The sequence below is a fragment of the Flavobacterium sp. SLB02 genome (assembly GCF_009664855.1).
Lineage (GTDB): Bacteria > Bacteroidota > Bacteroidia > Flavobacteriales > Flavobacteriaceae > Flavobacterium.
Genome location: NZ_CP045928.1, coordinates 5554236 through 5669578, shown reverse-complemented (window position 1 = coordinate 5669578; position 115343 = coordinate 5554236). Strand labels below are relative to the sequence as shown.

Annotated in this window: 103 protein-coding genes and 2 pseudogenes (2 of these 105 cut by a window edge); 48 read left to right on the top strand and 57 right to left on the bottom strand. The window is 33.5% G+C overall.

The window, feature by feature from the left end:
- The 3 genes in view from GIY83_RS21525 to GIY83_RS21515 are tightly spaced (at most 45 nt apart) and all read right to left on the bottom strand, a layout consistent with a single transcriptional unit that may run on beyond the window.
- Positions 1-526 carry the 5' portion of a succinate dehydrogenase/fumarate reductase iron-sulfur subunit gene (locus GIY83_RS21525; protein ID WP_083692564.1) on the bottom strand. It extends 221 nt beyond the left edge of the window, so only the first 526 of its 747 coding nucleotides appear in the window; the start codon lies at positions 524-526; its stop codon lies beyond the left edge, outside the window.
- Between the two features lie 45 nt (positions 527-571).
- Positions 572-2572, bottom strand: a complete 2001-nt coding sequence (locus GIY83_RS21520) for a fumarate reductase/succinate dehydrogenase flavoprotein subunit (RefSeq protein ID WP_194617372.1) — start codon at positions 2570-2572, stop codon at positions 572-574.
- An 11-nt stretch (positions 2573-2583) separates the two neighbouring features.
- A complete protein-coding gene (locus tag GIY83_RS21515; RefSeq protein WP_056248540.1) occupies positions 2584-3249 on the bottom strand; it encodes a succinate dehydrogenase cytochrome b subunit in 666 nt (221 codons plus the stop codon).
- Positions 3250-3605: 356 nt separating this feature from the next.
- Here GIY83_RS21515 and GIY83_RS21510 point away from each other — a divergent pair, with 356 nt between their 5' ends.
- Positions 3606-4967, top strand: a complete 1362-nt coding sequence (locus GIY83_RS21510) for a hydroxymethylglutaryl-CoA synthase family protein (protein WP_194617371.1) — start codon at positions 3606-3608, stop codon at positions 4965-4967.
- 182 nt (positions 4968-5149) lie between these two features.
- On the opposite strand, the gene GIY83_RS21505 is transcribed toward GIY83_RS21510, so the two are convergent.
- The 3 genes from GIY83_RS21505 to GIY83_RS21495 all read right to left on the bottom strand — a co-directional run bounded on the left by GIY83_RS21505 (position 5150) and on the right by GIY83_RS21495 (position 7250).
- On the bottom strand, positions 5150-5335 hold the full coding sequence (locus GIY83_RS21505) for a hypothetical protein (protein ID WP_194617370.1): 186 nt from the start codon (positions 5333-5335) through the stop codon (positions 5150-5152).
- Positions 5336-5825: 490 nt separating this feature from the next.
- On the bottom strand, positions 5826-6407 hold the full coding sequence (locus GIY83_RS21500) for a hypothetical protein (protein ID WP_208683389.1): 582 nt from the start codon (positions 6405-6407) through the stop codon (positions 5826-5828).
- Positions 6408-6509: 102 nt separating this feature from the next.
- Complete coding sequence (locus GIY83_RS21495) at positions 6510-7250, bottom strand: LytTR family DNA-binding domain-containing protein (RefSeq protein WP_194617368.1); 741 nt, start codon at positions 7248-7250, stop codon at positions 6510-6512.
- A 289-nt stretch (positions 7251-7539) separates the two neighbouring features.
- Between GIY83_RS21495 and GIY83_RS21490 the strand changes: the two genes are divergently transcribed.
- Complete coding sequence (locus GIY83_RS21490) at positions 7540-7737, top strand: hypothetical protein (protein WP_208683387.1); 198 nt, start codon at positions 7540-7542, stop codon at positions 7735-7737.
- 82 nt (positions 7738-7819) lie between these two features.
- Here the strand turns inward: GIY83_RS21490 and GIY83_RS21485 are convergent, their stop codons facing one another.
- The 4 genes from GIY83_RS21485 to GIY83_RS21470 form a co-directional block, all read right to left on the bottom strand.
- The gene (locus tag GIY83_RS21485) at positions 7820-8257 is read right to left on the bottom strand and encodes a GNAT family N-acetyltransferase (RefSeq protein ID WP_194617366.1); all 438 of its coding nucleotides are present in this window, start codon (positions 8255-8257) and stop codon (positions 7820-7822) included.
- Between the two features lie 28 nt (positions 8258-8285).
- Positions 8286-8972, bottom strand: a complete 687-nt coding sequence (locus GIY83_RS21480; protein ID WP_194617365.1) for a hypothetical protein — start codon at positions 8970-8972, stop codon at positions 8286-8288.
- 19 nt (positions 8973-8991) lie between these two features.
- A complete protein-coding gene (locus tag GIY83_RS21475; protein ID WP_208683385.1) occupies positions 8992-10347 on the bottom strand; it encodes a polymer-forming cytoskeletal protein in 1356 nt (451 codons plus the stop codon).
- 123 nt (positions 10348-10470) lie between these two features.
- Positions 10471-10920 carry a GNAT family N-acetyltransferase gene (locus GIY83_RS21470; protein WP_194617363.1) on the bottom strand — a complete coding sequence of 150 codons (450 nt, stop codon included), beginning with the start codon at positions 10918-10920 and terminating at the stop codon, positions 10471-10473.
- A 221-nt stretch (positions 10921-11141) separates the two neighbouring features.
- On the opposite strand from GIY83_RS21470, the pseudogene GIY83_RS21465 reads away from it, so the two are divergent.
- From GIY83_RS21465 to GIY83_RS21450, 4 genes and pseudogenes are all read left to right on the top strand, one after another.
- Positions 11142-11550: pseudogene (locus GIY83_RS21465) on the top strand (helix-turn-helix domain-containing protein).
- A gap of 253 nt (positions 11551-11803) precedes the next feature.
- Complete coding sequence (locus GIY83_RS21460) at positions 11804-12694, top strand: hypothetical protein (RefSeq protein WP_194617362.1); 891 nt, start codon at positions 11804-11806, stop codon at positions 12692-12694.
- Between the two features lie 6 nt (positions 12695-12700).
- Positions 12701-13102 (top strand): hypothetical protein, encoded by a 402-nt coding sequence (locus GIY83_RS21455; RefSeq protein ID WP_194617361.1) that lies wholly within the window; start codon positions 12701-12703, stop codon positions 13100-13102.
- Positions 13103-13198: 96 nt separating this feature from the next.
- Positions 13199-14491, top strand: coding sequence for an aminopeptidase P family protein (locus GIY83_RS21450; protein ID WP_208683384.1), 1293 nt, complete (start codon positions 13199-13201; stop codon positions 14489-14491).
- Positions 14492-14557: 66 nt separating this feature from the next.
- Here GIY83_RS21450 and GIY83_RS21445 read toward each other — a convergent pair whose 3' ends face one another.
- Both GIY83_RS21445 and GIY83_RS21440 read right to left on the bottom strand, forming a co-directional pair.
- Positions 14558-15076 (bottom strand): ferritin, encoded by a 519-nt coding sequence (locus tag GIY83_RS21445; RefSeq protein ID WP_194617359.1) that lies wholly within the window; start codon positions 15074-15076, stop codon positions 14558-14560.
- A gap of 88 nt (positions 15077-15164) precedes the next feature.
- Positions 15165-15521: a hypothetical protein gene (locus tag GIY83_RS21440; protein ID WP_194617358.1), complete on the bottom strand. Its 357-nt coding sequence runs from the start codon at positions 15519-15521 to the stop codon at positions 15165-15167.
- A gap of 394 nt (positions 15522-15915) precedes the next feature.
- On the opposite strand from GIY83_RS21440, the gene GIY83_RS21435 reads away from it, so the two are divergent.
- Entirely contained in the window at positions 15916-16692 is a 777-nt protein-coding gene (locus tag GIY83_RS21435) for an alpha/beta fold hydrolase (RefSeq protein WP_194617357.1), read from the top strand.
- A 76-nt stretch (positions 16693-16768) separates the two neighbouring features.
- Here GIY83_RS21435 and GIY83_RS21430 read toward each other — a convergent pair whose 3' ends face one another.
- Entirely contained in the window at positions 16769-17143 is a 375-nt protein-coding gene (locus tag GIY83_RS21430; RefSeq protein WP_194617356.1) for a hypothetical protein, read from the bottom strand.
- 18 nt (positions 17144-17161) lie between these two features.
- A complete protein-coding gene (locus tag GIY83_RS21425; RefSeq protein WP_194617355.1) occupies positions 17162-17482 on the bottom strand; it encodes a roadblock/LC7 domain-containing protein in 321 nt (106 codons plus the stop codon).
- 282 nt (positions 17483-17764) lie between these two features.
- Here GIY83_RS21425 and GIY83_RS21420 point away from each other — a divergent pair, with 282 nt between their 5' ends.
- Complete coding sequence (locus GIY83_RS21420; RefSeq protein WP_194617354.1) at positions 17765-17914, top strand: hypothetical protein; 150 nt, start codon at positions 17765-17767, stop codon at positions 17912-17914.
- Positions 17915-17921: 7 nt separating this feature from the next.
- On the opposite strand, the gene GIY83_RS21415 is transcribed toward GIY83_RS21420, so the two are convergent.
- The 7 genes from GIY83_RS21415 to GIY83_RS21385 all read right to left on the bottom strand — a co-directional run bounded on the left by GIY83_RS21415 (position 17922) and on the right by GIY83_RS21385 (position 28866).
- Positions 17922-18596 carry an ATP-binding cassette domain-containing protein gene (locus GIY83_RS21415; protein WP_208683382.1) on the bottom strand — a complete coding sequence of 225 codons (675 nt, stop codon included), beginning with the start codon at positions 18594-18596 and terminating at the stop codon, positions 17922-17924.
- Between the two features lie 293 nt (positions 18597-18889).
- A complete protein-coding gene (locus tag GIY83_RS21410; protein WP_208683380.1) occupies positions 18890-21655 on the bottom strand; it encodes a PD-(D/E)XK nuclease family protein in 2766 nt (921 codons plus the stop codon).
- Positions 21656-21718: 63 nt separating this feature from the next.
- Entirely contained in the window at positions 21719-23182 is a 1464-nt protein-coding gene (locus GIY83_RS21405) for an OmpA family protein (protein ID WP_194617351.1), read from the bottom strand.
- 113 nt (positions 23183-23295) lie between these two features.
- Positions 23296-24489, bottom strand: a complete 1194-nt coding sequence (kbl, locus tag GIY83_RS21400; protein ID WP_208683378.1) for a glycine C-acetyltransferase — start codon at positions 24487-24489, stop codon at positions 23296-23298.
- 81 nt (positions 24490-24570) lie between these two features.
- Positions 24571-27729 carry an exodeoxyribonuclease V subunit beta gene (locus tag GIY83_RS21395; RefSeq protein ID WP_208683376.1) on the bottom strand — a complete coding sequence of 1053 codons (3159 nt, stop codon included), beginning with the start codon at positions 27727-27729 and terminating at the stop codon, positions 24571-24573.
- Between the two features lie 188 nt (positions 27730-27917).
- Positions 27918-28517 carry a lipoprotein signal peptidase gene (locus GIY83_RS21390; RefSeq protein WP_208683375.1) on the bottom strand — a complete coding sequence of 200 codons (600 nt, stop codon included), beginning with the start codon at positions 28515-28517 and terminating at the stop codon, positions 27918-27920.
- A gap of 124 nt (positions 28518-28641) precedes the next feature.
- Positions 28642-28866 carry a hypothetical protein gene (locus GIY83_RS21385; RefSeq protein ID WP_208683374.1) on the bottom strand — a complete coding sequence of 75 codons (225 nt, stop codon included), beginning with the start codon at positions 28864-28866 and terminating at the stop codon, positions 28642-28644.
- Positions 28867-29044: 178 nt separating this feature from the next.
- Here GIY83_RS21385 and GIY83_RS21380 point away from each other — a divergent pair, with 178 nt between their 5' ends.
- A complete protein-coding gene (locus tag GIY83_RS21380) occupies positions 29045-29401 on the top strand; it encodes a roadblock/LC7 domain-containing protein (protein WP_194617347.1) in 357 nt (118 codons plus the stop codon).
- Between the two features lie 34 nt (positions 29402-29435).
- Complete coding sequence (locus tag GIY83_RS21375) at positions 29436-29816, top strand: hypothetical protein (RefSeq protein WP_194617346.1); 381 nt, start codon at positions 29436-29438, stop codon at positions 29814-29816.
- Positions 29817-30072: 256 nt separating this feature from the next.
- On the opposite strand, the gene GIY83_RS21370 is transcribed toward GIY83_RS21375, so the two are convergent.
- From GIY83_RS21370 to gdhA, 7 genes are all read right to left on the bottom strand, one after another.
- Positions 30073-30453: a TraR/DksA C4-type zinc finger protein gene (locus GIY83_RS21370; RefSeq protein ID WP_007807070.1), complete on the bottom strand. Its 381-nt coding sequence runs from the start codon at positions 30451-30453 to the stop codon at positions 30073-30075.
- A gap of 7 nt (positions 30454-30460) precedes the next feature.
- Entirely contained in the window at positions 30461-33862 is a 3402-nt protein-coding gene (ileS, locus tag GIY83_RS21365) for an isoleucine--tRNA ligase (RefSeq protein ID WP_208683373.1), read from the bottom strand.
- Between the two features lie 203 nt (positions 33863-34065).
- Positions 34066-35985, bottom strand: a complete 1920-nt coding sequence (locus GIY83_RS21360; protein WP_208683365.1) for a hypothetical protein — start codon at positions 35983-35985, stop codon at positions 34066-34068.
- Between the two features lie 59 nt (positions 35986-36044).
- Positions 36045-37934 (bottom strand): PQQ-binding-like beta-propeller repeat protein, encoded by a 1890-nt coding sequence (locus GIY83_RS21355; RefSeq protein WP_208683363.1) that lies wholly within the window; start codon positions 37932-37934, stop codon positions 36045-36047.
- Between the two features lie 130 nt (positions 37935-38064).
- Positions 38065-38778: a DNA repair protein RecO gene (gene recO, locus GIY83_RS21350; protein WP_208683361.1), complete on the bottom strand. Its 714-nt coding sequence runs from the start codon at positions 38776-38778 to the stop codon at positions 38065-38067.
- Positions 38779-38917: 139 nt separating this feature from the next.
- A complete protein-coding gene (locus tag GIY83_RS21345) occupies positions 38918-41200 on the bottom strand; it encodes a two-component regulator propeller domain-containing protein (RefSeq protein ID WP_208683359.1) in 2283 nt (760 codons plus the stop codon).
- Positions 41201-41449: 249 nt separating this feature from the next.
- Positions 41450-42793: an NADP-specific glutamate dehydrogenase gene (gdhA, locus tag GIY83_RS21340; RefSeq protein WP_194617340.1), complete on the bottom strand. Its 1344-nt coding sequence runs from the start codon at positions 42791-42793 to the stop codon at positions 41450-41452.
- Between the two features lie 327 nt (positions 42794-43120).
- Between gdhA and GIY83_RS21335 the strand changes: the two genes are divergently transcribed.
- Positions 43121-43915, top strand: a complete 795-nt coding sequence (locus tag GIY83_RS21335) for a glutamate dehydrogenase (protein WP_208683355.1) — start codon at positions 43121-43123, stop codon at positions 43913-43915.
- An 83-nt stretch (positions 43916-43998) separates the two neighbouring features.
- Here the strand turns inward: GIY83_RS21335 and GIY83_RS21330 are convergent, their stop codons facing one another.
- Positions 43999-45141, bottom strand: coding sequence for a cystathionine gamma-synthase (locus GIY83_RS21330; protein ID WP_208683353.1), 1143 nt, complete (start codon positions 45139-45141; stop codon positions 43999-44001).
- A gap of 105 nt (positions 45142-45246) precedes the next feature.
- On the opposite strand from GIY83_RS21330, the gene GIY83_RS21325 reads away from it, so the two are divergent.
- Positions 45247-45990 (top strand): DUF3298 and DUF4163 domain-containing protein, encoded by a 744-nt coding sequence (locus GIY83_RS21325; protein WP_194617337.1) that lies wholly within the window; start codon positions 45247-45249, stop codon positions 45988-45990.
- Between the two features lie 169 nt (positions 45991-46159).
- On the opposite strand, the gene GIY83_RS21320 is transcribed toward GIY83_RS21325, so the two are convergent.
- The 5 genes from GIY83_RS21320 to GIY83_RS21300 form a co-directional block, all read right to left on the bottom strand.
- On the bottom strand, positions 46160-47311 hold the full coding sequence (locus GIY83_RS21320) for an ATP-binding protein (RefSeq protein ID WP_208683351.1): 1152 nt from the start codon (positions 47309-47311) through the stop codon (positions 46160-46162).
- A gap of 46 nt (positions 47312-47357) precedes the next feature.
- Positions 47358-47720 (bottom strand): four helix bundle protein, encoded by a 363-nt coding sequence (locus tag GIY83_RS21315; RefSeq protein WP_194617335.1) that lies wholly within the window; start codon positions 47718-47720, stop codon positions 47358-47360.
- Between the two features lie 65 nt (positions 47721-47785).
- On the bottom strand, positions 47786-48538 hold the full coding sequence (locus tag GIY83_RS21310) for an SDR family NAD(P)-dependent oxidoreductase (protein ID WP_208683348.1): 753 nt from the start codon (positions 48536-48538) through the stop codon (positions 47786-47788).
- 233 nt (positions 48539-48771) lie between these two features.
- On the bottom strand, positions 48772-49278 hold the full coding sequence (locus GIY83_RS21305; protein WP_208683345.1) for a GNAT family N-acetyltransferase: 507 nt from the start codon (positions 49276-49278) through the stop codon (positions 48772-48774).
- A gap of 15 nt (positions 49279-49293) precedes the next feature.
- Complete coding sequence (locus tag GIY83_RS21300) at positions 49294-50166, bottom strand: aldo/keto reductase family oxidoreductase (RefSeq protein WP_194617332.1); 873 nt, start codon at positions 50164-50166, stop codon at positions 49294-49296.
- A gap of 223 nt (positions 50167-50389) precedes the next feature.
- Here GIY83_RS21300 and GIY83_RS21295 point away from each other — a divergent pair, with 223 nt between their 5' ends.
- From GIY83_RS21295 to GIY83_RS21260, 8 genes are all read left to right on the top strand, one after another.
- Positions 50390-51394, top strand: a complete 1005-nt coding sequence (locus GIY83_RS21295) for a MoxR family ATPase (RefSeq protein WP_056248441.1) — start codon at positions 50390-50392, stop codon at positions 51392-51394.
- An 80-nt stretch (positions 51395-51474) separates the two neighbouring features.
- A complete protein-coding gene (locus tag GIY83_RS21290) occupies positions 51475-52338 on the top strand; it encodes a DUF58 domain-containing protein (RefSeq protein ID WP_083692527.1) in 864 nt (287 codons plus the stop codon).
- 160 nt (positions 52339-52498) lie between these two features.
- A complete protein-coding gene (locus GIY83_RS21285; RefSeq protein ID WP_194617330.1) occupies positions 52499-54133 on the top strand; it encodes a hypothetical protein in 1635 nt (544 codons plus the stop codon).
- Positions 54133-55134 carry a VWA domain-containing protein gene (locus GIY83_RS21280; RefSeq protein WP_194617329.1) on the top strand — a complete coding sequence of 334 codons (1002 nt, stop codon included), beginning with the start codon at positions 54133-54135 and terminating at the stop codon, positions 55132-55134. The genes GIY83_RS21285 and GIY83_RS21280 overlap by 1 nt, the downstream gene beginning before the upstream one ends.
- A gap of 79 nt (positions 55135-55213) precedes the next feature.
- A complete protein-coding gene (locus GIY83_RS21275) occupies positions 55214-56248 on the top strand; it encodes a VWA domain-containing protein (protein ID WP_194617328.1) in 1035 nt (344 codons plus the stop codon).
- 45 nt (positions 56249-56293) lie between these two features.
- The gene (locus tag GIY83_RS21270) at positions 56294-57070 is read left to right on the top strand and encodes a tetratricopeptide repeat protein (protein ID WP_208683343.1); all 777 of its coding nucleotides are present in this window, start codon (positions 56294-56296) and stop codon (positions 57068-57070) included.
- A gap of 100 nt (positions 57071-57170) precedes the next feature.
- Complete coding sequence (locus GIY83_RS21265) at positions 57171-58934, top strand: BatD family protein (protein WP_208683341.1); 1764 nt, start codon at positions 57171-57173, stop codon at positions 58932-58934.
- A 96-nt stretch (positions 58935-59030) separates the two neighbouring features.
- On the top strand, positions 59031-59777 hold the full coding sequence (locus tag GIY83_RS21260) for a tetratricopeptide repeat protein (RefSeq protein ID WP_194617325.1): 747 nt from the start codon (positions 59031-59033) through the stop codon (positions 59775-59777).
- Positions 59778-60061: 284 nt separating this feature from the next.
- On the opposite strand, the gene GIY83_RS21255 is transcribed toward GIY83_RS21260, so the two are convergent.
- Together GIY83_RS21255 and GIY83_RS21250 are read right to left on the bottom strand one after the other, a co-directional pair.
- The gene (locus tag GIY83_RS21255) at positions 60062-60631 is read right to left on the bottom strand and encodes a 5-formyltetrahydrofolate cyclo-ligase (RefSeq protein WP_208683339.1); all 570 of its coding nucleotides are present in this window, start codon (positions 60629-60631) and stop codon (positions 60062-60064) included.
- Entirely contained in the window at positions 60618-61610 is a 993-nt protein-coding gene (locus GIY83_RS21250) for a succinylglutamate desuccinylase/aspartoacylase family protein (protein ID WP_194617323.1), read from the bottom strand. Before GIY83_RS21250 ends, GIY83_RS21255 begins: the two co-directional genes overlap by 14 nt.
- Before the next feature lie 135 nt (positions 61611-61745).
- Between GIY83_RS21250 and uvrC the strand changes: the two genes are divergently transcribed.
- The 13 genes from uvrC (at position 61746) to GIY83_RS21185 (ending at position 79065) form a co-directional block, all read left to right on the top strand.
- Positions 61746-63539 carry an excinuclease ABC subunit UvrC gene (uvrC, locus tag GIY83_RS21245; RefSeq protein ID WP_194617322.1) on the top strand — a complete coding sequence of 598 codons (1794 nt, stop codon included), beginning with the start codon at positions 61746-61748 and terminating at the stop codon, positions 63537-63539.
- A 9-nt stretch (positions 63540-63548) separates the two neighbouring features.
- A complete protein-coding gene (locus tag GIY83_RS21240) occupies positions 63549-65918 on the top strand; it encodes a patatin-like phospholipase family protein (RefSeq protein ID WP_208683337.1) in 2370 nt (789 codons plus the stop codon).
- A 307-nt stretch (positions 65919-66225) separates the two neighbouring features.
- Positions 66226-67383, top strand: a complete 1158-nt coding sequence (locus GIY83_RS21235; protein WP_194617320.1) for a homogentisate 1,2-dioxygenase — start codon at positions 66226-66228, stop codon at positions 67381-67383.
- Positions 67384-67610: 227 nt separating this feature from the next.
- Positions 67611-68771, top strand: a complete 1161-nt coding sequence (hppD, locus tag GIY83_RS21230; protein ID WP_208683328.1) for a 4-hydroxyphenylpyruvate dioxygenase — start codon at positions 67611-67613, stop codon at positions 68769-68771.
- Positions 68772-69070: 299 nt separating this feature from the next.
- On the top strand, positions 69071-69841 hold the full coding sequence (locus GIY83_RS21225; RefSeq protein WP_194617318.1) for a DUF3108 domain-containing protein: 771 nt from the start codon (positions 69071-69073) through the stop codon (positions 69839-69841).
- Positions 69841-70782: a tryptophan 2,3-dioxygenase family protein gene (locus tag GIY83_RS21220; RefSeq protein ID WP_194617317.1), complete on the top strand. Its 942-nt coding sequence runs from the start codon at positions 69841-69843 to the stop codon at positions 70780-70782. Before GIY83_RS21225 ends, GIY83_RS21220 begins: the two co-directional genes overlap by 1 nt.
- 21 nt (positions 70783-70803) lie before the next feature.
- Positions 70804-72024 carry a peptidoglycan DD-metalloendopeptidase family protein gene (locus GIY83_RS21215; RefSeq protein WP_208683326.1) on the top strand — a complete coding sequence of 407 codons (1221 nt, stop codon included), beginning with the start codon at positions 70804-70806 and terminating at the stop codon, positions 72022-72024.
- Positions 72025-72062: 38 nt separating this feature from the next.
- Entirely contained in the window at positions 72063-72683 is a 621-nt protein-coding gene (locus GIY83_RS21210) for a hypothetical protein (protein ID WP_208683324.1), read from the top strand.
- Between the two features lie 40 nt (positions 72684-72723).
- Entirely contained in the window at positions 72724-73059 is a 336-nt protein-coding gene (locus GIY83_RS21205; protein ID WP_208683322.1) for a hypothetical protein, read from the top strand.
- 113 nt (positions 73060-73172) lie between these two features.
- On the top strand, positions 73173-74816 hold the full coding sequence (gene pgi / locus GIY83_RS21200) for a glucose-6-phosphate isomerase (RefSeq protein ID WP_208683320.1): 1644 nt from the start codon (positions 73173-73175) through the stop codon (positions 74814-74816).
- Between the two features lie 318 nt (positions 74817-75134).
- Complete coding sequence (locus tag GIY83_RS21195; protein WP_208683318.1) at positions 75135-77951, top strand: TonB-dependent receptor; 2817 nt, start codon at positions 75135-75137, stop codon at positions 77949-77951.
- 105 nt (positions 77952-78056) lie between these two features.
- Positions 78057-78479 carry a hypothetical protein gene (locus GIY83_RS21190; RefSeq protein ID WP_194617311.1) on the top strand — a complete coding sequence of 141 codons (423 nt, stop codon included), beginning with the start codon at positions 78057-78059 and terminating at the stop codon, positions 78477-78479.
- Between the two features lie 88 nt (positions 78480-78567).
- Positions 78568-79065 carry a septal ring lytic transglycosylase RlpA family protein gene (locus GIY83_RS21185; RefSeq protein ID WP_194617310.1) on the top strand — a complete coding sequence of 166 codons (498 nt, stop codon included), beginning with the start codon at positions 78568-78570 and terminating at the stop codon, positions 79063-79065.
- Positions 79066-79150: 85 nt separating this feature from the next.
- On the opposite strand, the gene GIY83_RS21180 is transcribed toward GIY83_RS21185, so the two are convergent.
- Positions 79151-79606 (bottom strand): DinB family protein, encoded by a 456-nt coding sequence (locus GIY83_RS21180; protein WP_208683317.1) that lies wholly within the window; start codon positions 79604-79606, stop codon positions 79151-79153.
- Between the two features lie 78 nt (positions 79607-79684).
- Here GIY83_RS21180 and GIY83_RS21175 point away from each other — a divergent pair, with 78 nt between their 5' ends.
- From GIY83_RS21175 to GIY83_RS21145, 7 genes are all read left to right on the top strand, one after another.
- Complete coding sequence (locus GIY83_RS21175) at positions 79685-80038, top strand: arsenate reductase family protein (protein ID WP_208683316.1); 354 nt, start codon at positions 79685-79687, stop codon at positions 80036-80038.
- 396 nt (positions 80039-80434) lie between these two features.
- The gene (locus GIY83_RS21170; protein ID WP_194617307.1) at positions 80435-81295 is read left to right on the top strand and encodes a YicC/YloC family endoribonuclease; all 861 of its coding nucleotides are present in this window, start codon (positions 80435-80437) and stop codon (positions 81293-81295) included.
- A 6-nt stretch (positions 81296-81301) separates the two neighbouring features.
- Positions 81302-81901 (top strand): hypothetical protein, encoded by a 600-nt coding sequence (locus GIY83_RS21165; protein WP_208683315.1) that lies wholly within the window; start codon positions 81302-81304, stop codon positions 81899-81901.
- Positions 81902-81927: 26 nt separating this feature from the next.
- Positions 81928-82503 (top strand): guanylate kinase, encoded by a 576-nt coding sequence (gmk, locus tag GIY83_RS21160; RefSeq protein ID WP_055094037.1) that lies wholly within the window; start codon positions 81928-81930, stop codon positions 82501-82503.
- A 75-nt stretch (positions 82504-82578) separates the two neighbouring features.
- Positions 82579-83001 carry a DoxX family protein gene (locus tag GIY83_RS21155; RefSeq protein ID WP_208683314.1) on the top strand — a complete coding sequence of 141 codons (423 nt, stop codon included), beginning with the start codon at positions 82579-82581 and terminating at the stop codon, positions 82999-83001.
- Between the two features lie 68 nt (positions 83002-83069).
- Positions 83070-83675, top strand: a complete 606-nt coding sequence (nadD, locus tag GIY83_RS21150) for a nicotinate (nicotinamide) nucleotide adenylyltransferase (protein ID WP_065448738.1) — start codon at positions 83070-83072, stop codon at positions 83673-83675.
- A complete protein-coding gene (locus tag GIY83_RS21145) occupies positions 83676-84380 on the top strand; it encodes a hypothetical protein (RefSeq protein ID WP_208683313.1) in 705 nt (234 codons plus the stop codon).
- 241 nt (positions 84381-84621) lie between these two features.
- On the opposite strand, the gene GIY83_RS21140 is transcribed toward GIY83_RS21145, so the two are convergent.
- The 14 genes and pseudogenes from GIY83_RS21140 to GIY83_RS21075 all read right to left on the bottom strand — a co-directional run bounded on the left by GIY83_RS21140 (position 84622) and on the right by GIY83_RS21075 (position 96917).
- Complete coding sequence (locus GIY83_RS21140; protein ID WP_208683312.1) at positions 84622-86091, bottom strand: nicotinate phosphoribosyltransferase; 1470 nt, start codon at positions 86089-86091, stop codon at positions 84622-84624.
- A gap of 24 nt (positions 86092-86115) precedes the next feature.
- Positions 86116-86847, bottom strand: a complete 732-nt coding sequence (locus tag GIY83_RS21135) for a metallophosphoesterase family protein (protein ID WP_208683310.1) — start codon at positions 86845-86847, stop codon at positions 86116-86118.
- A 3-nt stretch (positions 86848-86850) separates the two neighbouring features.
- Entirely contained in the window at positions 86851-87411 is a 561-nt protein-coding gene (locus GIY83_RS21130) for a 2OG-Fe(II) oxygenase (protein ID WP_208683308.1), read from the bottom strand.
- 52 nt (positions 87412-87463) lie between these two features.
- Positions 87464-88012 carry an RNA 2'-phosphotransferase gene (locus tag GIY83_RS21125; protein WP_194617300.1) on the bottom strand — a complete coding sequence of 183 codons (549 nt, stop codon included), beginning with the start codon at positions 88010-88012 and terminating at the stop codon, positions 87464-87466.
- Positions 88009-88545 (bottom strand): annotated as a pseudogene (locus GIY83_RS21120) (DUF4291 domain-containing protein). Before GIY83_RS21120 ends, GIY83_RS21125 begins: the two are co-directional and overlap by 4 nt.
- Positions 88546-88759: 214 nt before the next feature.
- Positions 88760-90217 (bottom strand): O-acetyl-ADP-ribose deacetylase, encoded by a 1458-nt coding sequence (locus GIY83_RS21115; RefSeq protein WP_208683306.1) that lies wholly within the window; start codon positions 90215-90217, stop codon positions 88760-88762.
- A gap of 7 nt (positions 90218-90224) precedes the next feature.
- The gene (locus GIY83_RS21110; RefSeq protein ID WP_208683304.1) at positions 90225-90752 is read right to left on the bottom strand and encodes an NADAR family protein; all 528 of its coding nucleotides are present in this window, start codon (positions 90750-90752) and stop codon (positions 90225-90227) included.
- A gap of 8 nt (positions 90753-90760) precedes the next feature.
- Positions 90761-91843 (bottom strand): adenylosuccinate synthetase, encoded by a 1083-nt coding sequence (locus tag GIY83_RS21105; RefSeq protein WP_208683302.1) that lies wholly within the window; start codon positions 91841-91843, stop codon positions 90761-90763.
- A 167-nt stretch (positions 91844-92010) separates the two neighbouring features.
- Complete coding sequence (locus GIY83_RS21100; protein WP_208683300.1) at positions 92011-92886, bottom strand: hypothetical protein; 876 nt, start codon at positions 92884-92886, stop codon at positions 92011-92013.
- A gap of 2 nt (positions 92887-92888) precedes the next feature.
- Positions 92889-93224 (bottom strand): hypothetical protein, encoded by a 336-nt coding sequence (locus tag GIY83_RS21095; RefSeq protein ID WP_194617295.1) that lies wholly within the window; start codon positions 93222-93224, stop codon positions 92889-92891.
- 174 nt (positions 93225-93398) lie between these two features.
- On the bottom strand, positions 93399-94217 hold the full coding sequence (locus GIY83_RS21090) for a TIGR02452 family protein (RefSeq protein WP_208683298.1): 819 nt from the start codon (positions 94215-94217) through the stop codon (positions 93399-93401).
- A gap of 10 nt (positions 94218-94227) precedes the next feature.
- A complete protein-coding gene (gene prs / locus GIY83_RS21085) occupies positions 94228-95055 on the bottom strand; it encodes a ribose-phosphate diphosphokinase (RefSeq protein WP_208683296.1) in 828 nt (275 codons plus the stop codon).
- A gap of 75 nt (positions 95056-95130) precedes the next feature.
- The gene (locus GIY83_RS21080; RefSeq protein WP_194617292.1) at positions 95131-95823 is read right to left on the bottom strand and encodes an NUDIX domain-containing protein; all 693 of its coding nucleotides are present in this window, start codon (positions 95821-95823) and stop codon (positions 95131-95133) included.
- Positions 95824-96011: 188 nt separating this feature from the next.
- Positions 96012-96917 (bottom strand): LysR family transcriptional regulator, encoded by a 906-nt coding sequence (locus GIY83_RS21075; protein ID WP_194617291.1) that lies wholly within the window; start codon positions 96915-96917, stop codon positions 96012-96014.
- 85 nt (positions 96918-97002) lie between these two features.
- Between GIY83_RS21075 and GIY83_RS21070 the strand changes: the two genes are divergently transcribed.
- Both GIY83_RS21070 and GIY83_RS21065 read left to right on the top strand, forming a co-directional pair.
- Positions 97003-97764, top strand: a complete 762-nt coding sequence (locus GIY83_RS21070) for a type 1 glutamine amidotransferase domain-containing protein (RefSeq protein WP_194617290.1) — start codon at positions 97003-97005, stop codon at positions 97762-97764.
- Positions 97765-97846: 82 nt separating this feature from the next.
- A complete protein-coding gene (locus GIY83_RS21065) occupies positions 97847-99004 on the top strand; it encodes an iron-containing alcohol dehydrogenase (RefSeq protein WP_208683295.1) in 1158 nt (385 codons plus the stop codon).
- A gap of 256 nt (positions 99005-99260) precedes the next feature.
- Here GIY83_RS21065 and GIY83_RS21060 read toward each other — a convergent pair whose 3' ends face one another.
- Complete coding sequence (locus tag GIY83_RS21060; RefSeq protein WP_208683293.1) at positions 99261-101747, bottom strand: toxin-antitoxin system YwqK family antitoxin; 2487 nt, start codon at positions 101745-101747, stop codon at positions 99261-99263.
- A gap of 173 nt (positions 101748-101920) precedes the next feature.
- On the opposite strand from GIY83_RS21060, the gene GIY83_RS21055 reads away from it, so the two are divergent.
- The 5 genes from GIY83_RS21055 (at position 101921) to GIY83_RS21035 (ending at position 110076) form a co-directional block, all read left to right on the top strand.
- Positions 101921-102916, top strand: a complete 996-nt coding sequence (locus tag GIY83_RS21055) for an NAD(P)H-dependent glycerol-3-phosphate dehydrogenase (protein WP_208683291.1) — start codon at positions 101921-101923, stop codon at positions 102914-102916.
- A gap of 405 nt (positions 102917-103321) precedes the next feature.
- On the top strand, positions 103322-105994 hold the full coding sequence (locus tag GIY83_RS21050; RefSeq protein ID WP_208683289.1) for a TonB-dependent receptor domain-containing protein: 2673 nt from the start codon (positions 103322-103324) through the stop codon (positions 105992-105994).
- Positions 105995-106010: 16 nt separating this feature from the next.
- A complete protein-coding gene (locus GIY83_RS21045) occupies positions 106011-107321 on the top strand; it encodes a DUF4876 domain-containing protein (protein ID WP_208683287.1) in 1311 nt (436 codons plus the stop codon).
- 11 nt (positions 107322-107332) lie between these two features.
- Positions 107333-108934, top strand: coding sequence for a DUF6850 family outer membrane beta-barrel protein (locus GIY83_RS21040; RefSeq protein WP_208683285.1), 1602 nt, complete (start codon positions 107333-107335; stop codon positions 108932-108934).
- A 2-nt stretch (positions 108935-108936) separates the two neighbouring features.
- Positions 108937-110076: a cytochrome-c peroxidase gene (locus GIY83_RS21035; RefSeq protein WP_194617283.1), complete on the top strand. Its 1140-nt coding sequence runs from the start codon at positions 108937-108939 to the stop codon at positions 110074-110076.
- Between the two features lie 151 nt (positions 110077-110227).
- On the opposite strand, the gene GIY83_RS21030 is transcribed toward GIY83_RS21035, so the two are convergent.
- The 4 genes from GIY83_RS21030 to GIY83_RS21015 form a co-directional block, all read right to left on the bottom strand.
- Complete coding sequence (locus GIY83_RS21030; protein WP_208683283.1) at positions 110228-110635, bottom strand: hypothetical protein; 408 nt, start codon at positions 110633-110635, stop codon at positions 110228-110230.
- 115 nt (positions 110636-110750) lie between these two features.
- A complete protein-coding gene (pheS, locus tag GIY83_RS21025; RefSeq protein WP_194617281.1) occupies positions 110751-111770 on the bottom strand; it encodes a phenylalanine--tRNA ligase subunit alpha in 1020 nt (339 codons plus the stop codon).
- A gap of 86 nt (positions 111771-111856) precedes the next feature.
- Entirely contained in the window at positions 111857-112306 is a 450-nt protein-coding gene (locus GIY83_RS21020; RefSeq protein WP_208683281.1) for a hypothetical protein, read from the bottom strand.
- Positions 112307-112468: 162 nt separating this feature from the next.
- Entirely contained in the window at positions 112469-112825 is a 357-nt protein-coding gene (locus GIY83_RS21015) for a hypothetical protein (protein WP_078006785.1), read from the bottom strand.
- Between the two features lie 424 nt (positions 112826-113249).
- On the opposite strand from GIY83_RS21015, the gene GIY83_RS21010 reads away from it, so the two are divergent.
- Positions 113250-113801, top strand: a complete 552-nt coding sequence (locus GIY83_RS21010) for a CvpA family protein (protein ID WP_194617388.1) — start codon at positions 113250-113252, stop codon at positions 113799-113801.
- A 506-nt stretch (positions 113802-114307) separates the two neighbouring features.
- Here GIY83_RS21010 and GIY83_RS21005 read toward each other — a convergent pair.
- Positions 114308-115343, bottom strand: the 3' end of a protein-coding gene (locus GIY83_RS21005; RefSeq protein ID WP_208683274.1) for a glycoside hydrolase N-terminal domain-containing protein. 1361 nt of this gene lie beyond the right edge of the window; only the last 1036 of its 2397 coding nucleotides appear in the window; the start codon falls outside the window, past its right edge; the stop codon is at positions 114308-114310.

The following is a 115343-nucleotide window of genomic DNA, read 5'->3' as shown; positions in this document are numbered from 1 at the left end:
TTGCTGATCCGTTTTTACAAGTTGCAACACAAGCACCACAACCAATACAAGCTGCAGCATCAAATGATTTATCTGCATCGTGTTTGTTAATCGGAATTGTATTTGCATCAATTGTATTACCTGAAGTATTTACCGAGATAAATCCTCCTGCATGTTGAATTCTGTCAAAAGAACTTCTGTCAACAACTAAATCTTTAATTACCGGGAAAGCTTTTGCTCTAAATGGCTCGATAAAAATCGTGTCACCATCTTTAAACATACGCATGTGTAACTGACAAGTAGTTACTCCTCTGTCTGGTCCGTGCGCTTCTCCGTTGATGAATAATGAACACATTCCGCAGATTCCTTCACGACAATCGTGGTCAAATGCTACTGGCTCTTCTCCTTTGTTGATCAATTGTTCGTTAAGAACATCAAGCATTTCAAGGAAAGACATATCTGGTTCGATTCCGTCGATTGGGTAATCAACAATTCCCCCTTTATCTTGGGCGTTTTTTTGACGCCATATTTTTAATGTAAGTTTCATTTTGTATAAGTTTTAAGTATCAAAAAGTATATCAACTTTTAAATACTATTTGTAGCTTCTTTGAACTAATTTAATGTTTTCGTAAACCAGAGGTTCTTTGTGTAATACTGCATCGCTTGGTTTTCCTTTGTATTCCCAAGCTGCAACGTATGCAAAGTTTTCGTCATCACGAAGTGCTTCTCCTTCTTCTGTTTGGTATTCTTCACGGAAGTGACCTCCACAAGATTCATTACGGTGTAATGCATCTTTCGCGAACAATTCTCCTAACTCTAAGAAATCGGCAACACGTGTCGCTTTCTCTAATTCCTGATTAAATTCGTTAGCGCTTCCAGGAACTTTTACATCTTTATAAAACTCTTCACGTAAAGCAGCAATTTCTTCGATAGCTTCAGTCAAACCTTTAGCATTACGAGCCATACCTACTTTATCCCACATGATTTTTCCTAATTTCTTATGAAAATAATCTACAGAATGAGTTCCTTTATTATTGATAAATCTGTCGATTTGATCTTTTACTTCTTTTTCTGCTGCTAAGAATTCTGGCAAATCTGTAGAAATTTCTCCCATTTTAATGTCCGGAGCTAAATAATCTCCAATAGTATAAGGTAATACGAAATATCCATCAGCTAAACCTTGCATCAAGGCAGAAGCTCCAAGTCTGTTTGCTCCGTGATCAGAGAAGTTAGATTCTCCAATAGAGAAACATCCAGGAATTGTAGTCATTAAGTTATAATCAACCCATGTTCCACCCATTGTGTAGTGAACCGCAGGGTAAATCATCATTGGTGTTGTATAAGGATCTTCGTCAACGATTTTGTAATACATCTGGAATAAGTTTCCGTATTTACTTTTCACGATTTCAGCTCCTAATTTAGTTACCAAAGCCGCATCGTTTGCATCTAAACCTTTTACGAAAGCTTCTTCTGTTCCGTAACGTTTAATTGCAGCAGCAAAATCTAAGTAAACAGCTTCTCCTGTTTTGTTAACACCAAAGCCAGCATCACATCTTTCTTTTGCAGCACGAGACGCAACGTCACGAGGTACTAAGTTACCAAAAGCAGGATATCTTCTTTCTAAGAAATAATCTCTTTCAGCTTCAGTTAAATCAGTTGCTTTTTTCTTTCCTTCACGGATCGCTTTAGCATCTTCTTGTTTTGCAGGAACCCAAATACGCCCGTCATTACGTAACGACTCAGACATCAAAGTCAGTTTTGACTGGTGATCTCCTGAAACCGGAATACAAGTTGGGTGAATTTGTGTGTAACAAGGATTTGCGAAAAACGCTCCTTTTTTATGAATTTTCCAAGCTGCTGTTGCGTTACTTCCCATAGCATTTGTTGACAAGAAAAATACGTTTCCGTATCCTCCAGAACCAATTACTACCGCGTGAGCAGAATGTCTTTCTATTTCTCCAGTGATTAAGTTACGAGCGATAATACCTCTCGCTTTTCCGTTCACGATTACAATGTCAAGCATTTCGTGACGGTTGTACATTTTTACTTTACCACGACCAATCTGACGGTTCATTGCAGAATAAGCTCCTAACAATAATTGTTGACCCGTTTGTCCTTGTGCGTAAAAAGTACGAGAAACCAAAGTTCCTCCAAAAGAACGGTTATCTAATAATCCACCATATTCACGAGCCAATGGCACCCCTTGAGCCACACACTGGTCGATAATATTAGCAGAAACTTCAGCCAAACGGTGAACGTTTGCCTCACGTGCACGGTAGTCACCTCCTTTTACAGTATCATAAAATAATCTGTAAACTGAGTCACCGTCACCTTTATAATTTTTTGCTGCATTGATACCACCTTGTGCTGCAATAGAGTGCGCACGTCTTGGTGAATCCTGAAAACAAAATGCTTTTACGTTATATCCCTGCTCAGCCAAAGTTGCCGCAGCTGAACCTCCAGCCAAACCTGTACCAACAATGATAATATCTAAATTACGTTTGTTTGCAGGGTTTACTAAATTAATATGATCTTTATAATCTGTCCATTTGTCCGATATTGGGCCGTGTGGAATTTTTGAATCTAATGCCATTATAATTTATATTAATTATTGAAATGATGAAATAATGCGATAATTACGAAAAGTGCCGGTACTACAACTGCAAAACCGTAACCTACTTTACTTAAAAATCTTGAATACTTATTGTGCATCCCCATTGACTGAAGAGATGAACCGAATCCGTGCCAAAGGTGAAAACCTAATAACACAAAAGATATACAATACAATCCTGTACGAATTGGATCATGAAATTTATGCACTAACTCTCCATAATACCTTGTAGCATCTGGCGTAGCACCTGCAATATATTTGTAGTTAACCTCCGGAAACCAGAAATCATAAAAATGCAATCCTAAGAAAGCCAAAATAACCAATCCAGAAATAATCATATTTCTAGAACTCCAGGAAGCATTTGCAGCTCCGTTGTATTTTGCATACGCAATTGGTCTTGCAGCAGTATTTTGAGCAGTCAATACGAATCCCATAACGAAATGGAAGATTACTCCGATTGCCAAAACTGGTTGCATTACATATTGAATCAGCGGATTGTATCCCATAAAGTGAGATGCTTCGTTAAAAACATTTTCACTAATAATAGAAATAAAATTTAAGGAAACATGCAGCGCTAAAAACGTGATTAAGAATATTCCCGAAAGGGCCATAGCCACTTTCTTTAAGATGGAAGCATTCAATAGTGCAGATTGTGCCATAATTGTTTAAGTAGTTTGTTTTAAAAAATTACACAAAAATAACTCAATTAACAAAGAACTACAACCATTTCGCTGTTATTTATAATGATTTTAAAATAGACTACGTAATACGTATTTTTACGTATGAATATTGCTGTATCCCAAATTATTTCATTATAAAACCAACAAAAGTGTCATTTAACCGAATTTTCAGCATAATAACGAGCTTATCGATACATAAAAGTTTATCATATTATTATTTTAAGTAAACTTTTAATTTGTTTTCTTCAAAAGTTACGTCTTACCTAAATTTTATAAGGTTAAAAAAATTGTCATTCCACAACATAATTTTACCTTTATCGGCTTAAAATTTAATAATGAAAACAGGAATTGACGCTATCTCTTTTGATGTAGCCAACATACATTTACCCATAAAAACTTTGGCTGTTGCCAGAAATATTGAACCCGAAAAATTAGAAAAAGGTCTTGGATTAATAAAAATGACTTTACCGGACATTCATCAGGACGCGGTGGTTTTTGGAGCAAACGCTTTGACAAAACTTATTATGGAAAACGAAATAAACTTAAACGAAATTAGCCGGATTTACGTTGGTACCGAAAGCGGAATCGACAGTTCTAAACCTATTAGTTCTTTTTTAATTAGCTTAATGGAACAAAAATTTGGAGAAAATTCTCTGGCAGAATGCGATGTTGTCGATTTTACGTTTGCTTGTATTGGCGGTGTTGATGCTTTGCAAAACTGTATTGACTTTGTAAAATTAAATCCAAATAAAAAAGCAATTGTAGTTACAACAGATTTTGCCAAATATGATTTAAAGTCTACCGGAGAATATACACAAGGCGCGGGAGCTTTGGCAATGCTTGTAACTTCGAACCCTAAAATTATTGCTTTTGATGACAATTGGGCAACAAGCACAAAAGGGGTTTTTGACTTTTTTAAACCTTACAGAACTATCGCAAAAGAAGCGATTACTCAAAATGAAAATAACGATCCATGGTTTGATAATTTAGAAGCCGAAATCGAAATTCATAAAGATCAACCGGTTTTTGATGGTCAATATTCGAATCAGTGTTATATGGATCGTACGAGATCTGCTTACTTTTCGTTTAAGAAATTAAAAAACAAAACCGAAACTTTATACAATACCTGGAACAGCATTATCATGCATCTTCCGTATTCTTTTCAGGGACGCAGAATGTTATCTGAGATTTATGCTTTAGATCACGCTGATAAAATTATTACAGAAAACATTGATCCGGCAGATTATCAAACTAAAATTAAAGAAATTGGAAAATCTGATGAGTACAGAAAGTTTGTAACCGAGAAATTGCAACCTGCTGAATTGGCTTCTTCTTTAATAGGAAATCTTTATACAGGATCTATTTTTATGGGATTGTTATCAACTTTGGCTCATTATTATGATACCAAACAGGAAGTTGCCGGAACTAAATTTGGTTTCCTGGCTTACGGAAGCGGATCGAAATCAAAAGTTTTTGAAGGAACAATTCAAGCGGAATGGCAATCGGCTTTAGCTAAAGTTAAACTTTTTGAGAATCTGGCAGAAAGCACGGAAATTGATTTCAATACTTACGAAAGCCTTCATAAAAAAGAACAAAAACAAAGCATCAGAACTCCTAAAAACGAATGGTTTTTAGATCGAATCGAAAAAGAAATCCCTAATTTGATTGGAGCGAGATATTATAAATGGATTGACTAAATTTTAAATATCAATAAAGAAATTCCAAATTCCAAGTAAAAAACCCGACAGTTTTAATCGCTGTCGGGTTTTTATTTTCACAGAGTTTGTCATTCTGAGGAACGAAGAATGACAAGATTGGGTTAAACAACCTTTATCAAAATTTAAAACTTTGAAAAACGTTGCTCGTGAAAATAATCAAATCAATCCTTTTTATCTTGTTGTTCTGTCTGAACAAAACTTCCATTAATTGAACGATCTTCAGCATTCATTCCGTTTGCCATTCCTAACATAAAGGCTGTAATTACAATTATAAATTTTCTTTTTATCCAATGAAAAAGCGGTCGCTTAGACTGCTGCAAGCGAGATTTTTTATTTTGTTTATACATTTTGAAAATGATAAATGATTAGACATTATTATTTCATCTGTGCTTAGAAATAAATTTTCTTAAGCTCTGTACAAACTTTTAGCGAAGTGTTTTGAAGTGATTATTTCATTTATAAAAACAGATTGATTTATAAATGAGCTTAGTTTTTGATGAAGCAAATTTTGCAATTTCAGCAATTTCTTAATTTGAAAAGTAAAGACATTTTCAACTTTTAAAAAATTTAAAACAATTGAAAATCTTGTTTTTTCAGAAGAAACAGCTTGTCCGAATTTATAAAACCGAGAATTTGCAAAATCTAATTCGCTTCTTAAAACAACAAATGACGATTGATAATAATCTGCCGACTTTGATTGAGAATCTAAAGCCCCATCACTCGAAATCATGGCAAAAACCAGAAAGAGTGAGATAAGATATTTTAGATGTTTATTCAATCGATTTGTGTATAATTATTGTTTTTCAAGCTGAACGAAAGTACAAAATAAAATAAAACCTACAATTTTCCAAACTCTTTTTGTTTAGTATCTCCTCTTTCGGTTTCCTTTCTACAAAGCAACAATCCCAATCCTACAACAAAAACTACACAACTCAACAACATATAAATTCCGTTTTTTAAAATAAAAAAAGAAAAACCTATCGATACAGCGCCAACAATAACCATCGTAGCAATTATGGTATATGTTTTCAAAAAATTCAAGGCATGAATGGCCAAACCAATAAAAAGTAAAGACGGACCAACTATAATAAACGGATATAAAATTGAAGGCGCATTACTTATTTGATTACTTAATGCTTCTTTAGCAACTTCATTATTACCAAAACTCCACATTATAAAATCGATTGTACAAAGCCCGATATGCGCAATAACTCCTAAAGCTGCGATAATCGAAGCAACAATATTTAATTTGTTTTTAGGAAATACATCATTAAAAGATAATAACAACCAAGCACCAATTAAATTAAACCAATGCGCAAAATCGATTGGTACTTGAAAGTCAGGTAAAACTTTTGAAAAGAATAGATAACTGATCAGGAAAAATAATAATCCGAGAAGGCAAAGCTGTTTTGTTGTCATAATTATTTTTTTTAAATTGATGAAACAAAACTAATATCGAGATCTTTCTTAACAGCCTGTTTTATTGACTTTGGTACAAAACTATCGGTTTTAGGTACGGAATTATAATGCCAATAAAGTTTCTTTATAATTCTTAGAAACAGGAAGTTCTATTTGGGTTAGAATAATTGTATTTTGATTTCTCCAGGACTTAAAATGCACAGGATTTATTAAATGTGAACGATGTATCTGCATTAAAAAATCAAAATCTTCCTGAACTTTTTTAAGCGAAGAACGTATCAATTTTGAAACAAGTTTACCATTTTCGATATAAAAAATCTCAACATAATTTTGAGCATTTGAAACACAAACCAAATCTTCTTTTTTAATTTTTAAAACATCTAATCTATTTTCACCTCTAAAAGTTATAACATCTTCTGGTAAAGGAATTAGTTTAATTAAATATCTTCTTGCCAGAATAATTACGGGAGTTAAAATTAAAGCGACTTTGATAAAGATTATAGAAAAGAATTCTGAAAAATTATATCCACCTTTTAAAATTGAGCTTTTGTAAAAAGTGTAAACTCCAATGAAATAAATCAAATAAAACAAAAGAATACTTGCAATTTCTAAACTGATATTCCATCTTGATATTCTTTTATAAAGATTTCTTTGAAGAATAGTCAAAAGACAATAACATAAAAAAGCCATCACACTAAAACCAAAACTGATTAAAAACCAAGCTCTAAAATTGATAGTTCCATCGTCGAAAGGTTTTATAATGAATGCAAAAACAAAAAGCCATAAAGCGATAAGCAAACCTACTATCAGATTGTGTTTTATGGATATATTGAGTTGTTTCATTTTTTCTTAAAGGGATTATTACTCTACAATATTAAACTTTAATTCAACTTATTTCAAGCAAGATTCATCAGTTTTCCAATTATTTTCAAGATCAACAATTACCAAAAAATATAAAAGAAGTAAATTACCACAAACCAATTTTTAAAACGAAGATTTTACATACTATTTAAAAAATAAATTTAGATCACTAGTTTTTTTTGTAAGTATTTATTTAAAAATAATTTGTATTTTTATCACAGTCGTATCCGAAAAACTTATAGAGTAGGAAAATCCAAAAAATAAATTACCTATGAAAAATTTACAAAATTTATCAAACTTACAAAAATTATCAAAAGAAGAATTGAAATCAATCAACGGTGGAGCTGTAAAATGCGTACCATATCCGATATGTGCCGGTAACGAAGTTTCTTATATTGGAAGAAACATCTGCGGTTGGTATTTATACAAAACAGCATCAGATAGTATCTGTATGGAATATTTAGTATGATAATGACATAATCATTAATTCATTAAAACTGCTACCACAAAATAGCAGTTTTTTTATGTCCACTCTTTTTATCACCGGAAAGCTACTTATAAATCGTAAACTTATTATGACTCAAAGTAAAACCGAGGCTTTCGTATTTTGCGACATTTTCTACACGTTTTTTATTTGTTGTAACTTCAATGCTTTTTAAATTATTAAGATCTGCAAAATCTTCAATTTCATTTATCAGCAAACGACCAATGCCTTGACCACGATACTTTTCATGAATAAAAAATTCCTGAATTTCACCTACCAATCCGCAATGGTGAAGGAGGTTTTGTGTATGAAAACTAATAAAGCCTAAACCTTCAATTTCATTCTCCGCTATTAAATATACATTTTTAGGATTTGAAATGTTTTCATTGAAAATTGCTTCAAAAACTTTAAAATCCAAAACTTCATTTTCGAGTTCGCATATTGCTTTGTAAACAAATTTTAAATCTTGCTTCTCAACTTTTCTAATTTCTACTTTTGAATTCATCGCTTTATTGTTTCATATATATCTTAAATTAATTTAACTTTTTAGACATATTTATCCACCCATTCCATTTACAGCTCTCATCATAAAATTCTTTTTCTTGCTTCCCGGCTTTGACAACATAATGATCTGATGTAGTACAGCTTCCATATTTTATAAGTTCTAATTCACATTCCATCTTTATTATTGCATCTAATTGTTCTTTACTTAGCTCTTTAGATTGTCCTTTACTCTCAGCGTAATATACTTTTCCTTTTTTAGTGATAATCAAACTCTCTTTTGTCGAGTGAAAACAGCCAATACTTTCAAAATAAAATTCTACTTTTTCATTTTCTTCCAAATTCCTAACAAATGATTTACTTATTAAATCTTTATAATTAGAATAATCCGGGTATATAGAAATATTATAAACCTTATTATCTTTTACTTCGATTGTTTTCTGTAAAGTCTGATTAACTAAGTTTTCATACACGAACTTATATATTCCTTTTGTCAAACTGTCCAAAGTAATTTCTTTTCTAATATATGGTTTTTCAAACGAGCTAAATTTTTTAAAAATTTTTCCATCTTTATATACCTGAATGCCATAAATCTTAGAAAGATCTTGATTTAACTTATTTTCAAATTCAATTCTTAATCTTATTGATGCAGGAACTTCTTTACAGCTTACTGCAAGAAGTAAAACGATTAAGAATAACACTGCTGCTTTAAATTTCATAATAATCACAATATTTAATCTACAAATACTCATTCAACTCAAGACGCTCAAATTTAACCTTGTATTTCTGAACGTAATTATTCCATTCTTGTTTATGATTTTCATTATTATAAATTGCGGCTGCATAATCGACAACTTCTTTACTAAAATGACTTCCGAAAACAGCATCAAGATTCTCAATTCCCGAATCTATTACCCGTTTTAAGATCGATAATTTATCTTTTCCGTTCTCTTTACAAACCTTATCGAGCCATAATCCTTTGCCAATTTTTACATATTCTTCAAGTAAACTATCGGTAATAAATTCAGAGGGAACGTCATTGATGTCGGGTTCATGTTTACCATTTTTAAATGTCGTTAAAATCAATTCTTCAGAATAAAACTCACTCGGAATAATCGAAATCAATGTCCCGCTTTGAGATGCTTTTAGACAAAGTTCTTTTGTTATAAATTCATGCGGTATTTTCTGAATAGCAAATCCATCTTTAGTTACCAGTTTTTCGCAAAGTTCGGGCGTAATAAATTCCTGAGAAACAAATGGCAATGCGTGAAATGTAATATCTAAAGCTAGCTCGCATAATGCCTTGGTTTTATACTCAGCGGGAACCAATTTTAAATCGCGATAATTAGACAATACTCTCTTTTGCCAATATTCATAATTTTTCGCTGGCGGACTGTTTCGTTTTAAAACCAATTTACCATTTTCTAACTCACGTTTTAATTCTTCAAAAGTTTCTATTAATGGATTATCGAGAAGTTTGCGCAATTCTGCCGAAATAATCTCTTCATCGGTATCATCGTCGTATTCGCAATCATTTTTTGGGCCGAAATCATTTGCTCTGTCATTATAATAAAACAAATTATTTTTTCGATCTGCAAAAACTGTATTATGATCTTCGACTATAAAAACGGGCGCTTCAATAACGCCGGAGCATTTAAAATTTCCGTGATTATACGAATTCATTACCACTTCTTTTGCCTTTAGATTTCCTATTATTTCTACATAAGAACCGCCTAATAATAAACTCTGGCAATCGACATTACCGTTTATAAAAATATAAGGTCCGTAATCGCCTTCGGCATTTATAATGGTTCCGGATGTAGAGAAATTTCCATTTATTAAAATTCCTTCAATTCTTATTTCATCGATTTCTTTTACTGAAAAATTTAATAGTTTCGAAAGCCATTTTTTCTCTTTATCTTCATAAAGATCCAGATAGAAGTTGCCTTTTAAATTAACATCTTCGTTTGCAACAAGAAAGAAATCCTGATCGTCCCATTCGTCAAAATAATCAAATCCTTCATGATCGATTAGAAATGGAAATTGCGATTTTACTTCTTTTATTGTGATTAGTTTAAAGTTTGAATTCTGCATTTTTATTTTTTTATTGAACTGAATTTGTATTTGCGAGGAACGAAGCAATCGTATCGTGTATATAACATTAGTTTCTTTTGTTAGTGAGATTGCTTCGTTCCTCGCGAGGACGTTGTTAATGATTTAAAGATTCAACTCCATTATTGGCATATATCGATCTTTAATCGAGGTTTCTATTTGACCAATTTTTACAAATCCGAATTTACTATAAAAACTCTCCGCATTTGGTTCTGAATTCAGCACTACTTTTTGAATACTTAAGCTCTTTACACGCATAAAAAAATCATTCATTAATATTTTCCCGAATCCTTTTCCGATAAAATCAGGCAAAACAAACAAATTATCGAGTTCTATACTATTTTCACTTTCGTGAAAGTATGAATAATAGCCAACAATTTGGTCGTCAAAAACTAAATTGTAAACTGGATTCGTCTCGATATATTCTTCTGAAACCGTCAAAAATGCAGACCAAATTTCTATTTGTTCATTAGAATATCCCCAATATGCTTTTGACTTTTTGGTTATTTGGGTTAAGATTTCATGATCGCCTGGAATTGCTTTTTGTATGGTCATAACCTTTGGTTGTTTCTTTGATACAACAATATTACAAAATCTTGTCATTGACAGAAATGATAAAAAATGATGCAAATAAGAATATTCTCTTCGAAATCAAAATAGTCAGAAAAATTGTATTTTTACAATCACGGAAACAATTTACAAAATGTATCTCACAAACGAGAGCTTGTTTTCTACCAAAACCAAAAATGTAAAAGAATTTTAAATATCTTTGAACTATGAGCACAGTAAAACCAAAACACATAGGCCGAAACATAAGCCGAATTAGAGGGCATAGAGACATGAAATAAGAAAGCACTTGCTATTGCAATTGGTGTAAGTCAACAAACTATTTCTAGCATTGAAGGAAGCGAAAGTGTTGACGATGAAAAACTAAAAGCAATTGATGAAGCTTTGGGAGTTCCTGCTGAAGTTATAAAGAATTTTTCTGAAGAAGCTGTTTTTAATATTATTGGAAATACTTATCATAACGATTCTTCTTCTATAAAAAATAATAATTGCACTTTTAATCCACTTGATAAACTTATTGAAGCTTTTGAAGAGAATAAAAAGCTTTACGAAAGATTGGTTGAAGCTGAAAAAGAAAAAGTGGCTTTTTTAGTAAAATATGATAAACGTGTTTTTTGAAATTAGACTTCCGCCCTTACAGGGCTTAAAAATTACAATCGTTTTTCGCTCATAGCGCTTCACACTATGCTATTGCTAAGGCTCTTTCAGAGCAACAGATTTTAAACACTCATGATTCCCCGATCCGGAGGAGCACGCCCAAACAAGACAAAAGTTTTTTTTACAATTTGTAATTTTTATTGTACAAAAATAGTTGCAGACACAAAAAAAGGTTTTAGATTTGAGCCTAAACCAATACCACTATTTTCGACCTATGAACCTATATAAGAAAAACTTATACTTTGTATGCATTTCATTATTTATAGCCGTGAGTTACATTTTGTATGGTTATTTTTTTAGAAATTCTATTACGCAACCTGATTTACCTGTTAAATATTTAGCTTACAAAAGTGTACAAGATACTGTAAAATCTGCGCATTATGAGATTGTAAAATTAGGAGACAATTCTCTTAATCTGAATACAACTTACTTTTCTCCAATAACAGAAACTGTTGTTTTTGAATCGGGAAAAGAAGGTTTTGGTAATGATAACGATGAGTTTAAATTGTATTATAAATTTGACAACAAAGGAAAACTGATTGACAGTTTAAAAACGCGCAGATATGATTCGTATAAAATTCATGAATCTTATATACTCTCAAAAGAAGATTATATCTCGTGGATTATTGACAATGATACTATTCGCCATAATTATATCGAACTTAACCCAAAAGCCGACTGGACTTTTGAACGTACGGAGGAAGAGTATAATAAATTAAGCAAAAAAGCCAGTTCGGTTTATTGTTTTAAGGCTCAAAAACATAATTACAATAGCTATGATGTAGGCCAATATTTTGACAAAGCCATTTTTTTGATAGACAAAAAATGGTATGCATTGTATGGGGAAAGTTTGTTTAAAGAAACTGTTTCTGACCCCATAGCAAAAACACTTTCTCCTGTTTACACTCACAAGCTAAGCAAGCTTGGTAATGATATATGGAAAGTAAATGCCTTTTATGATATTGTAGTGAAAAATGACACCTTAAAAATAAAAACTGAAGTATGGAGTGATCGGGTAGATTTGGTTTATGAGAGCCACCCAATAAATCCAGCTTTTTTTATCTTAAAATACTCTCCTTACTTTATTATCAGACCAATAAATTAAAGCAATATGAAAACAAAACAGCCGATGATGAAAAGTTTTTCTTGCGCCATAATAATTACGTTACTTTTTTTTATCGTTTTTAGCACTCAAGGAAATGATTCTTTCAATCAAACAATGGGTATATTGATAGGTATTCCAATTACTTTTATTTGTACAATGCTCTATTGTTTAACAATCATGTTTTTTGAACGCGTGGAGGTTATTGCACCTAGTTTCCTTTATCGTTTTGCCGTTCCTTTTTCGTTTTGCTGTGTAGCTTCGATCGTGATTTGCAACATAAATGATATACCGGTGGTCGATAGTTTTCAGCAGTTTTCGTTTCTGGAATATTGGCAGGAAATCAGCATTCCTGTCTTGGTATTGTTTACGATTAATATGATAATTGCCGGAATATTGTCTATCGAATAAAATGAAAACAAATAAGAAAACTTTAATAAACCTATTTTGTTCTACTTCTTCAAAAATTAGTAATTTTGAAATTCGAAGTTCAAAACTTACATTATTATGAAATATCATCAAATAAACAGCGCTCTTTTTGTAAAAAATCGCAAAAAATTCACGGCAGAAATGAAACCTAATTCGGTTGCCGTTTTCAATTCAAATGACATTTACCCGGTTAGTGCTGATAGTACTTTGCCGTTTGCTCAACACAGGGATATTTTTTATCTAAGCGGTGTTGATCAGGAAGAAAGTATTTTGCTTTTGTTTCCGGATGCGCCTTATGAGAACCAAAAAGAGATTCTTTTTTTGAAAGAAACCAACGATCATATCGCGGTTTGGGAAGGTGAAAAATTAAGTAAAGAACGCGCTTTTCAGGTGTCGGGAATCAGAACGGTTTATTGGTTGCAGGATTTTCATAAAGTTTTGAACGAAATGATGACGTATGCAGATACGATGTACATTAATACAAACGAACATTACCGCGCATCGGTTGAAACTGAAACTCGCGAAGCTCGCTTTATAAAATGGTGGAAAGAGCATTATCCTGCACATAATGTAGCGAAAAGCAACCCTATTTTGCAGCGCATTCGTTCTGTAAAAGAAAGCGAAGAAATCGATTTGATCCAAAAAGCTTGTGATATTACTGAGAAAGGTTTCCGTAGATTATTGCCGTTTGTAAAACCAAATGTTACTGAATATGAAATCGAGGCCGAATTAATTCACGAATTTGTTCGTAACCGTTCTAAAGGTTTTGCTTATACGCCAATTATTGCTTCGGGAAATAATGCGAATGTTTTGCACTATATCGAGAACAATCAGCAATGTAAAGCAGGAGATTTGATTTTATTGGATGTTGCTGCCGAATATGCCAATTATTCAAGCGATATGACAAGAACAATTCCGGTTTCAGGAAAATACTCTGAGAGACAAAAAGCAGTTTATAACGCTGTTTTGAATGTGAAAAACGAAGCTACACAAATGTTGACTCCAGGAACGCTTTGGAAACAATATCATATTGAAGTGGGTAAAATCATGACATCAGAATTGCTTGGTTTAGGATTAATTGATAAAGCTGATGTTCAGAACGAAAATCCGGAATGGCCAGCTTACAAAAAATATTTTATGCACGGAACTTCTCACCACATGGGACTTGACACGCACGATTACGGATTGCTTCACGAACCTATGAAAACTAATATGGTTTTTACGGTTGAACCTGGAATTTATATCCCGGCAGAAGGTTTCGGGATTCGTCTAGAAGATAACGTTGTGGTTCAGGAAAAAGGAGCACCTTTTAACCTAATGCGCAATATTCCGATCGAGGTTGATGAAATCGAAAGTTTGATGAATTCTTAAATCATGATAAAAAACAAAGCCCTTAATAAATATTAAGGGCTTTGCTTTTATATAATAAATCGATATTTATCCGATTTTTGAAATCTGAACATCCAATTGAAATTTGCCGTCAGCTTCATTTCCGTTGATTAGTTCAAAAAGCTCTAAAGCTCTTCTTGCATTTTTCTCTTCTTCTCTTTGCTCAGCTACATACCACATCATAAAATCTTCTGTAGCGTAATCATTCTCAGCTCTACATTTTGCAATTACTTTATTAATTGCCTGAGTAACTGCAATTTCGTTTTGCAAAGCAATTTCAAATACTTCTCTAAAAGAAGCAAATTCCTGCTGCACTTCCGGAACAGATGGCGTAACCGCAATCCCTCCCATATCTGTAATATATTTGAAAATTTTTAGAAAATGCTCTCTTTCTTCTTCGGCTTGCTTGTACAAATAAGATGCTGTATTTGCAAAACCATTTCTATCTAACCATGCAGCCATAGCTAGATATTTATTAGAAGCGTCACTTTCTATTTTTGCCTGTAAGTTCAATATATTTTCTATTCCTTCAACTAATGAAGTACTTGTTCTTAGTAAATCTTTCATAATCTTTGTTTTTATCTATGTAAAATTACAAAAATTATAGAAGGCAGCTCTAAATGCCTTAAAATTTGGATTTAATCTAAGTAAGAATCTAAATAAGTTCTACATTGACAGTATTGCAAAGCAAAGAATGTAGAGTGAGGGTAAATTTTGTTCCGTTTAATAAATCTCTTAACTGAACTATTTCGCAGATGGTAAGATTTCTGGAAAAATTTCTTTTAGTAGTTTCAATCAACTGTGCATCTGACTGATCAGATAAGTCATAAAGCATATTGAGAATGTCAACGCTATTAACCTTTCTTTGAAAAATCAAAAAATCATGAATTTTATAACTTGACACCGTATCAACAAAATTGATGATTACACTATTGGTCAAATCACATTGATAACTGTATCCTTTTTCGGTTTCAAATAATACTTTCGTGGTCAAATCACTAACTAATGCCATTCTGATAAAATATAATAACGATGCAAAAATATAGAATTTAAAGCAATAAAAAACATAATTAAGACTAATTTAAAATAACAAAATCGTTTAATGTTCTTAAAAACAGTTTAAGTGACCGTATTTTTTTGAACCATGTAAGTAATGTAAGTTCATTTAAATAATAATCTTTATGTTTTTTTTAAAACTCACATAAGCTTATATGCTTTGAATATTTATCATAAAAGTGAACCGAATAACTTTTTTTTTAAACTAAAATGAACTTACATTACTTACATGGTTTAAACATTTAGCGTAAAGTTGAACGCGATAACTACTATTTTTAACTCAAATGAAGTTATATAACTCATATAGTTTAGGCTTTCTTATCTTTGTACTTTAAACTTAATTCATCATTTTGAAAACTCTATTATATAAAAATACCAGGATTTCTTATTCTGATTCAGGTCAGGGAACTGCAATTGTTTTGCTTCACGGCTTTCTTGAAAACAAAAAAATGTGGGACGATTATGTTGCACTTTTCTCTGAAAAATATCAGGTTATTACTATCGACTTATTAGGTCATGGTGAGTCTGATTCGTTGGGATATGTTCATTCTATGGAGGAGAATGCAAATGTTGTGCAGGAAATTTTAAAACATTTGAAAATTGAAAAAGCCACAATTGTGGGCCACTCTATGGGAGGTTATGTTGGTTTGGCTCTCGCCGAATTATTCCCAAAGAACATCAATAAATTGGTTCTGCTCAATTCTACATCAAAAGCAGACAGTCACGAAAAAAAAATAAACCGAAATCGTGCTATAAAAGCAGTAAAACAAAATTATGTAAACTTTGTAAGTTTGGCGATTGGTAATTTATTCAACGAAAACAACCGAACACGACTGGCTGACGAAATAGAAAAAGCAAAAGTTGAAGCTTTAAAAACTCCGTTACAAGGAATTGTAGCTTCGCTCGAAGGAATGAAAATTCGAAAAGACAGAGCATCACTTTTACAAAAGAATTTATTTCCGGTTTTACTGATTTTGGGCAAAAAAGATCCGGTTTTAAACTACGAAGAAAGTATTACTCAAATCGAAAATACAAACGCAAAATTGGTTTCTTTTGAAGATGGCCACATGAGCCAGATTGAAAATAAAGAAGAATTGAAAACTACTTTATTGGATTTTTTCGAATAAATTAATCCACTTTATAAAACCAAAAAAGGCTGCTCAAAAATTCTGAGCAGCCTTTTTCTCATTATTAGGGGCAAACTTATAATTTTGATATAATGTCTTTTTTAAATTTAGACAAAGTTGCTCTTGTTAATCCAAGATTCGCTTTTGTTGAGTCAACCGCTAAATAAATAAAATACTTACCATCTTCAGAAACATCTATAATATGTATTTGATCTGTAAGTGTTATTAAGATATCATTGATTTTTTGATCTAATCCCAAAGCTTTAATAGCATTTAACTTTGCTTTTACCACTTCTAAATTATAAGCAGATGCTAATTCCGGGTCAAAATTAGGATTTAAAGAAAGTGAAGAGTAAGACATTCCTGTTTCAACTTCGGTTACTGAAACAGCAATAAATCCGTTGATATTTTCTTTTAAATCGTTTTGGAAATTCTGTAAAAAATCTGACATGTTTTAATTGTATTTAAATTAATTATTGAAAACGGTATCCATTTTGCGCAGCAAAAGTCCCATTTTACTTATATCTTTAGAAAGCAGCGCAACACAGTTATCGTATTCGTCTTTGTTGGCCACCACAATACCTTTTTTGTTCTTAATCATGACTTGTTTAAGATCTCCGTTATTTACATCTTCAGACATTTCTAAACACATCTTCAGTATCATTCCTATCATTGCTGCTACATTGCCGTCATACTCTAAATTAACCGATTCAAGCAAAATGCCATCGATGTTAAAAGTTAATCCTGACTCGGCTCCGGTTTCTTCTACGAGTGTGTTTAAATCAATCATATCGTTGTTATATCATTTTTTAAGAAAAGCCAAAGATATTTTAATAAACAGAATTGTCCGATAAACACTTGTTAAAAAAAAGACACACGTAACCATTTGAAACACTTTTATTTATACGATAGTGTTTCTTTATTTTTAAAATAAACTTTTTAAAAAACGCTAACAAAAAAAGCAGATTTATCTAAAAATATATCAATCTGTTTGAGATATCTTAAATATTATTTTAACATTTACAAGAAATTACTTTTACATCAAGTTTTTCATAAATTTGCAAAAAAAATTATGGAAACAAAGACTGTTGACGAACTACGTTTTGACTTAAATGTAAAATTGATGAAATTTAGAAGATTTCGTTTTGAAAACGGAAGCATAAACAATCCTAATTTGGAAGAACGCGCAAAAAAAGGTTTTTTTAAAAAGATTTTTAGCTAAAAGCCCCCTACAAAAGCTCCAAATCTACCAAATAACCTTTCTCTACAAGTTCTGTATTATTCCTGATGTAATGCGTTTTACCCTCTTTGATCAAAACGAACTGAGTTGAAACTTTGATTACATTTCTATAATTGTGATCTGTAATCACAATTCCCTTTTTCTCTGAATTTGCCTCGATCATTTCATTGACAACATCTACCATCAAAGGAGACAATCCATTATAAGGCTCATCTAACAAAACGAATTTTGAAGGATTCGAAAGAACAATTTTAATTTCTAAATACCGCAATTCCCCACTTGACAATTGACTTATTTGTTTACCTAAAATGGGCACAATAAATGGATCATTGTTAAAAAAACTAATTTTTTGTTTACCGATTGATAATGACACTGCCTTTTTTACAGAAAAATGATTAGGAATAAATTGTTCCTGCGACAAATAACTAATCTCATTGAACACATTGTTATCATTATTTTTTGAAACAGAATCGATACGGATACATTTATTTGGAGCCTGTATTAATCCGAAGATTATTTTCAACAAAGTAGATTTCCCCGAACCATTTCGTCCTAACAAACCAATGATTTGTGAGGTTTCACATTTGAGATAAACATCTGAAAGAATCACTCTTTCGTTGTATTTTTTTTGAATCCCGTCAACTTCTAAAATATGCTTTTTCAAAATATTTTCTTTATTAAAAACACAATGAGACCTATTAAAATTGCAGCAACAAAAGTCATCACATAACTAGAAAGCAAAAGCCATAGTTTTGAAATTCCGTTATTCGAATAAAATAAATAATCATTTTTTTTACACAGCTCTTTAAAACCAATACTCATCAAAAATCCAAAACTCAGAAACATTATAAAAAAATAATCAAAACCGCCCAGCAAAACAGCAATAGCGCAAACAGTTAAGTTAATCACTAAAGTGGTTTTAAAAAATTCGAAAATGTTGTTTAGCTTTCTGATGCTTTACATTATTTTTTCCTCAAAAGGAATATTAATATTAAAAATTTCGGTGAGCAAGATGACGATTTCCTCCAAATAATTTCTCAAAATCTCATTTGAAACTACCATATCCAATTCTTTCTCTTCTTTAAAACCAAAAGGAAGAAATCCTGATTTTAGATTTTTAAACGAAATAATCCCAACCTCGATTGGCACACCGGCAGCTTCGTTCTCGAACATAAACGCATAAGCCAAAACCTGAATGATTTTATCGTTTTTAAGCTCTTGTGTCAATCCGTTCCATGACTTTAGTATCACATTGTTTTTTTCTACTTTACCGGTCTTATAATCGATAATCCTTATTTTTCCGTTACGCAGTTCAATTCTATCGACATTTCCCTTAATTAAAACTGGAAAAGGCAAATTTGGATGATTTAATCTGCGAGCGTATGTTTGTTCTAAAGCTATAATTTTAACTGCATCTCCATTTTTAATAGCTTCTAATTCCATTCGTAGGAAGTTAGAAACGTTTCTCTTTGCAACTTCAAAAGCCAGAAGATTTCGTCCTTTTTTAATCTCACCTTCTTTATAAACTACTTTAAATTGTCGTAAAACTTCATCGTCTAACAATTTATAACAATTTTCTATATCAGCTTCCGCAATGAATCTGCCAACAAAAGGATCATATAATGCTTTTAACGTTTCATGAATTATTGTTCCCAGTGTGTTTAACGCTATATTTTCTTCAACCTCCTCTACCTCCCTAATACGAAGTACTTTTTGAAAATAAAACTCAATCGGATTTCGAATATAACTAGTCAATGCCGATGGTGAAAAACCAGCAGTTGCAATTTCTTTTAAACGTTCCATAACCGCATCAGATTTTGGAACTACCATAGGCTGATAGGCTGATGTTGGCAAAACAGGATTGTAAATATCAAATGTTAGATTATGCTTAGACTGTTTCTCTACCTCAAGCTGCGTTATAAAACGGCTTCGTTCTCCGGCATCCAAACCGTCATTTTCGGTATTATAAATCAGATAAATATTTTTTGCCCTTTGCAACAAGTGATAGAAGTGATAGGTATAAATAGCATCTTTTTCTTTAAAAGTCGGCAAACCCAATTCTCTTTTAACATCGTACGGAATAAATGAATTCTGAGATTTTCCGGCGGGAAACTTTCCTTCATTCATAGACGTAACAATCACGGTATCAAAATCAAGAACACGGCTTTCCAAAACCCCCATGATTTGTAATCCATGCAAAGGCTCACCTTCAAATGAAACTTCGGCCACATCAATAATTTGTTTATAAATAGCGTGCAAAGTATCAATATTATCAATATGGTGATGTTGCGAATAATAATTAATCAATTTATTAATGACTTTAAAAACAGCAAAAACAAATGCTTTTGCAATCTTTTCTTCTTCATTGTCATTGCTAAAATTCTCTTTGATTAATAGCAAAAGTGCCGATACATTTTCAAGAACTCCAATCGATCCGTTTTCCCATTTCTGAAACAACAATTGAAACAATTGCGACGGATAGGAATTAAGTTCAAGTATTCGGTTATGAGTAATAAACGTATAATTGTTTTCTTTGATGATTCGAACTAAATTGCCTGAATTTGCATAAGGCTCCACTAAAGGATGGGTCAAAATATCAAGTACATCTTTATAATAAAACACATAACTTTCGCCTTTTCTGGAAAGTGCATTGGTATGCATTTTAAATAATTTTGCAATCAATATCTGAGAGGGATTATTCTTCCCGGAATATCCCATTGTAATATTCAAACTTCCAACAGAAGAAGGTAATGAATACAAAACAGGCATTAATAAATTTTCCTCACCAAGTACAATAGCCACTTTATCGAGCGATGTTGCAGGGTTTTCATTAATTATATTTTCGACAATACTTCCGGCTAATTTGGCCTGCCCTATTGTTTTTGGAGTTCCTATTACCTGAATATTTTTAGACTGAGAAAAATCATCTACAATCCATTCAAAAATATTTGTTTTATAATGTTTCCAATTTTCTTTAAAACGACGAACAAAAAGTCCGGCATCATGATACGGATCATTAAGAAAAGTTTGATCTACATCCCAATAAATTTTAGCCTGATCTAATGCCAATAAATGCTGTACAATTTTTTCTTCAGAAGCATTTAAAGCATTAAAACCTGCGAAAATAAAATTTCTGTTTGCAATAGTATTCGAAAAGTGATTTAGATTATTTACTGCTTCCTTATAAATCAAACCTTGGTAACCTAGTGATTTATTCAGTAAATGATGGTAAAGTGAATCATAGTACAAAGGCAGAAGTTTCCAAAAATCGATATAATTTTCTAAAAGTCTGGTTTTATTTTCGACTTCAATTCCCCATTTTTTGATATCTTCTATATCTTTCAAATACGACAAAACATGAACCGGATCTAATAAGTAGCGATCGATTTCATTAAAATCCTGCAAAAGCGTTTTAGCCCAATTGGCAAATAACTCGAATGATTGCTGATTTTGTTTTTCTGTTACAGAAAGATAAACTTCATAAAACTCAAACAAAAGCTCAATTGAATCTATAGATCGTATTGAAGCTACATCTTGCACAAAGTCTTCAATACTAATAATCTCCGGAGAAAGAATAGTATTTTTCGTTTCATTTTTTAAAGCTTCAATCAAGAAAACCTTTGCTCTTTTATTTGGCAAAACAATAGTAGTTTCAGTAAGCTTATCAGAATAATCCTGAATTATAACAGTTGCTATTTTTCCGAGAAAAGAAGTATTTATCATTGTATAAAAATAAAAAAAGCCATTCAATTAAGAATGGCTTTTAGTATTTATTTAGAAAGTAAATTAGATTTTACCTTGGTATTTAGAACCAATGTGTCTAATTTCTGTTCTTCTGTTTTGTGCTTTACCTGCAGCAGTTTTGTTACTTGCAACTGGTTGAGACTCTCCAAAACCTTTAGAAACTAAGTTATCAACATTTACTCCTCTTTCGATCAAAGCGTTCATAACAGCAGTAGCTCTTTCTTCAGAAAGTTTTTGGTTCAATTTGTCAGAACCATCGCTATCTGTGTGACCTTCAATAGAGAATTTCGCGTTTGGATAGTTTTTAAGGATTTCTTTAATAGCATCTAATCTAGCTGGAGTTTCTTTGTCACCAGTTTTGAAAGTAGCTTTTCCTGAGTTAAAGTAGATAGCTCTTGCTTGAACTTTAAGATCTTCTAAAGCTTCAGTAGTAACTTCAGGACAACCTCTGTTAGAAGCAGGACCTGCAACTGTAGGACAATCATCATCTTTATCTAAAACACCATCTTTATCAGCGTCTAAGAAAGGACAACCACCATTTTCTTTAGGACCAGCAACTGTAGGACATTTGTCATCTTTATCAGCAATTCCGTCTCCGTCAGTATCAGGACAACCTTTTAAAGCAGCTAAACCAGCAACATCTGGACAAGCATCATCTTTATCAGCAACTCCGTCTCCGTCTCTATCAGGACATCCGTTTAATGCAGCTAAACCAAATTCAGTTGGACAAGCATCACTAGCGTCAACGATTCCGTCTCCGTCAGTATCAGGACATCCGTTGAATTGTTTTAAACCAGCAACGTCTGGACAAGCATCATCTTTATCGTAGATTCCGTCTCCGTCAGTATCTTTACCTCCGAATTTGAAAACTAAACCAGCAGTGTGTTGAAAGTGAGATGGAGCATCTGGAGTTCCAGAAGCATCTTCTCTATCACCGCTAACTGACCATTTGTATCTTGTAGCAAGCTCAAGACCAATTGCATCTGTAAACCAGAAAGTTACTCCAGCACCTGGATTAACTGTTCCGTAGCTACTATCACCTAAGAAAGTATAACCTCCACCAACAGATAACGAAGGATCAACTACTTTAGATTTGATTAATTCCTGGAAGCTATATTTAATAGTAGCATCAATTCCGTAGTACATTAAATCACCAGGATTAGTCACAACATTACCTCTTGAATCATGTCCTGGAGCAGATGGATTGAAAGTAACGTATTTATCAATTTTGTTTACAGATCCTTGTAAACCAACAGAGAAACCACTACCTACATATCTAGACACACCAATGTAAGATAGAGAAGGAAGAATATTCCAGTTGTCTTTTACAGCGAATGGCTGAGAAAAGTGTTGATCAAAGAAACCACTTCCTGCACCAGAACTGGTTCTAGTGTCAACGGCATTAACTCCAAAAGAGATAGCCCATGGATTGTTACTGTCTTGTGCGTGAGAACTTAAACCCATCACCATCATCACAGCAACTAAAAGTTTGTTAAGATGTTTCATACTTAATTTTTTTTAATTACAATTTAGTTAATTACAAGCAAAAGTAACACCAAATTTTTTAAATACAAAATGAAATGTTAAAAAAAACCTACAAAAATTTCCGTATGTGGAAATTATATAACTTTTAACATTTTTCCGACAACTGTAAAGGCTGCTATAGCTCTATCTAAGTGGTCTTTAGTATGTGCAGCAGATAATTGAACCCTAATTCTGGCTTTTTCCTTAGGCACAACCGGAAAGAAGAATCCTATTACATAAATACCTTCTTTCAAAAGTTCATTGGCCATCATTTGTGATAGTTTTGCATCATATAACATCACAGGAACTATTGCAGAATCTCCATCAATGATATCAAAACCGGCTTTTTTCATTCCATCTTTAAAGTAGTTTGTATTCCACTCTAATTTATCACGTAAAGAAGTATCTTTTTCTAACAGTTCAAAAACTTTTATAGAAGCACCAACAATAGCAGGCGCTAATGAGTTCGAAAATAAATACGGACGCGAACGCTGACGCAATAATTCGATTATTTCTTTTTTAGCAGTTGTATAACCTCCCATTGCTCCACCAAGTGCTTTTCCAAGAGTCCCGGTTATAATATCAACTCTTCCCATAACACCTTTTGCTTCAAGTGTACCTTTACCAGTTGCACCGATAAATCCTGCCGCGTGACATTCATCTACCATAACCATCGCATCGTACTTATCTGCCAGGTCACAAATTTTATCTAAAGGCGCCACTAGACCATCCATAGAGAAAACTCCATCAGTAACTATTAATTTAAAACGAGCTCCAGCTTCATTAGCTTTAATCAACTGCTGTTCTAAATCTTCCATATTGCTATTTTCATAACGGTAACGTGCTGCTTTACACAAACGAACTCCATCAATAATAGAAGCGTGATTCAAACTATCCGAAATAATTGCATCGTTTTCTCCTAACAATGGTTCAAAAACACCACCATTAGCATCAAAAGCTGCTGCGTAAAGAATAGTGTCTTCTGTACCATAAAAATCAGCAATCTTTTTTTCTAATGTTTTATGAATATCCTGAGTTCCGCAAATAAAACGTACTGACGACATTCCGAAACCATGAGTATCCATAGCGTCCTTTGCAGCCTGCACTACTTCAGGATGCGACGAAAGTCCCAAATAATTGTTGGCACAAAAATTCAACACCTTTTCTCCTGTCGAAATAGTAATTTCTGCATCCTGAGCAGAAGTTATAATTCGTTCCTTTTTAAAAATTCCGTTTTCTTCAATAGTCTGCAACTCACTTTGCAAATGTTCTTTTATTTTACCGTACATTTCTATTTATTTAAAACGTTAAAAATTAACAACTTAAACCTATTAAGACTCAAATTTCTCTTTAACATCTGATTAATTTCTTCACAAATTTACTACATCGATTCCTGTTCCTATATACACCAAAGCCTTTTTTAACACTTTGTATCCTAAATCTTCAATAGCATCCTGATATTCTTGAATTTGCTGTGTGTATTTTGAGTTTATTACTCCTGTCTTATAATCTAAAAGATAAGCTTCTTTATTTGGAGTTAAAACAATTCTATCCGGCTTTAATATCCTGCCTTCTTTCTGAACGATTGTTTGCTCATTTAAAATAGTATAATTTCCATCAAAACAAATAGCTAATTCAGGATGATTTACAATTTCGCGAAGCGATTTCAAAACCATATCGACCTGATCAATTGTAATCAAACCATTTTCGATCGCTTTCGCAATGGCCAAATCCACATCTGACTTATCTTTAACAAAAGCTAAAATCTCGTGAACTATATTTCCGTACGCTATCGCTTCTTGCTGATGCGTTCCCCACATTAAGGATTCTCGTTGTGCTATTTTGATGTTTTTAGGATTTAAAACATCTAAAACCACAGGAATCGTTTTCACCAAATCGATTAATTCTGTCGCTTTTGAAAGCCTGGTTTTACTTCCAAATTCATATTCTAATTTATCAGAATCGTAATCCCCTTTATTAATTAAATATTTAATAAAAAAAGAGGCCATATTACTAGGAAACTCACCATCTTTTCTTTCTTTTAAAGACTGAGAAATAACATACAAATGTTCTTCTGCACGAGTCAGTGCCACGTACAAAACATTAATATTATCGAGCAATTCTTCTTGCTTCTTTAAATTAAAAACATTCGAAGCACTTTCACCAAAACCTTCAACAGCACTGCTATTATCAATTAAAGCTTTCGGAACATCCAAATCAACATCTTCAGTATCGAGCCATAATTTATCTTTTGGCTTTCGATTATAATCTTCTTCGGCAAAAGGCATAATTACCACAGGAAACTCTAAACCTTTCGATTTATGAATGGTCATGATTCTAACTGCATTAATCCCTTCCGGGGAAGGAATACTAAATCTTCCCGCATTTTTATCCCAATATCCAAGAAAATCTGCGATTCCGGCTTGATTTCTAATATCTCTTTCTAAAACGATATCCAGAAAAAATTGTACGTAAGCATTTCCTTCTGCGAGAGGCACAAATTTCGAAATGATAATTTCTACTGCTTCATAAAGTGACTTTTTTCTAATATTTTCAAAAGATAAAGCAACATCAAAACTCAGAAGCCATTTTTCAAAATCAACTTCTAATTTATGCGCCATTCCCTGAGCAATAAAGTCATGAATAGGCATTTGAATTTCTTTGTTCGAAGCCAAAAAATGCAGAAAATTAGCTTTTGACTCAAGATCAGCACTATTGTGCAGATATTTTAGCAAATGAACAATTAATCGAACTTCTGTCGCATTTTGAATCATCAAGGTTTCTGAAGACAAAAGCGGAATATTTTGTTCTGTCAAATAATTGGCAATCGCAATTCCCTGATCTCTTTTTCGAGTCAGAATAACGATATCATTATATTCAAAACCTTCAAGAACTACTTTTTGAATCGTGTTTAATGTTGCTAAAACATATAAATCCGATTTTTCAACTACATCTTCTTCATCTGCAAAATCCGACTTTTCGATTATTGGAAGAAAAGAAATATTGACATAACCTCCTTTTTTTGAATTTGAGTTTTGAAAACTATGATTTTCGTATAAATTTTTATAGTCTTCATTTGAAAATTCAGTCGAAATCAATTTAAAAAAGGAATTATTAAAATCGATTACTTCACTATAACTTCTATAATTGGTATCTAAATGTTTTATTACTTTTTCAGGATTATTAAAAGGATTCAGGCCTTTACTCAACTCTATAAATTGTTCTGCTTTACCACCTCGCCAGCGATAAATAGATTGTTTGGGATCTCCCACAATCATCAAAGTTCCTTTATTACCTAAATCATCTAATCCTGAAAGCGAATTATCGATTAGCGGAATCAGATTTTGCCATTGCATCTCTGAGGTATCCTGAAATTCATCAATAAAAAAATGACGATAGCGTTCGCCTATACGTTCATATATAAATGGCGCGGGCTGATTCTGAATTTCACGATGAATGATCGCATTAAATTCAGAAATAGACAGAATATTTTGTTCGGCCTGAATTTTCGCCAACTCATTACTAACGGTATTTAAAAGAGAAAGCGGTGTTATATTTTTTAGAAATGCTTTATAAAAATCTCTTTTTTCAAAATTCTTATAAATTTTTTCCAGAATCTGAAGCAGCTCCGGAATAATATTTTCGATTAACGCTTTGTCTTTGGCCGTTTTATTAATCCCGATATCATCAAATTCATGAAACGTTTTATTTCGCGGATTAAATTTTCCATCCCGAATACTTTCTAAATGATTCGGAAAAGTTCCGCGGGAAAATGATTTTAAATCAATTCCGTTTTTATCGATCAAAGCAAGAGCTTCTGTAGCAAAAACTTCATTTGCAGATTCCAGATCTTTACAAAGAGCCAGCATTTTCTTTTTTATAACTACAAACTCTTCAATAGATTTATCCTGAAAATGAGAAATTTCATTTCTATTATTTTCATTCAAGACCAATCTTCCTGTATCTAAAATTTCACGCGATATATCCCAACTCTTATCGTCGTCGGTTTTTTCCATCGTAAAATCGATCAGCAATTTGGTCAGTGTTTCGTCCTGTCCGGCTTGCGCAATAATAGCATCAACCGCTTCTGTCAATAAATTTTCAGTATCTAAAGTAACCTCAAAAGTCATGGGCAAATTCAAGTCATGAGCAAAAGCACGAATTACCTTGTGCGTAAACTTATCGATTGTAGAAATATCAAAGGCAGCATAGTTATGAATAAGATGCTTGATGATATTTTGCGATTTTGTTTTGATTTTAATAACAGAAAGTCCCGTGTCCCGAGACAAGTTTTCCATTAAATCCAATGCTTTTCCAGAAGGTTCTTCTTTTGTAAATTCAGACAAACTTCCCACAATACGGCTTTTCATTTCATGAACCGCTTTATTGGTAAAAGTTATGGCAAGGATATTTCGATAAGCATCATTTTTAGGAGAAGAAAGAATAATTTTAAGATATTCTTTCACCAAAGTATAGGTCTTTCCTGAACCTGCAGAGGCATCATAAAGGGAAAAGGACGGACTTTGCATAACTTTAGTTTTATAATGTAAAAATAGCACAATAAATATTAAACCCCAATAATGGAAATTCTAAATTCAAATATATAGGTGGATCAAATACTAAATCCAAATAATGAAAAATTCCAAATTCCAACGTCTGACGTATTTATCACACAGTTATTGGAATTTGGAATTTTGAATTATTGGATTTTAAAAATTTATGCAGTTTTAGGAAAGGCTCTTTTATTAAAAAATAACAAAATCCCAACACCTGTAGAAATCGCCATATCGGCAAAATTAAAAATAGCATTAAAAAAAGAAACCTCTTCGCCTCCCCAAACAGGGAACCAAGCTGGCAAAGTACCTCTCCAAAGAGGGAAATAAAACATATCTACTACCAAACCATGAAACCATGTTCCGTAAGGTTCCGGCGAGAATAGTGTTGCCAGATTACCGTGACTGTCATCAAAAATAATCCCGTAAAAAACAGAATCAATAATATTTCCGGCAGCTCCCGCAAAAATTAAGGCAATTGCAACGATCAAATAATTGGAATGACGTTTCTTAATTGAATCAGACAACCAATATGCAATCCCAAATACAGCAAAGATTCTAAAAACAGTCAAAATCAACTTTCCGTATTGTCCCGGTATTTTTGTTCCCCAGGCCATTCCTTCATTTTCTATAAAATGAATTCTAAACCAATCAAAAACGACAACTTCTTCACCTAAAACAAAGTTTGTTTTTACGTATATTTTTGAAAGCTGATCAACAATTAAAACTAAGAATATAAGGAAATACGCTTTTGGTAATGACATTTTATTAAATTTTGATGGGGCAAAAGTAACAATTTAATCAAAAAAAACGCTCCCAATGGAGCGTTAATTCTTTTCTGCCACAAACTAAGGCATGTCAGATAATTTATTTATTCTTATATAAGGTCTATTTTTTAGTATTTGGCTGGACTGGTGCCTTTGGAGTCTTTGGCGTATCGGCAAAAAATTCAGAAATAGACTTAAGCAGGCCTTTACCCTCTTTTCCAGCGGTTGCCTTTTTGGCTTCAGCCTTTTTTACATCAGCTTTAAATTTAATTCGAATTTTTTCAAATTCCTTCATTCTGTGCTCTACGTCAGAGTTTACATCTTTGAATTTCAATACTTTAGCCATTGTGTAAGTTTTTTATGTTAAATAAATAAAATTATTAATGATTTGCTATTACAATGATACATAATTTAATTTATATTTGTTAGTAAAAATTAACACTTGTTTAGATCAATAAGCAATATTCCTCACCAATAGCCATCAAAATAAATTAATTTTAACAGTTTTCCTAAATCCTACAAATATGACTGAAATAACATCTACCCTAAACGACTTTCTGGTTACCACAAAATCTTCTGCTGCATTAATAATAAACGGAAAAGGAAAATTAATCACATCATTACACATCGATTATGCAGATAGTGTTGCGGCAATGAGTGCTGCAATCTTATCAATGAGCGAAAAATTCTTAATTGATTTAGATAAAGGTGTATTAAAACAACTATTTCTAAAAACTTCAGAAGGCGTTGTAATTGGAAATAAAATAAGCGGCACAAACTTTATAATTGCATTTTCGAAAGACGGAAGTAATCTGGGTTTATTAATGCGCTCAACTGATGAAGTCGCCACAGAATTAAGTAAGAATTCCCTATTAAAATAACATAAATCTATTAACCCAAAAACAACCCTAAACTATGAGTAACGACTTTTTAAACGTTTTTTTAAATGAAATGAAAACTAACGTAAACGGCTTTATAGCGGTAGCTGTAACCGAAATTGAATCAGGATTAAGCTTTGGAAACCTAACAATTGACCCAGCGTTCGATCCTGAACTTGCAGCAGCCTATAATCTTGAAGTTGTAAAAGCCAAATTAAGCGCAGTAAAAGCCTTAAATTTAAACCAGGATATCGAAGATATTTTGATCACACTTTCGAATCAAATTCACATTATCGATATTTCTCCAAACAAAAAATTCATGATCTATCTTGCGGCAGATTCAACTAAAGCAAATTTAGGAATGACAAGAGCTGTATTAAAAAAACACAAATTAGAATTAGAGAAAAACTTAGCTTAGTTTTTATTTTTATTTTTTAATTAGAACTATCTCTAATCAGGATAGTTCTAATTAAAAAAAACTTTTCGTTGCCCAAATCGCATACTTTCCACTTCTTACAAAAAATTGAATTATAATTTTAGCACTTCTTTTTTAATTATAATCAAATTCTTTCAAAAGGTTTACACCTCACCTTAAAAACATTACTACAAAACATTAAACAAAAAAAACAAAAAAAAACGCCCCTAAAAGGAGCGCTTATTTAATTAAGTATTTATTATCGTTGCAAGTTCTTCGCTTCGATACTCATTGTTGCATGAGGAACGATTTTTAGCCTTTCTTTGCCAATTAATTTACCTGTTACTTTACAAATACCGTAAGTTTTATTTTCTACACGGAATAAGGCGTTTTTTAGGTCGCGTATAAACTTTTCCTGTCTGATAGCTAACTGTGAGTTTGCTTCTTTAGACATTGTTTCGCTTCCTTCTTCAAATGCTTTAAAAGTCGGAGAAGTATCATCTGTTCCGTTATTCAAATCATTCATGTAAGCACTTTTTATTAAATCCAGATCGGCTTGTGCTTTTTGTATTTTATTTTGGATTATTTCTTTGAACTCTGCCAAATCAGCGTCAGAGTATCTTGTAATTTCATCTATCATTTTATATTTATTTTGAAATTAATATCATTGTTTTTATATCATCAAATTCAATTTCTGTGCCGTTTTCTAAACTATCCACAAAAACCAATTCATCTGTTAATGTCTCAGACTTAATATAGTCTATATTTTTTAGAATTGCTTCTTCTAAAATACCATTTCGTTTTATTTGAACTTTAATCTTATCGGTAACTTCAAATCCTGAATCTTTACGGATATTTTGAATTCTGTTTACCAACTCTCTTGCGACACCTTCGTTTTTCAATTCTTCAGAGATTGTAATATCAAGCGCAACTGTTATTCCGTTTGAATTTGCAACCAGCCAACCTTCGATATCCTGAGATGTTATTTCGACGTCTTCTAGTGATAAAGTTACATTATTTCCAGCAATAACAATATCTAATGTGCCTTGCTTGTCTAACTGGTTAATCTGATTTGCTGAAAAAGACTGTATTTCTTTGGAAATCAGCCCCATATCTTTACCAAAACGTGGACCTAAGGCTTTAAAATTTGGCTTAATTTGTTTTACCAATATATCTGAATCATCCTCTAAAAGTATAATTTCTTTCACGTTTACCTCTGCTTTTACAAGCTCGGAAATAGCCAGAATTTCAGCTCTCTGATTTTCGTCAAGTACCGGAATCATTACCTTTTGCAAAGGTTGACGTACTTTAATCATTTCCTTTTTACGAAGCGATAAAACCAAAGATGAGATGGTTTGCGCCTTCTGCATTTTGCTTTCTAACGTTTTATTAACAAAGTTTTCGACAAATTTTGGAAACTGAGCCAAGTGAACACTGCTATATTGCTCAGATCCTGTCGAACTTGTCAAATCTTTGTACAATTTATCCATGAAAAAAGGAGCGATTGGAGCGCTTAATTTACTGATCGTTAATAGACAAGTGTAAAGCGTTTGATAAGCCGCGATTTTATCGTGTGCATATTCTCCTTTCCAGAAACGACGACGGCATAAACGAACGTACCAGTTACTTAAGTTTTCCTGAACGAAGTCAGAAATTGCTCTCGCTGCTTTTGTAGGCTCATAATCCTCGTAACATTCATCAACAAATTTTATTAAAGAATGCAATTCAGAGATGATCCACTGATCGATTTCAGGTCTTTCGTTTAACTGAATTTCAGCTTCTTCATATTTAAACCCATCAATATTCGCATATAATGAGAAGAATGAATAAGTGTTGTATAATGTCCCGAAGAATTTACGACGAACCTCAGCAATTCCATCAAGGTCAAACTTTAAGTTATCCCAAGGATTGGCATTCATAATCATGTACCAACGAGTTGCATCTGGACCATATTCTTCGATAGTTTTAAAAGGATCTATTGTATTCCCTTTACTCTTAGACATTTTTATTCCGTCTTTATCTAAAACCAAACCATTCGAAACCACATTTTTATAGGCTACTTTATCAAAAACCAAAGTTCCGATCGCGTGCAAGGTATAAAACCATCCACGTGTCTGATCGACACCTTCGGCAATAAAGTTGGCAGGAAAATCTTTATTCTCATCAATTTTATCTCTGTTCTCAAAAGGATAATGCCATTGAGCGTAAGGCATAGCTCCTGAATCGAACCAAACATCAATTAAATCGCTTTCGCGTTTCATTGGTTGTCCTGAAGCCGAAACCAAAGTGATCTGATCAACTACATTTTTATGTAAATCGATTAAATCATAGTTAGACTCAGCCATATTTCCGATTTCAAAACCTTTAAACGGATTTTCTTTTTGAAAACCTGCTTCGATAGATTTTTCGATCGCGTTGTATAATTCTTCAACAGAACCAATAAGAACTTCTTCTTTTTTGTCTTCAGTTCTCCAAATTGGCAACGGAATACCCCAATATCTAGAACGAGATAAGTTCCAGTCGTTGGCATTTTTCAACCAATTTCCAAAACGTCCTTCACCAGTAGACTTAGGCTTCCAATTGATAGTTTCGTTCAGATCGAACATTCTATCTTTTACATCGGTTACTTTTATGAACCAGGAGTCTAGTGGATAATATAATAACGGCTCATCAGTTCTCCAGCTGTGTGGATAACTGTGTACATATTTCTCAACCTTAAAGGCTTTATTTTCTTCTTTTAAGCGAATAGCGATCTCAACATCTACAGAACGTTCTGGAGCTTGTCCCGCATCGTAATATTCGTTTTTTACATATTTACCGGCCAATTCACCTAAATGAGATGTGAATTTCCCTTGTAAATCTACCAGCGGCACTGCTGTTCCGGTTTCGTCAAGAACCAACATTGGTGGCACTTCCGGTTTTGCTTCTTTTGCTACTTTAGCATCATCTGCACCAAAAGTTGGAGCGGTATGTACAACTCCTGTTCCATCCTCTGTAGTAACGAAATCTCCGGCAATTACTCTAAATGCATTTTCGGCATTTTGATATGGCAATACGTAAGGCAATAATTGTTCGTAACGAATCTCTACTAAATCAGCTCCTTTTGCTTCTGCTAAAATTTTGTACGGAAGTTTTTTATCCCCTTCTTTTACATTATCAAAGTCAGCATCGTCTTCACTTAAGAAAAATCCTTTTCCAAATTGTTTTCCAACTAAACTCTTAGCCAAAACAACATTGATTGGTTCAAAAGTATACTGATTGAATGTTTTTACTAAAACATAATCTATTTTTGGCCCAACTGTTAAAGCAGTATTCGATGGTAATGTCCACGGAGTTGTCGTCCATGCCAAAATGTGGATATCTCCAAAACCTTGAAGAAAACCAGGTAAGGTTTCCGGCAATGTTTTAAACTGTGCTACAATCGTAGTATCAGTAACATCACGATACGCTCCAGGCTGATTTACTTCGTGAGAAGACAATCCTGTTCCTGCTTTTGGAGAATAAGGCTGAATTGTATATCCTTTATACAACAAACCTTTATCATAGATTTGTTTCAAAAGCCACCAAACAGACTCCATATATTTTGGTTTATAAGTAACATAAGGATCTTCCATATCTACCCAATATCCCATTTTCTCGGTCAAATCATTCCATACGTCTGTATAACGCATTACGGTTTTTTTACACGCTTCGTTATATTCTTCTATAGAAATTGTTTTACCAATATCTTCTTTTGTAATTCCAAGTTCTTTTTCGGTACCCAATTCTACAGGTAATCCGTGTGTATCCCATCCGGCTTTTCTTTTTACCTGAAAACCTTTTTGAGTTTTATACCTGCAAAAAATATCTTTAATCGCACGTGCCATCACGTGGTGAATTCCCGGTAAACCATTTGCTGAAGGCGGACCTTCAAAAAACACGTAAGGCTCAGCACCTTCGCGAGTTGTTACGCTCTTTTCAAATATATTTTCTTTCTTCCAAAAATCAAGTACTTCTGACGCTACTGTTGGCAAGTCAAGTCCTTTGTATTCAGTAAATTTTGTGCTCATTTTATCCTTTTCTTAATCGAGGTGCGAAAGTAAGGAATTTTGGATTATTGACCATCAATTTCTTGAAATTTCACAAACTTTTGTTGAGATAATAGATACAAAAACAAAAGAATTGATTAGTTTCCGGTACTAAACTCAAAAAATTGAGCCATTAAACCAAAAACCAATCAATTCTAATAATTCTTTTTTATAAAACGAAAAGTCTATTTAAATCCTCCGAAATAAACTTCTTTCATGAAAATTCTATTTCCAAAAACAGGATTTACTTCAACTTTTTCGCGGGTTTCCTGATAAAGGGTTTCTCCGTTAAAATCTTCTATTTCATAATTAATCTTATGCGGAATTTTTCCTGAATTTAATGTCGAAACTGGTCGGTAATCTCCAAAAAGTTTTCTTTCGAAAAAGCTTTTATTTCCGTTATCAAATTCTGTTTTCTCCGTCGAAACTATATTGAAATTTTCTTTATCAATAAAAACATGATAATCTGTTTTAGGAATTGTTCTGTTACCTGAACTTAACGTTTTTTCAAAATAATTTAAGTGATAGCACAATCTGCCTTCGTACATTTCATCTGGCAAAAGCTCAAAATTATTCCATAAATCAAGTCTTAAATCGGTTAGAAAATTGATTAAGTCGACATTTTTAGACAAATTGCTATAATCGTACGAAGTGAGTTTTGCCCATTTCGCATTTACACCACTTTCGCGATCGTCATGACTCCAGGCTTCTGCTCCGTTCACGATTTCATAATAGCTTTCCGGCATTTTTTTTCTAAGAAGATAATTGGTGTTTGTGGCCCATTTTTCTTCTGTTTGAGGTATCTTATTTCCTTCTATAGAAAGTTTAGAAAACAAATGTGTTTTTTCGACTTTCTTCAAAGCCTGGCTTCCGCCTAAATTACCTATTACTTTAGCAAGCAAATTTGCATTAAGCTGATAAGGTATAGAATCAAGCATATTATATCGCTGCATTTTTGATTTTTCTAAATATGCTTCACGATTTGATTTCTCAATTTCCCACTCAGCATCTTGTTGTTGTATTTTTTCAAAAAAAGCTAATCTCTTTTCTTCTTTTTCTTCGGCAATTTTAAGACCTAACTTTTTAAGATCAGCAAAACGATTGGTATGGCTTCTTATTTTTTTCTCAGCAAAATTTCCTCTATTTACCCTATCAATAATAGATGCCCCTCGAGAATCCAGTTTATCGTTTTCGATAAGCAAATTAGCATATAGCAAGGCTTTTTCTTTATTTTCGAGCAGTAAATATGTTTCTGCTAAATTATTTGTAACAATAAATCGGATATATTCGTTAGCAGGCGAAAGCGGATATTTAACCAACAAACTTTCCAGATATTGCAAATGGGGAGCCAGCAACTTCTCGTCTAAACCTTTTTCAAGGGTTACTTTCTCCATTTGAGCTGTAATCTCTGTTTCAAAAGCTAGCATCTGCTTGTATTCTGAATGTCCTTTTGAGGTTACAAATTCAAATCTTTCTTTTGATTCACCAGTTGAATATCCAAATTTATAATTTAAAAACTCCTGGATTCTGATTGCTGTTTTAAAAATAACATTATCAAACCCAAGTCCCACATCGCTGTAATCTGAATCTTTTACTGCTGCTTTTACTTTTTTATCCTGATCTGAGGCTGCAAGTTTCATCGCTCCTAGACTATTCCCCACAGTTATTGAATAGGATTCTGAACCTCCAAAATCCTTAGTCAGTATTATTTTATCTCCATACTTGACATCTAGTTTTACATTGGTGATATAATTAGAATGTGTACCATAAGTCCATTTATTTTCTTTCTTATTAAAAGTACTATCTACTTGTGTATCTGTATATCTAGGCAAGGCAAAAGTCACGTAAATTTTAAGCTTCCCGTTTTCCGGATCTTTTATATATCCTTTAATATCAAAAAAGTGCTTTTTTAAATTCGCTTCTTCTTCCTGCAAAGATTTATCCATTTGATAAAAAGTGGTTTGTGTCAGCACATTGTCCAGAACAGGAAATTCTGAATATTGAATAACCGGAATATAAAATTTCTTTTTCTTCGAACTTATTTTTTCTTGTGCCTGAATTGAACCAATTACAAGCAAAGCAATTAAGAGTAATGTTTTTTTCATAGGCAAAAAAAAAAAAGCCACCAGAAATAAATTCTGATGGCTTTGGGTTTTTAATTTTCTTATTTTTTATTGAAAATTTGAATAGATTTATCAGACACATAAAAAATATTTTGTGTCGCAGGATCTACTTCATAAACTGGTTTATTGTTATTAAAAATAATTTTATCAACCTCAACTCCATCAACTTTACTCACTTTTACAAGAATTTTTTCTCCAGAATCTGCTTTTGCAAAAATATAAGAGAAGTCTCTATTTTGTTTCATTGCATTAAAACGAGAGTTAAATTTAGCTGCTACTATGCCAAGAGCTGCTGACCCAGCTGCATAAGCTTTTGCCTGATCCTTATTTGTCTGATCTCCTTTTGCAACTGCGGTTCTCATGTTACCGTCGGAATCACGATATGTCATAGTTATATCAGCACCTTTAACTGAACTTACTGCAGAACCAACACCTAAACCAATACTTCCAGCAATTGCAGCGCTTTTTAGCAAACGTCTTGTTCCTTCACCTGGTTGTGTATAAGTAAGGTGGTATTTTATAGTTCCATCCATATTAACCCCCATTACTTCAAGCGGTCCTGAAAGCACAACTCCCCAAGGAAATAATTCAATACTATTTAATTCTTTCTCTTTTTTGATATTTACTTTAGCAAATGGTTCTGGCTTATCGCTAATGCTTGGATCAAATTTGTACAATTTCTCGTCATTATATACCAAGTAAGAGTTTGTAGCTTCGTCGTAAGTTGGTAAAACCGGACGATCTTTTTCAAACTTAATATTACGTTTCCAAAGTTTAACTCCTGTTTTATAATCAACCATGTTTCCATAAGTCCCTGTAAGGTACATTACTTTTTCACCTACTTTTCCTAAGTAATAAATTGGATCTTCTTTGTCATCTGAAATTTCAATGAATTTTTTCCAAAGCTTTTCTCCGTCTTTGTTTATCAGCATCATTTCATTTTCTGCAACATATAAGAAATCCTGATCGATTGGAATCACTCTTTTCAAACCATCTCCACGAGCATCTTTTTTCCAGATTTTTTCTCCTGTAGTCAAGTCAAAAAAGTTAAAACCTCCATAATGAGCAATTAACAATTTTGTACCCCAATCTTCTAAATAAACAACACGTTTTGTTTTGATAGATTCTTTCCAGATACTTTTTCCGTTTTCTGTATTCAAAACATTCAAATATTCTTTGGCTGCAAATAAACCTTTACTGTTTACAACTACAATATTTTTATCATTTTGAGTCAAAAAGAATCTTGAATAATCTTCTTCAGCTTTCCAGTTTAATTTTCCTGAAGTTCTGTCAAATGAATATAGTTTTCCGTACAATAAATAATAAATTACTGATCCGTGCACTGTCGCTTTATTGGCATTTGCAGACTCTTTTAATGAGAAACTAAATAATGATTTTGCTTTGTCTACAGTGGTATTCCATTTTAACTCTCCTGTTTTCATATCTAATAAAGCAATTGCCATATCTCCGTCTTTTTTCAAAGTAAGCAAATACTCATCTGTTTCAGGAATAAAATCTGACTGCATTACCCAGAAAGATTCTTTAGACGAATTGTAAACCACTTTACCACTATCTGTATTAATGATAATATATTTACTATTGATGTAAGCCTCTACATAAGGACTTCTGGGAACACTTGATAAATCACTTTTTTCTTTAAAAAGTTTTCCAAAATCAGGATCAGTCAGGATATCACCCGCTGAAGTTGATCCAAAATCATCTTTTGTTAATGTCCAAACAATTTTTTTTGTTTCAGGATCTAAACCTTTTACAGTTCCGCCTTCTTTAAAAACAACAATTCCTGTTATTTCGTTTTGAACCATGTCTTTGACACTGTTCTCTGTAGTGATTATTTCGTCGTATTTTCTTTGGGCAGTCGCCGAGAAAGCAACTAAGCAAACTAAAATAATCGAAAAAGTAATTTTCTTCATAGTCGTTTTTATTCTTTAAAAGAATTAATATTTTACTGGGGTTTTTAGTAATGAATTCACTTATTAAAATAATAATTATGAAAATTTTAATAAAAATTCACTGCGCAAATATATAAAAATAGCATTCAGTTTAAGAAAAAATTTCTTTCAGAATATCAAGTGATTTCGGCTTCTTAAAACCGTCTAAGTGAAAGCTATAATAATCGATCAGAATCTTCAATAAAATCTGTCTTTCGATGACATGAAAAACTTTTTCAGTATTGTCAAATTTCAAATCAATTAATTTTTTAAAGAGGCTGGTTTCATGTTCTGTAAGTGCAGTCAAACCATGAAAAAGGGTAAAAACACCATCGTTTATTTCGAAGTAAGGCAAATCGATCTCTGACACATCCGGATAAAAGCCCAAATATTTTGTAATTTCTAAAAGCAAAATCAAATGAAAATTAGAAATTTCGTCATGATGATCCAGCCATGTTAAGGCGGTTTCTAAAAACACAAAAAGCAATTCGTTTTTCTCTTCTTCCTGAATAGAATAATGAAGCATCTCAGACAAAAACATGACCATGGTACTTTTTACAATATCTGTATGAATGCTTTGAAAAGGAACTGCAATTTTTATTTCTTTAAAATTCTCCAGCGTTCCTTTGTTTTTATGCACGGCTTCGATTTCGAGAATCGACAAAGGCTGAAAGTAAGCAATCTTTTGACTGGCTTTCCGGCTCGAAAAAGCATCGCGCACAAAATAAGATTTCAGACCGTTTGAAAGTGTAAAGCATTTTACGATCAGACTTTTTTCCTGAAATTTTAGTGATGATATTACTATGGCTTTGGTTTTGACTAGCAAAATTAGATTGTTAGATTATTAGATCGTTAGACTTCTTAGATTTTTTTTAGATTGTTAGATTTTTGATTACAAACTTTTGCCTATGAGTTCTTTGATTATTTAGATTTTAAACAATTATCTTATTATCTCAATTGCCACATTATCTAATTATCATTACTTTTTTAACTTTCGTTTCTCCACCATCCTGAGCAGAAATAAAAATCATATAAACTCCCGAGGCTACTTTATATCGCCCGAAAGCTGTTGTATCCCATTCTATCGTGCCTCCTGTCGAAGTGGTTTCGTATACTAAATTGCCTTCGATATCGGTAATCTTTATATTGGCCTTATCAATTAATCCTGCTACTTTTACTGTTCCTGAATAATTGGGACGAACGGGATTAGGATAAACGTAAGCATTATTTAAATCTTCATTGGCCTCGGTTGCAATTCCTTTAAAAGAAACCATACCTTTATCTGTAGCAATAAAAACCTCGCCTGTTGCACTATTAATTTTAATATCATTAATAACATTACTTGGCAAAGGAGAATTATTAATTGTAAAATGATATTTGGTTTCCTGACCGTTTGGCGATACCATAAAAACCCCAGAATCTCCGGTACCAATCCATTTATTATTGGCTCCGTCAACCACAATTACATTTATAAATTGCTCGTATAATAATTCCTGCGCCAGATTATCATCCATTATAATAATAGGATTTGCTTTAAGCTGACTCTCCGTTTGAAAACTCCCAACGTTTGACAAAACCCTCAATCCTTTTATTGTCCCAATCCATAATTGCCCTTTGGTATCGACAGCAACAGATCGAACATCTGCAGTTGGCAAATTTCCTACATCTGCCCCAAAAGTTATTTTTTTGAACGTATTGGTACTTTCGTTAAAACCAATCACTCCTTCTCTATTTGTCGATATCCATTTTGTATTATTTTTATCAATAGCAATATTGGCATAACTGGCAAGTTCGGCATTGTCAAGAATTATCGCTGTGGAATAACTTTGCCATTGTCCGTTTGTTTTTAAAACCTTTAAACCATTTTTGATTCTGCTATTGGTAATCCAGAGATTTCCTGATTTATCAAAAGCAGTCCCATTAATACGAACATCTATATAATTGGGTCCTTCGGTTGTAATACTTTCTAAACCGCTGTTTTTTTCATTATATAAAAACGTAGGTACATCCTGTTCAATCTTTAATAAACCTGAAAAAAATGAGCTTGCATAAACCTGTTTATCATTGTTGGGATTTACGATAATACGGGTCATAGATTTTGCTCCAAGAACATCTTCATAGGGTAAATTTAGCCATCCGGAAGTATCATACTTGCTAATGCCATAACTATCTAGCGGATAAGGATTATAAGATGAAGTATAATCTCCATACACTGTCCAAAGCACATTTGGCGCTACATCGAGCGAAAATATATTATTTTTTGTTGGCCCGGGCGGCGTATTGTTTTCGAAAGCCGAAACATTTGAAAGCGTTGATGCAAACAATCCTTTTTCTTTTGTTCCAATGTATAGCAGATCGCCAATAGCTGTCGCACAAGTAAAACTCAATGTATTATCTAAAACCTGAGTATTGGCAATCTGACGGTTTAAAACCATTTGATTTGAATAGACAAAAACCGTATTTGGCGTTGTCACAAATAATTTATTATTTACCGCCCGCATATCTGTAGCAGGTTGTGGAAGCTGCAAAAATCCAACAAATATATTCGAATTATAACGATGGATATATCCTCCTGAATTAATCGCGATAAGTGTTGTATCTAACGTTTCTACACTCGACCAATCTCCTGAATTTACCAAAACCCACTGATTAAAATCGATCAGGTTGGCATTGGTACTATTGGCTTTTCTGATTCCGTTTGAAGTTGCTGCATAAATAAATCCGTCGAAATAAGCGGTTTGTCTTATATTGATTTCTGCTCCGTTATCACCAATAAAATAAGTATCTCCAAACTGGGATGTGGTTAAATTAAACTGCACAATTCCAAAATCACAAGAAACATAAACCAAACCATCATGCTCCATAAAATGATTAATTTTCTTGAGGTTTGCCGGCAATTGCTTGTTGATAATATCTACAACTTTTAATATGCTGCCATCTTTTTCATTGATTACAATCATCAAACCATTTTCGTAACCAATGATCGTTTTTTTGAATCCTTCGCTGTGGTATAAAGCCGAAATGGTCTGACCCGAAAGTCCATCAACCGTAGTGGTTGTTTTAATGTTGTTTGTAGTGGTGTTTTTAGAAAACAATGCATTTTCTGAAGCTGCAAAAACCGCTGTTGGAGCTTCTGAAATATCTTTTATTTCATTAAATGAAAAATAACTCTGCCATGACAATTTATTCTGAGCGAAACTAAATTGAAACAACAGCAATAACAAAACATACAGAAAAATTCTCTTCATTACTTAATATATTCGGATAGACAAATATACTACAAACGAAAGTATTTGATTTTTGTTCTGCTTTAAATAAAGCTCTTTTTTGAACCATTAAGAGATTAAGAAAAATTAAGCTTTAAATATGAAAAAAATCTAACTTAAAAGGGGATTTAAAATCAAAACACTTTGTGAATTCGTGGCGAAAAATAAAAAAATGCCTCCAGTTATCTTTTAAAAAGACAAATGAAGGCATCTTACAATTGTAATTAAACTTTACACTACACCCTGAGCAAGCATAGCATCGGCCACTTTAACAAATCCGGCAATGTTAGCTCCTTTTACGTAGTTCACATAACCATCTTCTCCCATACCGTATTTTTTACATTGGTTATGAATTCCAACCATGATATCTTTTAATCTCAAATCAACTTCTTCACTAGTCCAGTTTAAACGAATAGAATTTTGCGTCATTTCTAACCCAGATGCAGCAACTCCTCCGGCATTTGCAGCTTTACCAGGAGCAAAAAGTACTTTATTATCTAAAAACAATTTAATAGCATCTAATGTCGAAGGCATATTTGCAGCTTCAGTAACACATAAAACACCATTATCAATTAGTTTTTTAGCATCTTCTCCTGTTAATTCATTTTGAGTAGCACAAGGAATAGCAATATCAACTTTTACCTCCCAAGGGCTTTTTCCTTTATGGAAAACAGCATTTGGATATTTCTTTGTGTAAAGTTCAGCTCTGTTGTCTCCGGTTGCCCTCATTTCGACCATATGCTCGATTTTTTCTCCAGAGATTCCTTCTTCATCATAAATATATCCATCAGGTCCTGAAATAGTAACTACTTTACCACCTAATTCATTTATTTTTAGCGCCACTCCCCAAGCTACGTTTCCAAATCCTGAAATAGCAACCCTTTTACCTTTTATCTCATGCCCTATAGTACGAAGCATTTGATCTGTAAAATAAACAACTCCGTATCCTGTAGCTTCAGGACGTATTAATGAACCACCGTAAGCAAGCCCTTTTCCTGTAAGAACTCCGGTAAACTCATTTCTGATTCTTTTGTACTGACCAAATAAGTAACCAATTTCTCTGGCTCCAACACCAATATCTCCTGCAGGAACGTCAAGATCCGGACCAATATGACGGCATAATTCGGTCATAAATGATTGACAGAAACGCATAATTTCGCCATCAGATTTTCCTTCAGGATCAAAATCAGATCCTCCTTTTCCACCACCCATTGGTAATGTTGTCAAACTGTTTTTAAATACTTGTTCGAAAGCAAGGAATTTTAAAACAGATAAATTTACTGTATGATGAAATCTGATTCCGCCTTTATAAGGTCCAATGGCAGAGTTCATCTGAATTCTGAATCCTCTGTTTACAATTATTTCTCCTTTATCGTCAACCCAGGGAACTCTAAAAATTATAGATCTTTCCGGCTCAGCAATTCTTAGAAGTAAATTTTTTCCATCATATTTTTTTCGCTCTGCAATAAACGGAATTACCGTTTCTGCAAATTCTCTAACTGCCTGAAGAAATTCTGGCTCGTTTGGATTTTTAGACTCAACAAGAGCCATAAATTCATTTATTTTTTGTTCCATTTTTAAATAAATTATTCAATAAATAGTTGATAAATTTTAAGTCAATTCAATTAAAAAAACATGCTTTAAGAAAACGTTTTCGTAATGACGCGCAAAGATAATGCAAAACGATCATGGTTTGTTAATATTTTTCGTTTTTGGAGCAAAATTGTGTTATTTCTAAACAATACTAAAAATACGATTTTACACTGTTGAATTTGCATGAAATTACAGCACTTAAAGTTAGACATTTAAGCTTTTTGTTATTAAATTTTTAATACAAGTATTTATATATTTTGATTAGACAGGGTTTTTTATATATTTGCCAAGATTTGAAAGCCCAAAAACATGCTCAAACCTATAATAATCACGCTATTCGCCTTTTTTGGAATACCTACAATAGCAAACGCACAATCTAGTCTCGCCCAAGAAGTAGGAATAATATTCGGACCTTCAACTTTTCAATCTGATTTTGGTCAAAGAAATAATTTTGATACCAATATTGGAAACACAGGATTCGGAATTGGGATTGTTCATTTTATAAACTTTTCTGCCAATAACAATCGAGAAAGTTTTTTTACAGAACATTTTAAAGTAAGATCTGAACTTTCTTTTAATCAAACCAAGCTGGAACACTTTGGCGAATGGGTTGACATCGAAAAAAAGAAAAATCTTGTACAACATCTTAGAGGAATGCATGGCACCTCGACCTTAGTAAATCTTGGAGCTCAATTAGAATTTTCTCCTTTTATGAAAATTCACGATTTCGAAAATACAATTGGCAGTTTTAGCCCTTATATAAGTTTAGGTTTTCAGGTGAGTTATTACAGAACCAAAGTTGAATCAAGACTAGGTGCATTAGGACTTCCTCTAACCACTTATCCAAAATACCTAACTCCTTCTGATGGACGTCAGTTTGGTTTCTCTAACGAAAATGGCCTGGTTATATCAGGAACAGTAGGTGCTGGGGTACACTACAAACTAACTACAATGAGCGATTTAATGTTTGAAATCCGTTATCAGGGTTATGCTTCTGATTGGGTTGATGGTTTAAATCCGAATAAAGATATTTACAAAGAAAACAAATCAAACGATTCACAAGTTTGGTTCAACGCAGGATATATTTATTATTTAGAATTTTAAAGAAATCCCAACATATAAAAAATCCCAAATTCCAAAATGATAAGATTGGAATTTGGGATTTTTTTATTTTGAAATTTAATCGTTTATGCCAAAGCTTGTTCGATATCTGCAATTAAGTCTTCAGCATCTTCGATACCCACACTCAATCGAACCAAATCATCGGTAATACCAACTTCGGCTCTTTTATTTGCCGGAATCGAAGCGTGCGTCATCAAAGCCGGATGGTTGGCCAATGATTCCACTCCACCTAAAGATTCTGCAAGAGTAAAAACTTTTAGTTTTTCTAAAAATGCAATAGAATCTTCTTTTTTACCTGATTTAAAAGTAAACGAAACCATTCCTCCAAAAGCTTTCATTTGCTTTTTAGCAATTTCGTGAAAAGGATGACTTTTTAATCCCGGATAATAAACCGTATTAATCTTTGGGTGATTGCTTAAATATTCTACTACTTTTTCTCCGTTTTCGCAATGTCTTTGCACTCTTAACGAAAGTGTTTTGATTCCTCTTAAAACCAAAAAACTATCCATTGGCCCCAGTGTTGCACCGGTAGCAAATTGCTGAAAATGCAATTGTTCTCCTAAAGCTTCGTCTTTTACAATCAAAGCTCCTGCAATAACATCAGAATGTCCGCCTAAATATTTTGTAGCAGAGTGCATTACGATATCAGCTCCTAAGTCAAGAGGTTTTTGCAAATATGGTGTTGCAAAAGTATTATCTACAGCAAATAAAATATTATTGGCTTTGGTAATTTTTGCTACTTCGGCAATGTCAGCCAATTTCATTAACGGATTTGTTGGTGTTTCAACCCAAATCAGTTTGGTGTTTTCGTTGATCAATGATTTCAATTTCTCGATATCTGTCATATCAACAAAGTGAAATTTAATTCCTGAATCTTTATAAATTCGAGAGAACATCCTATAAGTTCCTCCGTATAAATCATCCATTGCAATGATTTCATCACCAGCTTTAAAAGATCTTAAAACACAATCTGTTGCAGCTAATCCAGATGAAAATGCCAATCCACGAGTACCATTTTCGATACTTGCCAAAGCGTTCTCTAATGCCGTACGGGTTGGGTTCGACGCCCTGCTATATTCATAATCAGCCAGAGGTTTCCCTGGACTAGTTTGTATAAAAGTTGAAGTTTGATACACCGGAGGCATAACAGCTCCTGTACTTGGATCATGATGCTGACCACCATGTATTACTTTTGTATTGAATTTCATATAGTTACAAATTTTAGATACTTAAACGTGGTACAAATTTACCGTTAAATTTATTTTAATCCTGACACAACTTCTTACCTTTGTATATAATTAACACTTTTTGATATGAAACATTACACTTTTTTAGCCTTTTTGTTCCTGACACTTGCAAGTTGCAACAAAGAGCTTTCATTTGAGAATGAGACATTTGAAAAAGAATCTACTATTCCTTGCAAAAAAGATTGTCCAAAAATTACGATTGATGTACCAGTTGCTAAAAATATCCCTATTGTAGCAGACAGCATCAACAAAAAGGTTTTCTCGGTGGTAAAAGAAATTGTCTATTTTGAGCAAGATCCCTCAAAAGCGAATGATTACAAATCTTTGGCAGCCTCTTTTATTACTTCTTATGAAGAAATGCATAAAAAATTCCCCACTGAAACTTTTGGCTGGGAAGGAAAAATAAAAGGTAATATTGAGTTTGAGTCTTATCAGATCATTAACATAAAAATCGATCATTATACTTTTACCGGCGGAGCTCATGGTTATCAAGGCTTTCGATCCTTATTATTTCATCCTAAAACCGGAAAAACCATTTTTACCGATGAAATCTTTAAAAACGAAAAAGAGTTTAAGGCTTTCGCCGAAAAAGAATTCAGAGCTAAATACAAAATCCCTGAAAAACTGAATATTAACGCAACAGGTTTAATGTTCGAAAATGATAAATTTCAGCTGCCTCAGAATATCTTTTATACCAAAGAAGGTTTGCTTTTATATTACAACTCTTATGAAGCTGCTTCGTATGCCGATGGACCAAAAGAGCTTTTGTTTCCGTATGCAAAAGTTAGTCAGTATTTGAAATATCAGTAAGCATTTTCAAAATATGAATTGGAATAATTCGGCTAAAGCCAATGAACAAATTCTAAAAAATGTCTCCAGCTAAAGCTGGAGGCTATTCAAAAAAGCCTTTGAGTTAGACGCACTACTTTGCGTCTCTACAAAAAACCTTTGAACCTTTGTTACTCTAAACCTCTGAACCTTACTTAGCTCCTTCCTGAAAATCATATTTCATTTTTCGAATAATTCTCAACGCTTCCTTAAAAGACAAATAAATATTCCCGAAAGGTTTCAAAAGCAATTTGGCATCAATAAGTTTTTGTTTGGCATCATCAAAACCATTCAGATAACAAATCATAAAAGTCGATGGAAGATTCTCCAGATCTTTTAATTCGCGATCTGACAAAGCAATTCCTTTTTGCAGTTTCTGAAGCAATGCTGTATTTGCATTGTAAATATGATACAACATTTTTCTGTTGAATTCCGGTGGCTGAAAAAGCATTTCACGATCGATCTTATAATAACCGTTATCAAAAAAGTGAATGGTTTGTTTTTCTAAAGGATAATAACTCGTTTTGTCATTTAAACCTAACGGAACATATTCGGTTATGGTAAAACTATCATCATCAAAAACAATTGTAACCACATCCTGTGCCGAATAAAAAAGTTTAATTTGTTCATTAATTAATTCGATATCAACACGGGATAAGAAAGTTTTATCTCGTGATTTATGAGGAACTCCCGCCCAGCAAATCACAAACAATTCTTTAAAAACATGATATTTAGGCGACATGTCTTTGTGCCTGAAATTCATAAAATCAAAAACACCGTCAAGTGTATATTGTATACTATTTCGGGAGCTATTTTCGATTCCGATTACCGTTTCGGTATTTTGATAATTCTTTTCTATTTCACCTTCAACCGGAACTGAATTACTGCCTCGTCTTATAAATACACTATTAGCGGGAATGGTATGAATTCCTTTTTTGAAATAGGAGATTTTACTTTTGGGTTTAATAGTAACCAGGCCAATAACTTTATCTTTTGGAAGATTCGGAAACGGTACATTTTCATATTGAATCTTAGGTGGATTTTCCAGAAAAGCATTCACCAAATTCTGAATTCGGCTATCATCAAAGAAATCATCACCTACAATTTCATTATCATGATCTTCGACACCCACCACGATATAAGAATTATTGGTTGGGTTTGAATTTGATAACGCGCAAATATGCTTGAGAAACTTTCCTTTACCTTCTCTGGAATGCAAATTCAATTGCCTTTTTTTATCATAAAAACTGCTCTCGTCGTTATGAGCAAGTAGATTTTTTATTAAAAGGCGTTTATTGATCATGTGAATATTTTTTATTTTTTATTTCTATTTTTTATTCTCTGATTACTTAATCATACTTTGAACCTTTCCTATCAGAAGTTTTTAAGTAATTCATAAATTTTGAAATCTGATCAATTGTATTTTGCGCTTTTAAATTTAGTTCTAAAAACACTTCTTCTCTAATGTGTTTTCTATCAAAACATCTTTGAAGTTGAGCTTTAGTCTCACAACAAGATCCTCTTGAATAAACTAAAAATGTGATAAATTCTTTATTACCACCTCTACCAAATCCTTCAGCTATGTTATCTATACCTGATCCTGAGGATCCATTTATTTGTTCTCTTAATTTATAATCCTGACCTAATGATGTAGTTATAATTAAATTCCAAACTTGATTACACTGTTCACGAGCTAGTTGATAAATAACCATCTCTTAAAAACAACTATAATTCGCCATTCTTAAAAATAAAAAATAGAAATAATAATAAAAAATAATTAACCTCTCTTAACAATCGTCGACGATGCCTGAGCAGTGCTCATCACAACCAAATCGGCAATGTTTACATGATACGGTCTTGAAACCACAAAATGAATAATATCAGCAATATCTTCTGCCTGCAACGGATCGAAACCTTTGTAAACATTCGAAGCTCTTTCGACATCACCTTTAAAACGGACTTCACTAAATTCAGTCGCTACCATTCCCGGGTGAATTGCTCCTACTCTAATACTAAACGGATTCAAATCGATTCGCATTCCGGCAGTAATGGCATCCACTGCATGTTTTGTTCCGCAATATACATTTCCGTTTGGGTACACTTCTTTGGCAGCTGTTGAACCAATATTAATAATATGTCCGGAATTTTTGGCTGTCATTTTTGGGATTACTGCTTTCGAAACATACAAAAGTCCTTTTACATTGATATCGATCATCGCATCCCAATCGTCTAAATCTCCGGTTTGAATGGGATCTAAACCATGTGCATTTCCTGCGTTATTGATCAAAACATCAATATCTGAAAATGCTGCTGGCAAAGAATTAATACTTTCCAAAACATCATTTTTATCGCGAACATCAAAAGACAACGAATGTACTTCTGTAAAAGCCGAAAGTTCTTTTTCAAGTTCTGCTAAGCGGTCTTTACGTCTTCCGCAAAGCACTACTTTATAGTTATTTTTAGCCATGATTTGAGCGGTTGCTTTACCAATTCCGCTTGTAGCTCCAGTAATTAAAACTGTTTTTTTCATTCTTTACTTTGTTTTTATTTTTAACACATAGATACATAGTTTAAAGCTTAAAAAAGGCGTTTCACTTTGCATGAATTCACATCGCTATATGAAAATGATTTGTCATTTATTTTTCCCTTATTCAAAACAATAAAAATCTATGATTCTATGTGTTTAATATAGCCACAGACTAAAAGTTTTTAATGATTTTATAATCTGTGTGAATCATTTTAATCTGTGGCAAATTTTTTTTTTCAATCTTTCCTGATCCAATGATCTAAATCCAATTTCATATTTAGAGCTGTCCAGGTTTCGTTATCCATTTCCCGAACAAATTTTTTATCAGGATGAATAACAAAACCAATCTTTTCATAACATTTTATGGCGCTTTTATTAAAATCAAAAACATTTAGCTCAATATTTCTCTGCTTACTATTTTCAAGAATAAATTCCAGAAGCAAAGTCACTATTTGTTTCCCAATTCCTTTTCCGCGAAGCGTTTCATCCATAATCAGAATTCTTCCCAGATTTGCAAACTCGTCTTTAAAACAAATTTCACAATGCCCGATAGTCGAATCATTAGCAATATTTACAACCCTAAAGGCAATCCTGTTTTTATCCGAAAGTGATTTCTCTATCTGTTCTTCCGTTAAAGGAAAGATAAATTCCGGTCCTGCAAATTGCATTAATTCTCGGGCATTTTTTATGCTATTGATCAATTGTGGATAAAACGCTATATCGAATTTTTCTAATCGTATCATTATATGTTGAAAGGTTTAAGCAACTTCTTCGCCTCTGCTTTCTGTCCAGATGGCAAACCAGTCTTCTTTATCCATTTCTAGTTCAACAGCTTTCATCAATGACTGAATTCTGGCAATATTTACTGTTCCTGCGATCGGAATAACTGCTGACGGATGTTTTAAAATCCAGGCAAGCAAAAGTGTATCTGACCCAAAACCATATTTTTGAACCAAATCAGCAAGCAGTTTTTTCAAACGACGTGTTTTTTTAGTGTCTTCTCTAAATACAGTCCCAAGCGGATTCCATGATAACGGACGAATTCCGTGTATTTGCATATAATCAAAACTTCCATCCACCATTGGTTCGAAATTCGTTGCCGAAAATTGTACCTGATTATAGCTCACTTCAGTTTTTTGACGGATTAATTCGGATTGAGAACTCGTGAAATTCGAAAGTCCGAAATCGATAATTTTTCCTTCTGCTTTTAACTTTTCAACCGCCTCTGCAATTTCGTCGGCTTGCATTAATGGACTTGGTCTGTGCAATAAAAAAACATCTACATAATCTGTTTTCAGTTTTTTTAATGATTCTTCAACTGACCAAACTATATAATCCCTGGAGTAATCATAATGTTTGATTTTGTTTGGGCGGCTTTCGGCGATCATCTGAATTCCGCATTTGGTAATTAATTGTAATTTCTCTCTCGAGATTTTGCTGTTGTGAAATGCTTTTCCAAAATCAGCTTCTGTGGTATACGATCCGTAAATATCTGCGTGATCAAAAGTTGTAATTTTGTTTTCGATACATAGCTGTATCAGGTTTTCCATTTCTTTAGTTGTAAGGTTTTTATCCCAAACTCCCCAATTCATAGTGCCCGAAATTATAGGCGATAATGCTGTTTTACTCATGATTTCATTGCGTTATTTTTGGTAATAAAAATGCTTTTCTGAAGCATAATCATCAAAGTTCTTAAAAATATAAAAATAGATTCACAATTAGTCCTTAAAATTAGGTCATTGGTCGAAGTTTTAACCATTCTTTAACATCTTACTTCTCAAAAAATATTCAATTTGCACTCTCAAAAGCTACGCATAGAAATCAAGGTTTTAAAAAGGTTTTAAAAATATTTATATGGAAGAAAATACAACGACTTTAGACATTAGAGCGATAAATGAAAAAATTGAAAGAGAAAGTGCTTTTATAGACCTTCTTACAATGGAAATGAACAAAGTTATTGTGGGCCAGAAACATATGGTCGAGCGTTTACTAATTGGACTTTTGGGACAAGGGCATATTTTGCTTGAAGGTGTTCCCGGATTGGCAAAAACTTTAGCCATCAATACTTTGTCGCAAGCAGTACAAGGTTCGTTCAGTCGTATTCAGTTTACACCTGACTTATTACCTGCCGATGTCGTTGGAACGATGATTTATAACATCAAGGCAAACGAATTTTCTATCAAAAAAGGACCAATCTTCGCCAATTTCGTCCTTGCCGATGAGATTAACCGTGCTCCGGCAAAGGTTCAGTCAGCACTTTTGGAGGCGATGCAGGAAAAACAAGTTACTATTGGCGATACCACTTTCAAACTAGATCGTCCGTTTTTAGTATTGGCAACTCAAAACCCGGTTGAGCAGGAAGGAACATACCAACTTCCGGAAGCGCAAGTCGATCGTTTTATGCTTAAAACTGTAATCGACTACCCAAAAATTGATGAAGAGCGTTTTGTAATTCGTCAAAACCTGAAAGGAACTTACGAAAAAGTAAATGCCGTAGTTTCTGTAGAGCAAATTTTACGCGCGCAGGAAGCAGTTCGTGAAGTTTACATGGACGAAAAAATCGAAAAATATATTTTAGATATCATATTTGCTACTCGTTATCCAGAGAAGTACAAACTTGCAGACTTAAAACCTCTTATTAGTTTTGGGGCATCACCACGTGGAAGTATCAATTTAGCTAATGCAGCAAAATGTTACGCTTTCATCAAACGTCGCGGATATGTAATCCCGGAAGATGTTCGTGCAGTTGTACATGATGTTTTACGTCACAGAGTTGGAATAACATATGAGGCTGAAGCCGAAAACATTACTTCTGTAGACATTATCAACAAAATCGTAAACGAGATTGAAGTACCTTAAAAATTTGTTTAATGTTTCAAGTTTCAGGTTGTTGTAAAGCAAACTTGAAACTTGAAACTTTTAAACTTTAAACAAATAAAATGGATACAAAAGAGCTTTTAAAAAAAGTACGGAAAATAGAAATCAAAACCAAAAGACTGAGCAATCATATCTTTTCGGGAGAATACCACTCTTCATTTAAAGGACGAGGGATGACTTTTAGTGAAGTACGTCAATACCAATATGGCGATGACATTCGTAACATCGATTGGAATGTAACTGCACGCTATAACGAAGCCCACGTAAAAGTTTTTGAAGAAGAACGCGAATTGACCATGGTTTTAATGGTTGATATATCAGGTTCAGAAGGTTTTGGTTCAAAAAGTCAATTCAAAAAAGACATCGTCACCGAAATTGCGGCAACGATGGCTTTTTCGGCTACACAAAATAATGACAAAATTGGTTTAATACTATTTTCTGACAATGTAGAATTGTATATTCCGCCAAAAAAAGGCCGTTCGCATGTTTTGAGAATCATTCGTGAATTGATCGAATTTGAACCGAAAAGTCAGAAAACAGATGTTGGAGCTGCTTTAAAATTTTTATCAGGAACCCAGAAAAAGAAAGCGATTGTTTTTGTTATTTCTGATTTCATGTCCGAAAATTACGAGCAGACTTTGAAGATTGCTTCTAAAAAACACGATATTACAGGCGTTAGGGTTTATGATATCCGTGAAGAAAAAATCCCAAACTTAGGAATGGTAACGATGCTGGATGCTGAAACCGGAAAAATTCAATTGGTAGATACAGGCTCAAAAACAGTACGAATGAATTACGAAAAACATTATCAGGAAAGAGTCAATTATTTCAAAGATATATTTAGTAAATCAGGAGCAGGCGTTGTAAACACAAGAGTTGATGAAAATTACGTGACAAAACTATTAGGTTATTTCAAATCAAGGTAAATAATTTTAGAGTGCAGATTTAGATTTTTTGAAAATTTATAAATTATATTTCCTGCCAAAAATTAAATATAAAAAACCGTTTAAATCTGTGCCATCCACATCATCCGCGTGCCATAATTAAAACATTCATTTTAGAATAAGATCTGAAATCAAAAATCAAATGAAATTAAAGTTTTACATATTTTTATTTTTACTTTCCTCAGCTATTTTTGCCCAGCAAAAACAAGTAGAGACGAGCATTGATACTACAAAAAATAAAATTGGGGCTGAATTTAAGTTAACGCTTAAAACGGTAGTCAGCTCAAAATCTAAGGTTGTTTTTCCTAAACTAAAAAAAATTGGGGCACTTGAAGTAATTCAATCGTACCCAATTGATACAGTGAAGAAAAATGACACTTACGAACTAATCAAAAAATATGGTTTAACACAATTTGATTCCGGAAAGTATGTAATTCCGAGTATTCAGATTTTAATAGATAAAAAACCTTTTTTAACTGATTCTATCCGTGTTGAAGTTGCAAATGTAAAGGTCGATACTTTACAGCAAAAAATGTACGACATCAAAGACATTACCCCGGTCGATAACGGAATTGGTGATTGGTGGAAATATGTTTTAGGTGTAATAATTATTCTTGGTATTGGAGCATTTGTCTATTGGTTTGTTAAAAAACGTCAACAGAAAAAGATTGAAGAAGAAGTTTATAAAACTCCTATAGAAAAAGCAACAAGCTTACTAAACAATCTGGAGCAAAAAGAATTGGTTCAAAAAGGCGAAATCAAAGAATACTATAGTGAACTTACAGATATTGCTCGTAATTATATTGAAGAAGCCATTCATATTCCGGCAATGGAAAGTACCACTTCTGAATTGATTCAGGCGATTAGAACAGCATCGACCAAAAAGAAGATGACGTTAACTCCTGAAACTGTCGAGAATCTGGAACGCGTTTTACGTCAGGCCGATTTAGTGAAATTTGCAAAATCTAAACCGCTGGATTTTGAAATTACCGAAGATAGAAATAAAATTCAAAGAGTTATTTTAACCCTTGACAATGCGATTCCAACTGAAGTTCCGGCCGAAGAAGAAGATCAATTACTGAATGAAGCGCAGAAACAAAAACAAATCAAGCTTCAGTTATTAAAGAAGCGTAACAAACGTATTGCTATTGCAGCAGGAACGGTTTTGTTTTTATTAATTGCTACTACGGCATTCTTTATTGTTACAAAAGGTTTTAGCTATGTAAAAGATAATCTTATTGGACATCCGTCTAAAGAATTACTGGAAGGTGAATGGGTAAAAAGTGAGTACGGAAATCCTGGTGTGGTAATTGAAACTCCAAAGGTTTTAAAACGTATGGACACTCAAAAAGTACTTCCTAAAGAAACAATGGCTTTGATCAAAGAGATGCAGCTTTTCACGTATGGTAGTATGGTTGGTAATTTCTACGTAACTGTTTCAACCAGTAAGTTTAAAAACCCAACAGATATAGATTTAGCAAAAGCATTAGAAGGATCCCTAAAAGTTATCGAAGCTCAGGGCGGACAAAATATTATTGTAAAACAAGAAGATTTTCAGACCAGTGCAGGTATTCAGGGTGTAAAAGGATACGGAACAATGACCGTTTTTAACCCAGCTGACAAAACCAGCACAAAGGCTTATTATGAACTTTTACTCTTTAAACAAGATCAGGGATTACAACAAATTATGATTTTACACGAAGAAGGTGATACATACGCCAACGATATTACGACTAGAATTTTAAATTCTGTTGAACTTAGAAAAGCGAGCAACTAATGGGAAAAATAACTTTTTTAAATCCGGAATTCTTTTGGTTGTTTCTATTAATCCCAATTGCAATAGCTTGGTTTTTCTGGAAACGCAACCAGCAAACGGCTACTTTAAAAATGAGTTCGACTCAGGGTTTTAAAAACAGCGAATCGTTGTTAACCAAATTAAAACCTGCTTTATACGTTTTTAGAATTTTAGGATTAAGCTCTTTAATTATAGCTTTGGCAAGACCAAGAACGGTTGACATTAGCAGTCAGACTAAAACAACTAAAGGAATTGATATTGTTTTGGCGATTGACGTTTCCGGAAGTATGCTGGCAAAAGATTTAAAGCCAAACCGTATGGAAGCTTTAAAAAGAGTCGCCGCAGATTTTGTTGGCGAAAGACCTAATGACAGAGTTGGACTGGTTTTATACGCATCTGAAGCGTATACCAAAACACCGGTTACAAGTGATAAAGCGATTATTCTTGAAGCCATAAAAAGCATTAAATACGATACCGTTTTACAAGACGGAACCGGAATTGGAATGGGATTAGCAACTGCCGTAAACCGTTTAAAAGATAGTAAAGCAAAAAGCCGTGTGATTATTTTAATGACAGATGGTGTTAACAATGCCGGTTTTATCGAACCTGAAACAGCATCAGACATTGCAAAACAATACGGAATAAAAGTCTACACTATTGGTATTGGTACCAACGGAATGGCGGAATCTCCTTATGCTTATGCACCAAACGGAGGCTTTTTATATAAAATGCAAAAGGTTGAAATCGACGAACAATTGATGAAAAACATTGCCCGTAAAACCGATGGAACTTACTTTAGAGCAACAAGTAATGATCGATTAGCCGAAATATACAACGCGATTAATAAATTAGAAACAACCGAAATCCAGGAATTAAAATTCTATGATTACGACGAAAAATACAGAGGTTTTGTTTTACTGGCAGCCTTTTTATTATTGTTAGAAGTTGGTTTAAGAAATACAGTTTACAGAAGCTTTATATAATATTTTAGTCGCAGTCACGGTTTACAGTTTACAGCTGAAAACTGCGACTGAAAATTGCGACTGAAAACTAGAACTAAAAATGGAATTAGACGAAAAAAAATATTTATACCTTTTATTATTACTCCCAATTGTGGTGTGTATTTTCCTTTTCAATATGTATTGGAAAAGAAAAAAACAGCGCGAATTTGGTGATCTCGAAATGGTGAAAAGACTAAGCCCGGAAAGATCTGTTTTTAAACCGGTATTAAAATTATCCGTAATACTTTTGGCGCTTGCGTGTTTGATTATCGGATTAGTGAATCCGAAGATTGGAACAAAAATGGAAACCGTAAAACGCGAAGGAATTGATATTGTTTTTGCTGTCGACGTTTCTAAAAGTATGCTTGCCGAAGATGTCGCACCAAGCCGTTTGGAGAAAAGTAAACAATTGGTTTCGCAAATCATCAATAATCTAGGAAGCGACAGAATAGGAATTGTAGCTTACGCAGGAAGTGCTTTCCCCGTTTTACCGATTACATCAGATTATAGTGTTGCCAAAATGTTTCTGCAAAGTATGACTCCGGATATGGTTTCATCGCAAGGAACTTCTCTTGATGAAGCGATTAGACTATCATCGACTTATTTTGATGAAAAAAGCAAAACAAGCAAGTTATTGATTTTGATTTCTGATGGAGAAGACCATTCTGAAGGAGCTTCGGCAGCAGCTGAAGAAGCCAATAAAATGGGAATGAAAATCATTACCATTGGTGTTGGAACAGAAAAAGGAGGCACAATTCCGTTGAAAGAAAATGGCGTAGTCAAAAACTATCAAAAAGATCAAAACGGGCAAACTGTTATTACAAAACTAAATCAGGAAGGATTAAAAACCATTGCAAAAGCGACAAAAGGCGGTTATGTATATGGCGGAAATACGAAAGAAGTTTTAGAATACATCAAAAATGCTTTAAACAATATTCAGAAAACCGAATTCGAGGCTACTCAAATGGCCGATTTTCAATCGCAATTTCAGTGGTTCATTGGCTTTGCCTTCTTATTATTGTTTATTGATATCTTCCTTTTAGAAAGAAAAACAAATTGGATAAAAGAGTTGAATTTATTTAACGAAAAGAAATAATTGTTCCCATTAGAAATTCGGAACAAAAAAAATAAAAACATTAGAATGAAAAATTTACTTCTTTATATTTTACTAACGTTCTCTTTGGCGGTTTCAGCTCAGGAGAAAGATAAGACATTGCCTGATGCCAATGAAGAATATAAGCAGAATAAATTTATTGACGCTGAAGCTAATTACAGAATTTCAGAATCAAAATTTCCAAAACGTGCTACTGCTCCCTATAACCTAGGAAATACTATTTACAGACAAAATCAGGTTTCTGAAGCTAAATTCGCCTACGCGAAAGCCATAAAGAACGCCAAAACAAGACCTGAAAAACATAAAGCTTTTCACAATTTAGGAAATGTCTTAATGAAAGAGAAAGATTATACGCAAGCCGTTGAAGCATATAAAGAAGCTTTACGTAACGATCCTACTGATGATGAAACGCGCTATAATTATGCCTTAGCCAAACAAAAGCTAAAAGAAAATCCTCCTAAAAACGATAAAAACAAGGACAAGAATAAGGATAAGGACAAAGACAAGGATAAAAACAAAGATAAAGACAAGGACAAGGATAAAAATAAAGACAAGGATAAGGACAAAGATAAAAAGGACGACAAAGGCGATAAAGACAAGGATAAAAAAGATGGTAAAGACGATCCTAAGAAAGATGACAAGTCTGACAATAAAGGAGAACCAAAACCACAGCCTGGAGGAATTTCTAAAGACCGCGTTCAGAATTTATTAGATGCCGTAAACAACGAAGAAAAGAAAATTCAGGATAAAGTAAACGCTCAAAAAGCAAAAGGAACCCCTAGAAAAACAGAAAAAGACTGGTAAAACTTAGTTGATTTGTTTAATTGTTAATTTGTTTAATTGTAAACCTGATTAAATAAATTAGCGATTAAACAGTTAATATAAAAACACTGAAAAACAATTAATGAAAAGATATTTAATTCTATTACTATTCACTTTTCAAGGGCTTATGGCTCAAGTTCAATTTGAAGCCAGAGTAAGCAAAAACACGCTCGGACTGAACGAAAGATTCCGTATTGACTTTATCATGAATGTTGATGGAGACAACTTCGATCAGCCTTCATTTGACGGATTTAGAGTTGTAGGCGGACCAAGTCAGCAGGTAAGTCAGTCTTGGGTAAACGGTAGAAGCTCTTTTCAGAAAATATATTCTTATATTTTACAGCCTAATCAAAAAGGAACATTTTCTATCAAACAAGCAGCTATCGAATATAATGGGCAGATTTACAAAACACAGCCTATAAAAATCGTAGTAACAAATGCCGTTGCTCAGGAAAGAGACCCTTACGATAACAGCCGACCACAAGGTCAACAAGGAATTCCAAATGAAACCATAAATCTTGTAGCCGAAATCTCTAAAACAAATCCGTACCTGAATGAACCCATTACAGTGGTTTATAAATTATACTTTAACAACATTAATGTTACTGGTTTTAAAGAATTGGCTAAACCTAAGTATAACGATTTCTGGAACCAGAATATAGACATCAAACAACTGTCTATCGCAGAAGGAACCTTTCAGGGACAAAGATGTTATTACGTAATTCTGAAAAAGACCATTTTATACCCTCAAAAATCAGGAAGATTAACAATCGAACCGCTTTCTCTGGACATTGGTGTAGAATTGCCTTCAAATCGTCGTGATATGTACGGACAAATGATTCTGACAGTTGATAACAGAGTAGTTTCGGCCGGAGCCAAAACTATTAATGTAAAAGCATTACCGGAAGCAACCAAACCGGAAGGCTTTAGCGGAGCTGTTGGTAAATTTAATTTTACTGTTACTCCGTCTAAAACAACACTTAAAAGTGGAGAAAGTCTGGATTTAATCGTGAGTGCTTCAGGAAACGGAAACATGAAATTGTTTACTTTACCAAAACCTGTTGTTCCTAATGCATTAGAAATGTATGATCCGGTTCATGATGAGCAGGTGACGACTTCACTTTCAGGAATGTCAGGAAAAATTACAGATAAGTATTCTATTGTACCGCAATACAAAGGAAAATATGCGATAAAACCAATGCAGTTTTCTTATTTTGATTTGAGTACAGGTTCATATAAAACGATTACTTCTCAGGAAATTATGGTTGATGTATTAGACGGACCAATGCAGGCAGAAGCAAATGCAACTGCAAACGCGTCTAAAAACGTAATTTCTAAAACAGAACAATTCAAATACATCAAACCAAAAACAACATTAGTTGCAATAGCTAAAAATGATTTTTACGGTTCGAATTTGTATTATCTTCTGTTGTTCGCGCCTTTCGTTATCTTGCCAATTATTGTTTTGGCTAAGAAACGAAAAGAAGCCATTGACGGTGACATAACAGGAAACCGTATTAGAATGAACAACAAATTAGCGAAGAAATATTTATCTCAGGCTAAAAAACAACTCAACAATAAAGAGGCATTTTATATTGCTTTAGAAAAAGCAATGCATAATTTCCTTAAAGCAAAACTGCATATCGAAACCTCAGAAATGAGCAAGGATAATATTCAGGAGCTTTTATTGTCGAGAAATGCAAATCCTGAATCGGTTCAGAATTTTATTAATCTGACAGAAAACTGTGAGTTTGCCCGTTATGCTCCGGCATCAAGCGCTTCGATCCAGCAGGATTATGACAAAGCGGTTTTGATCATTTCAGAATTAGAAAAACAAATTGTTTAGTTTAATTTTTTAACCGCAAAGCGCGCTAAGAAAATTGATTTAGCTTTCGTTGAATTAAAGTTCGCAAAGTTGAAAATGTTATTACAAATCAGGAAAATGAAAAACATAGTATATCTTTTTTTATTAATCACGCAGGTTTTCTTTGCTCAAAGCAGCTTTGAAAAAGGAAATGCCTTGTACCAAAAGGGACAATACCAACAAGCTGTTGATGTGTACGAAAGCATTGTTCGAGATGACAAGCAGCACTCTGCAGAGTTATATTTTAACTTAGGAAATGCCTATTACAAACTCAACAAAGTAGCGCCTTCAATCTACAATTACGAGAAAGCATTGGTTTTAAAACCTCACGATCCGGAGACTTTAAACAATTTAAGATTCGCCAAAAAACTCACTATCGACGAGATCAAAGAAATCCCTAAAGTAGGCTTTGCAAAACTGATTCAAAGCTTTACAGGAATTTTCAATTATAATACCTGGGCAAAGATTTCTGTTGCAATTTCATTTGTATTTTTATTGAGTTTTATTGGCTATTATTTCTCTCAGCTTACGCTTTCAAAAAGACTTTATTTTATAGGAATGTTTGTTCTTTTGATCGCTTTGTTACTGAGTGTTTCTGCAGCAATAACAGAAAAAGACCATTTTACAAATGATCGCCCGGCAATTGTTTTTGCCGAACTAAGCGAAGTTCGCAGTGAACCACAAAAAGCAGGCGCAGCCATTATATTATTGCATGAAGGAGCAAAAGTCTACGTTACCGAAACTGTCGGTCAATGGAAAAAAATAGAATTAACAGACGGAACCGAAGGCTGGATTGATGCTTCGACTATTAAGGAAGTGAAGTAAAATTCTAAAAAATAAAAAAATCCCAAATTCCAACTTAGCAACAAACTGGAATTTGTGATTTTTTATATCAATTTACGGCTTTAAACCACATAAGTGATATAAGTAAATTTAAGCTTGATTACAATTAGGTAAATCTTTTATTTATAACAAAAAGTTTCCACTCCAACATATTGTAGAGATGCACCGCACTGCGTCTACGTCTTGCATGTAGACAAACGTTGTGCAGGCACACTGCTGCGCGTCTCTACCATTTTGATTGTTCAAATATTGTATTGAAAAAATTTCTAAAAAGTATAAACCTTTTCAGGCGTAACACAATAATCCAACTTTACATCCGATTCAAAAACATCTTCGATCTGGTTTTCCGCTTCAAAAAAGGAAAGACCGATTTTGATGGTTTCCGGTTTACATTCCGCTAGAAATTTATCATAGAAACCTTTTCCGTAACCAACTCTGTTTCCAAAAACATCAAAACCCAAAAGCGGTATAAAAACCACATCGATAGTTTTTGACGGAACTGGCAAACCATTTACAGGTTCCGGAATATTATATTGGTTTTTTTTGATTTTAGTATTATCTGTTAATAAAAAATGTGACATTTCACGAGTTTCAAAATCACTTTTTGAAACAACAATTTCTTTATCTTTTCCGGAAAGTAAATGCAAAATATATTCTGTATTAACTTCTTTTTGTTCTTCGATCGGGAGAAAAACATGATAATACGTTTTATCCCAAATGGGTAATTGAATTAGATTATTGGCTACAGCCAAACTTTTCTCTTCAAGTTCATCAAGTGAAATTTCTTTTCGGAGATTTTTATAGTGTAAGCGTAATTCCTTTTTATTCTTCTGCATTTTCAGGATTATTATCGGGGCTGTTTTTAGACATATGATAAATCGCATCGCCTTCATAAACTATGGGCGAATGATTGGCGTTGATGACAAAACCATCATGTGGCGCTTTTACTTTCTGTTCAAATTTACCAAACGGATCCGTAATGATGGCCAAAATAGTTCCTTTGGTCACAAATTTTCCAATCAAATTATAATCGTGCAGCAAACCGGAACATTTCGCGCGAAGCCAAACCGAATTTTTAATGTAAATAGATTGTTCCTTCGCATATTCAACGACTTGTTTGGGATCAAGCATATTCAGATAATGCAACAAGCGCTTCACCCCCATTACACCTTCATTAGCAATTACATTATTTATATCTAATGATTTTCCACCTTCAAAAAGCAACATTTTTATATTGGCTCTCTCGCAGGTATTCCTGAAAGAACCGTTGATATTTTTAGAATATAAAGTAAACGGCGCATTAAAAACATCTGCCAGAATTTTCAATTCGGGATTGTTTTCGGTAACTCTAATTTGTGGTGCATTAAATCTACTTGCTCCCCCGGCATGAAAATCGACTGCATAATCTATAATGGGCAAAACCTCGGCCACGATATGATAGGCAAAACGACTCGCCAGCGAACCTTTTTTACTTCCCGGAAATACACGATTCAAATCACGCCCGTCAGGAAACTCGCGGGATTTATTTACAAAACCATACATATTGATAATCGGGATACAAATAATAGTTCCTTTTGCCGGACGATTAATCTTCTTGCTGATGATCTGGCGTACGATTTCAACGCCGTTAATTTCGTCGCCATGAATTCCGGCCGAGAATAAAACTACCGGGCCTTCAATTTTTGATCGGCGCACAATAACGGGAATATTAAGCTTTGTCGTCGTATGCAACCTCGCAATTTCAACATTTATTGTTTTATTTTCTCCAGGCAAAACCGATTCGCCAAAAATAACCAGGGGTGTACTATTTTTCATGTAGAATTATAAAATCTAAATATAGAAATTATTCTTTTGATTTCGTAAATTTGAAACTAAATCAGTGTTAAGCTTTTTTCCGGAATCAAAACAACTTTCGAAAATGCTTTACAGCTACTTCAGAAACAAAACAGAATGCAAAAACCGTCTTTAGATCTTCAAATCCAAACTCTGCCGGACAATCCTGGTGTGTATCAATATTATGATAAAGAGGGAAAGATCTTATATGTTGGAAAAGCCAAAAATTTAAAAAAAAGGGTTTCCTCCTATTTCAATAAAATTCATGACACGGCCAAAACAAATGTATTGGTTCGAAAAATTGTAACTATAAAACACATCGTTGTTCCTACCGAAACCGATGCTCTTTTGCTGGAAAACAATTTAATCAAAACTCTGCAGCCTCGTTACAATGTATTGCTTCGTGATGACAAAAGTTACCCTTGGATTTGTATTAAAAGAGAACCGTTTTCGAGAATATTTTCGACCAGACGAATGGTCAAAGACGGATCAGAATATTTTGGTCCTTATACCAGTTTCAAAACCGTACATACCATTCTGGAATTAATCAAAGAATTATATCCGCTTAGAACTTGTAATTATGATTTAAGCAAATCCAATATTGATTCCGGCAAATTCAAAGTTTGCCTCGAGTATCATATTGGCAATTGCAAAGGTCCTTGCGAAGGTTTAGAACCACTGGAAGAATATCAAAGACAAGTCGATGCGATCCGCGAAATCCTGAAAGGAAATTTCAAAGAAAGTATGAAAGATTTCAAGCGATTGATGAACCAATACGCTCAGGATTTACGTTTTGAGGAAGCGCAGAAAATCAAAGAAAAAATAGAAGTCCTCGAGAATTACCAATCGCGATCTACGATTGTAAACCCGAAGATTACCAATATCGATGTCTTTTCGATCGTGTCTGACGAAAGTGCGGCTTATGTCAACTTTCTTCAAATTTCGCACGGATCGATCATTCGCTCGCATACTTTAGAGATCAAGAAAAAACTGGACGAAACCGATGAAGAGTTGTTAGAACTCGCGATTATCGAACTTCGCGAACGTTTTCAGTTACTTTCAAAAGAAATCATTGTGCCGTTTGAGATGAATCTGGGCGAGAACATCAAAACAACCGTTCCGCAGCTTGGTGATAAAAAACAAATCCTGGATTTATCGATTCGTAACGCCAAGTTTTACAGAATCGAACAGCTCAAACAATTGCAAATTGTAGATCCTGACCGACACACCAATCGTATCATGGCGCAAATGCAAAAAGATTTGCGATTGCCGGTGGAACCCAGACATATAGAATGTTTCGATAACTCGAACATTCAGGGAACAAATCCCGTTGCGGCCTGCGTAGTTTTTAAAGACGGAAAAGCCAGCAAAAAAGATTATCGCCATTTTAATGTAAAAACTGTCGAAGGGCCTGACGATTTTGCTTCGATGACCGAAATTGTCTATCGTCGTTACAAAAGATTATTAGACGAAAACCAACCTTTACCGCAATTAATCATTATCGACGGTGGAAAAGGACAACTTTCTGCTGCCTTAAAAAGTATTGATGCTTTAGAATTACGCGGAAAAATCGCCATTATCGGAATCGCAAAACGTCTCGAAGAATTATTTTATCCCGGAGATTCTATCCCATTATATCTGGATAAAAAATCCGAAACATTAAAAGTAATTCAGCAATTACGAAACGAAGCGCATCGATTCGGGATCACCTTTCACCGTGATAAACGAAGTAAAGCAGCCCTGAATTCCTCTGTAGAAAGCATTCCGGGCATTGGCGAAAAAACCATGCTAACGTTAATACAACATTTCAAAAGTGTTAAAAGATTGAAACTGGCCACCGAAAAAGAAATATCTGATGTCGTAGGAGTATCAAAAGCCAAAAAAATTGTCGACTTTTACAAAACCAACTAGTTATTTTTTATGCGCCCAATCCAGCTGTCCATTTCAAATACTCGGTCAAAACGATTTTTTTCTATTGCAAAAAAAGGAGCTTCTAAAGTCGCTCTTTTTTTACAGGAAAAAATATCGTTTTGCCTCTCGCAGTTTTCCATTTCCATCTGGGGCGGACAGTTGTTGTTTTTCACGCTTTTATTCTGCAATACACAAAACTCTTTTTCACAAGAAAACAGCGAAAAAGCCAAACAAGACGAAGCCAAAAGACCAAAAATAGGTTTGGTTTTAAGTGGCGGAGGCGCGAAAGGATTTGCACACATCGGAGTTTTAAAAGTCCTGGAAGAAGCCGGAATCAAAATCGATTATATTGGCGGAACCAGCATGGGATCTATTATCGGAGGACTTTATGCTTCCGGTTACAACGCCACTCAAATTGATTCTATTTTTAAAAGAACTAATTTCGACGAATTGATTAACGACTATATTCCGCGTTCATCAAAAAACTTTTACGGTAAAAAAAATGACGAATTATATGCCATCGTTTTACCATTCAGCAATTTTAGAGTCGGTATTCCAGAGGCACTTTCAAAAGGAATGTACAATTATAATTTACTAAGCAGTCTTACCCGAAACGTGCGTCATGTACGTGACTTCAATAAACTCCCAACCCCGTTTTTATGTATTGGTACCAATATCGAAACCGGCGAAGAGGTTTTATTAAACAAAGGAAATCTGGTTCAGGCCATGATGGCGAGTGCCGCTTTTCCATCGTTATTTACTCCAGTAGAAATCGACGGCAATTTATTGGTCGATGGCGGTGTAGTAAACAATTATCCTATTCAGGAAGTTCGCAATCTTGGCGCTGATATTATCATTGGTGTCGATGTTCAGGACGATTTAATGAAACGAAAAAACCTGAAAAACGCTACCCGAATATTAGTTCAGATTACCAATCTGCAGTCGATTGACAAAATGAAAAACAAAATAAAAGACACTGATGTTTATATCAAACCGGACATTCGTGATTATGGCGTTATTTCATTTGACAAAGGCGAACAAATCATCAGAAAAGGTGAAGAAGCCGCTTTTGCCGTTTACGAAAAAATCAAAACATTGGTAAACGAAGACAATTTTTATAAAAAACCAAAACTAAAAATTGCTACCGATACCATCCAAATAGAAAAAATAAACAGTGATAAACTAGACAATTATACCAGAGAGTACATTCGCGGAAAACTTCGTTTCAAACCTGGAAGTACCATTACATACGATGACCTTAAAACAGGAATCAACAACTTAAATGCTACTCAAAACTTTAGCGCGATCTCTTATTGCCTGCAACCAGACGGCACAAAAGATGACCTTGATTTGGTTTTAAAAGAAAATCCAACACAAACCTACCTTAAACTTGGGCTGCATTATGACGGATTGTACAAAAGTGCTATTCTATTAAATCTTACTCATAAAAAAACATTTCTAAAAAATGATGTAACATCGCTGGACATTATCCTTGGCGACAATTTCAGGTATGATTTAAACTATTATGTCGAAAATGGTTTCAATATCAGCTTTGGATTTCGCTCAAGAATGAATCAGTTTAATCGAAATGTAACTACAAGCATTAGTAATTTGTTTGCTCAAAATTCAAATGTAAATTTGATTAATGTCGATTTTTTAGACATTACCAATCAGGCTTATTTTCAGACCATCTTTGTACAAAAGTTTTTAATGGGTGGCGGTCTGGAATATAAATACCTAAAAATAGACTCACCAACTCTTTCTAACACAGAAAATACTATCGAGAAAAGTAATTATTTCAGTCTCTTTGGATATTTAAAATACGATTCATTCGATAATAAATATTTCCCTCATACTGGTTTATATTTTTCCGGAGAGTTACAAACCTATTTGGCATCATCAGATTATACCAAACAATTCAAGCCTTTCTCGATTGCAAAAGCCGAGATCGCTATCGCGAGAACTTTATTCAGGAAAGCCACCATTAAAATTGGAGCCGATGCAGGATTTAATATTGGCAGTGACAGCGTTCCGTTTTTCGATTTTATACTAGGAGGTTTTGGCTACAGCAAAATCAACAACTTCAATTATTTTTACGGATACGACTTTCTAAGTATTGCCGGAAATAGTTTTATAAAGGCAGACATTAATTTAGATTACGAAATTCTAAAAAAGAATCATATTAACTTTACAGCCAATTTCGCCAACTTAGGAGATGACATTTTTACTAGTGTCGACTGGGTTTCTATGCCTAAATATTCAGGATATGCTGTAGGTTATGGATTGGAAACAATTATTGGCCCTATCGAAATCAAACAATCATGGTCTCCCCAAATGTCAAAAAGTTTTACATGGTTTAGTATCGGATTTCAATTCTAATGCATTTTACTCAAAAACATTAACCCAATAAAGATTGATATTTTATACTTAAAAATATTTTTAATGTTTTTTTAGCGTTAATAATTGACACAATATATAATTTAAATCAATAAAAATTACGACATTTGTTATAATGAAAACAAAATGGACAGGTTTATTAGAGTATCTTCAATTCCTTATCAAGAGAAATCCTGAGTAAAACTACCGAATTGAGATAATTAGTCAATGGCAGCATTGAGCTAATTATCTGTTCACACAATTCAAATTTTTCGAATTATCTAATTTACAATTATCTAATAGAAAAGCCATGCCATTATATCATAAACTCGGAAACTTTCCTCAAAAAAGACACACCCAATTCGAAAAACCCAACGGAGGTTTATACTACGAACAATTATTTGGTACCGAAGGTTTTCACGGACATTCGTCATTATCATATCATGTTCACAGACCAACTCAGGTCAAAGAAATTTTAAACTCCTATTCGGTTGAGCCCAAAATTGCCATTGGAAAAAATATAAAATCATTACTTTTTAAAGGCTTCGAATTGAAACCAGAGAACGATTTTCTGGATAGCCGCAAAGCCATGTTAGTCAACAAGGACTGCATCATTGGTTTGGCTGCTCCAAAAGAATCGCTTCGAAACTATTTCTATAAAAATGCCGATGCCGATGAAATGCTTTTCATCCATAAGGGAAAAGGAAAACTAAGAACCATGTTAGGAAATATTCCTTTTGAATATGGCGATTATCTTATTATTCCAAGAGGCATTATTTACCAAATCGATTTCGAAACTACAGAAAATAGACTTTTTTACGTAGAATCTTATTCTCCTTTTTACACCCCAAAACGTTATAAAAACCAATCAGGTCAACATTTAGAGCATTCGCCATTTTGCGAACGCGATTTTATTTTGCCTAATGAATTAGAAACGCATGACGAAAAAGGTGATTTTTTAATTAAAATCAAAAAAGAAGGAATGATTCACGAAGTAGTTTACGCCACACATCCTTTTGACGTTGTGGGTTGGGACGGTTACAATTTCCCATACGGATTCTCGATTCATAATTTCGAACCTATAACCGGACGTGTTCACCAACCGCCTCCGGTACACCAAACTTTTGAAACGGCCACTTTTGTCGTTTGTTCCTTCTGCCCAAGACTTTACGATTATCACCCAAAAGCAATTCCGGCGCCATACAATCACAGCAATATAGATTCTGACGAAGTACTGTATTATGTAGATGGTGATTTTATGAGCCGTAATAATATTGAGCAGGGTCATATCACTTTACACCCAAAAGGAATTCCGCATGGTCCCGCACCAGGCGCAATGGAGCGTAGCATTGGCCATAAAGAAACCCACGAATTAGCCGTTATGGTTGATACTTTCAGACCACTTATGGTAACTGAAGAAGCGATGGGATTAGATGATGGGCAATACTATAAATCCTGGACTGAATAATTAGCGAATCGATTTAACCGCAAAGTCCGCAAAGGATTTTACGCAAAGTTCACAAAGATTTCCTAGCTAAGTTTTATCAAAACAAGTTCGCAAAGCTTTGCGTTCTTTACGATTTCAAAAAATATTACTGATAAAATTCTAAGCAAACTTTGCGGTAAAAAAAACAAATCTTAAAAAACATTTCGGCACATCAAATAAACGATTTACCGATTAAACAAATAAACACAATGAGTAAAGAAGTAAAATCAGTAGAATACGGATTAGAAAAAATCTTCGAAGGAGCACAAGACTTCCTTCCATTATTAGGAACCGATTATGTAGAATTCTATGTAGGAAATGCAAAACAATCTGCACATTATTACAAAACCGCTTTCGGATATCAGTCTTTGGCTTATGCCGGATTAGAAACCGGAGTAAGAGACAAAGCCTCTTATGTTTTGAAACAAGATAAAATCAGAATTGTTTTAACAACACCTTTAACACAAGATTCTCCAATTCACGAACACCTAAAAAAACATGGCGACGGTGTAAAAGTTGCTGCTCTTTGGGTTGAAGATGCCAGAAGTGCGTACGAAGAAACCATGAAACGCGGCGCTCGTTCTTTTATGGAACCAACCGTAGAATCAGATGAATTTGGAGAAGTGGTTCGTTCAGGAATCTACACTTACGGAGAAACCGTTCATATTTTCGTAGAGAGAAAAAACTACAACGGTGTTTTTCTTCCGGGCTACAAAGAATGGAAATCTGATTACAACCCGGAACCAACAGGTTTAAAATATATTGATCATATGGTTGGTAATGTGGGATGGAACGAAATGAATACCTGGGTAAAATTCTACGAAGAAGTAATGGGGTTTGTAAATTTCTTATCATTTGATGACAAGCAAATCACCACAGAATATTCAGCATTAATGAGTAAGGTAATGTCTAACGGAAACGGAAGAATTAAATTCCCTATTAATGAACCGGCCGAAGGAAAGAAAAAATCACAAATCGAAGAATATTTGGATTTCTATGGAGGTCCAGGAATTCAGCATATCGCCATTGCAACCGATGATATTATTAAAACCGTATCACAATTAAGAGCACGCGGAGTTGAATTTTTATCTGCTCCTCCTCATACCTATTACCAGGCAATTCCTGAAAGATTAGGAGTTCATATGGATATGATGAAAGAAGATATTAACGAAATTGAAAAATTAGCCATTATGGTCGATGCCGATGAAGATGGTTACTTATTACAAATATTTACGAAGCCAGTTCAGGACAGACCGACGCTTTTTTTCGAAATTATTCAACGAATGGGAGCAAAAGGATTTGGCGCAGGGAACTTTAAAGCCCTTTTTGAGTCGATTGAAAGAGAACAAGAATTGAGAGGAACATTATAAAATCGTAATATTTTTGCATTAAACAGCATAATTCTCTGCAAAGTGATGCTTTTTATGCAAATGTTATGTTAAACTCACCTTTTGCTATTTATTTTTTGAATTTTCTACATATCTTTGCACTCGCAAATCAAGAAGGGGTGGTTTCCTTCTGAATTGATATAAATTTCATAATTTATAGTTTTTTGGTTAGTTAATAGCATAAAAACTCAGTCATTCCTTGACTGAGTTTTTTTGTTTTGGTACATTTGGAATAGAATTTGCATTTCTTTATCTTTATAATGAAATGTAAAAATTGTACTATGAAAAAAATAATCCTACTCATATTAATTCTCACTACACTAAGTTTCGATTCTGCAAGGGAAGATGCTTTCGATACTGGAGAATACTTTAAATTCCGAATTCATTACGGAATTGTAAATGCCGGCTATGCTACCCTCGAAGTAAAAGATGCCACGATAAACAACAAAAAAGTGTTTCATGCTGTGGGTAAAGGCTTTACAACCGGAATGTCGAAATTTTTCTTTAAAGTCGAAGATTTATACGAAAGTTACTTCGATAAACAAACCGGAAGCCCTTATCGTTATGTTCGAAAAATCAACGAAGGCGGTTACACAAAAGATCAGGAAGGCTTTTTTAATCAAAACGAAAACAGGATTTTAGTTAAAGACTACAAACGCAAAACCGAAAAAACAATTGTTATAACCGATAATGTTCAGGACATCATCTCCTCTTTTTACTACTTAAGAAATCATCCCAATATTGATAAACTTAAATCAGGTGAATCAATTACAATTGACATGTTTTTTGATGATGAAATCACAAAATTTAAGTTAAAATATGTAGGTCGTCAAGATATTACAACTAAATTTGGAACCGTTTCTACAATGATGTTTAAACCTTTGGTGCAAACAGGAAGGGTTTTTAAGGAAAAAGAAAGCGTAACGCTCTGGATAACAGATGACGACAATAAAGTTCCAATTAGAATAAAAGCAGAACTTGCCGTTGGATCACTAAAAGCAGATCTCGACGAATATAAGGGATTAAAAAATCCATTTAAAGTAAAAAAATAATGAATACCACAGATAATGCTGAATCAATTCTAAAAGAAATTGACTTAAAATTCCAGGCTATAAACCAAAAAACTGAAGTTCAGTTAGAAGGATTGCTTTGGTCAAAACCAATTACTTATTGGGATTACATTCAGACTGATGCGCTGCTGAATTTACAAATACAACGCACCACACTTCCTGACGAAATGGTTTTTATCATGTATCATCAGGTAAATGAATTAATTTTTAAAATGATTTTGTGGGAAATCGATCAAATTGCCGACACACAAAATATTCAGGTTGATTTTTTTAGCGAAAGATTGTCCAGAATTACGCGTTATTTCGATATGCTGACCAATTCTTTCAGCATCATGGAAAACGGAATGGACGTTGACCAATATATGAAATTCAGAAATACGCTAACTCCGGCAAGTGGTTTTCAAAGCGCACAATACAGATTGATTGAATTTGCTTCGACTGACGTTATCAATTTAACCGATCGCAGGTACAAAGCAAACTTTGATGAAAATACAGATTTAGAAACCAGCTTTGAACATCTCTACTGGCAAGCTGCGGGAAAAGATTATCATACAGGAGAAAAATCATACTTACTTAACGAGTTTGAAAAAAAATATAAGGATCAATTTCTAAAACAAATAGCTACGTTTAAAAACAAAAATATTTGGCAGAAATTCACACAACTTCCACTAGAAGATCAGCAAAATCAAGAATTAATTGATGCAATGCGTCATTATGATAAAACAGTGAATATCACCTGGGTTATGCAGCATTTAAACACAGCAAGAAAATATATTTTAGAAAGCGGAAAAGGCAATGGTGAAGCCACAGGAGGAAGTGACTGGCAAAAATATATGCATCCAAAATACCAAAGACGCATCTTTTTTCCTAAATTGTGGACCGAAGAAGAATTGTCTAATTGGGGAACTGAAACCACAGTTTAATTTCCAAAAAAATAAATAAGTTTGAAAAAAGTATTCGTAATTATAATCCTATTATTTTCAATAATTTCATGTAATAAAACCGCTGAAAAAGTTGAAATTAAAATTACAAAACCAAAAACTAAGAAAGTCGAATTTGGTTTTAATTACGCCGATTTTAATGTTCTTCAAGACACTATAAAAAAAGGAGATTCTTTTGGATCTATCATTCAACGTCAAAATATTGGCGACAAAAAAGTCTACGATGTCGTAGAGCAAATAAAAGATTCTTTTAATGTAAGAACGATTCGATACAATAAACCTTACACTATTCTTCGATCAAAAAATAAAACCAACAAACTTGAGCTTTTTATATATCAGCCGGACGCACTATCCTATTATGTAATTGATTTTCGTGATAGCATTGCAAAAGCTTACAAAAAAGTAAAACCCGTTACACTTAAACGTAAAATTATTGGTGGCGTTTTAAAAAGTTCGCTATCTGAAACTTTAGGCAACGAAAGTGTAGAAACAGCGCTAGCCAGCAGAATTACAAAAGTATTCTCCTGGTCTATTGACTTCTTTAAACTAAAAAAAGGAGATCGTTACGGATTAATTTTTACCGAACGCTTTATAAACGGCAAAACCTACGACGGAGTTGAAGATCTTGAAGCGGCATTTTTTGAATATAAAGGTAAAATCATTTATGCATTCCCTTTTGAGAAAGATACCCTTTCAGGAAAAGTAGAATATTATGACGATCAGGGTAGAACGTTGAAAAACTTTTTCCTGAAAACACCAATCAAATTTAGCCGAATCACTTCAAGGTTTACCGCAAACAGATTCCACCCTGTACAACACACCTGGAAAGCGCACAAAGGAACAGATTATGCTGCTCCAACAGGAACGCCAATTTCGACAACAGCAGCAGGAGTTGTAGAAGCCACGGGATATACAGCAGGAAACGGGAACTTTGTAAAAGTAAAACACAACGGAACCTACTCGACTCAGTATTTACACATGTCCAGAATTTTAGTAAAACGAGGACAAAGAGTTACGCAAGGACAAACCATAGGATTAGTAGGAAGCACAGGATTGGCGACCGGACCTCACGTTTGTTATCGCTTCTGGAAAAACGGAGTTCAGGTTGATGCTCTTCGACTGAATTTACCAACCGGCGAATCTTTGACAGGAAATGACAGAACACGTTTCATGAAACAAATCGAACCTTTGAAAAGAGAATTGGATAGTATTGGTAATTTGTAAGTTTTTATTAAAATCTCAATTTTAAAAATATCGAAAACATGAAAAACGCTCGTCTTAAAGCAATTTACAATGAAACTTTTTCAGGTTTAAAACTTTTTTACAGAGACACCACTTTATCTGACACCCTAATTTCGAATTACAAAGTTGGACAAATCATTCAGGAAAAAGGATTTACTGACATGAGTTCTTTGGGCGGTGGACTTTCCGGAAATTTAAGATATTTAATAGCGAGCGCTCATCCTAAGGATTTATCGAAATTCAATCCAGATTCAGTAAAAAATGGTCACTTTCTCTTAGACTCTATTGCTTATTTTAAAGTATTGGACATTTATAAAATCGAAAACAAAACACAGGTTTTTCTTTTAAACATTCCGGACAATTCCTTAACGCTTCTTAAAAATTCAACTTCAAACTTAGAGGAAGAAATTATAGAAAAAGCGCAAAAAAAATTTTCAGACAAAATCAATTTGCCTTTAGTTCCGGAACTACAAACCGAAAACTGGAAAGAAAGAACTAGATCCCCCATTGGAATAGATGAAAATGGCCAACTATTTTTTGATGATTCTAAAATTAAAACAGAAGAAATAAAAAGAATAGAAATTGATATTGCCCGAAAAACAATTGAAGTCAATAAAAAGCCATGGTGGAAGATTTGGTAAAGGTTAGCTAAAAACAACATTTTACTAAATTTATTAATTAATGAAACGAACTTTATTAATACTCTCTTCAACAATACTTTTAGGATGCTCTAATCCACACGCTTTTATATTGAATGACACAACGAAAAATAAATATTTCGTCTTAGAATTAGTCAACCAAGCCTTTGAAGAAAATCAAATTGACAAATCGCCTTTAATTGTAATAAACGGAATTCCTTTCAAATACGACAAAAAACAAGATACTATATTACTACCTCTCAAAAAATCAGATATTTTAACTTTAGACTTTTTAAACAAAAACAGTAGTCGTATCATTTATAATGAAAAAGAAAATGATGGCGCGATTATAATAATGACAAGAATAAAAAACAAATAACTTCATAAATCGTTTTCGTAACTATTTGTTATATAATTGTGAACCTTAAAGCTATTAAAAGTAATTTCAGTATTTTTGTTTTTTATAACCACATTCTCAATTAAACAAAAAAAATGGCTTTAAACACAACAAACCCAACCGGGACTGAAGCGTGGAAAAATCTGCAAAACCACTATAACGCAATTCACGAAACTACGATACAAGAATTATTTCAACAGGATAATGCCCGTGTTGAAAAATTCAATATACAATGGAATGACTTTTTAGTTGATTATTCTAAAAACAATATCAGCCAGGAAACTGTTTCTCTTTTATTAGAATTGGCCAACTCAATTGGATTAAAAGAAGCGATCGCCCAATATTTTGGAGGAGAAATCATCAATCAAACAGAAAATCGTGCTGTTTTACATACAGCATTACGTGCTCCGGAATCGGCAGTTATAAAAGTTGACGGAGAAAATGTAATTCCTGAAGTTTACGAAGTAAAAAATAAAATCAAACAATTCAGTCACGAAGTAATATCCGGAGAAAGAAAAGGATATACCGGAAAAGCTTTTACTGATGTTGTAAATATTGGCATTGGAGGTTCTGACCTTGGTCCGGTTATGGCAGTTGAAGCATTGCAATTTTACAAAAATCATTTAAACCTTCACTTTGTTTCAAATGTTGATGGGGATCACGTAAACGAAGTCATCAAAAAATTAAATCCTGAAACAACATTATTTTTAATTGTTTCTAAAACTTTTACTACTCAGGAAACTTTATCAAATTCTGAAACGATCAAAGAATGGTTTTTGAAATCGGCTTCTCAGGAAGATATTGCAAAACATTTCGTTGCTGTTTCAACTAATATTCAAAAAGTAACTGAATTTGGAATCGATCCTGACAATGTTTTCCCAATGTGGGACTGGGTTGGAGGAAGATTCTCTTTATGGAGCGCTGTTGGATTAAGCATTAGTTTGGCAATTGGTTTTGATAATTATAATGATTTATTGAAAGGTGCCAACGAAATGGACGAGCATTTTAAATCGGCTGAATTTGACGAAAACATTCCTGTAATTCTGGCTTTGTTAAGTGTTTGGTATAATAATTTCTTTGGAGCAGAAAGCGAAGCTTTGATTCCTTATACTCAATATTTACAAAAATTAGCCCCATATTTGCAACAGGCCACTATGGAAAGCAACGGAAAAAGTGTTGGCCGTGACGGAAAACCTGTAAACTATCAAACCGGAACTATTATCTGGGGAGAACCGGGAACAAATTCTCAACATGCCTTTTTTCAATTAATTCACCAGGGAACAAAATTAATCCCAACTGATTTTATTGGATTCGTAAAACCATTATACAGAAACGAAGATCATCATGATAAACTGATGTCGAACTTTTTTGCTCAGACAGAAGCTTTATTAAACGGAAAAACGGCAGCACAAGTTCAGGCTGAATTTGACAAGCAAGGACTTTCTGCAGAAAAAGCATCGTATTTATTACCATTCAAAGTTTTTACAGGAAACAAACCAACCAATACAATCTTAATTCAAAAATTAACTCCTAAATCTTTAGGTTCGTTAATTGCTTTATACGAGCACAAGATTTTTGTTCAGGGTGTTATTTGGAATATTTTTAGTTTTGATCAGTGGGGAGTAGAATTAGGAAAGCAATTAGCGAACTCTATTTTAGATGAAATTAACACTAAAACCGTAAAAAATCACGATAGTTCAACTTCATTTTTGTTAAATCACTTTTTGAAGAACAAATAGAACCCGAATAAAAAATTCACAACAAACTGAAACGCCTTAATTTAAGAAAAATTAAGGCGTTTTTTCGTATAAATACCACCCAAAACACCCCTAAAACACTGATTATTGCAAGTTTAGCACTACAAGACCATGAGAATCATTACGATTTTAACAAAATACTATCCTAAAAAATCAAAAAAACGTTATTTTATTTAAGAAAAAAAGAAAAAATCATTTTAATGCGCAACAGATTAGATAAAACTTATTTTTCTTAACATTTTGATAACACTATCTGATTTAATTGTTATAATTTTGCCAAAAACAATAAACTAATAACAAATGAAGACAATGAAAAATTGGTTACTCACTGGACTATTGTTCATGATAGTTTCAACCGCATTTTCTCAAGGAAAAATTACAGGTATGATTACCGACGGAGTTGGATCATTACCGGGAGCAAACGTAGTGATCAAAGGATCTACGACTGCAACTTCTACAGATTTTGACGGTAAATTTACTTTGAATGCAACAACAAGTACAGGAGAAATCGTTATTTCTTTTTTAGGTTACGAAAACAAAACTGTAAAATTTTCAGTTTCTGGCGGTTCTACAAACTTAGGAACAATCGTTTTAACTTCTAACTCAAACGAATTAAGCGAAATTGTTGTAAAAAGTACAGTTGTCGATATTGCAAAGGACAGAAAAACTCCTGTAGCAGTTTCTACAATTAAAGCTGCTGAAATTCAGGAAAAATTAGGAACTCAGGAATTTCCGGAGATCTTAAGAAACACTCCTTCAGTATATGTTACTAAATCAGGTGGTGGTTTTGGAGATGCAAGAATCAACATTCGTGGATTCAACCAAAACAACATCGCTGTAATGATCAACGGTATGCCAGTTAACGACATGGAAAATGGTTCTGTTTACTGGAGTAACTGGGCTGGATTATCAGAAGTTGCTTCTGCTATTCAGGTACAAAGAGGTTTAGGAGCTTCTAAACTTGCAACTCCTTCAGTTGGGGGAACAATTAACATTGTAACTAAAGCTTCAGACAGAAAAGAAGGTGGATCTTTCTCTTCAGGTTTCGGAAACGCAAGAAACTTTAAAATTCAAGGTTCATACAGTACTGGAAAATTAGATAATGGTCTTTCTGCTTCTATCTTATTGTCTCAAACAATGGGAGATGGATACATTCAGGGAACTCAATTTGAAGGTTCTAACTATTATGTAGCTTTAGGATATGCTACAAAAAACAACAAGCATGACTTTCAACTTACAGTAACTGGAGCACCACAATGGCACAACCAAAGATCTACTACTCCTACGATTGCTACTTACCTAAAATATGGTACAAATGGCGATCCAAATACAAGATATAATGCTGATGCAGGATATTTGAATGGTGAACAATACAACATCAGAAAAAACTACTACCACAAACCGGTTGCATCTGTTAACTGGGATTATAAAATCAACGAAACTACAAAACTTTCTACTGTTCTTTATGCGTCTATGGGTCGTGGAGCCGGAGCAAGTGCTGGTGGTGGTGTTGGTGGATCAACATACAACGGATCAGTTTTCTTAAATGCAGACGGATCTGTTAATTACGACAAAATCCAAGCATGGAACAACGGTACTGGACAAGTTTTCTTTAACGGAGCAAACAGAACAAGAACTCCAGTTGCGGGTGTTGGTTTTCAAAACAGTTCTTCAACAGGAAGAACAGGACAAGGAACAACTGCTTCTCCTTATGTTTACAATACCACTTCAGGTATCTCACAAACTTCTTCTATCAACTCTCATGACTGGTTTGGAGCTGTTATCAACTTAAATAAAAAATTAAGCAATACCTTAACTTTAGATTTTGGTATCGATGCAAGAACTTACACAGGATATCACTTTACAGTAGTAAATGATTTATTGGGTGCAGATGCATTTTATGACAACAACATTGCAAGTTTAAAACCAACAGGAAGAAATCTTACATCAACTTACGGTACAGATGTTCAATGGAACGTTTTTGATAAAAAAAACTACGACAAAATATCTTTTAACAGTACTGGAAAAGTTAAATGGTATGGTCTGTTTACACAATTAGAATACTCTAAAGATAACTTAACTGCATTTGTTCAGGGAGCAATTTCAGAGCAAGGATTCAAAAGAGAAGATAATTTTGTTTACTTACCAACAGATCCATTATCATCTACTGATTACAAAAACATCTTAGGTGGAAACGTAAAAGCTGGAGCAAACTACAACCTTGATGAGAAAAACAATGTTTATGTAAACGCAGGTTACTACTCAAGACAACCGTTCTTTAACTCAGTTTATCCTAACAACAGATCAACTGTAAACCCTAACCTAACTAACGAGAAAATCCTTGGTTTTGAAGCTGGATATGGTTTCCGTACAAGAACATTTACTGCTACAGTAAATCTTTACAATACTACATGGAACGACAGATACTTGAAAGGTAACGCTCTTCCAAGTGACAATAATACTTACACAGAATACGTAGGTCTTAACGAAGTACACTCTGGATTTGAGTTAGAAGCAAGTTCTAACATAACAGAAAGATTGAAACTTAATGCTATGTTCTCTTACGGAATTTGGGAATACAAAGGAAACGCTACTGTTAATGCTTACTACCAAGTAGACAACACAGCAGTACCAGGATTCTCTGGAATTCCAGTATACATGGACAAAGTAAAAGTTGGTGATGCTGCTCAAATGACGGCTTCGTTAGGCGCTGCTTACGAAATCTTAACAAGAGTTACTATTGATGCTAACTACAACTTTAACGATAAGTTATACGCTGGATTGAGCCCAATTAACTTTTCATCTCCTGACAACAAAGGAGCATTAGAGTTGCCTTCTTACGGATTAGTAGATGCTGGTTTCTCATACAAAATGTTAACTGGTAAAAACAAAGACAAATCTGTAAACTTCAGATTAAACGTAAACAACCTTTTTGATAAAGTTTACATTGCGGAATCAAGAACTAACATTTTTTCTGATGACAACGTAAGTACAACAAATGCTGCTTTAGGAACTTATGCTTCTAACAACAGACTTTACAAAGGTTTAGCTGACGCTAACCAAGTTTACTTCGGATTTGGAAGAACATGGAACTTTACACTACGTTACGATTTCTAATATTTAGAATCTAAATAAATACCAAAAAACGGCGTTGACTTTTAGTCTAATGCCGTTTTTTTTATGCCTTTTTTGCTATATTTGTTTTAACAAAAAAATTAATTTATGTACCATTTTCTACAAAAATTCCATTCTGGCTGGGCTTATTTAGCACTTTTGCTTTTATTAATTGCAGTTGTAAATGCCATTATTGGAGTAACTTCAAAGAAAGATTTTACAGCTAAGGATCGTAAAATTGCATTGTTTGCCTTAATCGGAACTCACACTCAATTATTGATTGGAATAATACTTTATTTTGTTTCTCCTTTAGGAAAAGCAGCTTTCGGGCAAATGTCTAATGCAGAACTAAGATTAACTTCACTAGAACATCCATTAATCAATCTTATTGCTATCATTTTGATCACTATTGGATGGTCGAAACATAAAAAATTAATTAATAGCGAAGCTAAATTTAAAACTTTTGCTATTTATTACGGATTAGGATTATTGCTTATATTAAGTAGAATCCCATGGAACCTTTGGTTCTAAAAACCAATTAAAGCCCTAAAATAATAGGGCTTTTTTTATCTCGGCATATTATTTGTACAAACTCCCCAAGTCTGAAAAAAAATAACCCATGAGAAGTAAAAAAAACATTATACTTACCAGCCTTACAATAACTTTTTTAAGCTGTTTTACTTATGTCATAAGTCAAACAAAACCAGCAACAGAACCTAAACCTAAAACCTCGCAGGATACGGTAAAAATGGTAAAACCCGATATACTTGCCATCCCAACCGATTCTGTTTTTACTGATAAAGGTTTAAAGCTAAAACCTTATAAAAAAAATGCTCACGCCTCTTACTACGCTGACCGTTTTAACGGAAAAAAAACAGCAAGCGGAGCCCGATTTAGTAATAGTAAATATACTGCAGCGCATAAAAAACTGCCATTTGGCACCAGAATAAAAGTAACAAATGAAGCTAACGGAAAATTTGTCATCGTTAAAGTAACAGATCGCGGACCGTTTGTGAGAACAAGAGAACTTGATTTATCTAAAAGGGCTTTTATGGAAATCACCAAGAGCAAAGGAAGTGGCGCAATGAAAGTAACAATAGAAACTATAGTGGAATAATGAAATATTCGATATTCAAACCCGACAGGTTTTAAAATCCTGTCGGGTTTTCTATTTTAAATAATAATAGAAGTGCATCTAAAGCTTAAACAAACTTTCTAATACTCATGATAATTCCGCTATGGATTCCTTCATGATAATTATTAAAATCTAAAGCTCCATCGATATTTTTGAGCGTAAAGCCTAAGCTTGTGGTGTATTCATTGTAATTTACAAACAGGTTATTTGCAAAATCCTGTTCGGTTTGATGCAAAGTTGTAGAAAGTAAGATTCTGATTTCATCAACTTCAACTTGTGAAACATCACCTTCTGGTTTGGTTCCTTTTTTGTATCGTGCAATAAATTCATCTGAAGCCATGGTTGGCAAACCTGACAATTTATAGATTAAAACCTGTTGCGAGGAAATGCAATGGGCAATATTCCAGATCAGGTTATTGCTAAATCCTTGCGGAATTTTATTTAATTGTTCTAATGAATGATGATCTAAAACCTTTAGAAGAATTTCCCTAATGGTTTTCTGTACTTCAAAAACTGAGTTCATAATTTTATTTTTTTTCTAAAATTAGGCATTTTTCAGTTTTAAATGAATTTTCTTTGTAGTCTCTTAAATTTAAAAAACATGAATAAAATATATTATTTGGCTTCTTGCGATACGTGTCGCAAAATCATCAAAAGCTTACCAAAGGACAATAATCTGGTTTTTCATGATATCAAACAAAACCCAATTACAGAGGCAGAACTGGAAAAAATGTACAAGCTTGCCGGAAGCTACGAGGCTTTGTTTAGCAAGAAAGCCCAATTGTACAAATCGATGGATTTAAAGAATAAATCGTTGACTGAGGATGATTATAAAAAATACATTTTAGAACATTATACTTTTTTAAGTCGTCCGGTTTTTATTATTGATGAAAAGATTTATATTGGTAATACACAACCTGTAACATTGCAGGTTCAGAAAGCTTTAGAACAATAATAACTTTAAAGCTGTAATGAATACTAGTTTGGGTTGGGGATAGAAGCGGAAATCCTTTTTTTGAGCTTTTTCTGCTCAAAAAAAGATTCAAGCGGATAGCCCGGCCGGAGGAAACGCCCAAATTAAAATTCTGGTTATAAAAAAGTTAGCCACGAATTTAATTATTGTGAATTCAGTGTTTTTCTTTTGCCACAAATTAAAATGATTTTATAGATTTTACCAATCTTTGAGAATCTTTTTAATCTGTGGCAACTTTTAAGCTCAACAAATAATTGGTTCAAATTCGTGAAATTCGTGGCGAAAAAATCTTAATCTAATAACGGTTTTAACAGATTAGTTATTTACAACCCAAGACTGCAAAGTTTTATTTATCTTTGCGCCTTTATACTCAATTATATGATACAATCTATGACAGGGTTTGGCAAAGCTTCTTTGCAATTGCCTACAAAAAAAATTACCGTTGAAGTAAAATCCTTAAATAGTAAAGGTTTAGATTTAAACGTAAGAATGCCGTCGCTTTATCGCGAAATGGAATTAGGTTTAAGGACTTTGATCTCTACAAAACTAGAAAGAGGAAAGATTGATTTCGGGATTTACATTGAAAGTACTTCTGAACAAACTTCGACTAAAGTAAATGTACCTGTTGTAAAAAACTACATTGCTCAGCTTAGAGAAGTTTATCCTGATGCTGACGAAACTGAATTGATGAAAATGGCGGTTCGTATGCCTGATACGCTAAAAACGGAACGTGAGGAAATCGATGAAAACGATTGGGAACAAATTCAGGTGATTATTGACGAAGCGCTGCAAAATATCTTAACTTTTAGAAAAGACGAAGGCGAATCTCTTGAAAAAGAATTCAACTTAAGAATTGGAAATATCCGCCAGTATATGAACGACGCTTTGGCTCTTGATCCAGAACGTGTTCAGGCTATCAAAGATCGTTTGCAAACTGCAATAGCTGAATTGAAAGTGAATGTTGATGAAAATCGTTTCGAACAGGAATTGATTTATTATCTGGAAAAACTGGATATTACGGAGGAAAAAGTGCGTTTGACAAATCATTTAGATTATTTCTTAGAAACTATAAAAGGTACTGAAGCGAATGGTCGTAAATTAGGTTTTATAACTCAGGAAATGGGTCGCGAGATCAATACTATGGGCTCTAAATCGAATCATGCGCAAATGCAAAAGTTGGTGGTGATGATGAAGGATGAACTGGAGAAGATCAAGGAACAGGTATTAAATGTACTTTAAATCCTGATGAAAGTTTTTCTTTTTCTCATTATCCTTTTGTTTAGCTTTCATGTTAAAGCTCAGGAAATTTCAGAAATCAATAAGGTTTTAGAAATATCGGATATGTTAGGATTTGAAAAAGAAATTCGCATTTATAAAGATTATTCCATTACCAACACAATGCAAATATTGAGAATGTATGATGAAGGGAAAGACAATTGGAAAGTTTATAAGTATTCATACTCCAAAAACCTAAATCAAGTAACAAAAATTGATGGATTAATTTTCCCTAAAGAATCTATTGGAAAATTGAAGCCAAAAGATGCGAACTTAATCTGGCTTAATTTACTGTTAACGAATGTGGAATTTCTTCCAGATATAGAAAGAGTAGAATACAAATTAAGCACTCCATTTATAGATTTACAAAAGGGAGAAAAGGTACTTAACAGAAAAAAAGTTGTTGTTACAGATGGAGTGGGATATCAGGTTTATATTAAAAATGGAAAGATTGAGAATAACTTTTCTTTTTATAATCCGGAAACCTATTTAAAATACTATCCAAAAGTTGATGAACTAATCGCATATAATGAAATATTATCAATCCTAAAGAAAGAGTTTAATCTCTGAAATGATTGATCACATATAAATAAAGAATGAACAAAGGAAAATTAATTGTTTTCTCAGCACCTTCGGGATCAGGAAAAACAACTATAGTAAGACACTTACTTGGGAAAGAAGATTTAAATTTAGAATTTTCGATCTCAGCGGCTTCACGCGACCCACGTGGAGAAGAGGAACACGGAAAAGATTATTATTTTATTTCGCTGGAAGAATTCAAAAAACACATTAAAGCCGAGAATTTCCTGGAATGGGAAGAAGTATATCGTGACAATTTTTACGGTACTTTGAAAGCCGAAATAGAACGTATCTGGGCTTTGGGTAAAAATGTAATTTTTGATATTGATGTTGCCGGCGGATTGCGTATCAAACACAAATTTCCGGATCAGACTTTGGCTGTTTTTGTAAAACCACCAAGTGTAGATGAACTAAAACGCAGATTGAAAGAGCGTTCTACCGAAAGTGATGACAAGATCAATATGCGTATTGCAAAAGCTTCTGTTGAGTTGGCTACTGCCCCTCAGTTTGATACTATTATAAAAAATTACGATTTAGATACGGCTAAAGAAGAAGCGTATCAATTGGTAAAAGCTTTTGTAAATAAAGATTAGAAACTTCATAAAATCAATACTTTTTTAGAGAAACAGCCGTTAGCTTTTGATCTAACCGCTATTAATATCTGTATTATGATTAATTTATTTGAAATAAAAAGAAACGAGAATTATCTAAGCATCATTATTCTTGTCATTAGAATAGCCATTGCGACATTGATGATTTCTCACGGATTATCTAAACTCAATATGCTTTTGGCCGGAGGTGAAATTCAGTTTCCTGATCCGCTTGGAGTAGGAAAAACAGCTTCGTTGAGTCTTGCTGTTTTTGCAGAAGTAATTTGTTCTTTTTTTATTTTTATTGGTTTAGCCACAAGATTGGCTACTTTGCCATTAATTATTACAATGCTGGTTGCTGTATTTGTTATTCATGGCGCTGATCCAATCGATGTAAAGGAAATGGGAATTTTATATTTGCTGTTTTATCTACTTCTTTTGGTAACCGGAAGTGGTAAATTCTCTATTGATTGTTTGATTTCAAAAAAGAATCGTTACTAAGCTATTTTAATACCACAGATTAATTTGAATGTAATACTTACTATTTGAATTATGAAAAAAACTCTTTTATGAAGATAGGCCTTTATTTCGGAACGTATAATCCCATTCATGTTGGCCACTTAATTATTGCCAATCATATGGCTGAGTTTGCCGATTTAGATCAGATTTGGATGGTGGTTACGCCTCATAATCCGTTAAAAAAGAAATCTACCTTATTAGACGATCATCAACGTTTAGAAATGGTGCATCTGGCAACAGAAGATTATCCTAAAATAAAGCCGTCTGATATTGAATTCAAATTACCTCAACCCAATTATACGGTAAATACTTTGGTTCATTTGCATGAAAAGTATCCTACGCATGATTTCTCCTTAATCATGGGCGAAGACAATCTGAAAACGCTTCATAAATGGAAAAACTATGAGGTACTTTTAGAGCACTACGAAATTTATGTTTATCCAAGACTCGAAGACAAAACACAAACTGGTGAAACTTTAGAGGAAGAACCAAACACTTTAAAATCGCATCCTAATATTCATATTATTGATGCGCCTATTGTAGAGATTTCGGCTACTTTTATTCGAAAAAGTATTAAAGAAGGGAAAAATATTCAACCGTTATTGCCTCCGAAAGTTTGGGAATATATTGATCATAATAATTTTTACAAGAAATAAATGTCTTTCTCCGCTTCGATTTTTTATCCGAAGAAATCCAGACAATTCGACTTTACTTTGTCTGAAAAGCTAACTTGGTATTCTTTAACTGCAATTATTTCATATTCGTTATTGCTTGTTTTTATTGAAAAATCATTTGGATACGATATTTCAGAATATACATATTGTTTACTTATAATTCCTTTTATAACTTATATTATTGGGGGCGCAATTCGGTTAAATGAATATGAAAATTTAAATGGTCATTTTATAGGAAGTATGTCTTTTGAAGATGACTTTTTACTTATTGAATCAAAGGAATATTTATACAATAAAATTGAAGATTTAATTGTATTTGGAAATTCGTACTCTGGTCAAAGAAATGAAAACACACGATCTGGTCCGATGTACAGTAACGGAGTACATAACTCAATTTCTTTCGTTTATGATGATCAAAAAATTTCCCTAAATTTTAAATTAGATTCCGAAAGACATATTGATGAATTACAATCAGCTTTATTGAATATCATTACCAATGAAAAAATCCCATATCAAAGAAGATATCTAAATTTAATAAATTCTGAATATCGTTCATTCATGAAATTTGAACTTTTTATTGCAAAATTGATTAGAGAAAAAAGGATGGAATGTACAGAAGGATTGCTTTTGATAGGATACGATTCTGATGAAGAAGCACAAGAATTGAGAGCAAAATATTGCTGTTAGATAAGTACAAAAAGAAAAAAGCCTGAATTTCAAAATTCAGGCTTTCGTTTTTAATATAATTTACTTCATAAACAGCTCCAGAGAAGCTAAATATTTATAGAAAAAATAATTCACAAACATTTTAAAGCTCCAGCTGAGCGACATATATCACCCCGATGGGGCTTTTTGAAATAGAACACTTCAATGCTATAAATATATCGTCCCTCTGGGACTTCTATCAATTCAACAGATAGTTGAATTGTTATGCTTCAATATTAACATCACTTTTAACACGTGATCTAATATCACTTAAAGACTGATCTACTAAAAGTTTTCCGTCTCTGAAAACTTCTTTCAATTCCCCTTGTTTTTCTTCTTCCCATGAAACATTATCGGTTAAATGATATACACCGTCAATTAAGTCGATTTTCATTAATCCTTTGGCAGATTTTTTAGTTCCGTCATCTGTGATTGGATCTTTGAAGATGGCTCTTCCTTCTCCATCCACTTCTCCGTAAGTGGCTTTCATCGCAAAACCAAAAGTATCTCTGGTATTGTATTGATAGGTAAATGATCCAATTCCTAAAACAACATTGGTCGAAGCGAAACCTTTTTCTTTTAATCTCTCGCAAATTTGAATCGCTCTTGCTACCGTAATACTATCCCCGTAAATAGCTCCAATTTGAGGAATAAGCTCTTTGTATCCTTTTGCATTAGTTGTACCTCCAAAAACATCCCAAAGCAGCTCAATTACACCTTTCTTCTCTTGTTCGGTTTTTCCGTTTGGATTTCCGCAGATAATATCAACCGGATCACCGCTATCAGGACGAATCACAACTTTACCTTCTCTGGCAACAATATCTTCTTTTAATCTTGGCAAATAGTCCGTTAGCACTTTCCATAAATCCCAGGTATCAGAAACGATAGAAACGATTCCTTTTGGATAAACTTCTGTCACTAATCTTTTGAACGTTTCGCATTCGCCTTCGGTAGTTCCCATGCACATTACAGAATGCTCTGTTGCGGCAACTGAACCTGCGATTAATTCAGTATCTGAATTGGCATTGTAATATTCTTCGAAGAAATCAATTACCGGAATTGTATCAGAACCTGTAAAGCTTAACAAATGTCCTGCTGCAGAAGTTATTGCCGCTTCTATTCCACCCATTCCTCTCATTGAGAAATCATGTGCCTGCCAGTCTACAAATTCAGGAACAGAGGACGTTTCATCAGCATATTTGTCTAATACTTTTCTATATTCTTTCGCAATTGTAGCAGAGTTACAAGGCAACCAAACTACTGCTGAAAGTAGAGTTTCGAAATAATTCGTCAACCAGAAAAATTCCGGAATCGTATTGTACATCGTAAACATTGGCACTCTCAAAGGTACGCTTACTCCTTCCGGCAAAGCTTTAAAAACCATCGGGATATATCCTAAATCGTGTAAATCTTCGATATGTTTTGTCCCAACCTGGTTTTCACCTAAATAATTATTGATTCGGCGTGCGTATTTTTTAACCACTTCTTCTTTTGGCTGTTTGAAGAAATATGTATCAAAATCATGAATAATATATTTCTTGATAAAATATTGCAATCCAAAAAACACGACCTCATCAAGTCCTTCGATTCTTGATTTTCTAGGCGTCCAGTTAGAATATACTAATGTGGTTTTGTCTGGGTATTGTCTTCTGTGGTCAACTTTGTAACCGTCTGTTAATAGTAATGTGTTCATATAAGTTCTTCGTTAATTTTTAAATTATTTATTTCTTCCTTTTTCTTTTGGATAAAAGGATTCTACTGCATCACTTTGCCAAAATGCTTTTGTTTCGACATCAAGACCGGTTAATTTACCATAAAAACCTGCTCCGGTATCAATATTCCAGACATTGCAACCTTGCATTGGAATCTCTATATTATAATGAAGCGTTGGTGTGTGGCCAATGTAAATCTCATTATAAAGCAATAATCTTTTAGGATAAGAAAGTGAATCTTTTTGTATTCGCTTATCCATTGTCAGAGCCATTTCCCAAAGGGTCCTGTCCCAGGAATAATTTGTTTTGTAATGTTCCTTGTCCGGACCATGCATAGACGAAAATCCTGCGTGAATAAACAAATTATTATTTTCATCCACAAAATAATCTTTCATGCTTTCAAAAAAATCACAATGTTTTTTTCTTGCCAAAAGATCAACGTCCTGATAACTTTCTATAGTTGATTTTCCTCCGTGCAAAAACCAAATATCGTTTATAATATCGTTCTTCAGCCATTCGTGACACCAAACATCATGATTACCTCTTATAAAAATGCATTCCTGTTTTTGGGATAAATCAATCAGAAAGTCAAGCAATTGTGCCGATTCACTCCAGCCATCGACATAATCTCCCAGAAAAATAAATCGGTCATTTTCTGAATAATCAATTCTGTCTAATAACTGAATTAATGCTTTTAATCCACCATGAATATCTCCAAAAACTAAAGTTCTTTTCATCAGTTAGATGTTGTTTTTAAGTTTATACATAACATCACTTCTTAAAACATACTTTATTCCAGAAATCAAAGCCGATCCTTCATGACGTTGACTGTGTTCAAAAATAAGCGCTGTTCCGGTTTTGGGCGTAATAATTTCACCCGAAGCAAATTTTGTTTCTCCGCCTTCATATCTATCATTCAAATAAATGAGAAATGTATAATAACTAAATTCAGATTCACTGCGCTTATAACTTCCGTCACGATGCATTTTAAAACGTTGACCCGGATTATACTTATAAAACCTGAACATTTCATTTAATCCCGTAGCGAAACTGTTTCCTACTTCAGACTTAATATAAGGCTGCAATTTTTGCCATAAAAAAGATGCATACTCTTCATCTTGATACATGATACGTTCGTTATTGCGTACCATTTTTATCATTTTTTGTGCTCCATCAATATTTATTTCTGCTTCCTGAAAACCGACTTGTTCGCTTTTTTCTATCAACTTATTACACTCATCAATCGTAAGAAAATTATTGATTGTATAAATTTCTGTTGCTTCATTAATAATGGCTACCATAATTATACATTCATGATTAATAGTCTTTTATAAAATCTAAAGCAGCGCTTTATCACGATTTAAATTCGATATACTTCGCCGGAACCTCATCTGTTAACCAAACATTATTTTCAGACAAATAAAATTTAAATCCGTCTCTGTGCATAGCACCGCTTCTTACCGTTAGAATCTGAGGAGCACCACGTCTGCTTCCTACTCTTATGGCCGTTTCTTTATCTTTTGAAAGATGTACGTGCTGGCGGCTCATTTTTTTCAAACCTTCTTTCTGAATGTTGTCCATAAACTTTCCAATCGTTCCGTGATACAAATATTCTGAAGGTTCTGTTTCTGGTAAATTCAATTCAACCGAAATCGAATGTCCCTGACTTGCTCTGATTTTCGTTTTATCTTCATTAAAGGCGAAACGTTTTTTATCGTTATTTTCTACTACGTAATCTAAAAGAACAGCATCTAATTTGTTTCCTTTTTGAGAACATTTCACAATTAGTTCTTCTACATCTGCCCAGCCATTTTCGTCTAGTTTTAATCCTATTTTTTCTGGAGAATGTCTAAGTACTAAACTTAGAAATTTGCTCACTGTTTTTGCTATTTTTTCATTCATGATTTCTCTGAAATTTTTATTTTTTTATTGAGTTCTTCATCCTTAAATACTAATGGCTTTTCAGCAGGAACTACTAATTTTTCTAATTGACCATCTTGAACAAAATGATATTGTTCTTTTGCAAAAGACTTTATAAAATCGTCTCTTAAACCAATCTGAATGGCTCTTCGTTCTAACTTATTTCCAAACAGATCCTGTTCGGGATCCCATTGTAATCTTACTGACGATGTTTTCACCTCATCTTGCCATTCTTCACGACTTATACCGAGTGACGGATCATAATACGAGTAAACTGCATTTTTTAGGTATTTATTGAATGCTGCTATTTTAAGATGAATCGCCAAAACAACTTATTGCCCTTCTTTAGTTCCCCAGCCGTTTCTGTACATCATCCAAAGAAAATTGGGTTTAATCCAGGTCATTCTGGTAAGGCTAAATTCTCCTGCAAAAAACTGATTTTTTACAGCAAATTCACCTATTTCTTTTCTATAGGATTGATACACTATTATTTCTTCCTCGTCATATTGAGCCATAATGTGATAGCCTGATTTTGGCCATTCTATTATTTGCTCATCATATTTTTTTAATTCTATTTTCATTATTTTACACACAATATCTTCATTGTGTGTTTTTATTTTTTAATTATAATTTGAACTGATCAAACGTTCCTACGGAACGTAAATACAACCCCATAATTATTTTTTTTCTACCGATGAGATGTTCCTATGGAACAGCAAAAACGCGTGTTTACATTTTTTTCAACTTTAAAGACAATCGCTCGCACAAATCATCAATATCGTTTTTTCTTGCTAATGCCAAAATCCACTTTTGGGGAATATTTTCAATTCCGTAATACATTCCTGCCAAACCTCCTGTAATTGCTGCAGTTGTATCTGTATCTCCGCCTAAATTCACTGCTTTTAAAACAGTGTCTTCATAAGAATTCCAATTTAGAAAACACCAGAAACTCGCTTCCAAACTATGAAGAACATAACCCGATGATTCAATTTCATTTTCAGGATAGTCCGTTATATTATTTTTTAAAATCCTATCAAACAACTGAATTTCAGAAAAATTAAATTGCTTATCACTTAAAAAATCAGAAACAATCTTTTGCATATTTTTATACGCTTCTACTTTATCAGTGCCTTTTAAAATTTCTAAACAATACACCACATAGATAAAACAGGCAAATCCGGATCTGAAATGAGCATGAGTGATAGAAGATACTTCTTTTACTTTTTTGTAAATAATTTCGATCTCAGTCTGCTTTTGAAGATAAAAAGCTAAAGGTAAAATTCTCATCAGGGAACCATTTCCGTTATCTTCTGCAAAGAAATTACCTGAAAACCTGGCAGATTCTCCCTGCACCACTCTTGCTAAAGAATATCTTGTAGAACCACCTATATCAAATACTTTATGATGCGCTCCCCAATATCCTTCCTGCATCCATTTAACAAAAAGCAGCGCCATATTTTCTATGTCATAACCTTTAGACAAACTTTCTGCGGTACAAAAAGTTAATGAGCTATCATCGCTCCAGGTTCCCGGAGGCTGGTTCCAGCACATATAACCCATCATATCCAAAGCAGGATTTTCTCTTAAAGTATCTCTTGTTTTGAATTCAACCGGAACACCTAGAGCATCACCAACTGCGACTCCAAACAAACCAGATTTAATCTTGTACTCAAAATCGCTTTCTATTATGTTATTATAAATTTTGAAATTTTCATCATCATAACAAACAAAAATGATTTTTTCGAATTGTTCTCCGGGTTCAAAAACAGAGATCGTATTAATTGCAATTTCTGCAGCTAATTCTTTTGGGAATTTATATATACCCGTACTTATATTAGGGAAAGCAATAGTTTTGATATTATTATCAACCGCTAATTCCAACACACGTAAATAACAGCTTTCCAATAATTCTTCTTCAAGACTTTTACCATTATTCCAAACCGGACCAACGGTATGAATCACATATTTTGCCGGTAAATTTCCAGCTGTTGTAATCACGGCATCTCCAACTTTACAGCCTCCTTGCTTATTTCGAATTTTAACGCAATCGTCTAAAATAGCTTTTCCTCCTTTTCTATGAATTGCACCATCAACTCCTCCTCCGCCAAGCAAAGACGTATTCGCTGCATTTACAATTGCATCCACTTTAATTTCTGTTATATCGGCTTTAAGGATTTCTATTTTCATTATTAATTTATTTCAATTCATCCCTAACTTCCATCAAAGCAAAACCTAACAAATTCAAGCCTTTCCATTTGGCAGGATTCAAAACATCTTTGTGATCACCCGCCATTCCTATTCCCCAAATGGCGTCGACCGGACTTGCTTCTACTATGACTCTGTCATTAGTATTGAGTAAAAAAGTTTTTAATTCCGGATTTTGACTGAATTTATGAAAATTGCCTTCTTTCACAATATTAAATCTCGCTGCTAACCACAAGGTTTCATTATAATTCTTTACTTCTCTACCAAATTTTTTGGCTTCCGCAGGAGATTTAGCCAGAAGGATTTTCTCCAAAATTTTATCATCTTTAAACAATTCGGCTTTTTTAGCCATCATCCAGTGTTCTGCAGTTTTGTAAGTCACGTTGTCGACTTCAAAAGAGCTTAACCACCATTGACTAAAACAGGTTTTAGAAATGCTTCCGTCTTTATTGGGTTGGTGTCCCCAGAAAAATAAAAATTTATTTTCCGGAGGTATATTTTCTATAGTATATTTCATTTTTCTCTTTATTGAAACAAAGAAGTCAACTGCTTAAAATCTTTAGAATCGGGTGAAAATGATCCGTGGATTTCAGTAAACTCCGTCGTTAACTTTTCAAATTCATAATCCATTTCGATCTGATCCATACAGGTTACAATCAAATTTCTTCTGGCTTTTGGACTATAAGCTGCATCGAGCTTTAAACTATAATTTAAAAGATCATAATCTAAATCGCCGGTTCGCAATTCTTTCTGAAAGTCATTGTAAACGCAGGTTTCTTCTTCGTTATTTTTTAATTTTAATTCCCTTTCGTTACTCATCCAGCCACTTCCGTGTCGGGTTGCATAACTTCTGGTTACATAATACATTTCGATATTTTCAATTTGTAATTTTTGACAGATCTCAAATGCATTTTTAGATGTTGTATTGGCGTACGTTACATTTGGGAAAACGCCATGATCCATGTCGAGTAAAATCCCTTGACTTCCTTCGAAAATAAGATTCTGGTAGTTTTCTAAAAAGCTGTAATCACTAATGTTCCATTTTATTTCATCAATCACTTCAAGGAAATGACTGACTTCTTCGTCGATTTCACTTTCATTCAGAAAACCGTAGTAATAGGCTATCTTTTCCAGTTTTGCTAAAAGCATTTGGCGGGGAGCAATGAGGTCTATGGCGAATAATTTGTACTGGCCTTCATTCCGTTTCATTGTGGCTCCAACTCCTTTGCCACAAGTTCCGTTATCCAGATTCCTGACGTTAGTTCGGTTTTGCCAAACATCAAATGGCGTTGTGATTTTGGCTAATGGATGAATGTGTAGTTCCGTGTTTCCGCCTAATTCTTCGAGTTCCTTTTTTTCATTGAATAAAAAAACCGGATGAATAGTGCAATGTTCACTATAATAAGAAGGTAAACCGCGAAGTGCGCCGCTGGCAAAACTTGAATGAACGTGTTTTTTATCGCCAATCATAACCGTATGTGCCGCTTGCTGTCCTCCTGAAAACCGAATAACTATAGATTCAGGATTTTGCTTCGCCAGAAAATCTGTTGTAATTCCTTTTCCTTCATCACCAAATCCTAAACCTATAACTATCTGTGCTGTTTTCATTTTTTTAACTGTTACGCAATTATTTTAAACACATAGAATCATAGACTTTCAAAGCTTAAAAAAGGCGTTTCACTAGTTTAAATTCACATAGTCACTATGTGTTAGAAACTAGTTTCTTTTTTTTTCTTTTATTCACAAACAAAAACCTATGTTTCTATGCGTTTAATTTAAAGCATTTGTATATTATCTAAACCTGTATCATTTGTATCAGAAACTGGTATTGTTCCTAAACCTAATCCTGAATTTTTATGTTTATCGCAAATGATTTTCTTGATCACATTCGGGATTTCTTTGTGATCTTCGATAGACAAACAATTTTGTCCCAGTAACTCTTTCCACGCTACATTCGCTCTTACAGCCTGATCAGAATGCAATACACTAATGTGATATACTTCGTAACGTTTTTGCGCTTCTTTTAATAATTCAAGATGCGTATAGGTTTGCTGTCCCTGACCCATAATTTCTTTTATGGCAGATGCCGGAAGTGTTTCTAAATTAGGTTCATCACCCACGGTAAACAACAATCCTTTTTGACCTCTTTTTTCGAAAGCATCGGTTTTAGTATGAAAAGCGGCAAAATACCAGGCTAATAAATAGCTTTCTCCTGCATTTCCTCCTCCTCCGCCTTCAATATAAGTTCTGGTCAGCCACATATCCAGTTCTTCATCTCCAGATTCGAATTGTCCTACCTGAAGCGGATATCTGTCGCATTCATGATCTCCAATTCCTACAAACAAAAGTGCCGGATCCGGAACACCGCCCTGAATAATTCCCCCCATTAATTTAGGAAGACCATCTTTGATTAATTCGTGCGGGATGTGTCCCATACTTCCCGTAACATCCAGTCCTAAAATAATTGGAACTGTATTAGGATGCACTTCTGAATCTCTTGCTTCTCTAAACGTAATACCGTTTGGATTCATAGATTCGTGCGCCATTCGTAAAGAATTTTGCGTAAAAATCTCTCCCGCAGATTTAGATCCGTAACCTGCTGCTGTTGCTCTGCTCAAACGAGCGCCTAAGTCATATCTTGTACCTCCCATAACTAAAATGTTTTACCAAATAAATATTCGAATCTCTTTTTTGTCACTTCAAACTGAATGTTTAAATTCCTAATTGTCAATGACAATTCCATATCTCTCTGCACAAATGCTTCGGGTTGAAAATCAGCAAAAGTCAAACTGTTTTTATCCAGCGGACTAATATCGATAAGTCCTTCTTGTTCTCTTTCTAATCTTTTTATTTTTAGTTCAATATCTTCAACACGGCGTCTGTAAATTAATTCAGAATCCTCACCAATTGTTTTGGCTCTGTCTTCTCTAATCTGATCATTGTTTCTTTTTAAAGATTCAATGAATCTTGGTTTTAAATCATCACTCATTGTTTTTGTGGTTTAGTTTCAAGTTTTCTTTGTTTCAGGTTTCAGGTTTTACACGAGACTTAAAACTTGGAATATCAAACTTAAAACGGTTAATAGCTTTTCTTTTTTGTTCAGGTTTTCTCTGTTTTAGGTTTCATGTTCTCTACAACAACTTGAAACCTGAAACTTTTCAACCTAATTTAATGTCTCTTCAAATTGTTTAAAATTTGATTTTTTTTCAGAATTGTCAAATACTGCAAAAACTATTTTTTTGAAAGCTCCTGTATATTTTTCTGCAATAATTTCTTTGAATAATTGTGCTACATCTTTGGGTTCATTTCTAAAAACTCCACAACCCCAGGCTCCTAAAATAATGGTATCACTTTTTTGCTTTAAAGCAATTGCCAACACTTTATCCATTCTTTTTTTTAAGATATCTTCTATTTCGGCAATTTCTTCTTTCCTGTTATGTTGCAGCATCGCGCCTTTGTTTGGTGCTGCTGCTGTAATCACGTCTGCAACTAATGGTTGCTGAAAATATTCTCCATTATCATCGTTCCAAAACAAGACATCAGGACTATATATCATGTAATCTGAATATAAAAACGAAGACTGCTTTTTGTTAAAATCATACATCGCTTTGTCTTTGATTTGCGTTTCATAAAGATTTGAAGATCTCGCTAAACTTTCTTCCTGAGCGGATGCACCTCCTAAAAACCCACCGCCCGGATTTTTTGCAGAAGCGAAATTCAGAACGCAAATTTTGCCGTTTTTCTCCTGAACGATTGCCTTAATTGTAGAACAGTTTTTTATAACAATTTCTGTTTCAAATTTATTTTCAATTGGGTTTTTCAAAATTGTGTCCCAATCGTTTGGCGCAATTGTAAACGTATTTTCTACGGACTCTTTAAGTTCTTTTTCTATGTCAATCTTTTTGCCTTTATAATCATAAAAACCATTCTTTATGATTTCTAAGGTTTTATTGGCTATTTCTACTCTATAATTTTTACTCATAAATTTTTACTCATAATTCTAATTTTACAACCTCAACCTTTTCATTTTCGAAATCTTTAAAAGAATTGGTGGTGAATATCTTGTCAAAACAATCTAAAACTTCAAATCCTTTATTGAAGATTCCGTGACTTACGGCTAAGTATAATTTGCCGGCATTTTTCTTTCTTAATTCTTCGGCTAAGCCAACAAAAGTTCCGCCGCCATCGCAAATGTCATCCACAATTAAACAATCTATGCCGTTTAGGTCGTCTTCGTATACTTTAAATCCAGATAATTTTCCGGTTTTTACATCTCTGCTTTTACTGCATTCCACAACATCAACTCCGCCTAAAAATTCAGAAACTTTGTAGATTTTCTTCAAAGCACCACCATCCGGAGAAATTAGTTTTACGTTTTCGCCTGTAACTTTTAGAACTTGTTGAATAAAAGTATGATTCGGAATCACTTCGCAGTTGTTTACCAATGCCGGAGTAACTTCAGAATGGGCATCAAAAACAAAAACTTTATTCAATTGAAGTCCGTTGATGATATCCGCATATACTTTTACAGATAAAGATTCTCCTTTGATCATCACACGATCCTGTCTTGCAGCCGGGAAATACGGAATAAACAAGTCGATTACTTTAACATCCATTCTGCGTAGAGCATCTACCGTGATACACAACAATCCTAAATCGTTGAATGAATTTAAACGGTGTGTGATGGTTACTTTTTCATTATGATCAAAATCAGGATTGATTTTAATGTGAGGTTCTCCTCCAGAAAATGTAAAACTTTGAAATTTGATTTCTTCCTGATTAAGTATCGGAGTGAATTTTGGGTCTAGGTTAAGTATCATAGCTTTTATAGTTTGCGTTAATTATACGCAAATGTAGAGTTAAATTTTAAATAAACAATTTATTTTGTGTAAAAATTACGCAAACTTTATTTCGAAGTGAAAACCTTTTTTAATTAATTCATTGTATTTCAAATTATTAAACTTAAAAAGTTTTGCTGGACGACCGCTTTTTATAGGAGAAAAATGTTCTGTTTGATCTAAAAAGCCATAACTAAGGATTTTTTTTCTAAAGTTTCGTCGGTCAATTTCTTTTTCTAAAATGGTACAATAAAGGTTTTCAAGGTCGGAAAACAAAAATTCCTCCGGAAGTAAATCGAAACCAATTGGCTCATAGGTTAGTTTTGCTTTTAATCTTTTAATGGCTGTTTCAAGAATTAAATTATGATCAAATGCCAAAGACGGGATTTCATCTATTTTAAACCATTGTACTTTTTCAGCATCCGTATCGGCTTTGATTTCCAGATTCGAAGCGTCTACCAAAGCATAATAAGCAACAGATATAACACGGTTTCTGGAATCCCTGCAAATATCATCTCCAAAAGTGTACAACTGCTCCATAAAAGTAAGCTGCACATTTGTTTCTTCGTGCAATTCGCGTATCACCGCATCGCTCAGCGATTCATCATTTTTTACTAATCCGCCTGGTAAAGCCCAATATTTATCGGCAGAGCCAAATTTTTGTTCGATTAAAAGAACATATAAACCGTTGTTTTTATATCCAAAAACAATGGCATCAACGGCGATTCTAATATTTTGTAAATTTTCCATAACTTAAAAAAAGAGTTTACGACGAATTGCACTAATTTTATCGAATTATTATTTTGCCACAGATTAAAAGATTAAAATGATTTCGAATCTGTGAGAATCTTTTAATCTGTGGCTAACTTTTTAACCACAAAGAATTAGTGCTAATTCATGGAATTCGTGGCCCAAAAAAAGATTTTGTGGCTAAAAAATTATAATCTATTACCAAAAAACAACTTTAATTCTTTAGAAATAATATCAAAGAAAGAATTCAGATTGTTATTTTTAGCAGTTAATAAATAAACGTATTCTTCCGGTACATGAAAACTATTCCATAATAATTGCAATTTATTCTCTTTAATATATTTTCTCGCATTACAATTCCAGGTGATGGCTACTCCTTCATTATCTGACAACATTCTAAGCATTTCAGATTCTGACGGAATAATATAATTAGGCACCATAGATGGTCGTTTTTTATTAAAAGCATGCAGCCAGAACAATTTTATATGCGGAATTCTGGCATCGTGACTGTACCATTTTTGTTCGTTGAGCCATAGTTCTAATTCAGTAAAATTGTCTGCTTTTAATTTCTGACGAAATTCCGTAGCATCCAAACCTATCGGCGCCACCATAATCAGTTTAATTTTTCCGACGATTTCATAAATGGTGTCAAACGTATCAAAACCTTTTGTGGTGATGGCGAAATCAAGTTTTTTGGCATCGACAAGCGCAAAAAGTGCATCGTTGTCTGCAAAGGTAAAATCGATCAAATCAAATTTAGAGATCAACAGATTCCCAATACAATTAAAAAGATCTTTCGAAATACCCACCGAAATTAATCTGTTTGCGTCCTCTGCCTTTGCCCTAAAAGTATTCTCTACATTTTCAAGACGATCGAGCGCATCAATGATCAAATTATTCAGTAACTTAGCGTATTCCGTTGGTTCTACGCCCTTTGACTTTCGGTTAAACAATTTGTTTCCAACATGAGCTTCCAGCATAGAGATTTGCTGGCTCACTGCAGGCTGGCTCATAAACAACTCTTTTGCAGCGATAGAAAAATTTCCGTTTTTATAAACCGCTTTAAATGTTCTGTACCATTCGAGATTTACCATGACATAAATTTATTTATAACAAACATAGTTTATTTTATTTTTACAAATATCACTTAAGCAGTAAATTTGACAAAAAATTAAACTTATGAAAAAAATAGCATTACTCGCGATTATAACCTTAACAGCTTTTAGCTCAACAGCTATAGCTCAAAAAACAAATAAAAAAAGTATGAAAAAAGTATTATTTGTTGTGACCAGTAACGATAAACTGGGCAATACAGGAGAAAAAACAGGATTTTGGTCAGAAGAACTTGCTGCACCTTATTATGAATTATTAGATCAGGGAGTAGAAATTACGATTGCAACTCCGCTTGGAGGTCAGCCACCAATTGATCCAAAAAGTGCTGATCCGGCATCTGCAACCGAAGACACAAAACGTTTTGATGCTGATAAAACATTACAGGAAAAACTAAAACACACACATAAACTTTCGACTATTAATCAAAAAGATTACGATGCCGTTTTCTATCCTGGTGGTCACGGACCTCTTTGGGATTTAGTCGAAGATAAAAACTCAATTGCTTTAATCGAATCTTTTTATACGCATAAAAAACCAGTAGCTTTTGTTTGCCATGCTCCTGCAGTTTTGAAAAACGTAAAAGTAAATGGTGAATTTTTAGTAAAAGGTAAAAAAGTAACCGGTTTTACTAATGAAGAGGAAGAAGCAGTTGGTTTGACCAAAGTTGTTCCGTTTTTATTAGAAGATGCATTGACTCAAAATGGGGCTAAATTCTCAAAAGGACCAAACTGGGCTCCTTATGTTGTAGAAGATGGACTTTTGATTACAGGACAAAATCCGGCATCATCTAAATTGGTAGCTGGTAAATTATTGGAAAAATTAAAATAAATAAGATGCTAAGTGGCTAAGTCACTAAGATTAAAAACTTAGCCACTTAGTAGCTCAGCATCTCAGAAACTTAAAAAAAATCATGCTAAACTTTGAATTATACAATCCGACGAATTTAATCTTCGGAAAAGGACAAATAGAAAAACTTTCGACTTTAGTTCCAAAAGATGCTAAAATCTTATTGGCTTATGGTGGCGGAAGTATTTTTAATAACGGAATTCACGAACAGGTAATCAAAAATTTGAAAGGTTTTGATATTGTTGAATTTGGCGGAATTGAGCCGAATCCTCATTTTGAAACTTTAATGAAAGCCGTTGAAGTGATCAAAAAGGAGAAAATTACTTTTATCCTGGCTGTTGGTGGCGGATCTGTTATTGATGGTGTAAAATTTATTTCGGCTGCTGTGAACTTTGACGGAAATCCGATTGATATTTTGCAAAAACGTTTGCTGATAAAAGAAAATGCAATGCCTTTTGGAACTGTTTTGACTTTACCTGCAACAGGAAGTGAGATGAATTCAGGAGCTGTAGTTACGATTACAGAAACTCAGGAAAAACTGGCTTTTGGCGGAAGCGCGATGTTTCCTCAATTTTCTATTTGCGACCCAACAGTTATTGCTTCTTTACCAAAAAGACAATTACAAAATGGTGTTGTCGATGCTTATACGCACGTAATGGAACAATATCTGACGTATCCGCACGAAGGCTATTTGCAAGACCGAATTGCTGAGGGTATTCTTCAAACATTAATAGAAGTTGGTCCAAAAGTGGTCGAAAATCCAACTAATTATGCTTTGGCTTCGAACTTTATGTGGAGCTGTACAATGGCACTAAACGGATTGATTCAAAAAGGTGTTCCATCAGACTGGGCAACGCATATGATTGGTCATGAATTAACAGCTTTGTATGGAATTGATCACGCGAGAACTTTAGCGATTATAGGCCCAAGTTTATACGAGGTGATGTTTGATACCAAAAAAGAAAAATTAGCGCAATACGGAAGAAGAATTTTCAACTTAACAGGTTCTGATGATGTAGTTGCTAAAGAAGCGATCAATAAAACTGTTGAATTTTTCCATACGATGGGAATGGATACTAAACTGTCTCAATACATTGAAGATTACGGCAAAACAGCCGATTTTATTGTAAATCGTTTTGACAAAAGAGGCTGGAAAGGTTTAGGAGAAAAACAATTGATTACTTTAGATAAAGTGAAGTCGATTGTTGAGATGAGCTATTAATCGCAGTCGCAGTATTGAGTCTCAGTTTAAACTGAAAACTGTGACCGTAAACTGAAAACTAAAAAAAAGGCGTTCTTGAATTTTTCAGGAACGCCTTTTTACAATACTAAAACAAAACTAACTAACTCAATTTTTGCTAAACTCATTAAATTCTAATTTATAAGTAGTTACAACGTAGCAGTTTTATTTTTATTGTGTATAATTAAAATTAATTTTTTATTTTTTTCTAATCTCATTTAAAGTCACAGAAAACAGCTTATTTAGAGTCTTCATTTAATTTCTTATCTAAAACATCATTCAGGGTTTTAATCTCATTACTTAGATTTTTAAAATCAATATTCTTTTTTTCTGCTAAAACCTTTTTATCCAAAAACAGTTTTAAATCATAGGAATTATTTTTGTTTTTTAATATCAGAGTTCCTATTTCCGGTTTTTTTGCCTGATTGAGCCTTAGTCCTCCAATCATATTTCCTTTCAGTTCATTTCCAAATAATAATTCAACATCTTTTTCTGAAGAAATTCTTTGAGCTATTAAATTAAAATTTTCTTCGATCGTTTTATTATGGTCTATGTATAAAGTAAATACGGTATTAAACATTTCTGAATCCCGTCTTTTATCATCATTTCCTTCTGTTATAGTAAAAAGCCTTGCCTCAATATTATTGTTGTTTTCAAAATACAAAATACTTCCTGTTTCAACTGGCGCGGCATCATTAACATCTAATAAAGAACTTACAGCAAGCAACTTGCCATCAATACTAAATTTTCCGATATTTTTATTGCCTGATTTTTCTAAAACGATTTTTGCTTTTACTTTTTTATTAAATTCTTCAAGCTCGATAGCATTATTTTTTAACTCAAAATGATAACGATTAAAATAATGCATGGCAAAAACATCAAAATCAAAACTTTGTAAAACTCCCTTTTTCCAATATTTCGAAATAAACTGGCGGTCCAGCTTTACATATTCTACTCCGTCTATTATTTTCCCGTCTTTATAAGTCGATTTTACATCATAATTTGGGTATTGATATTTTTCAAGGTTTTCTAAATAATTATTCGAATATTGATATTTTATTTTTCCATTTTCATAATAATCTACGTGATTAAATTCGTTGAAATCTGTTGCAAAATATCCTGAATAAGGCTTTTCATCTTTATAAATTCCTTCGTAAGAATCCTCGACATTTCCTGCAATCGTAAAAGAATGATTGTCTATTTTTGAGAGTTTTCCGTTTGTATAATACTTCGCTCTTAGAATATTATTTTCATCGGTCCTTCCATATTTATTTCTATAAAAGATTTCCTCGGCAATTGCTCCTTTTTTATAGATGATGGCTTTTTCGCCTTCTACTAATTTTCCCTCATACGGCAAACCGTTTTTATATTCGAGTTTTCCGGTAACTTTTCCATCTTCATAAAAAATAGTCTCACCATCGACAATATCATTTAAGCAATTGTAGGTTTTGACAGCATTATTAATATCGTAATTAAAAACTTTTTGCAATCCGTTTTTCTTAAAGTCAGTAACATGAATTAATTCATGAAGATCTTCTCCGGTTTTTACGATAAATGTTCCGTTATAAGGTTTACCATTTTTGTAAATCCCTTTAGCAACAATACTGTCAGTCTCAGTTCTTACAATCGCTTCTCCTTCTTTTAAACCTTTCACATAATTTTGATTAATTAGTAATCTTCCGGCAAAATTTTCTTCAAAATTCCCCTCAAAGGGTTCACCATTTTTATATAATCGCTTTTTCATTATGGTTTCATCTTTATTATAAACGATCTCATCGCCTACTCTTTCACCATCTAAATATTTAGTCAGTTCGTGAATTTTACCATTTGGATAATAATTAATTTGTTCGCCAAATTTTTTTCCCTGCTTATAACCAATTTTCGATTTAGTGCTAACAGCAAATTTGTTCTGAATGTAGTATTCATAAACAGTACCGTTTGAAATATCACTGCCATATTCTTCAAAATCATTTTGATTGAGGGTTTGGAGTATTTTTCCCGTCGCATCATAATTTATCTGTTTAAAAGGATGCATTCGGTCATATTCAATATCATACCATATTTCCTGGGCCAATTGTTTTGAATTGATCCAGAATATTTTTTTCCTGACTATTTTCTTTATCACCTTTTTTGTAGTTCCAGACTGATAATCTTCAACCATTACCGGTGCCGTCTCGACCATAACTTCGGTCCGCTCCTTATAAGCTTCTTCCTCTGACTTGTTGTTTCGGTAATCATCCCAATTTCTAACTTCTTCAAAATCTCCTTCGACCGGTTTACCATTAAGATATTTTCCTTTCATTAAAATAGTTCCGTCCTGATGATAAACAATCGAAAATCCGTTTTTCCTTCCGTTTTTATATTCAATGGTTTTTCGTTTTTTTCCATTAGGATAATAATAAGTCAAAACAGGAACTGCTGTATTATTATAATATTGATAAACCGCCGTATCAAAACCATTTTCATCATACCAAACGATATCTCCCACATAACTATTCTCGTCGCTTTGCAAAGCATAACCTTGAAACTGCGGTGTATTATTACTATAGAAATCCTGCATTAAAAACAGATTACCAACTTTTTTTGATGGTTTAATTCTGTAAAAAGAAGCATTTTCTTTGGTTGTTTCTTTCCAATCTTTATCATAATAAATCCGATCTGAATTTTGTGAGAAGGAGAAACTGGTTGTCAAAATCAAAATAATATTGAAAATTTTAGTCGTCATATTTGAGAGAAATTTCACCGAATGTAAGGTTTTTTGAATTCATTTAATTTTTTTAAAGATAAAAAAAATCAACTCATTCTATTTCGATCTTAAAACCTGTTTTTAAATTTCTTAAATCAGATTTTGTGATATTACTGCATTATTAAGTACTTTTGTTTTAAATTATTAAAAAAATGAGCGAAAATCTAAAATTTGCAGTAATTGGAGGAGGAAGCTGGGCTACGGCAATTGCAAAAATGTTATGCGTGAATCTTTCAGAAATTGCCTGGTATATGCGCAATGATGCTGCGATCGAGCACATTCAGAAATACAAACACAATCCAAATTATTTAAGTTCGGTTGAATTTGATATCGCAAAACTTAAATTAACCAACAATATAAACGAAGCGGTCGAATATGCAGATTATGTAATTTTTGCTATTCCGTCTGCTTTCTTAGATGCTGAATTAAAGCATTTAACAGTTTCTTTATCTGATAAAATTATCTTTTCGGCCATTAAAGGAATTGTTCCTGAGACGAGTTTAATTGTTGGAGAACACTTTCATATTCAATACGACATTCCATATTACAACATTGGGGTTATTACAGGTCCTTGCCATGCTGAAGAAGTAGCATTAGAAAGGCTTTCGTACTTAACTATTGCTTGTGGCGATCCTGATAAGGCAAAAGTTGTTGCTAAAACATTGTCCGGAAATTACATCAAAGCCAAAATTTCTGATGATATTATTGGTACCGAATATGCTGCAATGCTTAAAAATATTTATGCAATCGCAGCCGGAATTGCGCATGGTTTGGGTTACGGAGATAACTTTCAATCGGTTATGATGAGTAACGGAATTCGTGAGATGAAAAAATTCATCAAAAAAGTACATAAAATGAAACGTAACATCAATGATTCGGCTTATTTAGGCGATTTATTGGTTACGGGATATTCTGTATTTTCGAGAAACAGAATGTTCGGAAACATGATTGGAAAAGGTTATACCGTAAAAAGTGCCATGATGGAGATGAGTATGGTTGCCGAAGGTTATTATGCTACAAAAAGTGCTTATAAACTTAATCAGGGTTACGGAGCAAAAACGCCAATTATAGATGCTGTTTACGCTATTTTATATGAAGGAAAAGATGCTAAAACTGTGTTTAAAAAACTAACAGAATCTTTGGATTAAGTTTAGTCGCAGTATCAATTGCGGTTTTAAAGCTTATATCTTATTAGGATAAAAATAAAAAAGAGTCAGGAAATATAAATTTCCTGACTCTTTTTTTATGTCCAATCTTTAGAAAATCTTGAGCTGAAGCGAAAAAATCAAATGAATTAACAAGAAATATTCTGCTTCAGAATACATCAAACCTACATCTTACCAAAAAAAAGTTAACCCGTTGTACTTACAAAACCACCAAAACATCATCCAACTGTCTATCAACACTTTAACCTAAAATTTCAGAATTATACTGAATATCTTATTCTGACAAATTGAAGTCTTCACTATTTCACAATCCCCTTATTTTTCATTGCTTCACAAAGAATTATTGATAGATTTGCGCATTATTTTTATTGATTCTAATTAAAGACAATGCGTTTTATTTTATTTTTCCTTTTTCTCTCGGGTTCTGTTTTCTCTCAAAGAGTTATTACGGGTAAAGTCATAGATAAAGAATCCTCAACTTCTTTATCGGGAGTATTTATTCGGGATACAAAGTCTGATAACTGGAGTATTTCTGACAAAGAGGGAAAGTTTACGATTACGATTCCTTATTTTGAAGATATAGCACTGAACTTTTCTCTACTTGGAAAAATGGAGTCTAATATTAGTTTAAAAAACACCGAAAATTTTATTACAGTTTCTTTAGAAGACAATACACTTCGTCTTAAAGAAGTTGTGGTTACTGCTAATAAGCAACGCCAATATTCTGAATTAACATTGGGGACTAATGCTATTAACAATGTGCAGGCTTTTTCGTTAGATGATGTTTTGAAGCAGCTTCCGGGGCAGACTACAACAGATTTTAATTTAAATGAATTCAAGAATATAGTTTTTCGTACTGCCTCAAAATTGTCAGCTTCTAACGCAAATAAGGCTTTTGGAACTTCATTTGTAATGAATGACATTCCTATTTCTAACAACGAGAATATGCAGGCCTTAAATCCAAATTCAGGTCTTGCAGATGATTTTGGTATAAAAGGAAACACTTTTACGAATACAAATAGAGGAGTTGATTTAAGAGAAATATCTACTAATAATATTGAAGAAATAAAAGTTATCCAGGGAATTCCTTCTGCAAAGTATGGTGATTTAACTTCGGGTCTTGTTTTAATAACAACAAAGGTAGGAAATAGTCCTTACCGGGTTTATGCGTCCATCAGAGATGCTACATCCGAACTTAATTTGACAAAAGGAGTAAAATTCAATTTAAATAATTCGATGAATTTTGGAATTAATTATCTCGATTCTAAAGCTGATCCGAGAGACAATATTTTGAATTATGAAAGAATAAACGGAAACATATCCTGGCAATATAAGAATAATGATGCTACTATAAAAAACACGGTAAATACTTCATTTCGAATGAATCTTGATAACTCTAAAAGTGATCCGGATGATATCAGCGCTCAAGTCATAAAAAACGAGAAAAAAGGTTTTTCTATTTCAAATAATTTAATGTGGAAACCCAAAAACTTATGGGTTGACGGAATTAATGTAAATGCAAGTCTTAGCTATGACCGACAATTTTCCAGAAGAGATAAATGGATGAATACTTCACCTTCGGCAGCAACTGATTCTCAAGAAGAAGGAATACATGAGGCAAATATTGTTCCATCACAATATACTAGTATAAGTACAGTAGAAGGTATTCCTATTTCAACATTTTTCACTCTTGAAACTACAAAAACACTAACAAATAAATCGAATTGGATTCACAGTCTGGTTCTTGGAGTTTCGCACAGAACAAGCGTAAACAGAGGTGAAGGACGAAAAAATGCTACCCAGGAAATGTTAAATTTTTATACTCTTTCGAGAGAAGGAAACAGCACAATTGGTTTTAGAGACTATAGCTTTACTAACTCAAAAACAGAATATCAAATTTCTACTTATTTCGAAGACAGAATATTTAAAAAATTTAAAGACGAACGAATATTAAATCTTGATTTAGGAGTACGATTTGATAATCAAATGGGAAACATTTCATTACAGCCCCGTATAAATTCATCGTATACACTTAATGAAACATTTAGATTACGTGCAGGATTAGGCCTTTCATCAAAAGCTCCGTCTTTAAACCAACTATACACTGGAGATCGTTATATAGATAAATTAATTGGAAGTGGTATTTATACTTATCCGGGTGTTTATCAAAAAGCCTGGATTCAAACTATCATAACTCCCGGCGACAATTTAAACCTAAAGCCAAGTAAGGCATATCGAACAGAAGCTGGATTAGATATAAAATTACCTTTTGCCTCTATTAATTTAACCGGATATTATAATAAGCTTTATAATGGTTTTTCTGGTCAAAAAGTCCCTGTATATAGAGTAATTCCAAAAGCCGAAATCATTGTAACCGGTACAGAAATTCCAAACTACAACATTGTTGGCACTGAAAAATTTTACTACATGAATAACAGTCTAACAAATGACCGTAGTTCAGAAGATACTGGTGTAGAAACTACCATAAATTTCAAAAAAATTAAATCTCTTAATTTGGATGTAAGCATGAATGCTTCATACACGCATACAAAAGATTTTTCAGATGTTAAAGAATACGAATCTTCTTCAAGTCTTACTTCTGCTGAAAGATACGGAGTTTACAATCCACAAGATGGCATAATGGATAGCTTCACAACTAGCTTTAATTTTAATTATCATATACCTGCTGTTGGATTATTGATTTCGATGAGAACGGAACATGTTTTATTACAGAATACTAAAACCCAAACTAGTAATTTTCCTAATGGATATTTAGACTCAGAACTTGTTTATCACGAAATTCCTGTTGAAGACAGGACTAATATTCAAAAATATGGGCATTTAATTAAAGTAAGAAATGAAACTCAATCTAAGATACCAAACATACTTCATAACCTTCATTTAAGAGTTTCCAAAGATTTTTTAAATGGTTTCAGTGCTTCATTATATGCAACTAACTTTTTAAATCTTAAACCCTATTATTATGATGCTTATGACAATAAAATTTTATCAAAAATTGCCACTATTTCATTTGGAACAAGCCTAAACTATGAATTTTAAACTAAATATATATACCATGAAAAAAACTCTTCTTATTACTATAACATTTCTTTTAGGATTACTAATACAATCCTGCAGCAATAACGATGAAAATGAAGCTTTAAAACCAGTAAATTTTAGTGTTTCTATTAAATACGATGAAACATTCAATAACATTATAACAAAAAAATCTGATGTAACTATTGTAAATAGCGAAACAGGAAACAAATATACTGTACAATCAGACGACAACGGAACAGCACAATTCAACCAAATTTTACCAGGTAACTATTCTGTTTCAGCGACAAAAGTAATGCAGTCGGCAGAATTCACAGAAACCTTTGGTTATACGCCATCGGAGACTGAAATTAATTTTAATGCTTCTCAAAGTAATATAACAGTAAACACAGAAACTACTCCTGTAACTTTAATAATGAAAACCTCAAAAGTAGGTGACTTTGTACTTAAACAAATTTACTACGGTGGATCTGACACAAAAAAGGGAGCTACTTTTAGAGATCAATTTATAGAAATTTATAATAACTCTAATACCGTTCAATATGCAGATGGTTTGTACATGGCTCAACTTACAGGATCTACAACAACAACAGTAGCAGCTTATTCTTTGGCTAATGGGCAGTTTGACTGGAGCAAAGCAGAAGGAATGACGGAAGGTAATAGTGCAAATACTGATTATGTTTATGGAATTAATATTATAAAAATTCCTGGAAATGGTACTAAATATCCTGTACAACCGGGTAAAAGTATTGTTATTGCTCAAAATGCAATTAACCATAAATCTAACTACATTGACAATAACGGAAAAGCCGTAAGTATTTTAAATCCTGAATTGACTGTAGATTTAAGCAACGCAGATTTTGAATCATTCTTAGGTACTTTTTCAGGCGACTTATATCAATATGACATTCAAAATCCAGCTGTTCCGGATGTAGAGATTGCCTACTGGGGAAACAGTAATAATGATATGATATTAGATACTAATGGAAGACAGGCTTACGCTATTTTTAAAATGACCGATGCAGAATTTGCAGCGCTGAAAAAATATAAAAATCCTAAAGGAGACAAAAATTTATTTCTTCAAATTCCTAACTCGGTTCTTATCGATGGTGTTGATACTACAAAAGATTTAGGATCAGGATTAATACCTAAAAAGTTACCAGCACAAATTGATGGAGGAAATACTTATTTGCCTTCTGGAAACTATTCTTCAAAATCAGTAATAAGAAGGACAAAAACTACGATTGCAGGAAGAATCATATTACAGGATACTAATAATTCAACTAATGACTTTGTTGAAATAACCGCAAACCCTAGAGGATTCAATTAAAATTTTCATTAATGAAAATCGAAAATATCAAAATTTACAATACCATGAGTAATGCCCAGAAATACTGGGCGTTACTTCTTTTTTCTATTTTTCCCATCTCTTCTTTACAAGCACAAGACAGTATAATTGTAACCAATCATATTATTGATTCGCAGATTAAAAATCAAATTTTTAAATGTCCTGTTAATTACACCAAACAGTATATTAAAGATTTTACGTTTACTGAAGTCTCATACGAATATCAAAAAAATGAATTTGCCCGAAAACAAATTGCAAATGAAATAAACACCTATCAGTTTTTAGCTCAAGGTTATTATACAACAACTTCGAAATGGAAATTATTTGGAAATTTATCTCTAAAAAAAATAGATGAAAAGGATTTAGGATGGGTACTATCTGATGATCGTTCAGAAGAACAGGAAGTTATTATGCCTCATTATTTTTTTGTTCCGAGAAAAGCAAACTGGACCAACCAGCAATATGTAGTCAACGGAGGTCTTTCTAAACAGCTCACGCGTAAAATATCTTTTGCTTCAAAGTTAGGTTATGAAGTAGCAAAATACAGTCGAAATTTAGATCCGAGACCGCAAATTATTTCGAAAAAAATTGGTGGTGAAATACAAGTGGGGTACGACCTAAAAGAAAATCATAAAATTTTTGCTTTGGCCAATTATACGCGCTCAGACAAAGATTTTTCATATCTATATAAAGATGATCATTCTAATGTTGAAGTAAAACCTGAAACTTATTTAAGATTCAATACAGGTTATGGCAGGATTATCAATTATTTCAAATCCAATTATTACAATAGTACACGATTTCTTTACAAGGAGAATCAAAACAAAATTGGTTTCGGTTATAACTTTAGCAATAAGAACACTCGTTTCACGGCTTTATATTACAACCAAAAATTAAATAATAATTTTTATTCCGATGTTTTTGACAATGAAGATAACCAAAGACTAAAAATTGAAACTACAACTAATCACGCCGAATTATTTGCATTGCATCAGTGGGGTAAAAAAGAGTTAAAATCAACTTTAAAATATGACATGAGCGATGGTAAAAATTTTGATGTAAAAAATAATGGCTACAACTATAAGAATAAATTAAATGCAATTAGCTGGTTAACTACACTTTCAAAAAAAACAGGTTCACATATAGATTATTTACTTGGATTTGATGTGCTTTACCAACAAAACGAATATCATGATGTCATGGCAACCACTAATCTCGAAATTAACTCGCTAAATACAGGCATATTCGCAAGCCATGATTTTTCATTTGATAAAAGCAAACTAAATACAACAGTAAGTTTTAATATGTATTTTCCATTACCATCATCTAAACTTGATTATTACGATACTTCAGGTGGTACTAATAGCACTTTTTTCAACGAGGTTATCATTCATGACTATGTCGTGAGTACAACCAATTATTTTGCGCCGGCAATACGATTAGAATACAGCTATCCTGTAAAAAATAACAAAACTGTAGTTTTCTTTACCAATCTTAAAGAAAAAATAGCACTAAAAAAACAAAATGATTATGCCACTATTATTAATACCAATACTACTTATTGGATTCAATGTGGTGTACAATTAAATTATTAAAAATGAAAACAAAGTTTATTGCCATTGGGGTAATGGTACTATCACTTATTATCGTTTCTTATGCTAAGATTAACACAACGCTTTCTATTGCTCAATTAAAGAGATTATACAGCAGCGGTGATTATCAAAAATGGCCAAAACCTGAAGTTGATTCGCTTGTTTACGCGCAGGGTTTTGAAGATATAGGAACTCTGGGCCAACCTGAATTCCCTGAAGACAATAAATATACCGAAGAAAAAGCAGCATTAGGTAAAGTCCTTTTTTTTGATCCGAGATTATCAAAATCGGGACAAATTTCCTGTGCCAATTGCCATGATCCTGAACTGAATTGGGGCGATGCCAGAAGGGTTTCTTACGGAGAAGGAAGATTGCAAGGCATTAGAAATTCTCCGAGTTTGATGAATATCGCTTATGCGAAAGTTTTCTTCTGGGATGGCAGAGCAGCAACGCTCGAAGACCAGGCAAGCTTTCCTATAAAAGATACCAAAGAGATGAATTTTCATATCGATTTAGCGACAAAGAGACTGAATAAGATAAAAGGCTACAAACCTTATTTTCAAAAGGCTTTTGGAAAAGAAAAACTCACTCAGACCGAAATTCTAAAAGCCATTGCTACTTTCGAAAGAACCTTAATAAGTCCAAAAAGCAGATTCGACAAATTTGTGGCGGGTGATTCAACTCAACTGAGCAATAAAGAAGTCGAAGGTTTGCATTTATTCCGTACCAAAGCACGTTGCATAAATTGTCATAATACGGCCAATTTCTCTGATAATAAATTCCATAATATTGGTCTAACGTATTACGGAAGAGAATATGAGGATTTAGGAAGATATAATGTGACTGGGAAAAAAGAAAATGTTGGCGAATTTAAAACGCAATCTTTAAGAGGAGTTGCTCAAAATGCCCCTTATATGCACAATGGTTTATTCCCTAATTTACGCGGCGTTCTAAACATGTATAATGCGGGAATGCCTCAACCTAAAAGAAAGGAAAGCCAAGCAAACGATACATTATTCCCTACAACTTCCAGACTGATTCAAAAATTAAAACTGAATCAATCAGAATTAAATGCCTTGGAAGCTTTTATAGGTAGTTTGTCTACGGGTGCTTATAAAATGAGACCACCTGAGTTACCGCAATAGTTTTTTTGAGAAGATAGAGTAAAGAATATAGAGAATAGATTTCTATACTTTGAGAATAAAAAAGAGTCAAGACTAATTAAATTTTGTCTTGACTCTTTTCATTTATCTATTTTTCTAAAGTCTATTCTCTATATTCTCTACTCTATTCTCTCTACTTCACCATCACCCCTTCAACAAACAAAATCGGCACTTCTTCTGTATCGTTCTCATTGATTATGTTTGATTTGAAAATGAATTTCTTGTCGTACAGTTTATTGTCAATGAAGAAAGTCACCATGAATTCGTTGTTTAAAACCAACAAGCTCTTTTCGACCATTTCGATTTTTACTACCGAAACTGCAGGAACTTCTACAAAAGCGTGACGAAGAACAGATGTTTTTTTCATTTCGCCATCGATAGTTCCAAATGCTTTTGAAACTACCATTACACTATCAAGATTAAAGTCACTGTCGTTTACTAGATAAGCGTACCACACTTTTTCCATAAAATCATCGCTCCATTCCTGAACAGCGGCAATGAATACGTTTTCTACTTCTGGGATTGTTATATCTGCTTTCATTTTTATTAAATTTTAAAACCTTTGTCAAAGTCTAAACTTCAACAAAGGTTTATTGTATTAATGAGAACTATATCTTTCAAAAATTAATCTAAAATCTACAATCTAATTTCTAAAGTTAAATATTGGCTTTGAATTGCTCTAAGAAACGAACATCGTTTTCGTAGAACATACGAATATCACCAATTTGGTACAACAACATTGCAATACGCTCTACTCCCATTCCGAAAGCAAAACCGTTGAATTCGTCCGGATTGATGTCGCAATTTTTAAGAACGTTTGGATCTACCATTCCGCAACCTCCAATTTCTAACCAACCTGTTCCTTTTGTGATACGGTAATCCGTTTCGGTTTTTAAACCCCAATAGATATCAATTTCGGCACTTGGTTCTGTAAACGGAAAGTATGACGGACGTAAACGAATCTTCGATTTTCCGAACATTTCTTTAGTGAAATAAAGTAAAGTCTGTTTCAAATCGGCAAAAGAAACGTCTTTGTCAATGTACAATCCTTCTACCTGATGGAAGATACAGTGCGAACGTGACGAAATTGCTTCGTTACGGAAAACACGTCCCGGAGAAATAGTACGAATTGGCGGTTTGTGATTTTCCATATAACGCACCTGAACAGATGATGTATGCGTACGCAACAACACATCAGGATTTGTCTGAATGAAAAATGTATCCTGCATATCACGTGCCGGATGGTATTCTGGCAAGTTCAAAGCGGTAAAATTATGCCAGTCGTCTTCGATTTCCGGACCTTCGGAAACGTTGAAACCAATGTTGGCAAAAATATCTATAATTTGATTTTTAACGATCGAAATAGGGTGACGAGAACCAATAATTACCGGTTCTGCAGCACGAGTTAAATCGCCAAACATTCCTTTTACTTCCTGTTTGCTTTCTAGTTCTTCCTGAATAACGCGAACTTTTTCTTCAGCTACAGCTTTTAAAGTATTGATAACTTGTCCGAAATCTTTTTTCTGATCGTTTGGAATATTTTTGAACTCTGAAAAAAGTTCTTTCAACAACCCTTTACTACCTAAATATTTAATACGGAACTGCTCTAACGATTCTTTATTTTTATCATTAAAGGCTTTCGCTTCCTCTATATGTTGTTTTATCTTGTCTATCATCGATCTTACTTTGAAGGTGCAAATTTAAGGATTTTGTTCTAAGTATGATGTCTAAAATTCAAAGTTTCCTTTTCAAATTCGAGAATCTATTTTATGAGACTAATTTTATGTTCTATTTGTTTCACTTTTTCAAGCCAAAAACTCATTCCTTCCTGGTTGGTAATAATTTCTTTTCGGTGTTTTGATGCTATATTACTCAATTGAGCCCAGTTTTTATTCCATTCTTTATCCCGCTCGGTATTGTTCGTTGGTTCTGTTCTGGAACGCCAAAACTCCATATTTTTAAAGTATTTTTGTTTTAAATCTTCAAAATATTCGATTAGCTTTTCTTTAGAATTAGGAATATAACCCGGCCCGCTGCAACCACAGGAATGAAATGCAATACCAACTGAATAGAGGCTTTTGATATGTTCCCATTTTTTGAGATCGTCTTTTTTTGGCGATTCAAAATCAAGTCCCATACTCGCCATTAATTCGCCACATTCCGGACACTTTGCTTCCTGAACTGATTTTTCGCCTCTTTGTATGTCATTCATCAATCTTCTTTTAAATGTCTTTCGGCAATTAAAACAAGCATAATGTGGTTTATAAGAAACCATTGCATATCTACACATTTCTTTCTGGTTTTCAGTCGCAGTTTTCAGTCGAAGTCGCAGTTTGGCACTGAAAACTGCGACTGTAAACTGAAAACTAAAAAACTATTCAATAAGTTCTCTTTCTAAAAAATAATTCACAATGGCTTCTTTCATCAAAACCGATTGCTCTCCTGCTTTTAGTGCCGGTAATTCTTCTTTTACTTTGTAATGTGGCCATCCTTCTGCATCAAAAAAATCGAATTCATAAAACCCGTAAGGTTCTAATAATCGGCAAATGGCGATGTGCATTAGGTTTAATTTTTCGTCTTTTTTGAATTCGCGGTGTACTTTTCCGAGTTCCTGAACTCCAATGAGGTAAATTATGGCATCTAAATCTAAGTCTTCGCCTTGCGAAAACTGATTAGATAGTATATCGACGAGCTTTTCCCATCGCTCTTTTAGTTGTGTATCTCTGGACATTTTTATTTGTGGATTTTAGATATTAGATTTTAGATTGAATTATGATTAAAGATTTTTTAAATCTAAAATCTACAATCTGAACTCTAAAATTATTATCGCAAAGATAGGAAGTTCAAATCCAAAGACCTAAAATTAAAGATTCCTCATACATTATTAATAAATGGGCCACGGATTTAAAGGGTTAAGCGGATTAACGCGGATTTTTTTTTGTCGTGCGCTGCTTATTAAACACAAAGAAACATAGATTTAAATTTTATAAAAAAAGTCTGTACTAAAAAAAATAGTTTTTCTTACATAGCCACTTTTAAACAATAACAATCATCAAAGCTAAAGCCTTTGAACCTTTGCATCTTTGAGCCTCTGAACCTTAAAGAAGCAGATAATTCTTTTATATTTGCGCCTTAATTAAATGAAAACAGAAAACATGAGTTTTTTTGATATTATTGTTGGCGCTCTTTTGGCTTTTAGTTTATATAAAGGAATCAAGAACGGGCTTTTTGTAGAAGTGGCTTCTTTTATTTCTTTGTTGTTGGGAATTTATATTGCGATTAAATTCTCTTCGTTTATGAAGGAACTGATCATGAAACACGTTTCATGGAATCCGAACACGATACAGGTTACGGCTTTTATCCTGACGTTTATTCTTGTGGTTATTGGTGTTTACTTCCTGGCAAAAATCCTTACCGGAATTGCTGATTTTGCTTTCCTTGGATGGGCGAATAAATTGGGTGGAGGTTTTTTCAGAATTTTGAAAACGATCCTGATTATGAGTATTTTTATTGCCCTTTTTGAAAAAATAAACTTCAATGAAACGTTTGCCAAAAAAGAAACTCTTGATAAATATTATTTTTATAATCCGGTAAAAAAAGTAGCGGCTTTCGTTTATCCTTCTATCGAAAAATGGTATGATACTTTTAAAGAAGAACATGCTAAAAATTCTGAAGAGAAGTCTACTGAAGCTACTGAAAAAGAATAATCGAATTGTCAGGCTGAGTGAAGTCAAAGCCCTTTATACAAAACAAGCCTTCGACTTCGCTCAGGATGACATTAGTTTCAAAAGAAATTTAAGTCCCAGAGGGCAATGCTATTAAGTTAAGGAATGAGTAATAGAGAGAGAGAGAGAACTAACCACAAAGTTTGTCATCTCGACGAAGGAGAGATCACACTAGTATTTCCGTTCAGATATTCGCCAATCTTTGTCGAGTTTCTTGTGTGCTCTCTCCTTCGTCGAGATGACAAGATTGCGAATTCTGATAGAGTTATTGATACAGAAATAGTTAATCTGAATTCAAAAATATCTTAACTTAATGACATTGCCCAGAGGGACGAAATATTTATAGAAATTTATAACCACATCACCATAGAACCCATCGAGGTGAAATATAATTATAAAATACTTCGCTCCGATGGAGCTTAAAAACAATAAACCCGACAGGTTTTAAAAACCTGTCGGGTTTGACAAAGATTGCGTTTAGAACTATTTTACCAGTTCACTTCTAGTTTTTCTCCTTTTTTCAATGTGATATTTTGTTTTTTATCACCAGATATCAAAGTTGTTTTTCCTCCAGTTTTTGAAGAAATTGTAGCTTTTTTTAGAATTTTATTTTCCCAATTCATTTCGATTTCAAATCCTCCTCGGGCACAAATTCCTTTTACTGATCCGGTTTCCCAAGCGTCTGGTAAAGCTGGTAATAATCTGATTTCGTTTTCGTTTGACTGAACCAGCATTTCGGCAACAGCTGCGGCTCCTCCAAAGTTTCCGTCGATTTGAAATGGCGGATGCGCATCGAATAAATTTGGGTATGTTCCTCCTCCTCTTCTTGGTTTGTCGGTTTTCTTTCCGTCAGGATCTACGTAACGCAATAATTCGCGAAACATTTTATAAGCGCGGTTTCCGTCCCAAAGTCTTGCCCAAAGATTGATTCTCCAGCCTTTTGACCAACCCGTTGTTTCATCTCCTTTTATTTCTAAAGTCTTTTTTGATGCTGCTGCCAGATCAGGCGTTTGCTCGGGCGTAATATGATCGCCAGGAAAAAGTCCGAACAATTGCGATTGATGACGGTGTTTAGGATCTTTATCTTCCCAATCAAAATACCATTCCTGCAAGTTTCCTTTTTTACCAATTTGGTATGGATATAATTTTGATAATGCCGTTTCTAATTTTGCTCTAAAATCAGTGTCAATATTTAGAACTTTTGACGCTTTTATCGTTTTGTCAAAACATTCTCTGATCATGGCCAAATCTGCCGTGCCGCCATACATTGTTGCACCAACAAAACCATCAGGTGTCAGGTATTGATTTTCAGGTGAAGTGGATGGCGATGTTATTAGATTTCCGTTTTTATCGGCTACCATCCATCCTAAAAGAAATTCGGCAGAGCCTTTCATTAGCGGATAGCCTTCATTTTTTAAATATGACTTGTCTCGTGTAAAAATATAATGTTCCCAAATGTGTGTACTTAACCACGCGCCGGCAAGTGGCCAACACGCCCACATTGGATCTTCTTTTCCAAATTGC

What these genes read in the sequence shown, in the direction of transcription:
- GIY83_RS21520 (WP_194617372.1), bottom strand. Translation starts at nt 2,572, where the DNA reads ATGGCATTAGATTCAAAAATTCCACACGGCCCAATATCGGACAAATGG.
- GIY83_RS21515 (WP_056248540.1), bottom strand. Translation starts at nt 3,249, where the DNA reads ATGGCACAATCTGCACTATTGAATGCTTCCATCTTAAAGAAAGTGGCT.
- GIY83_RS21510 (WP_194617371.1), top strand. Translation starts at nt 3,606, where the DNA reads ATGAAAACAGGAATTGACGCTATCTCTTTTGATGTAGCCAACATACAT.
- GIY83_RS21505 (WP_194617370.1), bottom strand. Translation starts at nt 5,335, where the DNA reads ATGTATAAACAAAATAAAAAATCTCGCTTGCAGCAGTCTAAGCGACCG.
- GIY83_RS21500 (WP_208683389.1), bottom strand. Translation starts at nt 6,407, where the DNA reads ATGACAACAAAACAGCTTTGCCTTCTCGGATTATTATTTTTCCTGATC.
- GIY83_RS21495 (WP_194617368.1), bottom strand. Translation starts at nt 7,250, where the DNA reads ATGAAACAACTCAATATATCCATAAAACACAATCTGATAGTAGGTTTG.
- GIY83_RS21490 (WP_208683387.1), top strand. Translation starts at nt 7,540, where the DNA reads ATGAAAAATTTACAAAATTTATCAAACTTACAAAAATTATCAAAAGAA.
- GIY83_RS21485 (WP_194617366.1), bottom strand. Translation starts at nt 8,257, where the DNA reads ATGAATTCAAAAGTAGAAATTAGAAAAGTTGAGAAGCAAGATTTAAAA.
- GIY83_RS21480 (WP_194617365.1), bottom strand. Translation starts at nt 8,972, where the DNA reads ATGAAATTTAAAGCAGCAGTGTTATTCTTAATCGTTTTACTTCTTGCA.
- GIY83_RS21475 (WP_208683385.1), bottom strand. Translation starts at nt 10,347, where the DNA reads ATGCAGAATTCAAACTTTAAACTAATCACAATAAAAGAAGTAAAATCG.
- GIY83_RS21470 (WP_194617363.1), bottom strand. Translation starts at nt 10,920, where the DNA reads ATGACCATACAAAAAGCAATTCCAGGCGATCATGAAATCTTAACCCAA.
- GIY83_RS21460 (WP_194617362.1), top strand. Translation starts at nt 11,804, where the DNA reads ATGAACCTATATAAGAAAAACTTATACTTTGTATGCATTTCATTATTT.
- GIY83_RS21455 (WP_194617361.1), top strand. Translation starts at nt 12,701, where the DNA reads ATGAAAACAAAACAGCCGATGATGAAAAGTTTTTCTTGCGCCATAATA.
- GIY83_RS21450 (WP_208683384.1), top strand. Translation starts at nt 13,199, where the DNA reads ATGAAATATCATCAAATAAACAGCGCTCTTTTTGTAAAAAATCGCAAA.
- GIY83_RS21445 (WP_194617359.1), bottom strand. Translation starts at nt 15,076, where the DNA reads ATGAAAGATTTACTAAGAACAAGTACTTCATTAGTTGAAGGAATAGAA.
- GIY83_RS21440 (WP_194617358.1), bottom strand. Translation starts at nt 15,521, where the DNA reads ATGGCATTAGTTAGTGATTTGACCACGAAAGTATTATTTGAAACCGAA.
- GIY83_RS21430 (WP_194617356.1), bottom strand. Translation starts at nt 17,143, where the DNA reads ATGTCAGATTTTTTACAGAATTTCCAAAACGATTTAAAAGAAAATATC.
- GIY83_RS21425 (WP_194617355.1), bottom strand. Translation starts at nt 17,482, where the DNA reads ATGATTGATTTAAACACACTCGTAGAAGAAACCGGAGCCGAGTCAGGA.
- GIY83_RS21420 (WP_194617354.1), top strand. Translation starts at nt 17,765, where the DNA reads ATGGAAACAAAGACTGTTGACGAACTACGTTTTGACTTAAATGTAAAA.
- GIY83_RS21410 (WP_208683380.1), bottom strand. Translation starts at nt 21,655, where the DNA reads ATGATAAATACTTCTTTTCTCGGAAAAATAGCAACTGTTATAATTCAG.
- GIY83_RS21405 (WP_194617351.1), bottom strand. Translation starts at nt 23,182, where the DNA reads ATGAAACATCTTAACAAACTTTTAGTTGCTGTGATGATGGTGATGGGT.
- kbl (WP_208683378.1), bottom strand. Translation starts at nt 24,489, where the DNA reads ATGTACGGTAAAATAAAAGAACATTTGCAAAGTGAGTTGCAGACTATT.
- GIY83_RS21395 (WP_208683376.1), bottom strand. Translation starts at nt 27,729, where the DNA reads ATGCAAAGTCCGTCCTTTTCCCTTTATGATGCCTCTGCAGGTTCAGGA.
- GIY83_RS21390 (WP_208683375.1), bottom strand. Translation starts at nt 28,517, where the DNA reads ATGTCATTACCAAAAGCGTATTTCCTTATATTCTTAGTTTTAATTGTT.
- GIY83_RS21385 (WP_208683374.1), bottom strand. Translation starts at nt 28,866, where the DNA reads ATGGCTAAAGTATTGAAATTCAAAGATGTAAACTCTGACGTAGAGCAC.
- GIY83_RS21380 (WP_194617347.1), top strand. Translation starts at nt 29,045, where the DNA reads ATGACTGAAATAACATCTACCCTAAACGACTTTCTGGTTACCACAAAA.
- GIY83_RS21375 (WP_194617346.1), top strand. Translation starts at nt 29,436, where the DNA reads ATGAGTAACGACTTTTTAAACGTTTTTTTAAATGAAATGAAAACTAAC.
- GIY83_RS21370 (WP_007807070.1), bottom strand. Translation starts at nt 30,453, where the DNA reads ATGATAGATGAAATTACAAGATACTCTGACGCTGATTTGGCAGAGTTC.
- ileS (WP_208683373.1), bottom strand. Translation starts at nt 33,862, where the DNA reads ATGAGCACAAAATTTACTGAATACAAAGGACTTGACTTGCCAACAGTA.
- GIY83_RS21360 (WP_208683365.1), bottom strand. Translation starts at nt 35,985, where the DNA reads ATGAAAAAAACATTACTCTTAATTGCTTTGCTTGTAATTGGTTCAATT.
- GIY83_RS21355 (WP_208683363.1), bottom strand. Translation starts at nt 37,934, where the DNA reads ATGAAGAAAATTACTTTTTCGATTATTTTAGTTTGCTTAGTTGCTTTC.
- GIY83_RS21345 (WP_208683359.1), bottom strand. Translation starts at nt 41,200, where the DNA reads ATGAAGAGAATTTTTCTGTATGTTTTGTTATTGCTGTTGTTTCAATTT.
- gdhA (WP_194617340.1), bottom strand. Translation starts at nt 42,793, where the DNA reads ATGGAACAAAAAATAAATGAATTTATGGCTCTTGTTGAGTCTAAAAAT.
- GIY83_RS21335 (WP_208683355.1), top strand. Translation starts at nt 43,121, where the DNA reads ATGCTCAAACCTATAATAATCACGCTATTCGCCTTTTTTGGAATACCT.
- GIY83_RS21330 (WP_208683353.1), bottom strand. Translation starts at nt 45,141, where the DNA reads ATGAAATTCAATACAAAAGTAATACATGGTGGTCAGCATCATGATCCA.
- GIY83_RS21325 (WP_194617337.1), top strand. Translation starts at nt 45,247, where the DNA reads ATGAAACATTACACTTTTTTAGCCTTTTTGTTCCTGACACTTGCAAGT.
- GIY83_RS21320 (WP_208683351.1), bottom strand. Translation starts at nt 47,311, where the DNA reads ATGATCAATAAACGCCTTTTAATAAAAAATCTACTTGCTCATAACGAC.
- GIY83_RS21315 (WP_194617335.1), bottom strand. Translation starts at nt 47,720, where the DNA reads ATGGTTATTTATCAACTAGCTCGTGAACAGTGTAATCAAGTTTGGAAT.
- GIY83_RS21310 (WP_208683348.1), bottom strand. Translation starts at nt 48,538, where the DNA reads ATGAAAAAAACAGTTTTAATTACTGGAGCTACAAGCGGAATTGGTAAA.
- GIY83_RS21305 (WP_208683345.1), bottom strand. Translation starts at nt 49,278, where the DNA reads ATGATACGATTAGAAAAATTCGATATAGCGTTTTATCCACAATTGATC.
- GIY83_RS21300 (WP_194617332.1), bottom strand. Translation starts at nt 50,166, where the DNA reads ATGAGTAAAACAGCATTATCGCCTATAATTTCGGGCACTATGAATTGG.
- GIY83_RS21295 (WP_056248441.1), top strand. Translation starts at nt 50,390, where the DNA reads ATGGAAGAAAATACAACGACTTTAGACATTAGAGCGATAAATGAAAAA.
- GIY83_RS21290 (WP_083692527.1), top strand. Translation starts at nt 51,475, where the DNA reads ATGGATACAAAAGAGCTTTTAAAAAAAGTACGGAAAATAGAAATCAAA.
- GIY83_RS21285 (WP_194617330.1), top strand. Translation starts at nt 52,499, where the DNA reads ATGAAATTAAAGTTTTACATATTTTTATTTTTACTTTCCTCAGCTATT.
- GIY83_RS21280 (WP_194617329.1), top strand. Translation starts at nt 54,133, where the DNA reads ATGGGAAAAATAACTTTTTTAAATCCGGAATTCTTTTGGTTGTTTCTA.
- GIY83_RS21275 (WP_194617328.1), top strand. Translation starts at nt 55,214, where the DNA reads ATGGAATTAGACGAAAAAAAATATTTATACCTTTTATTATTACTCCCA.
- GIY83_RS21270 (WP_208683343.1), top strand. Translation starts at nt 56,294, where the DNA reads ATGAAAAATTTACTTCTTTATATTTTACTAACGTTCTCTTTGGCGGTT.
- GIY83_RS21265 (WP_208683341.1), top strand. Translation starts at nt 57,171, where the DNA reads ATGAAAAGATATTTAATTCTATTACTATTCACTTTTCAAGGGCTTATG.
- GIY83_RS21260 (WP_194617325.1), top strand. Translation starts at nt 59,031, where the DNA reads ATGAAAAACATAGTATATCTTTTTTTATTAATCACGCAGGTTTTCTTT.
- GIY83_RS21255 (WP_208683339.1), bottom strand. Translation starts at nt 60,631, where the DNA reads ATGCAGAAGAATAAAAAGGAATTACGCTTACACTATAAAAATCTCCGA.
- GIY83_RS21250 (WP_194617323.1), bottom strand. Translation starts at nt 61,610, where the DNA reads ATGAAAAATAGTACACCCCTGGTTATTTTTGGCGAATCGGTTTTGCCT.
- uvrC (WP_194617322.1), top strand. Translation starts at nt 61,746, where the DNA reads ATGCAAAAACCGTCTTTAGATCTTCAAATCCAAACTCTGCCGGACAAT.
- GIY83_RS21240 (WP_208683337.1), top strand. Translation starts at nt 63,549, where the DNA reads ATGCGCCCAATCCAGCTGTCCATTTCAAATACTCGGTCAAAACGATTT.
- GIY83_RS21235 (WP_194617320.1), top strand. Translation starts at nt 66,226, where the DNA reads ATGCCATTATATCATAAACTCGGAAACTTTCCTCAAAAAAGACACACC.
- hppD (WP_208683328.1), top strand. Translation starts at nt 67,611, where the DNA reads ATGAGTAAAGAAGTAAAATCAGTAGAATACGGATTAGAAAAAATCTTC.
- GIY83_RS21225 (WP_194617318.1), top strand. Translation starts at nt 69,071, where the DNA reads ATGAAAAAAATAATCCTACTCATATTAATTCTCACTACACTAAGTTTC.
- GIY83_RS21220 (WP_194617317.1), top strand. Translation starts at nt 69,841, where the DNA reads ATGAATACCACAGATAATGCTGAATCAATTCTAAAAGAAATTGACTTA.
- GIY83_RS21210 (WP_208683324.1), top strand. Translation starts at nt 72,063, where the DNA reads ATGAAAAACGCTCGTCTTAAAGCAATTTACAATGAAACTTTTTCAGGT.
- GIY83_RS21205 (WP_208683322.1), top strand. Translation starts at nt 72,724, where the DNA reads ATGAAACGAACTTTATTAATACTCTCTTCAACAATACTTTTAGGATGC.
- pgi (WP_208683320.1), top strand. Translation starts at nt 73,173, where the DNA reads ATGGCTTTAAACACAACAAACCCAACCGGGACTGAAGCGTGGAAAAAT.
- GIY83_RS21195 (WP_208683318.1), top strand. Translation starts at nt 75,135, where the DNA reads ATGAAGACAATGAAAAATTGGTTACTCACTGGACTATTGTTCATGATA.
- GIY83_RS21190 (WP_194617311.1), top strand. Translation starts at nt 78,057, where the DNA reads ATGTACCATTTTCTACAAAAATTCCATTCTGGCTGGGCTTATTTAGCA.
- GIY83_RS21185 (WP_194617310.1), top strand. Translation starts at nt 78,568, where the DNA reads ATGAGAAGTAAAAAAAACATTATACTTACCAGCCTTACAATAACTTTT.
- GIY83_RS21180 (WP_208683317.1), bottom strand. Translation starts at nt 79,606, where the DNA reads ATGAACTCAGTTTTTGAAGTACAGAAAACCATTAGGGAAATTCTTCTA.
- GIY83_RS21175 (WP_208683316.1), top strand. Translation starts at nt 79,685, where the DNA reads ATGAATAAAATATATTATTTGGCTTCTTGCGATACGTGTCGCAAAATC.
- GIY83_RS21170 (WP_194617307.1), top strand. Translation starts at nt 80,435, where the DNA reads ATGATACAATCTATGACAGGGTTTGGCAAAGCTTCTTTGCAATTGCCT.
- GIY83_RS21165 (WP_208683315.1), top strand. Translation starts at nt 81,302, where the DNA reads ATGAAAGTTTTTCTTTTTCTCATTATCCTTTTGTTTAGCTTTCATGTT.
- gmk (WP_055094037.1), top strand. Translation starts at nt 81,928, where the DNA reads ATGAACAAAGGAAAATTAATTGTTTTCTCAGCACCTTCGGGATCAGGA.
- GIY83_RS21155 (WP_208683314.1), top strand. Translation starts at nt 82,579, where the DNA reads ATGATTAATTTATTTGAAATAAAAAGAAACGAGAATTATCTAAGCATC.
- nadD (WP_065448738.1), top strand. Translation starts at nt 83,070, where the DNA reads ATGAAGATAGGCCTTTATTTCGGAACGTATAATCCCATTCATGTTGGC.
- GIY83_RS21145 (WP_208683313.1), top strand. Translation starts at nt 83,676, where the DNA reads ATGTCTTTCTCCGCTTCGATTTTTTATCCGAAGAAATCCAGACAATTC.
- GIY83_RS21140 (WP_208683312.1), bottom strand. Translation starts at nt 86,091, where the DNA reads ATGAACACATTACTATTAACAGACGGTTACAAAGTTGACCACAGAAGA.
- GIY83_RS21135 (WP_208683310.1), bottom strand. Translation starts at nt 86,847, where the DNA reads ATGAAAAGAACTTTAGTTTTTGGAGATATTCATGGTGGATTAAAAGCA.
- GIY83_RS21130 (WP_208683308.1), bottom strand. Translation starts at nt 87,411, where the DNA reads ATGGTAGCCATTATTAATGAAGCAACAGAAATTTATACAATCAATAAT.
- GIY83_RS21125 (WP_194617300.1), bottom strand. Translation starts at nt 88,012, where the DNA reads ATGAATGAAAAAATAGCAAAAACAGTGAGCAAATTTCTAAGTTTAGTA.
- GIY83_RS21115 (WP_208683306.1), bottom strand. Translation starts at nt 90,217, where the DNA reads ATGAAAATAGAAATCCTTAAAGCCGATATAACAGAAATTAAAGTGGAT.
- GIY83_RS21110 (WP_208683304.1), bottom strand. Translation starts at nt 90,752, where the DNA reads ATGAAATATACTATAGAAAATATACCTCCGGAAAATAAATTTTTATTT.
- GIY83_RS21105 (WP_208683302.1), bottom strand. Translation starts at nt 91,843, where the DNA reads ATGAAAACAGCACAGATAGTTATAGGTTTAGGATTTGGTGATGAAGGA.
- GIY83_RS21100 (WP_208683300.1), bottom strand. Translation starts at nt 92,886, where the DNA reads ATGGGAGGTACAAGATATGACTTAGGCGCTCGTTTGAGCAGAGCAACA.
- GIY83_RS21095 (WP_194617295.1), bottom strand. Translation starts at nt 93,224, where the DNA reads ATGAGTGATGATTTAAAACCAAGATTCATTGAATCTTTAAAAAGAAAC.
- GIY83_RS21090 (WP_208683298.1), bottom strand. Translation starts at nt 94,217, where the DNA reads ATGAGTAAAAATTATAGAGTAGAAATAGCCAATAAAACCTTAGAAATC.
- prs (WP_208683296.1), bottom strand. Translation starts at nt 95,055, where the DNA reads ATGATACTTAACCTAGACCCAAAATTCACTCCGATACTTAATCAGGAA.
- GIY83_RS21080 (WP_194617292.1), bottom strand. Translation starts at nt 95,823, where the DNA reads ATGGAAAATTTACAAAATATTAGAATCGCCGTTGATGCCATTGTTTTT.
- GIY83_RS21075 (WP_194617291.1), bottom strand. Translation starts at nt 96,917, where the DNA reads ATGGTAAATCTCGAATGGTACAGAACATTTAAAGCGGTTTATAAAAAC.
- GIY83_RS21070 (WP_194617290.1), top strand. Translation starts at nt 97,003, where the DNA reads ATGAAAAAAATAGCATTACTCGCGATTATAACCTTAACAGCTTTTAGC.
- GIY83_RS21065 (WP_208683295.1), top strand. Translation starts at nt 97,847, where the DNA reads ATGCTAAACTTTGAATTATACAATCCGACGAATTTAATCTTCGGAAAA.
- GIY83_RS21060 (WP_208683293.1), bottom strand. Translation starts at nt 101,747, where the DNA reads ATGACGACTAAAATTTTCAATATTATTTTGATTTTGACAACCAGTTTC.
- GIY83_RS21055 (WP_208683291.1), top strand. Translation starts at nt 101,921, where the DNA reads ATGAGCGAAAATCTAAAATTTGCAGTAATTGGAGGAGGAAGCTGGGCT.
- GIY83_RS21050 (WP_208683289.1), top strand. Translation starts at nt 103,322, where the DNA reads ATGCGTTTTATTTTATTTTTCCTTTTTCTCTCGGGTTCTGTTTTCTCT.
- GIY83_RS21045 (WP_208683287.1), top strand. Translation starts at nt 106,011, where the DNA reads ATGAAAAAAACTCTTCTTATTACTATAACATTTCTTTTAGGATTACTA.
- GIY83_RS21040 (WP_208683285.1), top strand. Translation starts at nt 107,333, where the DNA reads ATGAAAATCGAAAATATCAAAATTTACAATACCATGAGTAATGCCCAG.
- GIY83_RS21035 (WP_194617283.1), top strand. Translation starts at nt 108,937, where the DNA reads ATGAAAACAAAGTTTATTGCCATTGGGGTAATGGTACTATCACTTATT.
- GIY83_RS21030 (WP_208683283.1), bottom strand. Translation starts at nt 110,635, where the DNA reads ATGAAAGCAGATATAACAATCCCAGAAGTAGAAAACGTATTCATTGCC.
- pheS (WP_194617281.1), bottom strand. Translation starts at nt 111,770, where the DNA reads ATGATAGACAAGATAAAACAACATATAGAGGAAGCGAAAGCCTTTAAT.
- GIY83_RS21020 (WP_208683281.1), bottom strand. Translation starts at nt 112,306, where the DNA reads ATGAATGACATACAAAGAGGCGAAAAATCAGTTCAGGAAGCAAAGTGT.
- GIY83_RS21015 (WP_078006785.1), bottom strand. Translation starts at nt 112,825, where the DNA reads ATGTCCAGAGATACACAACTAAAAGAGCGATGGGAAAAGCTCGTCGAT.
- GIY83_RS21010 (WP_194617388.1), top strand. Translation starts at nt 113,250, where the DNA reads ATGAGTTTTTTTGATATTATTGTTGGCGCTCTTTTGGCTTTTAGTTTA.